Source organism: Bacillus cihuensis (assembly GCF_000504145.1).
In the GTDB taxonomy this organism is placed as follows: Bacteria; Bacillota; Bacilli; order Bacillales; family DSM-1321; genus Peribacillus; species Peribacillus huizhouensis.
Genome location: NZ_AYSD01000010.1, coordinates 173,015 through 288,357, shown reverse-complemented (window position 1 = coordinate 288,357; position 115,343 = coordinate 173,015). Strand labels below are relative to the sequence as shown.

The 115,343-nt window shown below is 38.1% G+C and carries 96 protein-coding genes, 2 pseudogenes and 1 riboswitch (2 of these 99 running past the window's edge); of the genes and pseudogenes, 23 read left to right on the top strand and 75 right to left on the bottom strand.

All coding sequences use genetic code 11. From position 1 onward, the window contains the following. On the top strand, window positions 1–3 hold the end of the coding sequence (gene yfkAB / locus V179_RS0101285; protein ID WP_028389919.1) for a radical SAM/CxCxxxxC motif protein YfkAB. Its footprint begins 1,128 nt before the window's first position; the window shows 3 of its 1,131 coding nt (coding positions 1,129–1,131); its start codon lies beyond the left edge, outside the window; its stop codon occupies window positions 1–3. Window positions 4–67: 64 nt separating this feature from the next. Here the strand turns inward: yfkAB and V179_RS0101280 are convergent, their stop codons facing one another. Together V179_RS0101280 and cax are read right to left on the bottom strand one after the other, a co-directional pair. After that, the gene (locus V179_RS0101280) at window positions 68–910 is read right to left on the bottom strand and encodes a YfkD famly protein (RefSeq protein WP_028389918.1); all 843 of its coding nucleotides are present in this window, start codon (window positions 908–910) and stop codon (window positions 68–70) included. A gap of 672 nt (window positions 911–1,582) precedes the next feature. Then, the gene (cax, locus tag V179_RS0101275) at window positions 1,583–2,647 is read right to left on the bottom strand and encodes a calcium/proton exchanger (RefSeq protein ID WP_028389917.1); all 1,065 of its coding nucleotides are present in this window, start codon (window positions 2,645–2,647) and stop codon (window positions 1,583–1,585) included. Between the two features lie 417 nt (window positions 2,648–3,064). On the opposite strand from cax, the gene V179_RS0101270 reads away from it, so the two are divergent. After that, entirely contained in the window at window positions 3,065–4,258 is a 1,194-nt protein-coding gene (locus tag V179_RS0101270) for an MFS transporter (RefSeq protein WP_028389916.1), read from the top strand. Window positions 4,259–4,530: 272 nt separating this feature from the next. On the opposite strand, the gene V179_RS0101260 is transcribed toward V179_RS0101270, so the two are convergent. Both V179_RS0101260 and V179_RS26810 read right to left on the bottom strand, forming a co-directional pair. Beyond that, the gene (locus V179_RS0101260) at window positions 4,531–5,349 is read right to left on the bottom strand and encodes a YihY/virulence factor BrkB family protein (RefSeq protein WP_028389915.1); all 819 of its coding nucleotides are present in this window, start codon (window positions 5,347–5,349) and stop codon (window positions 4,531–4,533) included. 198 nt (window positions 5,350–5,547) lie between these two features. Beyond that, a complete protein-coding gene (locus tag V179_RS26810; protein ID WP_034300192.1) occupies window positions 5,548–5,904 on the bottom strand; it encodes a hypothetical protein in 357 nt (118 codons plus the stop codon). 220 nt (window positions 5,905–6,124) lie between these two features. Here V179_RS26810 and V179_RS0101245 point away from each other — a divergent pair, with 220 nt between their 5' ends. After that, entirely contained in the window at window positions 6,125–6,346 is a 222-nt protein-coding gene (locus V179_RS0101245) for a DUF1128 domain-containing protein (protein WP_028389914.1), read from the top strand. A gap of 585 nt (window positions 6,347–6,931) precedes the next feature. On the opposite strand, the gene map is transcribed toward V179_RS0101245, so the two are convergent. The 3 genes from map to motA form a co-directional block, all read right to left on the bottom strand. Continuing rightward, a complete protein-coding gene (gene map, locus V179_RS0101240) occupies window positions 6,932–7,678 on the bottom strand; it encodes a type I methionyl aminopeptidase (protein WP_028389913.1) in 747 nt (248 codons plus the stop codon). Between the two features lie 506 nt (window positions 7,679–8,184). Next, entirely contained in the window at window positions 8,185–8,943 is a 759-nt protein-coding gene (gene motB / locus V179_RS0101235) for a flagellar motor protein MotB (protein WP_028389912.1), read from the bottom strand. Beyond that, a complete protein-coding gene (gene motA / locus V179_RS0101230) occupies window positions 8,936–9,724 on the bottom strand; it encodes a flagellar motor stator protein MotA (protein WP_028389911.1) in 789 nt (262 codons plus the stop codon). Before motA ends, motB begins: the two co-directional genes overlap by 8 nt. 448 nt (window positions 9,725–10,172) lie before the next feature. Here motA and mreBH point away from each other — a divergent pair, with 448 nt between their 5' ends. Both mreBH and V179_RS0101220 read left to right on the top strand, forming a co-directional pair. Beyond that, window positions 10,173–11,180, top strand: coding sequence for a rod-share determining protein MreBH (gene mreBH / locus V179_RS0101225; RefSeq protein WP_028389910.1), 1,008 nt, complete (start codon window positions 10,173–10,175; stop codon window positions 11,178–11,180). Window positions 11,181–11,435: 255 nt separating this feature from the next. Next, complete coding sequence (locus V179_RS0101220; RefSeq protein ID WP_028389909.1) at window positions 11,436–12,311, top strand: YihY/virulence factor BrkB family protein; 876 nt, start codon at window positions 11,436–11,438, stop codon at window positions 12,309–12,311. A gap of 627 nt (window positions 12,312–12,938) precedes the next feature. On the opposite strand, the pseudogene V179_RS32275 reads toward V179_RS0101220, so the two are convergent. After that, window positions 12,939–13,344: pseudogene (locus V179_RS32275) on the bottom strand (DUF5412 domain-containing protein). Window positions 13,345–13,697: 353 nt separating this feature from the next. Between V179_RS32275 and V179_RS0101210 the strand changes: the two are divergent. Next, the gene (locus V179_RS0101210; RefSeq protein WP_028389908.1) at window positions 13,698–15,878 is read left to right on the top strand and encodes a peptidoglycan D,D-transpeptidase FtsI family protein; all 2,181 of its coding nucleotides are present in this window, start codon (window positions 13,698–13,700) and stop codon (window positions 15,876–15,878) included. 323 nt (window positions 15,879–16,201) lie between these two features. Here the strand turns inward: V179_RS0101210 and fba are convergent, their stop codons facing one another. From fba to iolA, 4 genes are all read right to left on the bottom strand, one after another. Then, on the bottom strand, window positions 16,202–17,041 hold the full coding sequence (fba, locus tag V179_RS0101205; protein WP_028389907.1) for a class II fructose-1,6-bisphosphate aldolase: 840 nt from the start codon (window positions 17,039–17,041) through the stop codon (window positions 16,202–16,204). Between the two features lie 114 nt (window positions 17,042–17,155). Beyond that, window positions 17,156–18,148: a 5-dehydro-2-deoxygluconokinase gene (iolC, locus tag V179_RS0101200; protein ID WP_028389906.1), complete on the bottom strand. Its 993-nt coding sequence runs from the start codon at window positions 18,146–18,148 to the stop codon at window positions 17,156–17,158. 86 nt (window positions 18,149–18,234) lie between these two features. Then, the gene (locus tag V179_RS32270; RefSeq protein ID WP_407637224.1) at window positions 18,235–18,360 is read right to left on the bottom strand and encodes a 5-deoxy-glucuronate isomerase; all 126 of its coding nucleotides are present in this window, start codon (window positions 18,358–18,360) and stop codon (window positions 18,235–18,237) included. Between the two features lie 242 nt (window positions 18,361–18,602). Further along, on the bottom strand, window positions 18,603–20,072 hold the full coding sequence (gene iolA / locus V179_RS0101195) for a methylmalonate-semialdehyde dehydrogenase (RefSeq protein ID WP_028389905.1): 1,470 nt from the start codon (window positions 20,070–20,072) through the stop codon (window positions 18,603–18,605). 497 nt (window positions 20,073–20,569) lie between these two features. Here iolA and V179_RS0101190 point away from each other — a divergent pair, with 497 nt between their 5' ends. After that, window positions 20,570–21,337, top strand: a complete 768-nt coding sequence (locus V179_RS0101190) for a DeoR/GlpR family DNA-binding transcription regulator (protein ID WP_028389904.1) — start codon at window positions 20,570–20,572, stop codon at window positions 21,335–21,337. Between the two features lie 926 nt (window positions 21,338–22,263). On the opposite strand, the gene V179_RS0101180 is transcribed toward V179_RS0101190, so the two are convergent. From V179_RS0101180 to V179_RS30920, 15 genes and pseudogenes are all read right to left on the bottom strand, one after another. Next, window positions 22,264–23,439 carry a M20 family metallopeptidase gene (locus tag V179_RS0101180; RefSeq protein WP_034300185.1) on the bottom strand — a complete coding sequence of 392 codons (1,176 nt, stop codon included), beginning with the start codon at window positions 23,437–23,439 and terminating at the stop codon, window positions 22,264–22,266. A 3-nt stretch (window positions 23,440–23,442) separates the two neighbouring features. Beyond that, window positions 23,443–24,672: a Zn-dependent hydrolase gene (locus V179_RS0101175; protein ID WP_028389901.1), complete on the bottom strand. Its 1,230-nt coding sequence runs from the start codon at window positions 24,670–24,672 to the stop codon at window positions 23,443–23,445. A gap of 15 nt (window positions 24,673–24,687) precedes the next feature. Next, window positions 24,688–25,875 (bottom strand): hypothetical protein, encoded by a 1,188-nt coding sequence (locus tag V179_RS0101170; RefSeq protein ID WP_028389900.1) that lies wholly within the window; start codon window positions 25,873–25,875, stop codon window positions 24,688–24,690. Window positions 25,876–26,471: 596 nt separating this feature from the next. Then, entirely contained in the window at window positions 26,472–27,563 is a 1,092-nt protein-coding gene (locus tag V179_RS0101165; RefSeq protein WP_028389899.1) for a mechanosensitive ion channel family protein, read from the bottom strand. A gap of 247 nt (window positions 27,564–27,810) precedes the next feature. Next, complete coding sequence (locus V179_RS0101160) at window positions 27,811–28,995, bottom strand: DHH family phosphoesterase (protein WP_028389898.1); 1,185 nt, start codon at window positions 28,993–28,995, stop codon at window positions 27,811–27,813. A gap of 174 nt (window positions 28,996–29,169) precedes the next feature. After that, window positions 29,170–29,760 (bottom strand): lysophospholipid acyltransferase family protein, encoded by a 591-nt coding sequence (locus V179_RS0101155; RefSeq protein ID WP_028389897.1) that lies wholly within the window; start codon window positions 29,758–29,760, stop codon window positions 29,170–29,172. Window positions 29,761–29,821: 61 nt separating this feature from the next. Then, window positions 29,822–29,962 carry a hypothetical protein gene (locus V179_RS30925; RefSeq protein ID WP_154663983.1) on the bottom strand — a complete coding sequence of 47 codons (141 nt, stop codon included), beginning with the start codon at window positions 29,960–29,962 and terminating at the stop codon, window positions 29,822–29,824. After that, window positions 29,963–31,420: a tagaturonate reductase gene (locus tag V179_RS0101145; RefSeq protein WP_028389896.1), complete on the bottom strand. Its 1,458-nt coding sequence runs from the start codon at window positions 31,418–31,420 to the stop codon at window positions 29,963–29,965. A gap of 85 nt (window positions 31,421–31,505) precedes the next feature. Continuing rightward, window positions 31,506–32,507 (bottom strand): LacI family DNA-binding transcriptional regulator, encoded by a 1,002-nt coding sequence (locus V179_RS0101140; protein ID WP_028389895.1) that lies wholly within the window; start codon window positions 32,505–32,507, stop codon window positions 31,506–31,508. Window positions 32,508–32,581: 74 nt separating this feature from the next. Then, window positions 32,582–33,997, bottom strand: a complete 1,416-nt coding sequence (gene uxaC, locus V179_RS0101135; protein WP_028389894.1) for a glucuronate isomerase — start codon at window positions 33,995–33,997, stop codon at window positions 32,582–32,584. A 198-nt stretch (window positions 33,998–34,195) separates the two neighbouring features. Beyond that, window positions 34,196–35,119: a CPBP family intramembrane glutamic endopeptidase gene (locus V179_RS0101130; protein ID WP_161632332.1), complete on the bottom strand. Its 924-nt coding sequence runs from the start codon at window positions 35,117–35,119 to the stop codon at window positions 34,196–34,198. A gap of 547 nt (window positions 35,120–35,666) precedes the next feature. Then, window positions 35,667–36,137 carry a 6,7-dimethyl-8-ribityllumazine synthase gene (gene ribH, locus V179_RS0101125; protein ID WP_028389892.1) on the bottom strand — a complete coding sequence of 157 codons (471 nt, stop codon included), beginning with the start codon at window positions 36,135–36,137 and terminating at the stop codon, window positions 35,667–35,669. 46 nt (window positions 36,138–36,183) lie between these two features. After that, window positions 36,184–36,801, bottom strand: a pseudogene (ribB, locus tag V179_RS26795) (3,4-dihydroxy-2-butanone-4-phosphate synthase); the annotation flags it as partial. Window positions 36,802–36,818: 17 nt separating this feature from the next. After that, the gene (gene ribE / locus V179_RS0101115; protein ID WP_028389891.1) at window positions 36,819–37,457 is read right to left on the bottom strand and encodes a riboflavin synthase; all 639 of its coding nucleotides are present in this window, start codon (window positions 37,455–37,457) and stop codon (window positions 36,819–36,821) included. Between the two features lie 172 nt (window positions 37,458–37,629). Further along, window positions 37,630–37,761, bottom strand: a riboswitch (FMN riboswitch). A gap of 175 nt (window positions 37,762–37,936) precedes the next feature. Next, window positions 37,937–38,083, bottom strand: coding sequence for a hypothetical protein (locus V179_RS30920; protein ID WP_154663982.1), 147 nt, complete (start codon window positions 38,081–38,083; stop codon window positions 37,937–37,939). Between the two features lie 167 nt (window positions 38,084–38,250). Here V179_RS30920 and V179_RS0101110 point away from each other — a divergent pair, with 167 nt between their 5' ends. Beyond that, a complete protein-coding gene (locus V179_RS0101110; RefSeq protein WP_051404784.1) occupies window positions 38,251–38,880 on the top strand; it encodes a hypothetical protein in 630 nt (209 codons plus the stop codon). Window positions 38,881–39,032: 152 nt separating this feature from the next. On the opposite strand, the gene megL is transcribed toward V179_RS0101110, so the two are convergent. Further along, on the bottom strand, window positions 39,033–40,223 hold the full coding sequence (gene megL, locus V179_RS0101105; RefSeq protein WP_028389889.1) for a methionine gamma-lyase: 1,191 nt from the start codon (window positions 40,221–40,223) through the stop codon (window positions 39,033–39,035). Between the two features lie 153 nt (window positions 40,224–40,376). Beyond that, window positions 40,377–40,982, bottom strand: a complete 606-nt coding sequence (locus V179_RS0101100; RefSeq protein WP_028389888.1) for an NADPH-dependent FMN reductase — start codon at window positions 40,980–40,982, stop codon at window positions 40,377–40,379. Between the two features lie 554 nt (window positions 40,983–41,536). Here V179_RS0101100 and V179_RS0101095 point away from each other — a divergent pair. Beyond that, window positions 41,537–41,941 carry a hypothetical protein gene (locus tag V179_RS0101095; RefSeq protein WP_028389887.1) on the top strand — a complete coding sequence of 135 codons (405 nt, stop codon included), beginning with the start codon at window positions 41,537–41,539 and terminating at the stop codon, window positions 41,939–41,941. A gap of 139 nt (window positions 41,942–42,080) precedes the next feature. On the opposite strand, the gene V179_RS0101090 is transcribed toward V179_RS0101095, so the two are convergent. Next, window positions 42,081–43,220 (bottom strand): DEAD/DEAH box helicase, encoded by a 1,140-nt coding sequence (locus V179_RS0101090; RefSeq protein ID WP_028389886.1) that lies wholly within the window; start codon window positions 43,218–43,220, stop codon window positions 42,081–42,083. A 252-nt stretch (window positions 43,221–43,472) separates the two neighbouring features. Then, the gene (locus V179_RS0101085; RefSeq protein WP_028389885.1) at window positions 43,473–44,759 is read right to left on the bottom strand and encodes an ATP-binding protein; all 1,287 of its coding nucleotides are present in this window, start codon (window positions 44,757–44,759) and stop codon (window positions 43,473–43,475) included. Between the two features lie 704 nt (window positions 44,760–45,463). Here V179_RS0101085 and V179_RS0101080 point away from each other — a divergent pair. Continuing rightward, window positions 45,464–45,922, top strand: a complete 459-nt coding sequence (locus tag V179_RS0101080) for a VOC family protein (protein WP_028389884.1) — start codon at window positions 45,464–45,466, stop codon at window positions 45,920–45,922. 156 nt (window positions 45,923–46,078) lie between these two features. On the opposite strand, the gene V179_RS0101075 is transcribed toward V179_RS0101080, so the two are convergent. Genes V179_RS0101075 through V179_RS0101065 form a run of 3 tightly spaced genes read right to left on the bottom strand, consistent with a single transcriptional unit; the run spans window position 46,079 to window position 48,428 of the window. Further along, window positions 46,079–47,149: an LLM class flavin-dependent oxidoreductase gene (locus tag V179_RS0101075; RefSeq protein ID WP_028389883.1), complete on the bottom strand. Its 1,071-nt coding sequence runs from the start codon at window positions 47,147–47,149 to the stop codon at window positions 46,079–46,081. A 21-nt stretch (window positions 47,150–47,170) separates the two neighbouring features. Next, window positions 47,171–48,016, bottom strand: coding sequence for a VOC family protein (locus V179_RS0101070; protein WP_028389882.1), 846 nt, complete (start codon window positions 48,014–48,016; stop codon window positions 47,171–47,173). Between the two features lie 4 nt (window positions 48,017–48,020). Beyond that, window positions 48,021–48,428 carry a DoxX family protein gene (locus V179_RS0101065; protein WP_028389881.1) on the bottom strand — a complete coding sequence of 136 codons (408 nt, stop codon included), beginning with the start codon at window positions 48,426–48,428 and terminating at the stop codon, window positions 48,021–48,023. A 144-nt stretch (window positions 48,429–48,572) separates the two neighbouring features. On the opposite strand from V179_RS0101065, the gene V179_RS0101060 reads away from it, so the two are divergent. From V179_RS0101060 to V179_RS0101045, 3 genes are all read left to right on the top strand, one after another. Then, window positions 48,573–48,899, top strand: a complete 327-nt coding sequence (locus V179_RS0101060) for a winged helix-turn-helix transcriptional regulator (protein ID WP_028389880.1) — start codon at window positions 48,573–48,575, stop codon at window positions 48,897–48,899. Window positions 48,900–49,520: 621 nt separating this feature from the next. Further along, window positions 49,521–50,486: a bile acid:sodium symporter family protein gene (locus V179_RS0101050; RefSeq protein WP_028389879.1), complete on the top strand. Its 966-nt coding sequence runs from the start codon at window positions 49,521–49,523 to the stop codon at window positions 50,484–50,486. Between the two features lie 283 nt (window positions 50,487–50,769). Then, on the top strand, window positions 50,770–51,918 hold the full coding sequence (locus tag V179_RS0101045; RefSeq protein WP_028389878.1) for a cation:proton antiporter: 1,149 nt from the start codon (window positions 50,770–50,772) through the stop codon (window positions 51,916–51,918). 451 nt (window positions 51,919–52,369) lie between these two features. On the opposite strand, the gene argH is transcribed toward V179_RS0101045, so the two are convergent. The 16 genes from argH to treP form a co-directional block, all read right to left on the bottom strand. Further along, entirely contained in the window at window positions 52,370–53,689 is a 1,320-nt protein-coding gene (gene argH, locus V179_RS0101040) for an argininosuccinate lyase (RefSeq protein ID WP_028389877.1), read from the bottom strand. Window positions 53,690–53,714: 25 nt separating this feature from the next. Then, on the bottom strand, window positions 53,715–55,286 hold the full coding sequence (locus V179_RS0101035) for an APC family permease (protein ID WP_028389876.1): 1,572 nt from the start codon (window positions 55,284–55,286) through the stop codon (window positions 53,715–53,717). A gap of 514 nt (window positions 55,287–55,800) precedes the next feature. Then, the gene (locus V179_RS0101030; protein ID WP_028389875.1) at window positions 55,801–56,568 is read right to left on the bottom strand and encodes a hypothetical protein; all 768 of its coding nucleotides are present in this window, start codon (window positions 56,566–56,568) and stop codon (window positions 55,801–55,803) included. 661 nt (window positions 56,569–57,229) lie between these two features. Continuing rightward, the gene (locus tag V179_RS0101025) at window positions 57,230–57,925 is read right to left on the bottom strand and encodes an ABC transporter ATP-binding protein (protein WP_028389874.1); all 696 of its coding nucleotides are present in this window, start codon (window positions 57,923–57,925) and stop codon (window positions 57,230–57,232) included. Next, window positions 57,922–58,734: an ABC transporter permease gene (locus tag V179_RS0101020; protein WP_028389873.1), complete on the bottom strand. Its 813-nt coding sequence runs from the start codon at window positions 58,732–58,734 to the stop codon at window positions 57,922–57,924. The genes V179_RS0101025 and V179_RS0101020 overlap by 4 nt, the downstream gene beginning before the upstream one ends. 288 nt (window positions 58,735–59,022) lie before the next feature. Then, window positions 59,023–59,547, bottom strand: a complete 525-nt coding sequence (locus V179_RS0101015) for a nitrous oxide reductase accessory protein NosL (RefSeq protein ID WP_028389872.1) — start codon at window positions 59,545–59,547, stop codon at window positions 59,023–59,025. Continuing rightward, on the bottom strand, window positions 59,544–60,818 hold the full coding sequence (locus tag V179_RS0101010) for a right-handed parallel beta-helix repeat-containing protein (RefSeq protein ID WP_028389871.1): 1,275 nt from the start codon (window positions 60,816–60,818) through the stop codon (window positions 59,544–59,546). Before V179_RS0101010 ends, V179_RS0101015 begins: the two co-directional genes overlap by 4 nt. A gap of 228 nt (window positions 60,819–61,046) precedes the next feature. Further along, complete coding sequence (locus V179_RS0101005) at window positions 61,047–61,511, bottom strand: FixH family protein (RefSeq protein ID WP_028389870.1); 465 nt, start codon at window positions 61,509–61,511, stop codon at window positions 61,047–61,049. Between the two features lie 26 nt (window positions 61,512–61,537). Further along, window positions 61,538–62,938, bottom strand: a complete 1,401-nt coding sequence (locus tag V179_RS0101000; protein ID WP_028389869.1) for a PepSY-associated TM helix domain-containing protein — start codon at window positions 62,936–62,938, stop codon at window positions 61,538–61,540. Between the two features lie 627 nt (window positions 62,939–63,565). Then, a complete protein-coding gene (locus V179_RS0100995; protein ID WP_028389868.1) occupies window positions 63,566–64,099 on the bottom strand; it encodes a thioredoxin domain-containing protein in 534 nt (177 codons plus the stop codon). A 518-nt stretch (window positions 64,100–64,617) separates the two neighbouring features. Then, complete coding sequence (locus V179_RS0100990; RefSeq protein WP_028389867.1) at window positions 64,618–66,081, bottom strand: aminoacyl-histidine dipeptidase; 1,464 nt, start codon at window positions 66,079–66,081, stop codon at window positions 64,618–64,620. Between the two features lie 154 nt (window positions 66,082–66,235). Then, the gene (locus V179_RS0100985) at window positions 66,236–66,754 is read right to left on the bottom strand and encodes an LURP-one-related/scramblase family protein (protein WP_034300177.1); all 519 of its coding nucleotides are present in this window, start codon (window positions 66,752–66,754) and stop codon (window positions 66,236–66,238) included. 141 nt (window positions 66,755–66,895) lie between these two features. Further along, the gene (gene dacB, locus V179_RS0100980; protein ID WP_152534676.1) at window positions 66,896–68,374 is read right to left on the bottom strand and encodes a D-alanyl-D-alanine carboxypeptidase/D-alanyl-D-alanine endopeptidase; all 1,479 of its coding nucleotides are present in this window, start codon (window positions 68,372–68,374) and stop codon (window positions 66,896–66,898) included. Window positions 68,375–68,701: 327 nt separating this feature from the next. Beyond that, window positions 68,702–69,415 (bottom strand): trehalose operon repressor, encoded by a 714-nt coding sequence (treR, locus tag V179_RS0100975; protein ID WP_028389864.1) that lies wholly within the window; start codon window positions 69,413–69,415, stop codon window positions 68,702–68,704. Window positions 69,416–69,556: 141 nt separating this feature from the next. Next, entirely contained in the window at window positions 69,557–71,233 is a 1,677-nt protein-coding gene (gene treC / locus V179_RS0100970; protein ID WP_028389863.1) for an alpha,alpha-phosphotrehalase, read from the bottom strand. A gap of 149 nt (window positions 71,234–71,382) precedes the next feature. After that, a complete protein-coding gene (gene treP, locus V179_RS0100965; protein ID WP_028389862.1) occupies window positions 71,383–72,825 on the bottom strand; it encodes a PTS system trehalose-specific EIIBC component in 1,443 nt (480 codons plus the stop codon). Window positions 72,826–74,024: 1,199 nt separating this feature from the next. On the opposite strand from treP, the gene V179_RS0100960 reads away from it, so the two are divergent. Together V179_RS0100960 and V179_RS0100955 are read left to right on the top strand one after the other, a co-directional pair. Continuing rightward, window positions 74,025–74,576, top strand: coding sequence for a 3D domain-containing protein (locus tag V179_RS0100960; RefSeq protein ID WP_028389861.1), 552 nt, complete (start codon window positions 74,025–74,027; stop codon window positions 74,574–74,576). A 274-nt stretch (window positions 74,577–74,850) separates the two neighbouring features. Further along, window positions 74,851–75,762: a ketopantoate reductase family protein gene (locus tag V179_RS0100955; protein WP_028389860.1), complete on the top strand. Its 912-nt coding sequence runs from the start codon at window positions 74,851–74,853 to the stop codon at window positions 75,760–75,762. Window positions 75,763–75,841: 79 nt separating this feature from the next. Here V179_RS0100955 and V179_RS0100950 read toward each other — a convergent pair whose 3' ends face one another. The 4 genes from V179_RS0100950 to V179_RS0100935 form a co-directional block, all read right to left on the bottom strand. Continuing rightward, complete coding sequence (locus V179_RS0100950) at window positions 75,842–76,825, bottom strand: PfkB family carbohydrate kinase (RefSeq protein ID WP_028389859.1); 984 nt, start codon at window positions 76,823–76,825, stop codon at window positions 75,842–75,844. A gap of 249 nt (window positions 76,826–77,074) precedes the next feature. Beyond that, window positions 77,075–78,562 carry a sucrose-6-phosphate hydrolase gene (locus tag V179_RS0100945; RefSeq protein WP_028389858.1) on the bottom strand — a complete coding sequence of 496 codons (1,488 nt, stop codon included), beginning with the start codon at window positions 78,560–78,562 and terminating at the stop codon, window positions 77,075–77,077. A 64-nt stretch (window positions 78,563–78,626) separates the two neighbouring features. Next, window positions 78,627–80,063, bottom strand: coding sequence for a sucrose-specific PTS transporter subunit IIBC (locus V179_RS0100940; protein ID WP_028389857.1), 1,437 nt, complete (start codon window positions 80,061–80,063; stop codon window positions 78,627–78,629). A 123-nt stretch (window positions 80,064–80,186) separates the two neighbouring features. Continuing rightward, window positions 80,187–81,173, bottom strand: a complete 987-nt coding sequence (locus V179_RS0100935) for a LacI family DNA-binding transcriptional regulator (RefSeq protein ID WP_028389856.1) — start codon at window positions 81,171–81,173, stop codon at window positions 80,187–80,189. Window positions 81,174–81,508: 335 nt separating this feature from the next. On the opposite strand from V179_RS0100935, the gene V179_RS0100930 reads away from it, so the two are divergent. Beyond that, on the top strand, window positions 81,509–82,927 hold the full coding sequence (locus V179_RS0100930) for an NAD-dependent succinate-semialdehyde dehydrogenase (RefSeq protein ID WP_028389855.1): 1,419 nt from the start codon (window positions 81,509–81,511) through the stop codon (window positions 82,925–82,927). A 127-nt stretch (window positions 82,928–83,054) separates the two neighbouring features. Here V179_RS0100930 and V179_RS0100925 read toward each other — a convergent pair whose 3' ends face one another. The 4 genes from V179_RS0100925 to V179_RS0100910 form a co-directional block, all read right to left on the bottom strand. Next, on the bottom strand, window positions 83,055–83,984 hold the full coding sequence (locus V179_RS0100925) for an SDR family NAD(P)-dependent oxidoreductase (RefSeq protein ID WP_028389854.1): 930 nt from the start codon (window positions 83,982–83,984) through the stop codon (window positions 83,055–83,057). A 42-nt stretch (window positions 83,985–84,026) separates the two neighbouring features. Continuing rightward, complete coding sequence (locus tag V179_RS0100920) at window positions 84,027–84,602, bottom strand: TetR/AcrR family transcriptional regulator (protein WP_028389853.1); 576 nt, start codon at window positions 84,600–84,602, stop codon at window positions 84,027–84,029. 607 nt (window positions 84,603–85,209) lie between these two features. Next, window positions 85,210–85,572: a P-II family nitrogen regulator gene (locus V179_RS0100915; protein ID WP_028389852.1), complete on the bottom strand. Its 363-nt coding sequence runs from the start codon at window positions 85,570–85,572 to the stop codon at window positions 85,210–85,212. Window positions 85,573–85,585: 13 nt separating this feature from the next. After that, window positions 85,586–86,800, bottom strand: coding sequence for an ammonium transporter (locus tag V179_RS0100910; RefSeq protein ID WP_028389851.1), 1,215 nt, complete (start codon window positions 86,798–86,800; stop codon window positions 85,586–85,588). Between the two features lie 239 nt (window positions 86,801–87,039). Between V179_RS0100910 and V179_RS32130 the strand changes: the two genes are divergently transcribed. Further along, window positions 87,040–88,440, top strand: coding sequence for a TerD family protein (locus V179_RS32130; RefSeq protein WP_028389850.1), 1,401 nt, complete (start codon window positions 87,040–87,042; stop codon window positions 88,438–88,440). A 150-nt stretch (window positions 88,441–88,590) separates the two neighbouring features. Here V179_RS32130 and V179_RS26790 read toward each other — a convergent pair whose 3' ends face one another. From V179_RS26790 to V179_RS0100855, 10 genes are all read right to left on the bottom strand, one after another. After that, the gene (locus tag V179_RS26790; protein WP_051404782.1) at window positions 88,591–88,830 is read right to left on the bottom strand and encodes a helix-turn-helix domain-containing protein; all 240 of its coding nucleotides are present in this window, start codon (window positions 88,828–88,830) and stop codon (window positions 88,591–88,593) included. 83 nt (window positions 88,831–88,913) lie between these two features. Continuing rightward, window positions 88,914–89,729 carry an HAD hydrolase family protein gene (locus V179_RS0100895; RefSeq protein ID WP_028389849.1) on the bottom strand — a complete coding sequence of 272 codons (816 nt, stop codon included), beginning with the start codon at window positions 89,727–89,729 and terminating at the stop codon, window positions 88,914–88,916. Next, a complete protein-coding gene (locus V179_RS0100890) occupies window positions 89,726–90,847 on the bottom strand; it encodes a cysteine protease StiP family protein (protein ID WP_235178914.1) in 1,122 nt (373 codons plus the stop codon). The genes V179_RS0100895 and V179_RS0100890 overlap by 4 nt, the downstream gene beginning before the upstream one ends. Window positions 90,848–90,849: 2 nt before the next feature. Then, the gene (locus tag V179_RS0100885) at window positions 90,850–92,262 is read right to left on the bottom strand and encodes a phosphoribosyltransferase family protein (RefSeq protein ID WP_028389847.1); all 1,413 of its coding nucleotides are present in this window, start codon (window positions 92,260–92,262) and stop codon (window positions 90,850–90,852) included. Beyond that, complete coding sequence (locus V179_RS0100880) at window positions 92,207–93,403, bottom strand: HpcH/HpaI aldolase/citrate lyase family protein (RefSeq protein ID WP_028389846.1); 1,197 nt, start codon at window positions 93,401–93,403, stop codon at window positions 92,207–92,209. Before V179_RS0100880 ends, V179_RS0100885 begins: the two co-directional genes overlap by 56 nt. 813 nt (window positions 93,404–94,216) lie before the next feature. Then, on the bottom strand, window positions 94,217–94,795 hold the full coding sequence (locus V179_RS0100875; protein WP_028389845.1) for a TerD family protein: 579 nt from the start codon (window positions 94,793–94,795) through the stop codon (window positions 94,217–94,219). A gap of 220 nt (window positions 94,796–95,015) precedes the next feature. Beyond that, the gene (locus tag V179_RS0100870; RefSeq protein WP_028389844.1) at window positions 95,016–95,594 is read right to left on the bottom strand and encodes a TerD family protein; all 579 of its coding nucleotides are present in this window, start codon (window positions 95,592–95,594) and stop codon (window positions 95,016–95,018) included. Window positions 95,595–95,828: 234 nt separating this feature from the next. Further along, window positions 95,829–96,440: a TerD family protein gene (locus tag V179_RS0100865; RefSeq protein ID WP_028389843.1), complete on the bottom strand. Its 612-nt coding sequence runs from the start codon at window positions 96,438–96,440 to the stop codon at window positions 95,829–95,831. Window positions 96,441–96,531: 91 nt separating this feature from the next. Beyond that, window positions 96,532–97,626 (bottom strand): toxic anion resistance protein, encoded by a 1,095-nt coding sequence (locus V179_RS0100860; protein WP_034300172.1) that lies wholly within the window; start codon window positions 97,624–97,626, stop codon window positions 96,532–96,534. A 139-nt stretch (window positions 97,627–97,765) separates the two neighbouring features. Further along, entirely contained in the window at window positions 97,766–99,388 is a 1,623-nt protein-coding gene (locus V179_RS0100855; protein ID WP_051404781.1) for a YceG family protein, read from the bottom strand. Between the two features lie 291 nt (window positions 99,389–99,679). Here V179_RS0100855 and V179_RS32125 point away from each other — a divergent pair, with 291 nt between their 5' ends. Beyond that, window positions 99,680–100,978: a VWA domain-containing protein gene (locus tag V179_RS32125; protein ID WP_084552154.1), complete on the top strand. Its 1,299-nt coding sequence runs from the start codon at window positions 99,680–99,682 to the stop codon at window positions 100,976–100,978. 432 nt (window positions 100,979–101,410) lie between these two features. Here V179_RS32125 and larA read toward each other — a convergent pair whose 3' ends face one another. The 3 genes from larA to V179_RS0100835 all read right to left on the bottom strand — a co-directional run bounded on the left by larA (window position 101,411) and on the right by V179_RS0100835 (window position 105,198). Then, window positions 101,411–102,673 carry a nickel-dependent lactate racemase gene (gene larA / locus V179_RS0100845; RefSeq protein ID WP_028389839.1) on the bottom strand — a complete coding sequence of 421 codons (1,263 nt, stop codon included), beginning with the start codon at window positions 102,671–102,673 and terminating at the stop codon, window positions 101,411–101,413. Window positions 102,674–102,915: 242 nt separating this feature from the next. Next, the gene (locus V179_RS26785; protein WP_051404780.1) at window positions 102,916–104,040 is read right to left on the bottom strand and encodes a 2-keto-3-deoxygluconate permease; all 1,125 of its coding nucleotides are present in this window, start codon (window positions 104,038–104,040) and stop codon (window positions 102,916–102,918) included. A gap of 15 nt (window positions 104,041–104,055) precedes the next feature. Then, a complete protein-coding gene (locus V179_RS0100835; RefSeq protein WP_028389838.1) occupies window positions 104,056–105,198 on the bottom strand; it encodes a glycerate kinase in 1,143 nt (380 codons plus the stop codon). A gap of 152 nt (window positions 105,199–105,350) precedes the next feature. Here V179_RS0100835 and V179_RS0100830 point away from each other — a divergent pair, with 152 nt between their 5' ends. Next, a complete protein-coding gene (locus V179_RS0100830; RefSeq protein WP_034300169.1) occupies window positions 105,351–106,442 on the top strand; it encodes a CdaR family transcriptional regulator in 1,092 nt (363 codons plus the stop codon). Window positions 106,443–106,961: 519 nt separating this feature from the next. Here the strand turns inward: V179_RS0100830 and V179_RS0100820 are convergent. Further along, entirely contained in the window at window positions 106,962–108,002 is a 1,041-nt protein-coding gene (locus V179_RS0100820) for an ATP-grasp domain-containing protein (RefSeq protein WP_028389836.1), read from the bottom strand. Between the two features lie 621 nt (window positions 108,003–108,623). Between V179_RS0100820 and V179_RS0100815 the strand changes: the two genes are divergently transcribed. From V179_RS0100815 to V179_RS30915, 4 genes are all read left to right on the top strand, one after another. Next, on the top strand, window positions 108,624–109,100 hold the full coding sequence (locus V179_RS0100815) for a DUF2975 domain-containing protein (RefSeq protein WP_028389835.1): 477 nt from the start codon (window positions 108,624–108,626) through the stop codon (window positions 109,098–109,100). Between the two features lie 10 nt (window positions 109,101–109,110). After that, a complete protein-coding gene (locus V179_RS0100810; RefSeq protein ID WP_028389834.1) occupies window positions 109,111–109,332 on the top strand; it encodes a helix-turn-helix domain-containing protein in 222 nt (73 codons plus the stop codon). Window positions 109,333–109,442: 110 nt separating this feature from the next. After that, window positions 109,443–110,234 carry a DUF817 domain-containing protein gene (locus V179_RS0100805; protein ID WP_028389833.1) on the top strand — a complete coding sequence of 264 codons (792 nt, stop codon included), beginning with the start codon at window positions 109,443–109,445 and terminating at the stop codon, window positions 110,232–110,234. 382 nt (window positions 110,235–110,616) lie between these two features. Continuing rightward, on the top strand, window positions 110,617–110,760 hold the full coding sequence (locus V179_RS30915) for a hypothetical protein (RefSeq protein WP_154663981.1): 144 nt from the start codon (window positions 110,617–110,619) through the stop codon (window positions 110,758–110,760). A 113-nt stretch (window positions 110,761–110,873) separates the two neighbouring features. On the opposite strand, the gene V179_RS0100795 is transcribed toward V179_RS30915, so the two are convergent. The 3 genes from V179_RS0100795 to V179_RS0100785 form a co-directional block, all read right to left on the bottom strand. After that, window positions 110,874–112,241 (bottom strand): FAD-dependent oxidoreductase, encoded by a 1,368-nt coding sequence (locus V179_RS0100795; protein ID WP_028389832.1) that lies wholly within the window; start codon window positions 112,239–112,241, stop codon window positions 110,874–110,876. Window positions 112,242–112,605: 364 nt separating this feature from the next. Next, window positions 112,606–114,399, bottom strand: coding sequence for an ABC transporter ATP-binding protein (locus V179_RS0100790; RefSeq protein WP_051404779.1), 1,794 nt, complete (start codon window positions 114,397–114,399; stop codon window positions 112,606–112,608). Then, window positions 114,371–115,343, bottom strand: the 3' portion of a protein-coding gene (locus V179_RS0100785) for an ABC transporter ATP-binding protein (RefSeq protein ID WP_034300166.1). It continues 776 nt past the right edge of the window; the window shows 973 of its 1,749 coding nt (coding positions 777–1,749); its start codon lies off the right edge, out of view; the stop codon is at window positions 114,371–114,373. The genes V179_RS0100790 and V179_RS0100785 overlap by 29 nt, the downstream gene beginning before the upstream one ends.

Below are 115,343 nucleotides of genomic sequence, written 5' to 3'. Positions count from 1 at the left end.
TAAGGATTAGGGTCAAACTTCATACAATATGAGGTTTGACCTTTTGATTTAAATTAAACCAACCACTTTATCTTGGCTGCTCACTAGCAATAAAGTTGAACGAAAGATGGTCTTGAACCGGAATCCATGCACCAATTCCTTGGGAGGTAATATTTTTGATCAACAAGGAACGCTTGCTACCTTTTAAAATGACATACACCTCGCCATACGTGACTTTTCCTTTTTCGTTAATGGCTGAAGCATAGGCATTCAAGTAGCCTAATCGTCTTGCCGGTATATTATACACTTGATCTTTCTTAGTTGCTCCACCAATAATCGTTTCAAACGCCAACGGTAATTTGGTTTTTTCAGCCGCTTTAATTAGCATCATTTTTTGCACGTCTGGTGAAGCCGGTATTTTAGCCGTTAAGCCACCGCGCACAATTTTTTGCATCTCTTGAACATAATGAATCGGATGTGGTGTCAAATTAGCACGGTTATCAAAGAAATTTGTATTGATTTTTTGATATTCCCAATTTGGTGCTGTTTCAGTCGATTGATAATTCAGCGCCCAATGTCCTAAATAAATTGTCGCTCTGTACCCAAATGAAAACGGTGCTTTGCCAACAGCTGATTCATTCAGCAAATGAATTAATTCAGGATTTTCAATTTTTATTTTGGAAGTATCTATTAAGGATTGGGCGAATTCACTAGGTTGTAAAAAGGGTAAGTCTTGAGTCGAGTTCGGATACGTGTTTTCCTTTGCAATATTTAAAACAGATGGAGGAACGACCGTTTTACTCACTGCGGGAGTGTTACCCTTCTTCTCTACCGGCGTATTCTCCTTCTGAGTAGCCAAAGCTTCGTCTGCTAAATAAGGAAGTCCTACTAGTAAAACGCTAACAATCACCCATACTCTAAGTCGCTTCATCATGACGCACTCCTTTAGGTTTTGTTAATATCGTTTGTAAGACCTAGCGTTTATATACAGACGTTGAATAAAAAGATTTGTGTTTTTTCGGTAGGCTCTTTTCGTAAAGATTGTTGTTTTTAGCAAGAAACCAATTCGAACAGATGTTGATCTTCGTTACAGGTGCGAGACTCCTGCGGGAAAAGCGTGTTGAGGGAGACCCCGCAAGTGCAAAGCACGGAGGAGGCTTCTGAGACCGCCTCTACAACGGAAATCAACCCGGGTTATTAGTGTAAAAATGATTGAAGAGCAACAAAGTATGTGAAAACAGCCTTTCGGTAAAAAAGATTGAGATTTTGTTGTTTTGTAACACAAATGTAATATTCTGAATATTTACAAATTTATTTACAAAGTATATAATAAATTTACATTTAAATAAAGGAGGGGAAATCGTTCAGTCCACATCACGTCAAGGAGGTATGCCTATAAAGACGATTCCATAACCTTTACTTTATTACACGATTATTTAACTAAAACGAAACATAAAGGATGGTGACTACTTCTAGAATTATTGGTTCCATGACACATAAAGTTGCGTGAAAATAATTTTGGATGATTATATGTACTTACAAACTGTAATTGAATAAAAATGGCTCTCCTAATCAAGTCGGGGTGAGCCATTTTTTTGTTTACTTATAATAAATAAAATCCTATTCCCATGATTACATACGCAGCTATAAGGGTTAGACCTTCAAACCAGTTGGATTCTCCATCATTTGAAATCATGATGATTAATAATACCGCTGTTACCATGGCGATTAATTCAGGCAAAGTGAAGATGAGTGGCATGGTAACCGGAAAGAATAAAGAAATTAAGACGAGGACAGGCGCTACGAACATGGCGACTTGCAATGTTGATCCAACAGCGATTTCAACGGCCACGTCCATTTTATTTTTATAAGCCATAAGGATAGCTGATGCATGTTCCGCTGCATTTCCGACAATAGCGACGATAATAACCCCGATAAACAGCTCTGACCAGCCAAATGTCTCGCCGACAACGCTGAACGTATGAACCAATCTCTCAGAAACATAGGCCACCACAAGCGTTGCCCCAAATAGGACAGCAATCGCTGTTTTCTTACTCCATTCTGGCACTTCCTCTTCATGTTCTACCTGTTTTGCTTTTTCAGTAGGCTGGTACACGCCTCGATGTGTGACAAGTTTAAAGAACAACGCAGCAAGATACAAGATAATTAAAATGATTGAGATGCCGACACTTAATGACATCGTCTTACTTTCATTCATATTTTCCGTAAACACCTCTGGAATTACAAATGCCAAGCCTATCGCAAAAATTAATAATCCAGCATTATGCCTTGCATCAAATACATTAAATTTTTGTCGTTTAAATTTTGTTCCTCCTACAAAAAAGGACAACCCTCCGACTAATAATAAATTTCCTAGTACAGAGCCCGTCAATGACGCGAGGACAACCCCAAGCAATCCAGCTTTCAAAGAAAATATCGATATAATTAATTCAACGGCGTTGCCAAACGTTGCATTCAATAATCCGCCGATTCTAGGTCCCATCACAATCGCAAGGCTCTCTGTCGCTCGGCCCATAAAACTTGCAAGTGCAATAATCGTCAGACAGTAAACAACGAACATCAAGATGGTTGACCAATGCAGAATGGAACCGATGATCGACAACGGGACACCGGCTGCTAGAAGCACCAAAAATATTTTATTACCCATTCCTTTCACCCTCCATTCCTCTATACTATCTCCTGCTTTTCCCATTTTATTAATTCAATAAACAATTGATGCGGGATAAAGTGAAACTTCCATCAGTAGGGGTTTTCTTCATCCCCTACTGATGGTTAGTTGAACCAATCGGGCTTTTACGGGCAGTTTGTCCCCCACCTATCTTCTTTGTATCTCATAAGCTTGAGGTGGGGGTCTTACTGCCCGTTAATGCGGGACATTTTAAAGCTTGCATAATGAATCAATGAGCATGTACGATCAATAGAGGCAATCTATTATTTTAGGAGAATAAAGTGGAACTTTCATCAGTGGGGGTTAGTTGAACAGATCGGGGATTAAAAGGCCGTTTACCCCCTACCTATTTATTTCATTATTCTCCCACAAAAAATGAGGTGGGGATATTACAGCATGTTAAACCGGGATAAGAAATTACTTTTCAGTATTTTAGTTTGCACAGTCGGCATTTCAGGGTTTTCTCAAGGGATGCTTCTACCCGTTATTGCAGTCATTTTCGAAAGTGACGGTGTGAGTTCTTCGTTAAATGGTTTTCATGCCGCTTCTTTGTATATCGGCATTTTATTAATATCACCGATTGTGGAAGAACCATTGCGTAAATTTGGTTATAAGCCTTTAATCATGTTCGGCGGGCTTACAGTCGTGCTTTCGTTGGCCTTATTTCCAATGTGGAAATCATTTTGGTTTTGGTTTCTCTTAAGATTTCTAATCGGAATTGGCGATCATACGCTTCATTTTGCGACCCAGACGTGGATTACTGCGATTTCACCTACTCAAAGCCGAGGTCGAAACATTGCCGTTTACGGTTTATTTTTCAGCTTGGGCTTTACGTTCGGTCCATTGATGGTCAAGCTCCTAACCGTGAACGAAAGCCTTCCGTTTATCATTTCTTCTATAATGAGTTTATTCGTTTGGCTCACTGTTTTTCTTTTAAAAAATGAGTACCCAGTACAGGATCATCATATTGAAACGGCCTCACTGCTTGGAACACTAAAACGGTTTTCAAAAGTCAGCCGCTATGCTTGGGTTGCCTTCTTACCGCCCTTTGGTTTTGGCTTTCTTGAAGCAACACTGAATGCGAGTTTTCCAGTGTATGCTTTACGCGAGGGAATTAATGTAAACAGCCTATCCTTTATCATTCCAGCGTTCGCTGCGGGCAGCTTAGTTACTCAGATTCCGCTTGGGATCATGAGTGACAAATTTGGAAGACGAAACATTTTAATGATCGTGCTTTTCTCTGGATTTGTTATTTTTACTACTGCAGGCTTTTTATCGCAGTCCGCAATTGGCATGTTACTTTGCTTCTTGTTTGCAGGGTTCATGGTCGGTTCTACTTTTTCATTAGGCATTAGTTATATGGCTGATTTACTGCCGAACAGCTTGCTGCCGACCGGAAATTTATTATGTGGCATATTCTTCAGCTTTGGTAGTATTATTGGACCATTTATTAGTGGGCTTGTGATTGAGTATATCGATGGAGGATTTTTCTTCGCATTAAGCATCATGCTCCTAATCATTTTCTTTTCTATTACCTTTTTTAATGAAAGCAAAAAGCTTGATGAACCCTTTGAACGCACAATAACGTAATAACAAGACAAAAAGAGTCAGACCTCGCAACAACTGGTTTAGATGCGAGGTTGACTCTTTTCGGTTACTTACTAATGATATCCATTCTGCCCATTAGCAGAACCGGATGTTTTTTGCTTCGGCTTATTCTTTCCTTTTTGCTTCGTGCTACCGTTTTTTTGCTGACCTTTTGGCACACAAACGCCTCCCTAACCGTTTTGAAGCTACTACTTGCTTCTGTTATAGTATGGCCTCATTCTACTCGTTCATGAAGGTAATTTTCGGCATTCAGTTTAACAAGTTGGATGTTTCCGTTCACTTGAAAGAGCGTTGATTTCCCCACCGATAATAATGATGATACCGGTCAAGTAAAACCAAATCATAAGCACAATGATTCCTCCAAGGCTTCCATATGTAGTCGTAAACCCTCCGAAATGATCAACATAATAGGAAAACGCAAGCGACACAACAATCCAGCCTCCTGTTGCAAAAAAAGCGCCAGGTATCACATATAAGCATTTCTGCTTTTTATTCGGAGCAAGCCAATATAACATACTAAAAACAATGACAAGCACAACTCCACTGACCAGCCAACGGAATGCATTCCAAATTTGCAGAAACTCATCTGATAAGCCAAACGAGGAAAATAAAAACATCCCAAGCTGTTTTCCAAACACAGGAAGCAAGAGTGCAATCATAAAGACAAATATCATTGCAATAGTAAGAAGGATTGACATCCCTCTGGCAACAAAAAAGTTTCTCGTTTCTTCGACATTATAAGCACGGTTAAATGCACGAACGATGGCATTTAAACCATTCGACGCTGACCAAATGGTCGCAATGATTCCAAACGATAACAGTTTCGTATTTGCTTGCATCACTTGGTTGATATTTTCCTCAATTAATGCCATTGAACTAGCAGGGGCAAAGCTTTCAAATAACGTTAATAAGTCATCTTGTGAAATAGGGAGATACGGTAATAAGCTAATGAGAACAAGTAGCAATGGAAAAAGTGAAAGCAGGAAAAAATAAGCCAACTGTGCGGCCAATCCTCCTACATCATCTTGGTCCATTCTCAATATCATTTTTTTAACATAAGCGATTGCCTTCATTCAGCCACCCCAATAAGATTACTTTGCCCGATAAAGTGAAACTTCAATCAGTGGAGGATACCGATTCCCCACTCCCATGAAAATAGCCATTTTCATTATTTTTGGTGAAGCTTGCTTCATGCTTGGCTGCCCACTAATGAGATAAAATATCTTTCCTTTATCATGAGTTTTTTCAGTATACAACTTCTACCCAACAAATTATTCGTTCTTATTATTCGTCATTTCTGCAGTGATCGCTTCTTTCGTTTCAATGACTGTTTGTGCCAATTGCGGCGGAATTTCTTTCAATTCCTCCACCTTTTGTGAAATGAACACAGCATCCTCAGTAATTTGTTCAATTGTCGTTCGTATTTGTTCTGTTGTTTCACGAACTTGAGTGAATACAGAGCTTGGATTCTTCACAAAGGACTTCATTTCTCGAATGCATCCTTTCCCAGAACTAATCACTGATGTTCTCGTTGTTTTATCAAATAAACTAATCACTGCTCCAGCCGCAGCCCCTACTAAAATCGACTTCAAGAAAATGCTTTTTTTTAATCCATGCTTTTCATTCATAATTTTTCTCTCCCTTCATAATTTATATATGTGTGTATGTAATTCATTATTTCCATCCCATGTTCCCATCATATACCAACCGGGAAATCTTTGTAAAAAATATCTGTTATTTTTCCATTATCAAGCTTTTTCACTCATTGAAACACCTGTACTTTTCATTGACTTCTCCCCATAATAGTGACAAGATTAACTAAATGAACGGAACGAAAGGAATGATATCATGGATGTGTCCCACAACACAGCAGAAACAGTTGATTACATGGTCGAAAAGATAAAAGAAAAGTTGAAAATGATGAATATTGGAGCTGTAAAATCCACACATTTCAATGCTGAAATGTATGAGGAACTGCGAGACATTTACGAAATGGTCATGCGCAAATCCAATTTCAGCCCAAGTGAAATGCAAGCCATTGTTGAAGAACTAGGCAAATTACGCAGCTAATTTTAAAGTGCGTGTTCAAAAAGGAGGATAAAAAGAGCCGAGAAGTTCGAGGAGCGATAGTCTCTAGACCTGCGCGTATGCAGTAATGCGTGAGGACCGGACTTGCACAGGACGTGCGCGATCTTAACAGAGGGTCGTTAATGAGCGACGAAGAAATTCGACAGCTATTTTTCCCGGACTTTTTGAACATCCTCTTAAAGGGTCATCGACCAAACATCTCCTATATACCGTTTAAATGACATAATAAACGGTGTATAGAATGTGAGGTCTGGCCCTTTTTATATTTGCCAAGAACAAGACAAATCATTTGGCGGAGTGAGAGATTGTCTTTCAATCGGCAGCAAATGAGCGAAACTGACGAGTAATCCTATTTAACGAACCAGTAAATGCACGCATGCATTCTCAATTTCCGAATCATCATTCACCATTAGATAAGGGTCATCGAAACCCCTCAACTTTTTTTAGAACGAAGAAGGGTCTGACCTCGCAGCAACGAAATACAGTATATGATACGTGTATGAAACACGACATACTGTTTTAGAGTGCGTGGTCTGACCCATATGAGACTTTCTATTTCCATCCATTTTACTGTTTCGTTAATATTAATGCGCCATCTTTCGTAATGGCAATTGTATGTTCATATTGCGCGGAATATTTCCCATCAGCCGTTGATGCTGTCCAGCCATTTGGATCACGCACTGATTTGTATGTACCAACATTCACCATCGGTTCGATTGTGAATACCATGCCTTCCTTTAAGCGAGGTCCTTTATTCGGTAATCCGTAATGAGGGACTTCAGGACTTTCGTGAATGACATTTCCAATACCATGTCCGATGAAATCACGAACAACTGAAAAGCCTTCTCCCTCTACATAAGATTGGATTGCGTGACCAATATCCCCGATACGGTTACCAGGAACACATACTTCAATTGCTCGATATAAGGATTCTTCAGTTACTTGAAGAAGGCGTTCTGTCTCCTTGGATACATTTCCTACTTTGTACGTCCACGCTGAATCAGATAGCGCTCCATTGTAATTAACTACCATATCTATCGTAACAATATCCCCATTTTTCAATGGCGTTTTTCTAGGATATCCATGACAGATTTCTTCATTTATACTTGCGCAAGTGGCATATTGATACCCTTTGTAACCCTTCTGTTCTGGTTTTGCTCCATGCTCTTTTAAAAAGCCTTCTACAAATTCTTCTATCTCCCAAGTTGTTACACCCGGTTTAATGAGCTTGGCGATTTCCCGATGGCATGCGGCCAGAATCTTTCCTGATTCATGCATCGCCTGAATTTCTCGTTCTGATTTTAATACAATCACTCTGGACACTTCCTTTTAAAATAACGGTTAACTCTATTCTACTGCAAAAAAGCAAAGATATGAATAACAATGCATTTTTCTTCAAAGACAAAAAGTATATCTCATTCGGGTCGGATTTTACAACCAAAACACTGTTTCAAGTAAGCATCCCTTGTATAAGCAGGATCTAATGTGGAAATATGAAAAACCTGACTTCCATTAAACAGCAAGTATCTCCGATGCCATTCAAGTAGCCAAGTTCATTTTCTTCATTTCTTTATCCCGCATTAACGGGCAGTAACCCCCACCTTAGGCTTAGGGCTGACGAAGAATCGTAAGTGGGGGATAACTGCCCGTAAAAGCCCGATTGGTGAGATACAGCGAAACTTGCCTTTGTGGTTTTTAAAGGCATAGTTGAACCAATCGGGTTCGTACTGTCGATTGATCGAAACGATAGTGAAGATCTTAGCGACAGTAGAACGGGACTAACAATCAGTGTGGAAGAAGAACCCCCACTGATTGAAGTTTCACTTTATAGGATTGCGCGGTACAATTAGAATTTCCACACGCCGATTCTTGGCTCGTCCAACCGCTGTTTCATTTGAAGCAATCGGCATAAACTCGCCGTATCCTTTGGCGCTAAACCATTTAGGATTTAGGCCATCGTTTTCAAGAAGAATTTTCATAAAGTTCACTGAACGCATGACACTTAAGTCCCAGTTAGAATCATATCTAGCCGTTTTGATTGGGACATTGTCGGTATGTCCACTTATTACGATACTGCGAGGTGGATCCATGATCAGCAAATTAGAAATTTCCCTTGCAATTCCCTGATTTTCTGTTCTGATCTCGGCACTTCCTGAATCAAATAATACATTATCGCGAATTGTGAGGAGTAACCCCCCGCTCGTTAACGAGGTGTCTAATTTATCGTTTAATTGATTGTTCCTAATAAATACATTTACTTTTTCTTGTATTTCTGAGAGCTCCTTTTGTTCAACCTGGCCAAGATTTTCTTGCTCATTCTTTCCATCCCCATCGGCAGAAGGGGTTTTATTGTCTGGTGAGCCTGGAACAGGAGATGGATAATCCATCACGCCTGTTCCACCCGTGAAGATTTGGTTAAATACACCGGAAAGTTGTTGGAATTTATTAGCATCGACCGAACTTGAGGAAAATAGCACAATGAATAATGCCAAGAGCAAGGTCATAATATCCGCATAAGGAACAAGCCATGATTCATCCATATGTTCTTCCTTACGTATTTTTCTTCTCTTCCTAGCCATCTTGCCTCACGCCTTCCAGCCATTTTCTCCGTTCATCAGCCGTCAAATAAGACGTGAGCTTCTGTTCGATCGTTCTTGGAGCTTCACCTTCAATAATCGATAGAATTCCTTCAATCATCATTTCTTTAATCCGTACTTCCGCCAATGATTTACGTTTCAGTTTATTTGCAAATGGGTGCCACAGTAAGTACCCAGTAAAAATTCCGAGCATAGTTGCAACAAATGCTGCTGAAATGGCATGTCCAAGTTCGTCCGTATTGTCCATGCTTCCAAGTGCCGCGATTAACCCGAGTACCGCTCCTAATACGCCTAGTGTAGGTGCATATGTACCAGCCTGTGTGAAAATGGCCGCTCCTCCAAGGTGACGCTCTTCCATTGCATCGATTTCTTCAGATAGTACATCACGAATATAATCAGCACTTTGCCCTTCTACAGCAAGATTCAGCCCATTTTTTAAAAATTGATTATCCACTTGATCTGCAATAGTTTCTAATGCAAGTAATCCTTCTTTTCTTGCAATGACTGCCCATTCAGAAAATGTTTGGATTAATACCTGTGGCTTCGTAAGCTCTTGTTCGGTAAATAAAATCTTAAATAGCTTTGGTAGTTTCTTTAATTCAGATGAAGGGAAAGCCGTAATGACGGCTGCAGCTGTTCCACCTAAAATAACTAAGATTGCAGCAGGATTCAACAGGGCAGACATAGCTACACCTTTTAAAAACATCCCGACTCCGACTGCTATGACTCCTAAAATAATACCAATTATCGACGTTTTATCCATCATTTTCACCCATTCATTTATTCTTCTACTCTCTTTCTTTTATATCGGTAGAAAACTAGAAAAAATGAGTACCTTTTTATTTTTTTCAAAAAAACTAACATTCGGACTGGGTTTCTGAATTGAAAAAAACAGTTTTATACTTAATATCGTTAATCACAACAACTAATTTCTTAGCACGATAATATATCTGACTGTTTTCTAGATATCGCATATTTTAAGATAGCCAGTTTTCTGATGGTACCTTTTATGATTAGTGCCTTTAATTGGCATGGTGTTTTATTTTCGAGAATGATATGTTAATAGTCGAGTATTTTCCAGGAAATATTCACTCGTTCGACAGAGCATCTATAAAATGTTAACAATTACCACAAATTATTATCCCCAAAATCTGCAACTTTTATGTAAAATGCTATATAGGGGTCAAACTCTAATCAATAGGGGTGACTAAATGTTATCAAATACAGAAATTGGCATCGATTTAGGAACAGCCAATACATTAATTTATAGTAAAACCAAAGGAATTATTTTTAATGAACCATCCGTTGTAGCTATCGATACAAACACCAACAAAGTTGTAGCTGTTGGTAGTGACGCAAAAGAGATGATCGGAAAAACACCAGGAAATATAGTGGCGATTCGGCCATTGAAAGATGGGGTTATCGCTGATTTCGATATTACATCACAAATGCTTAAGCAAATTATGAAGGTAGCAGGGAAGAAACTTGGACTTTCAATCAGAAAGCCTGTTGTTGTGGTGTGTACACCATCTGGTTCTACGACAGTAGAGCGAAGAGCCATTGAAGATGCGGTGAAGAGCTTCGGAGCAAAGCAGGTGCATTTAATTGAAGAACCAGTTGCTGCCGCAATTGGTGCAGATTTGCCCGTTGATGAACCGACCGCAAATGTCGTCGTTGATATTGGCGGTGGCACGACAGAAGTAGCGATTATCTCCTTTGGTGGCGTCGTTTCCTGCCACTCCATACGAATTGGTGGGGATCAGTTAGATGAAGATATTGTTCAACATATTAGAAAACAATATAATCTTCTTATTGGAGAGCGTACTGCCGAACAAATAAAAATAGAAATCGGCCATGCTCTCATTAAGCATGAACGTAAAACGATGGATATAAGAGGTCGTGATCTTGTCTCAGGTCTTCCGAAAACCGTAACGATACATTCAGAAGAAATCCAAGAAGCGATTCGTGAATCTCTACTTCATATTCTAGAAGCCATTCGTGCTACACTTGAAGATTGTCCACCTGAGTTGAGTGGTGATATCGTCGACCAAGGTGTAGTTCTTACCGGCGGTGGCGCGATGCTTAACGGTATTCAAGATTGGTTGAGTCAAGAAATTGTCGTTCCTGTCCATCTAGCGCAAAACCCGCTTGAATCGGTCGCAATTGGAACTGGACGTTCAGTACATTTGATAAGTAGACTTCAAAAAGCTATCAAGTAAAGAAAAAAGAGGAGTCTCATAAGGGTCAGACCTCGCACTCTAAATCAGTATGTCGTGTTTCATACACGTATCGTATACTGTTTTTAGTTGTTGCGGGGACTGACCCTTTTCTTATGGGACCCAACATCTATCACTCTACAAGCCAATCTGGACTTCTTTCTTTTGGTAAACGATAAGTTTTAGAATAACCAAGGATTATGTTCGTATTTCTAGGGAATAGACTTCTATCCAGTAAAAATTCGGGAGTGAAGTCTAATGAAACATCTACTAGCGTTCGGAAAAGAGCTTAAGAACAAGGTTAAGGAGGATCGGGCAACAGGGTTAGCTGCTGAACAGGCGTATTATTACTTGCTTTCTCTCTTTCCCTTACTCATTTTATTGCTTTCAATTCTTCCCTATCTAAATATTGAGCCACAACAAGCAATCAACTTTATGAATCATTTCTTACCGTCCGAAACTACGGGCGTGTTAGCCGAGACGATTATCGAAGTTGTAACAAAGTCATATGGAGGACTTTTTACAATCGGAATCATAGGAACGATTTGGTCAGCTTCTAAAGGAATGAACGCCTTTATGCATGCCATGAATGTTGCTTTTGATGTTAAAGAAACAAGAAATTTCATTATGGCTCGACTGATTTCCATTGCCTTAACTTTAGGTTTGATCGTTGCCTTTATTATTGTACTCGTACTGCCGATATTCGGTAATGTTATTCTAAATATAACTAATCAAGTTGTTCCAGTTACCATTGAGCTCAAAAACATCTTCAATCTACTACGCTGGGGCATTGCTTCCGTTGTCATCGCGATTGTACTTACTCTTTTATACAAATTTGCTCCTAATAAGAAATACTTATTTAAACATGTACTTCCCGGTGCTATCGTTGCCACAATCACTTGGCTAATCATTTCAATTGCCTTCTCTTTTTATGTAAGTAACTTTGGCAATTATTCTTCCACATATGGAAGTCTAGGTGGGATCATCGTGTTGATGCTATGGCTATATGCAACTGGCCTTATTCTTGTGATTGGTGGAGAAATCAATGCCATTTTCCATAACAGATTTTCTTCATCAAAGGAAGTAACTCGTGTGAAACCAGTGAATTCAAGGGATCGGAAATTGCCGACTTAATACGAACGCTAAGTTGTTTGACAATGTTGACTTTCCACTCATTTCATCAAAAAGTATTGCTTAACTGATCGGGAAAAATTGAGCAGATTTGTATTGTTACTTCCGTCTACGACTACTGTCGGCAAACACAAAGCTACTCCTCCTAATAAAAATCCATCTTTTTTTGATGGTACAATTTCTTAACAACGAATAACCGGTCAAAGCTTATCTTCGTATGCTTTGATCGGTTATTTCATTTATTTGAAACATCAATGATAAATTCTAATTTTTATTATTTGTGTTCTTCAGTTAGCTTGTTGCCATGATGCGTAGATGCAAATCTACATTATTGTTGACTTAAGCACAATTGTTCATGTGGTACATATCCTTCAAATCCATTTATAGAGGAAGTCTAACCCCCACCATTGTTGCTTTAAAATAGAGTTTGATCTAAACCACCTCCATATATCGGCATTTTATGATAAGTAAACAGAATCCATTTTTTTTAAAAAGATTGTTCAAAATGGATTCTTATCCTTATCTATCAAATTTGAGTTTTGGTTTATTAAAAAAGTTTGATCATTTTCTGCAAATATTACTCCACAATCGATCCCTTTAGTGGAGTAATATTGTGTATTAATTTATTAATTATTTTATCCCACTTCTATAATCATAAGTTTCATTTGGTAGCTTCAATTGCACGTTATTTATAATTACTGTATTGTCATCTATCCATTCTATTTTTGCGATTTCCTCTCTGTATTGCCAATATATTTTCTTTGACCTTTTATTTTCTTTATTAAAAACTAATTCTCCCAAAACTGCGTACGAAACTGTTGCACCACCATTAGATAGATAAGCATTTACCGTATATGTGCCATTTGGAAGTAGATTGGTTGATTAATTCATCTTTAAATCGGCTCCAATCAAAGAAAACCCAATTCACTCCATAAGCTATAATTCCTGCAAATAACAGTCCCAAAATAAAAAATACTTTAAGTATTTTTTTGTGAGTTTTCTTCTTTTCTTTTTTATAATCAGCGTCAAAATTCATTGTTTATGCCCCCATTAGCTCTATGTCCAAAAACCAACCGCAAATATAATCAAGAAAAAATGATACCGAACAATATTTTTAATAATACTCAAACTATATTAGAAAGCACCTCCGTTAGTCGACCAACGTAAGTGATCCTCCGATTATTCAAACATTGTACCTTATTACGGAAGAACGTTTCAAAGACTCAATTGAAGAAAATCTATTATAAAGACAACCAAGATTCTTCATTAATGTTCCGATTAGTTTTAATACAGCGATTCAACATCCATCTATTAACACACTAGTAAAATAACACCATATTATATATACTTATGTAGTTGACTATTTTAAAAGGAAGTGTATGACTTGTAATGAAAAGAGAAAAAAAGAAAAAGACTCATATTCCTTTTAGATTAAATATGCTTTTCTTAATTGTTTTTCTTTTATTTTCACTATTGATTCTTCGGCTTGGCCTTTTGCAGATTGTTTTTGGAGAAGATTATAAAAGAGAAATCGAAAGAACCGAAGATGTAATTGTGAACAATCCCGTACCGCGAGGAAAAATGTATGATCGTAATATAAAGGTAATAGTAGATAATGAACCGTTGAATGCAATCACCTATACAAGAAGCCAAACTACAAGGGCAAGAGAAATGCTGGAAACAGCAGAAAAACTGGCACAGTTTATCACTAAAGAAACCGATAAGATAAGAGAGCGTGATCGTAAGGATTTCTGGATTCTCAAAAATCCGGAAGAAGCAGAGGCAAAAATCACGAATGCTGATCGAAAGAAGGTTACAGAAGGTGAACTTGAAGAAAAAGATCTATACAAATTACAGATTGAAAGAATTACAGACGAAGAAATAAATTCCTTTACAGAGGACGAGCTTGAAGTACTAGCGATTTACCGTGAATTTTCAAGTGGGTATGCACTAACCCCTCAAATAGTAAAAAATAGAAATGTGACTGAACATGAGTTTGCAACGGTCAGTGAACATCTTGATGAACTGCCGGGAGTAGGAATTACAACGGATTGGGACCGAACTTATTCATATGGTAATACGCTTAAATCAGTGTTAGGAGTAGTATCATCATCGGAAGAAGGACTTCCTAGTGAAAAGCTTGATTACTATCTTTCACTTGGCTACAGCAGAAATGACAGAGTAGGAAAAAGCTATATTGAAGCACAGTATGAAAATGTTTTGCAAGGAAAGAAAGCAAAAATGAAAAATGTTACAGATAAGGCCGGAAATGTTGTGTTGTCAGAAGTCGTTTCAGAAGGCCAACGAGGAAATGATTTAGTTTTAACGCTTGATATGGATCTACAGCTTGCAATTGAAGAAGAGATTGAAAGAAAATTGATTCAATCTAAAGCCTTAGGAAATACTAAATTTCTTGACCGAGCATTTGTTGTTTTAATAGATCCTAGAACTGGAGAAATTTTAACAATGGCTGGAAAGCAATATACGAGGAACAAGGAAACAAGGAAACACTCCATTACCGATTTTGCACTCGGGAATATTACTACATCCTATACAGTCGGTTCAAGCGTAAAAGGAGCTACCGTCTTAACGGGCTACCAAACAAAAGCCATTCAGCCTGGCCAAGTTATTAACGATACTACGATGCGAATTAAAAATACACCGCCAAAAGGTTCCTATACCAACATGGGCCCTATCAATGACTTAACTGCTTTGAAGCGTTCATCAAACGTATACATGTTCAAGACCGCTATCGCCATAGGAAAAGGTAATTATGTCCCGAATCAACCGTTAAATTTGAAAAACCCTAATGCATTTTTGACCATCCGAAATTCATTTGCTAATTTTGGTCTTGGTGTACGAACTGGTATTGATTTACCAAATGAAATGGTAGGATTTAAGGGTGTAGAAACAAATCCGGGAAAATTAATGGACTTGGCTATTGGACAGTATGATACATATACTCCCATGCAATTGGCTCAATATGTGTCAACGATTGCAAATGGAGGATATAGGATGAAGCCACATCTAGTAAAAGAAATCCGAAATTCAGAAAATAGTAATGACGAACTCGGGGTCATCCTAGAGGAAATTAGGCCTACTGTATTAAATAAACTTGATATGAAGGATTCATGGATCAATCGAATTCATGAAGGCTTTGAGAAAGTTGCAATGGAGCCCGGTGGCACTGCCTATAAATATTTCGCAAAAAAGAAACTGCCATATACCGTTGCTGCAAAAACCGGTACAGCAGAGGCATTCTATGATGGACCAACCAAGGATAAATATAATGGCCTCCAGAAAACGACCAATTTAAGTATTGTCGGATATGCCCCAGCGGCGAATCCTGAAGTGGCCTTTGCCGTAGTTGTCCCTTGGGCTAATCAAGGGAAGCCTGAACTCACTTTAAATAAAGATTTAGCAGTATTTGCCATGGATACATATTTCGCATTAAAACAAAAACGCCAGGAAGAAGGCGCTACAAGCTCAACAGTAGAACTGAAAGTTGATAATAGCGACGATGTAATACAAAAGCAAGCTAAAGTACGTTTAAGCCAAGACAATGATTAAAACAAAAAAACATGCCCGTCTTTAGTCTGAACCCCATAAATGGGATTCAGAAAAAACACATTTATGCCGTAACCAGTTCTCGATATTTAATCGGGGACTGGTTACCCTTATGTAATATAGTTTTATCTATACAACATAAGAGGTGTTTTTTCCTTTGTCCCACTCTAATGGTTCAGTTTTTTTGGGACATGTTTTTTTATGTGAGGATTTGAAGATATTTTTATTAATAAAAGTAAAGTTTCTCTTTTATTTTCTCGGTTTTTCTCAGTACTTCAATTTTTTTGAAGTAAACACTTGTAGTGAAAATAATGGCATTCGTACGCTTATGCTTTATTACTGGTTTTGTACTCTTTCATTTTAGCCTTAATTGTTGCAATGATTGCTTCTTTACCTGGTGTGAGTATTGTACGAGCATCATACACCTTCGTGTCAGACGCTAACACTTCACGAACAGCTTTTGCCCATGCTTGTAGACAGTCTGTATTCACATTAATTTTGGCATGACCGAGTTCTATCGCTTTTTGTATTTGATAATCAGGTATACCAGAACCACCATGAAGTACAAGCGGTACGTCCGTCATATCTGAAATTAGTTTCATGTCAGCAAAACCTAGTATAGGTTCCCCTTGATAGGGTCCATGAACAGAGCCGAGCGCTGCTGCTAATGCATCTACCCCTGCTTCTTTTACAAGACGTACACATTCTTTGGGATCTGCATATTTGATTCCACCTACAATCCCATCTTCCATACCACCAACTGTTCCAACTTCTGCTTCTACGGAAACTTCATGGGGACGTGCATAAGCAACAACTTGTTTTGTCATCGTGATATTTTCAGCAATAGGATAATGAGAGCCGTCAAACATAACAGAACTAAAGCCAGCATCAATCGCTTGTTTACAACGATCAACACTCATACCATGATCTAAATGCAAGGCCACTGGCACAGTTATGGCCATTTCTTCTACAAGAGTATGAACCATTGTCGCAATAATTTTAAAGCCGCCTAAATAATCTACGAGTCGATCGGAAGCAGCTACAATGACAGGCGCTTGCTCTTCTTGTGCAGCTTGTAAAATAGCTTCTACCCACTGGAAGTTATTCATATTATATTGCCCAACAGCATATTTGCCTTCTTTAGCTTCTATTAGCATCTCTTTCATAGATACTAACTTCCTAGAAACTAACGTCACTAATAATCACCTCAATTCTAAACAGATTATTAATTATTGACTAGATCCATTAGCCGCTGTTTTTTCTAATACTGCAAACTCCACCTATATTGTTACTTGCCCAGTTTTTCCGGAAATTAATTGTTCGATTTCTTCTACTGTCGGCATCGCTTCTGATGAACTATGTTTGCTTACTACAATAGCCGCTGATGCACTGCCATATTTTAAAGCGGTTTCAATTTCCATCCCTGAGATTAAAGCATATAAGAAAGCTGAAGCATAGGAATCACCAGCACCGAACGTTTTTAATACTTTTGTTAAATAAGCTTGACCTCTGAATGTTTGCCCTGATTTTGTGTAGGCATAGGAACCATCTACACCGTGTTTAATCACGATTAACTCTGGAGAATGTTTAAACAAATGATTGACGGTATTCTCGTTTTTTCCTTCTGCACTATTTTCCATTACATCAAATTCATCACGCGTACCAATAACAACATCAGCTTGCTTTGCTACTAATGAATAATTCACAGACGTTGCCTCGGCAGATTCCCAAGTATACGGTCGGTAATCCAATTCAAAAATTACTTTCACATCATTTTTCTTAGCAAGATTTACTGCTTTTAATACCGCTTCACGGGATGGACTTTTCGAAAGCGCTGTACCTGAAACGAGTAAAATCTTTGATTGTTTTATGTAATCCTCATGAACCTCAGATGGTTTTAAATAGAGGTCGGCTACATCTTCTCGGTACATTAAAATGCTACATTCTTCTGGACTTTTGATCTCTGTAAACGTTAATCCAGTTTTATGTCCCTCTTGATCTATTACCATATTAGATGTATCAATCCCAACACCACGCATATATTGTTCGATAAAACGGCCATGTTGATCATCAGAAAGTTTACCGATAAATCCTGCTTTTAACCCTAGTTTAGAACCGCCAATCGCAATATTTGCTGGTGAACCACCTACGTATTTTGAAAAAGTCATCGTTTCTTCCATCGGACGGTTATACTCGACTGCGTTTAAATCAATGCAAGCACGACCAATCGCGATGATGTCGTATTTTCTCTCTGTATTAAATTCATATTTCATCTCGGATAACAGCTCCTTTTCTGTAGAAAAGGGGCGGGCTTCGCAAAACAGCTCCGCACCGCCACCTTCATTATGTGGTACAGTTTTTAGATCCTGAGGCCTTTCTCATCGCCTAAGTTAGGAAGATGCTTATGATACCCTACTGGCACGTTCACGATATCGCCATTCTCGACAGTCATTGATTCATCGGATGAACGATCTTCTGTATACACATATTGGAAGACAAATCCTTGGGGCGGATAACTCGACCGCTTTCTGGATATACCTCTAAAACTAAACTATTAGCAGATAGATCTGAAACAGGTAAAATATTATGTACATGATATTATTCAATCAAGACAGAGAAGAGTTGTTTATTCAAGCCTACTTCTATTAGCAAACTAGGAAACTCTCTCTGTCTTAATCTTTCAAGAATTCATATATTTCACAAGCCTACCTTCATCAAATAACCCTCTTATTCAAATGTTGGTTCTACATAGCGTGCTGTGACAACTTTTTTTCGAGTATAGAAATCAACGCTGTCTTTTCCATTTGCGTGTAAAGTACCAAAGAATGATGATTTCCATCCAGAGAATGGGAATAGTGCCATTGGAGCTGGTACACCTAAATTAATTCCTAACATCCCTGCGTCAATATTTTCACGGAAGTAACGTACTGAATGAGCATTGGTTGTAAATAGACAAGCTCCATTAGCAAATTCCGATTGATTCGCTATTTCAACCGCTTCTTTTAAATTTTTCACACGAATGATTGATAAAACCGGAGCAAAAATTTCATCTTTCCAAATTTTCATTTCCGTTGTAACACCATCGAAAATAGTTGGTCCAACGAAATAGCCATCTTCAGGTGAGTTAGTACGACCATCACATACAAGATTAGCGCCTTCTTCAATCCCTTTTTCAATATAGTTGATCGTACGTTTATGATTCTCTTCTCTAATAACAGGACCTAAAAATACACCATCATCAAGGCCGTTGCCAATTTTAATAGATGCTGTTTTCTCTTTTAGCTTCGCCATAAATGCATCGGCAATTCCTTCTTCGACTGTTACGACAGCACACGCCATACAACGTTCACCTGCCGAACCAAATGCTGCCCCGATAATATTTGTCACCGTTTCTTCTAAATCAGCATCATTTAGAACAATTGTGTGGTTTTTAGCGCCTGTTAACGCTTGAACACGTTTTAAATTCTCGCTTCCTCGTTTGTATACATATTCTCCAACTGGTTTAGAGCCTACAAATGAAATAGCCTTAATATCAGGATGATCTAGAATACCATTTACGACATCATGGGCACCATGAACCACATTAAATACGCCCTTTGGAAGACCTGCTTCTGTAAATAATTCTACTAATCTTTGAGTTAAAAGCGGCGTTCTTTCCGATGGTTTCAAAATAAACGTATTCCCTAACGCAATGGCCATTGGGAACATCCAACATGGCACCATCATCGGAAAGTTAAATGGTGTAATCCCGCCAATAACTCCGATTGGATAGCGATATGTTGTTGCCTCAACATCTGTAGCAATGGAAGATAGTGAATCTCCCATCATTAAGGATGGTGCACCCGCTGCAAATTCGACATTTTCAATTCCACGTTGCACTTCACCTAATGCTTCAGTCAGATTTTTCCCATTTTCAATCGTAATCAGGCGAGCTAGTTCCTCTTGATGTTTTATTAATAATTGATGAAAATTGAACAAGATTCTCGCACGTCGTGGTACGGCAACTTTACTCCATTTTTCAAATGCCTTTTTAGCGACCTGTGCCGCATATTCGATATCTTCTTTTGTTGAAAGTGGTACTTGTGCAATGACTTCTTTAGTTGCCGGATTATAAACATCTTCATATTGAGCCGTTTTGCTTTCAACCCATTCCCCATTTATATAATTTTTTAGTTTTTCTACTGCTATTGTTGACATGTCAGTTCCTCCTTTGAGAATACTTTAAATTTGGGATACACTGATACCTTCTTACTAACTTATCTAATTGATTATCAAAACTGTATTCCATCAAAAGATTCAAAGTTGTTGAATTTTATTATCTTTTGGATATCTTTTGATCAATTTATGATTAGAGTATATAAATAAAAGCGTTTTCAGTCAAACATTTTCTCTTAATTCAGTTATTTTTTGTTAATTAAGCACATTCATATTCAAAAATCAGCCAATGAAAGGGGTTACTTAATTTAAAAGTATTCTCATTCATCTATATTTTTTAATGTCATTAAATATACTGATTAAGTTTTGGTTAAGTATTGATATAGTCTATCTAATATGACATACTATAACCAATTATCTTGATAGTCGATTTTGTCAAAATGTATTATATTATGGAGACATATTTACATGTTATCATCTAATAACTCTATGACAATGTAACGAAACACTAATATATAAGTAAATAAGGATGGGTAACTATGATAAAAGTAAAGCGAATTAACCTAATTCGAGATTATATTTTTGAACATCAAACTGTATCTTTTGATGAACTTGTGAAAGTGTTTAATGTATCAAAAAATACAATTAGACGTGATATTCAGTTGCTAGTCGAAAGCGGAGAAATTAAAAAGGTATATGGTGGAGTCGCTGTGAATCATTCAACACTTGTATCCTTTACGGAAAGAATCTCACGTAATCAACAACTAAAAATATTAATTGCTCAATCAGCCGCACAATATGTGGAGGATGGGGATATTATATTTATTGATTCAGGGACAACGACTTTAGAAATGTTCGAGTTTTTAAAGACTAAAGAATTGACAATTATTACGAATAATCTTGACTTTATTATTAATTCTCTCCCATATGAAAATTTAAATGTCATTTCAACGGGCGGAATGTTGGACCGTAAAACGAAATCGTTTGCGATTTTAAAGAAAATGGATTTATTAAAGGCATATAATATTAACAAAGCGTTCATGGCGTCAACAGGTATTTCCATAACTAATGGTGTAACTAATTCATCACCTCTTGAAAACGAAATAAAACAAACCGTTGTGGAAAGAAGTTCAGAAGTATATTTATTGGTTGATCATTTTAAATTTGATAAATCTGCTGTAATGACTTATTGCACATTAGATCAGATTGATTATCTGATTACCGACACCCTACCTGATGAAACATATCAAGAATTTGCAAAAGAGAATGGAATTCATCTTGTTACTGCCAATGAAGTAACTTTGTAAATTTGGGATAAAATTTTTCGATCGATCAAGCCTGTCATCACCGTACGATTCATTATAGTAGTTGATTCGCTGTTTTGTGAGAAGTGTGATCATACTGTTTTATGCCTTAAGGTAGATACAGGCTTATGTGAGCAAAAACAAGGTGTTCAAACGATGTTGCATATACCTATATTTATCTCATCATTCTTTGTCGACAAGAATGATGAGTTTTATTGTAAACGCCTACAAAGTACGAGAGGTGAGATAATATGCATGCAGCTTAATTAAGAAGCAATAACAGTTTTATTAGTGGTGACAAAGCGAGTAGATGGAACTGATCGGGAAAATATTAATTTTTAAAAGAGTGTACTCTGACAAAATGGGGTTCCATACAATATGTTCATTTTAGTCTGGTGTGTAAATTTCGATTCCGGCGCGTAAAATGCCTGTTTCGGCTCGCAAATCTCTTTTCTGGCACGTAAAGGGCCCGTTCCCGCTCGCAATTCTCTTTTCTGGCTCGTAAAGGGCCCGTTCCCGCTCGCAATTCTCTTTTCTGGCGCGTAAAGTGACTGTTCCGGCTCACAAATCTCTTTTCTGCGCGTAAAGGGCCTGTTCCCGCTCGCAATTCTCTTTCTGGCACGTTAAGGGCCCGTTCCCGCTCGCAATTCTCTTTCTGGCACGTAAAGGGCCCGTTCCCGCTCGCAATTCTCTTTTCTGGCGCGTAAAGGGCCCGTTTCCGCTCGCAATTCTCTTTTCTGACTCGTAAAGTGTGCCCGTTCCCGCTCGCAATTCTCTTTCAGAAACAAAAACCATGTAACGGATCAGAGAAACAAGACAAAGAAGGTGTCCAAAAGAGCTTGACCTTACACTTTGTACAAGAAATTTAGTCTGCATGAAGTGTATAATGTCTAAACCCATTGGTTTTGCACCTTCTTTTGTTTACTCTGTTATTCGTTCAAATATGCCCATGCATATTGTGCGTATAGTTCTGCTCCAGTACCAAGAGCGTCTTCGTCAATATTGAATTTGCCATGGTGATGTGCCCATTCCGTATCTTTTTCAGGATTTCCACTCCCCACTAATGCAAAGCTACCAGGGGCTTCATCTAGATAGAAGCTGAAGTCTTCGCCACCCATTGTCGGTTTTTCAGAATATAAAACATCCTCACCAAATGCTTCTGAAGCGACCTTTTGTACGAACTTAGCACTGTGTTCATCATTAATAACCGGTTGGGTTCCGCGGATATATTCAACTTTGGCGCTTGCACCGTAAATGTTGGCGACATTTTCAGCGTATTGCTCGATTTGTTGTTCAATATGAGCTCGCGTTTCATTGTCAAAACAACGGACAGTCCCTTCGATGACAGCATTTTCGGCAATGACGTTGAACCGTGTGCCTACATCCATTTTGCCTATCGTTAGAACGGCAGGTTTTTGCGGGTCAATCGTTCTTGATACAACTGATTGAACATTCATGACGAAAGAAGAGGCGACAATTGCTGCATCGATGCAATCTTGTGGCATAGCGCCATGACCGCCTTTTCCTTTAAATGTCACTCTGACAATATCTGCTGAAGCAAAAGATGGTCCCGGTGTACATGAAACTTTATGAGTCGGCATTTGTGACCATATATGAATTCCGAATACATTATCAACGCCTTCAATTGCTCCTTGCTTCACCATTTCTCGTGCACCTGTTGCCGCTTCTTCAGCAGGCTGAAATATTAATCGGACAGTTCCAGGCAATTCTGCTTTTCTTTCATTTAGAGCTTTGGCTGCAATAAGCAACATGGCTGTATGTGAATCATGACCACAAGCATGCATTTTGCCATCTTCTTTTGAAGCATAAGGAAGATTTTTGTTCAATTCTTCAACAGGTAATGCATCCATATCAGCTCTTAAAGCCACAGTTTTTCCTGCCTGAGCCCCTACAATATTTGCAATGACACCAGTAGGATTTGTTCTACGATAAGGAATTCCTAGATTTTCTAGATATTCACAGATGAATGCGGTTGTGTTTTCTTCTTCCCATGATAACTCAGGTTCACTATGGAATTTTCTGCGTAACTCTGTTAGTTCTTCGCTATATGTCTGAATTGCTTCTTTAATTTTTTGATGAATCACTTTTTATTCAACCTCCGTTAAGTGCTTCGCAGCTTCAAAAAGAATTTGGACGCCTTCGGCCAAATGACGTGCATCTGACCATTCTTCTGGACAATGGCTAAGACCCTCTTTACTTGGAACGAAAATCATCCCTACATTTGTAACATCAGAAAAAATCATCGCATCATGACCGGCACCACTATTAATTGAGCAATACGGGATTTCTAATCTACTACTCTCTTGTTTCAATAAGGAGCGAATGTCTGTACTCAACTCTTTTGGTTGAATAAACAAAAGCTCTTCAACAGATGTTCGGATTCCATTTTCACTGTGAGACTGTATCAATTCTATTGTTTTTTGAATCATGTTTCGTACGTTTTCTTCCTTACCAGATCTGATGTCCACAGAAAATACAACTTTGTCTGGAATGACATTGGCTCCATTTGGAAATACTTCTAGACGACCTGTTGTGATGACTGCCCCTTCTCCTTCATCGATTGCAAGATCCGGCAAGTGGGCAATGATCTTCGCTGCGGCAACTAATGCATCTGAGCGGCGATCCATAGGAGTTGTACCGGCATGTCCTGCTCGCCCTTCTATCGTCACTTCCAATTGAGCCAACCCAACAATAGCTTCAACGACACCGATTGGAATATTCTTTTCTTCTAGAATCGGACCTTGTTCGATATGCATTTCCAAAAATGCCTTTATTGTATTTGGCTTTCTCTCTTTGGCTAATGAAGAATCTAGTCCGATTTTTGACATTGCTTCTTCCGTCGAGATGCCGTCTTTGTCTTTTAGATTTTTAAAATCATCCGCACTCAGTGAACCGATAATTCCTCGTGATCCCATCAGTCCGCCACCAAATCTTGATCCTTCTTCTTCGACCATCGCGATGACTTCCAAAGGATATTTCGGTTTTAAATGATTTTCAGAAAAGAGAGCGGCTACTTCCAAACCTGCAACAACTCCGGCAGTCCCGTCATACGCCCCACCATTCGGGACAGAATCAAAATGGGAACCGATGAGAACACTTGGTCCACCTTTTAAACTACCTTCAAGCTTTCCGAAAATATTACCGAGACCATCTTCCGAAACGGTTAGGCCATATTCCTTCATTTTTTCCTTGATATAATTTCTTGCTTGCAAATCTTCTTTGCTGTACGTAAGGCGAGTAACCCCTTTTTCAGGTGTTGATGTAAATGCACTCAAAGCGTTTATATGGCTTTCAATTCGATGTTGAGACTCTTCCATAATACCCCTCCTTGTTTACAAAAACCCTACGAAAATTCCTGCTAATATTACAGACACGATTGTAACAGTGATGAAACCGCCGACGAGCATTGGTGGCAGCATATGACTCGTTAGCACTTCTTTTTCTTTCTCGTCATTCGTTAAAGACTTAATGACTTCATTCGTGATGATATAGTCTGCGGGAAACCCATATAAGGCTGTTAACGATACAGCAAACGCCATTTCTTTACTCACTTTTAAAACCTTACCGATAATAAATGAGAATATATACATTCCGATTACTGCTAAAATAATACAAACAATAAGAGGATATAAGATCTCAAGCATCATACTTGGTGTCGCCTTTTGCAAACCGTCGAAAATGAAAAGCATAAGAGCCATAATGGAGAAACCGAACCCATTCGCTTTTTGTAAAGGTTGTTTTTCCAAAAATCCGACACTTTTTGCGATAATCCCAAACAATAAACATAGGACAAGTGCATTTACCGTTACGAACGGCGCAAGTAATGTAGAGACAAGATAGGCAAGGTAACCAACTAAGGCTAGCCTAAAAAATTTGAAATATTCCGTGTTATATTTTTCCGGCAAATATTTGAAAAGTTTAAGTTCCTGCTCTTTTTCTACTTCCACACCATTTTTCGCATCTTTGATTGTCAGCTCTCCACTACGGTATTTCTCAAGTAATTTTTTCCCTTCCTTTTTTAATACAATTGAAGTAATGGGATATCCTGCAAATCCTTGCATAACGTAGATGACGATTGCAAATACAGATAAAGACGCAAGTCCTGCTTCTTTGGCTCCTTCAGACATAATTATCGCTGATACGATTCCACCTACTAATGGAGGAATGGCAACAACGACTGTTTTAAAGTCGAAAATCAATGTTCCAATCGTAAATAGTATAGCGATAATACCTAATACACCAGAAAGGGCAATGACAATGGTCTTCCATTGATTCTTCAATTCTTGAAGAGAAAGCAAAGTCCCCATATTTGTAATTAATAAGAACATCATCATCGTCGCAACCACTGGTGGTACTCCAGCCACCGCTACGATGTCTGTAGGGAAAAATGTCCAATATCCAATCAGAAATAGTACAGCACAAACGAATACAGACGGTACCCAGGCTTTTGTTCGAACAGCTACTACGTCACCTATATATAAAATTAATACAAGAATAACTAAAGCTAACATTTGTGGCATAGGAATCACTTCACTTTCATATAATGTGTTAATATTTTAATATTTTAAAATATTAACACAGGATTATGTAAATTGAAAGATAATTTTGATTTTTAGGTTAATTAAAATAAAAACCCAGAAATGAAAGTGCTTTATTTAGCAGTTTATTGAAAAAATTACCTGAAGTTCACGATATTATACTGTCTCTGCCCCAGGTAATTTAAAACATATTCGCTCATTTTTAGGTGAACCATTACAATATTTGTATAATATTCAATCTCAACAGCACATCAGGTTGGTGATTGAATGAAAAATATAGGACATAATTTCTGAAAACGTTAAAGTGGAGAATGATAGTAGTTACCTCTTTTTAAACAGATAAGCTAGTTGAGGCCTCTAGGTTTTTGAATCATCAAATGATTCATATTTGTCGTGCCCGTAGGTATAGGCAAAACTTTCTCCATTTAACATCCATACTAAAAAACACACGTCTAAACCATTTAAATAATTTGAATGGTTTAGACGTGTGTTTTTATCAATTATCGTTTTTTCGATAGCAAATTTTTCAGATCATGTCGCCAAGTTCAGCAGTTTAATGCACTATCAGTATCCTCACTTCAAGATCCTTCATACTCAACTTTACTATTTGCTTCTAATTTTGAATCTACATACAATCTTCTATTCGGTATCGCAAGAGAAACCCCTTCATTATCAAGAATATCCATTATTTCAAAATTAATTTCTTCTTTTATTTTTAAGAATTCTATCCAGACGGTAGTTTTCGTAAAAAAGTATAAGTAAATGTCTAGCCCATCTATCCCGTATTTATCAAACTTAACAACGATTGTGTCTTGGTGGACGTCAACGTGATTTTTTAACATGTACTCAATCTGTTTAATCACATCTTCTAATTTATCTTTAGGCGTTTCATACGTGACACTTATGTTGAACACAATTCGCCTTTTCCCCATTTCACTCCAGTTCGTGATTGTTTCATTTGCTAATTTTGCATTAGGTACTGTTACGAGTGCTTGAGCGAATGTGCGTATTTTCGTACTTCTGAAAGTAATCGTCTCAACGGTTCCTTCCACGCTAGGTGTCAAAACCCAATCCCCAATTGTAAAAGGTTTTTCGGTAATAATAACGATTCCTCCAAATAAATTACCAATTGCATCCTTTGCTGCTAGGGCAATTGCAAGTCCGCCTAAACCTAACCCTCCAACAAAACCAATAACATTATAATCAAATTCCTCTGCTATCGCACTAAAACTGATGACTACGATGATAACTCGTAATACTTTAGACAAAAACGGGATGAGTATCTTATCGATTTCAAAATTGAATCTTTCGTTAAGCCTTGCAAAAACAAGTCTAGATGAAGATGTTAAGTTATACAATCCCCAACCGACAATAAAGATAATCGTGGATTTTACTAATTTAATAAATAACACATGCGCATGGTCCAAATATGGGAAATACCAAACAGAAACATAAATACCTAATAGAATGAACAACCACTGAATCGGTTTTTCAAATGATAAAAAAATGTGATAAAAAAAAGTGTGTGGTGCTTTTTGGCTTACTTTTAAAAGAAGCGCAATAACATACTTTGCAAATATCTTCCGAAAAATAAGGAATAGTAAAAATATTCCTATTGAAATTGCTACATGATTTATAAATTCATATGAAAAAATAAATTTCCATGACATAACGATCTAGCTCCTAACAAGCCTTGTCATAGCAAGGTAGATTTAACGTTGCAGGTTCTTCTAGTACCATTATATATTCCTATAATGACCTACTTTATTATCCGCAATTCTGCTGAAAAGTAGTCAAAAAAAGGTTGCCCTATAACAAAAAGGCCAGATCTCACATCTACTATATATCGTTTAGGACGTGTAAATGACACGATAAACGGTACATAGAGTGTGAGGTCTGACCCTTTGGGACACCCTCTTATTTTTTATAATAAGGTGAGAATTTTAGTAAATGGCCAATCCAATCCGCATCTCTAACTAACGCTGCAAAGAATTCCTTTTTCACATGCTTTTCCGCTGCTTCAAATGAAGGGAATGTTGTTGTAAGTGGTTTCTGATTTACCTCAATCACCCAATCTCCCTTACCTTTTTGATACACAAAAATTGATTCGTCAGTTTTCCCTTTATAAAGAGAACCGCTTGGAGCACCTTTCAAATTATAATGATTGTTATAGGCATCACGCTTTAGCGGCTCTAAATAGAATGTTTGTTCAACGAATTGTTTAAATGCCTTCTCAGTTAAGTTACATCCTGAAGCTTTGCGATGTCCACCACCGTCATAAAGCGCCGCAATTTCAGAAACATCCACAGCTTCGTGAATCGTTCGTAAACTAATTCGTTTACTACCGACCATTACTATCGCAATATAGTCAAGGTGGGTAAACTCTTTGGAAAGCTCATTCCCAAGTTCTGAATGATAGTTTTCCCCATGAACAATCCCTGCTAAATGTTCTCCTATAACCACTTGATACACTTCACGCTTTTTTCGATTTATGTAACGTGTTACCCTGCTTTCTTCAACATCAAGTAACTTACTTTCAATCTCATCAAATTGAAACGGTTCGCTCCTATTGAGTTTCGTCAAAATTTTCCCTTCAAACTCATCAATTGATATCATGAAGAAAAGATCGTTTAATTTCTTTGCAGTGAAATTTTGATTTACATCCCACTCCCATGTATCATACTGCCTCACTAATTCAACAAACTCATCTGCACTTTTTGTTTTTGTAAGCAAGTCGTTTGTAGCTAAGTAATCGTATAAAAGTGATGTAGCTGATGTTAACTTGCCATCTTCCTGCTCAACGGTTACAGACGCCCAAGCATGTTCATTCAGATGCAGTGCCGATTTATGATGATCAATTAACAATGCCTTTCCGCCAGCAGCAACATATTCATTAATTTTCTTTTCATTCTCTTCGTTCACAGATAAATCAGTAATAATGAGTGTGTCCATTCCCGTAGCATTTTCAAGAAATTCAGCCACTTGATGATTCAATCGAGCAATCGAATTATAGCTCACCTTAACTTCATTCCCCCAAGCAAGCTTAGCGACAATTCCACAGCCGACTCCATCTAAATCATTATGTGAAAAGAGATGGTACATATAACCCCTCCTAAAAACAGATATTTTATAGCTTACCCTAATTTGACATTTTCCTTCATAATTAAAGGCCTTAGTAAAAAGAAAAAACGACTTTAATAAGTGTGTATGAGCGAAGGCGTTTACACCAAAAACAGTCTAGGATATTTTACCATTACAACAACAACTTTCAAACAATTAAGAGCTTATACGCTGTTCCAATGCTTTAAAGACATCCGATAATTCCGTTGTTACAAGGTCCAGCTCATCCTTCCCTTTCTTAGCTGAATCTAGATAAATCGGTTCACCAAGAATAATCGTAATCGGCTGCCTTTTAAATAAATCTTTAAAACCGGTTGGACCAGAGTAAGCAGCTGGCACGATTGGCACACGAGCTAATTTCGCTATCGTAACCGCTCCCCGCTTTAACGGAACCTCATCAGATGTTCTCGTGCCAGAAGGAAAAATCCCCACATTCTCACCTTGCTTTAATAATTGAATCGGAATCTTCACCGTGCTCGTACCAGGGTTATCACGATCAACAGGAAATGCATTGATTTTCCTTAGAAACCAACCAATTGCTTTGCTCTGGAATAATTCTTTCTTAGCCATAAAATGAATTTCCACAGGTAAAATCGAGACGCCGAGCGCCAGAATGTCAACCCACCCTCGATGTGTACAAGCAATGACATAGCCAGACTCTACAGGCAGATTCTCGATATTTTTCACAATCAATTTGCCACGTAACTTTAACAGGAATCTCACTAACTTAGCGACAGGTGTATACATTCACTTTCACTCCTATATGGATAGATACATCCATTTTATCACTAAGTTTTATTACTTGGTACTAATATCTGCTTCCCTCTTTATTTTTGACTTTTCTAGATCCTAAATCACTACTGTTAATATCCTTTAATTCGGACTCCCTTACCTGTACTTCCCCCCCTTCTTGAAGTAAATCTCTTACTCTTACTAATCTCCTTTCCATTCATCCCCCTTCCACAATACATTTAAGCGCTTTCTTCATTCCGTTCATTTCTATGTCGATCACATTTCTCGTCACTTTTTCCGTCAATCCTGGAATGTCATTTAGATCAAGACCCCATACGTCCTGTAACCCAAGAGCCGCATAAACCACTTTCTCATATTGATCTATCGAAGATGCCGCCCCCCATTCTTTTCTGAAAAACTCCAAAAGAGACGGATCATCATCTAATGGAATGCTCTCTTCTCCCCGCTTCCCTTTGTAAAAATACAATAAGGAACTTAGTGAAAAGACAAGTTTTTCTGGTAATGAATTTGTTCGCCTTACATAATCAAGTAGAATTGGAACATTTCTTGCTTTGAATTTTGAGATGGAATTCATAGCAATACTAAGTAAATAATGCTGAATATAAGGATTAGCAAATCTCGCTAATATTTCATGGGAATAGGCCGTCAATTCTTCTTTGGATAAATTCGTAGCTGGAATGATTTCATCTGACATCAAACCTTTTATGAATGCCCCGATGATTTCATGATCTACCGCTTCTTTTACTGTGTCTACGCCATATAAATAGGCAATTGGCGTCATCGCTGAATGAACACCGTTAAGAAGACGGACTTTTCTAGTTCGGTAAGAAGACAAGTCATCCACGATAAATGCATGGATGGACGATTGGTCAATTGGCAATTCTTCTTTGATTGATTCTGGTCCTTCAATTGCCCATAAATGATAATGCTCTGAAACAACCATTAATTCATCGGTATATCCCAGTTCCTCTGTTTTTTTGGCCACTGTATCCTTAGGAAAACCTGGAACAATTCGATCAACTAAGCTATTGCAGAATATATTGGATTCATGAATCCATGTGTGAAATCCTTTCTCTAGATTCCATAAATCAGCTAGTTGCAAGACGATCTCCTTAAGACGTTGGCCATTGTCTTCAATGAGCTCACAAGGAATGATAATGCAGCCTTTTGTGGAATCACCTTGCCATGCACGGTAACGATGATAGAGAAAAGACGTTAATTTTCCAGGAAAGCTTTTTTGCGGTGCATCACAAAGCTTATCAGTTGGTTCATAATAAATTCCAGCTTCAGTTGTGTTAGAAATGATAAACCGGAGCTCTTCGCTTTCGGCTAATTCTAGATATTTCTCATAGTGATTAAAAAGATCAATTCCTCTACTAATACTATTCACGATTGTATGCTCTTCTACTTCTTTGCCATCTTTCATGCCTTGTAAGTAAAGGGTAAAAAGTCCGTCTTGATCGTTTAGCCGTTTAATTTTTTCCGACCCACGCGGCTGAACGACAACAACGCTGCCATTAAAATCTGTTTCCTTATTCAAAACAGCAATTTGCCAATCTACAAAAGCACGCAAGAAGTTCCCTTCACCGAATTGGAGCACCTTTTCAGGATACTTCTTAGATTGCGGGCATATCTCACTACTCAATCTCTTCATTCTATTTTCCCCCTTTATTTGCACACGTTAACATTTTAATTTTAAAGAACTCGCATCCCGATAATCTTGTTCGGGGATGAGTTCTTTAATAAATTAGCTTTTGTGCGGAATCCCGGATTTTCAATTCCGTTTCCACTAGTATGCGCTCGACTGGCAAATCGGGCCTCTCCATTAGCAGTAATAGTTTCTCTGCACCTTGCATACTGATTTTTTCAATTGGCCTTTTGACCGTCGTTAATCTTGGATTTGTATACTGTGAAAATCCAATATCGTCGAAGCCAACTACTGAAATATCCACTGGAATAGATAATCTATGAGCATACGCCGCATTCATCGCTCCAATTGCCATATCGTCATTGGAACAAAACACGGCACTAGGCGGTTTTTCTAAAGAAAGTAGGGACTCCATCGCTTCATATCCACTCGCCATATCGTACTTCCCTTTACAGATATAATCGTTCTTGATAGAAATCTGGCCATCGATCATTGCCTGAATATATCCTTCTTTTCTTTCTTTAGTCGATTGAAAGCCCTCTATTCCTTCAATGATTGCAATATCGCGATGGCCCTCATTAATTAAATAGGTAACGGCTTCATAAGCACCGATCCGATCATCTGATAAGATGTTATGAATCAACGTTTCATTCATTTCGCGGTTTAAGACGACTAATGGAATTTTTTGATTCAAGATATGATAGATGAATATATGGTCTTCATCAGATTGACTCATGAGGATAATGCCGTCAAAACGATGGTTCGTTATAGAAGAATAGTCTTTATAGTCGTCAATCCCTCGAACAAACAAGTTATATTCTCCACTAATCACACGGTTTACTCCTCTTACTGTATCTGAGAAAAAACTAGGAGAAGTTCCCTTTTCGATACTTGTGAAAAAAAGGCCAATCGTGTGTGACTTTTGTAAGACGAGACTTTTCGCATTATAATTCGGTGAATAGTTTAATTGATTCGCAAGGTCAATAATTTTCTTCTTTGTATCCTCTTTAATTAAAGGACTGTTATTTAAGGCGCGCGAAACCGTTGTATGAGATACATTTGCTAGTTTTGCAATATCTTTAATCGTTACCATTTCATTCATCCTTTAAGACCGTATAATTTATTTAGCATAAGAATAACTGATACGCAGATTCATCCAACACTCTGCTATTCTGACGGATTATCAAAACCAAAGTATTCTTGAGCATTTTTATAGACAATTCCTTTGATGATTTTTTCTAATAACTCTTTGTCATAGGGAACTTCCCCATTTTCGACCCATTCGCCAATCAAATTACAAACAAGTCTTCTGAAATATTCATGTCTTGGATAAGAGAGGAAACTACGGGAATCTGTCAGCATCCCAAGAAAACGGCTCAGCAGTCCTACATTTGCCAATGTTTTCATTTGATCCATCATTCCATCCTTATGATCATTAAACCACCAAGCCGTTCCAAATTGGATTTTTCCAGGAGTTACACCGTCTTGAAAACTATTGATCATGCTGGCAATCACGTAATTATCATTAGGATTTAATGAATATAGGATTGTTTTTGGCAAAGCATTCATTTTATCAAGACCATCCAATAAGCGTACGAGTGGTTTAGCAATTTGCCCATCATTCATCGAATCGTATCCTGTATCTGGTCCAAGTCTCTCAAACATTTTCGTATTATTATTTCGCAAGGCATTGATGTGCAGCTGCATTGCCCAGCCTAATTCTTCGTACAAATTCCCAAGGAAACTTAATGTATACGTTTTATACTTGCCTTCTTCTTCAGATGTGATTTCCTTTCCTGATCGTTTGGATGCAAAAATTTCCGCTGCTTCTTCTTGCGTCGTTTCTTCATACATCATGACGTCAATCGCATGGTCGGAAACTCGGCCACCAATCGAGTGAAAGTAGCGGACACGAGACTCCAAAGCTTGAAGAAAATCTTCGTATGTTTCAATTGAAAGGTTTGCAACCTCTGCCAATTTCTCCACCCATGGCAAGAAAGTTTCCCGATTGATTTCAAGCCCTTTATCAGGACGAAAGCTAGGTAAAACGCTTACGTTAAATTCATTCTCCTCAGCTAACTGTACATGATATTCCAATGAGTCCGTTGGGTCATCTGTCGTACAGATCACTTGAACATTTGATTTTAGAATTAGATCCCTAGCGCCAAAGTTCTCACTGTTTAATTGAGCATTTACTTCTTCCCAAATTTTTGGAGCCGTTTTTTCATCTAAAATATCATATATCCCGAAGAATCGTTGAAGTTCAAGATGCGTCCAATTGTATAGAGGGTTGCCAATCGTCATCGGAACAGTTTTCGCCCAAGCTATGAATTTATCATAATCACTTGCATTTCCAGTCACAAATTCTTCATCGATTCCATTCGCCCGCATAACCCGCCATTTATAATGATCGCCGTATAGCCAAGCTTCAGTTATGTTTTTAAATTTCTTATTTTCAAAGATTTCTTTAGGATTCAAATGGCAATGATAATCAATAATTGGCATATTCTTCGCATAGTCATTATACAATGTAAGCGCTGTCTTGTTGTTTAATAAAAAATCTTCACCCATAAAAAGTTTCATATCTTCACCAGCTTTCAGTTTTTTTGACCTATAAATGTTAACGTTAACATTGTTATTCTATACCAAATTTTATGATAATTCAATTTATTCATCCCAATCGCGCTTTCAGTTATTACATAATGCCTTGAAAGTATTTTGACTGACGTAAACAATAGGGGCAAAAAAAGACCATTTTTCTAGACTTTTCTCGCCCATCGTTTAAATTGCGTTTGGCTTGAATCTCTTCACTACTATTATATAAAAAACAAGAAACAGAAGGCCATCCAATACTAAGGAAATGGCCGGTTCATTGTGCACCACAGTGGTAAGTGAAGGAACACTCCCACCTACAGATTGTGGATCACCGATAAACCAGAAAAGAAACATATTATTTGCTGCATGTGCACCAATGGACAGCTCGGAGCTTCCCATTTTCACAGCAAGAAACGTCAGCATAAACCCGACTAATAGATAATCAAGCCCTACCCAAATAGCTGAACGCTCCATTTCCGGATTAAAAAAATGCAACGATCCGAAAACGATTGCCATGATGACTCCTAGTACAATAGGGTTGATCACAATCTTTCCAATCCACTGCAAGAGAAATCCCCTAAAGATTAACTCCTCAACTGTCGTTTGAATAGGAGTTAACAATAAAACAACAAAAAATAGGAATAAAAATTTCCCTAATTCAAATTCATTCCATGCAAAATGTTCAGGGAAAATTAAGAGATAAACGAGCTCTAATAGCATCATTAAACCAAAATAGATTGTAAAGCTACCGAAGATTTGCTTCCAATTGATTCGATCATTGGCAGTAATCAGCGTCTTCAGTTTCCGTTTATGTACAAACCGGATTGAAAGCCAAATCCCTAGCATCCAAATGACGTACGTTAGATTCATAAACAATAAATCGAGCGTTGGGTCCATACCAACAAACTCGCCCGATGTATTATCAAAAACGATGCCATCTCCGTTTAGAAGGCCTGTGACCACACTCAATATGCCATATAGAAGACTCCCTGCAATAAGAGAAACCAATATAATAAGCGATGATAGCAAGTATCTTTTCCATCCGTTTTCCCCTGGAAGATCAAATAGATAATGTTTAATATGGATTCCCCCCACTAATGATATTTCCATACCCTTAATATACCATTTCATCTTATTAAATGAGATGAATATTTTGTAAATATTGTACATATCCCAAAAGTCTAAGCTAATCACATAAATTAGATCGACGCTTGACTAACTATCAAAATGTGCGTAATGCCCAGTCATCAATCAGCTCCGGCTCGCAAATCGCAAATCTCGCGCGAAAAGGGATCATTCCCGCGCGAAAACTATCGATACTGGCACGCAATCAGGACAATCTGGCTCACAAATTTGATTTTCAGATCGCAATGCTCGATAAGGAGGTTTTTTGCACCAACCTTGGTGCATTGGTAAACTATTTTTTTTCAGTGTAATCCTGCTTCTAGCAGCATCTCTTTTCCACAAAATATAATCCCGACATGTAAATTGCAAATCTCATAATTGCGTTGGAATCGGAATTTATATGTCACTCTTGTTCAAAGCACGAAAAAAGGAGCCCATAGGCTCCTTTTTCCCTCAGATTCTAATACATATTTAAATCAGCAAATTAGCCGATATGTAACAGAACAATCCGTCAATCAATTATACGTATTCCTTATTTTCCGATTAAAGTAGATAAGTTCGCCATTTCAATCGCTGAAACAGCTGATTCATAACCTTTGTTTCCTGCTTTTGTACCAGCGCGTTCAATCGCTTGCTCAATATTTTCTGTAGTAAGTAGACCGAAAATCACAGGCGTTCCAGATTCAAGTCCGACAGCCGCCATGCCTTTCGCTGCTTCATTACATACATAATCATAATGTGAGGTTGCACCGCGAATGACCGTACCTAGCCCAATTACAGCGTCATATTGTTTGGTTTGCACTAATTTTTTTGTAATCAACGGAATTTCAAATGCCCCTGGTACCCAAGCGATGTCAATATCATCCTCACTAACCCCATGGCGTTTAAGTCCATCCACTGCACCGGAAAGTAATTTTCCTGTGATGAATTCATTGAACCTGCCGACAACAATCCCTACTTTTAACCCTGTTCCGATTACTTGTGCTTCAAAATTTTTCCCCATTATAATTCCTCCTAAAAATGTTATTTAATTAAGCATGTTCTGGTGTTTCTTTATGTTTTGATTCAAGTTGGTTGCGATAGCGAATTAATTCGGCAATCGTAATAAATGTAAGCTGATGTTCTTCGGCAATGATTTGAAGTTCTGGAACACGCGCCATTGAACCATCTTCATTCATAATTTCACATATAACTCCAGCTGGCTCAGCACCGCATAAACGGGCAAGATCAACGGAAGCTTCTGTGTGTCCTGATCGTTCGAGCACCCCGCCGTCTTTAGCGATAATTGGAAAAACATGTCCAGGGCGTTTAAAGTCATTAGCGGTAGAATCATGATCCAAAAGGGCAAGCATCGTTGTTGAACGTTCAAACGCGCTGATCCCTGTAGTCGTACTTTTGTGATCAATACTAACTGTAAAGGCAGTTCCATGGTAATCTGTATTGTTCTCAACCATTGGGTGCAGGTCTAATTTCTTTGCGAGTTCATTCGTAACCGTCGTGCAAATTAAACCACGACCATATTTCGCCATAAAATTAATGGCGTCAGGCGTTGCCTTTTCTGCCAATACGACAAAATCACCTTCGTTCTCCCGGTCTTCATCATCGACAACAATAATGATTTTCCCAGCCTTCAAATCCTCGATTGCTTCTTCAATTGTTTGAAACATCCTAAACACCGCCTTTATCAGAATCCATTTTCTAAAAGAAAACTTGCTGTTAATCCAGTAGTTTGTCCAGTATTTTTAATTTGTTGAACAATATATTTCCCAATCATATCATTTTCAATATTCACGGCTTCTCCAACGTTTTTTTGTCCTAGAATCGTGTCTTTATATGTTAACGGTATTAGCGAAATTGTGATCTCATTCTTCTCAATCCTAAATATAGTTAGGCTCGTCCCGTCAATAGCTATAGAGCCCTTAGGAATACAATATTGCGCTAATCCTTCTGCCAATTTTATCGTGTAGTAAACCGCATTTTCTTTCTGTTCTTTTTTCATAATCGTACCTGTGCCGTCAATATGGCCTGAGACAAAATGACCGCCAAATCTCCCCTGCGCACTCATCGCCCGCTCTAGATTGACCTTTGCCCCCGGTTTCAACAGCTTGATTGTTGATGCCTTCACGGTTTCTGGCATTACATCCACTGTAAACAGATGATTCGTAAACTCAGTGACAGTCAGACAAACGCCATTGACTGAAATGCTATCTCCTAATTGAACATCTTCAACAATTTTCGGAGATTCAATCGTAATGGCCATACTTTGGATCCCTCTTTTTAAAGATTGGACCGTTCCGACATCTTCGATAATTCCAGTAAACATGTTTTCACCCTCTTTCTCATTTTGATGTTTCGACAAAAAAATGTACAAATAGCCCCCTAGGGACGACCTAAGGAGCTAAAGGGAGATTATGGATTTATCATATAGCCAAATAAGCCTTTCATTTTGAATTTTTCAAAATAAAGGGTTCACTATTGCCATTTAATGAGTTCCATATGTCCTTCTCCCATCCAGACTTTACTGTCGGCCTTGGAATTTCACCAAGTCCTGCCTTTTTACAGGCTCGCGGGCTTAGAATTTCTTCATCACCGCCGGTTGGGATTTACACCCGACCCCGAAGGACAAACATATTTAGCGGAATAGTTCCGCTTCATTTAAAAAGTGCGATAACACACTTTCATTACATTATACTAGCTAAACATAGATTTGTGTAAATTTTTGCTCATAATTTGTGATTTTTTGCATTTTCCATCCCATCTATGATTCCCTATTTTTTGCAATCATATTGTCATTCTAGGAAATTAATAACGCTTTTCTTCCGTTTCAGTTATGTTTTCTTCTCTTAGTGAGGTCAAATCATACAGACTGGCTATGAGTTCCAGTCCAGTATCAGTACTTGTGATAAACACTTTTGCAGATCCAATAGCGGTTATGACTGTCCCCGTCACAAAAAAACCCGCTCCAGTAATAATTAGATCTTCGCCTTGTTTAGGATAATGTATTCCACACTTGTGGAATATTACACTGTATTAGCAATTTATAGCTTGAACAGATGGTAGTATCTGACTCCTTTTGGTATCTTAAATAGTAAGTAAACAGTGAGAGAGGGGAATATATGAGTATTATTGACAAACTAGCATCCACAATGAACAGAAATGACGAAGTTCCAAATATAGAATTAGCCCATGAATTAGTTGAAAATAATAACCTAGATGGAATTAAAGAGGTGATTGAAAACCTGTCCAACAAAGATAAAAAGATCCAAAATGATTGTATAAAGGTCGCATATGAAATAGGCGTGTGTAAACCTGAGTTAATCAGTCCATATGCACTAAACTTTGTCCAATTATTAAAAAGCAGGAACAATCGGTTAGTATGGGGTGGCATGACTGCATTATCTACCATTGCAGAAATTTCTACTGATATGATCATGGATCATATTGAAACTATTTTCCAAACGATAAAAAATGGATCAGTCATTACGATAGACAAGGGCATTTTGACTTTATCAAAGCTTGCTGCAACGGATCCAATCTGTAGTGAAAAAATCTTTCCTTTTCTCCTGCAGCATTTGCAAACATGTTTGCCCAAGCAGATCCCCCAGCATGCAGAAAGTACATTATTAGCTGTGACAGCCGAAAATAAGAAAGATTTCATAGGGGTATTATCTGAAAGAGAAGAATTTTTAACTCCGCCACAGTTGAAAAGAGTGAAAAAAATTTATCACACTCTTAACAGGCAGTAAAAGCCCGATTCGTGAGATACAGTGAAACTTACTGAGTGTTATGCAGGGCATTGTTTGAGGCCCTACAGGAATACGTTAGTTTAATATATTTTTTATAGGAGTTATTCTTAGTCATAACCCGAAGAAAGAGGAGGGACATCCTCTTTCTTCTATTAAGCTCCTATCCTGTTCAACGCTTCATTCAAATCTTCCCATAAGTCTTCCCAATTCTCTAAACCTACAGAAAGGCGAATTAGTTGATCTGTAATCCCCATTTTCAAACGGGACTCAACAGGAACAGCCGAATGAGTCATTGTGGCTGGATGTTGAATAAGTGTTTCTGCATCACCTAGGCTAACTGCAATCTTAATTAATTGCAATGAGTTTAACACTTTTTGTGCTGCCTGCTTGTCACCTTTGATTTCAAACGAAATAAGGCCGCCACCGGCTTTCATTTGCTTTTTGGAAATATTGTAGTCAGGATGCTCCGTATCCCCAGGATAATAGACCGCTGCAACACTTGGATGTTGCTTCAGTTTTTTGAAGAGCTTTTCAGCATTAAATGAGTGTCGATCCATTCTGACAGGCAGGGTCTTCAACCCCCGCAGTAAAAGCCATGCATCAAAAGGGGAGATGATACCACCGATATCCTTTTGCGTTGTCATTGCTAGCTTACTAATAAATTCTTGTGTCCCCACGACAAGACCTGCCACTACATCTCCATGGCCGCAAATATACTTCGTTGCACTATGAAGCACGATATTACAGCCTAAAGCTAGCGGCGTCTGCAAATAAGGCGACGAAAAGGTGTTATCTACAACGACTTGAATATGGTGTTTTTTTGCGACTCTTGCAACCATCTCTAAATCAATCATTTTCATCGTTGGATTTATCGGCGTTTCAACATATATGCACGTTGTTTCTGGTCTGATTAATGTCTCTATTTGTTCCTCTGTCAGCATTTCTGAAAAGTCGTGTGTGATATGATATTTTTCTTTCATTAAATGTAGTAATCCGAATGTACAGCCATACAAGCCTTGCGAGCAGATAATATGGTCACCCGCTTTCGTTAGCGCAAGTAATACGGCTGAAACAGCTGCCATCCCTGAACTGAATGCAAGTCCCGCTTCTCCACCTTCTAACATGGCGATGCGTTCTTCCAGAATTTTTACAGTCGGATTGCCAAGCCGAGAATAAATATACCCTTCTTCTTCACCTGCAAATCGTCTCTCACCTTGTTCAGCACTTTCAAAAACGAACGTTGATGTTTGAAAAATAGGAGCTGCGAGACTTCCCATATGCTGCTTCGGCTCGTACCCCTCATGGATTACCATTGTTTCAATATGCTTATACTCTCTCCCCATAACTCTCCTCCTCCTTACTTCTATCATATGCTATTTTCCTCATAATTGTAAGCGTCATCAATTGAAAATGAAACTTACAACTCCTCTAGTCTTAAATTATGCAAACGCAGAAAAGGAGGGGATTTGTCATCCCCTCCTCGTTGTTAACCCTTCTTATTTACGTAAAGTTTTTAATGCACCGCTCCATGCGATAACTTGATCAAGCATAGCATTAACATTATCAAGATGTAGTTCAGCTGGTTTGAAAACACTGCCGTTTTCAAAATCTGTAAATAACGATAATGTCGGATGTACACGAACGTCAGCAATCATTAATTCACCCATGATTCCACGTAAATGTTCGGCTGCACGAGCTCCACCAGTTGAACCATAACTTACAATTCCTGCAGCTTTGTTGTTCCAAGCTTCACGAGCAAAATCAAGGGCATTTTTTAATGCTCCTGTAATACTGTGATTGTATTCTTGAACAATGAATACGAATCCATCTAGGTTAGCAAGTTTTTCATTCCAAGCTGCAATACCTGGTTCTGTTCCATCAGTTGTTCCTAAAAACGGCAATTGGAAATCAGCAATATCCACGATTTCATATTCTGCATCGCCACGTTTATCAGCAATTCCTTTTACCCATTCTCCTACTTGTGGACTAACGCGTCCTTCACGTGTGCTACCTAAAACAATCCCTATTTTTAACATGTCATTTCCTCCTGTTTCGTTTGTATTATTATTTGATTTCCCAAATAACTTATCGAAAAAACCCACTTCTTTCACCGCCTGAAAATATTTTCAAAAACACTTCAATCTAGGCAATCTTAATTAATCTTAATTAATTTACACCTTGATTTGATTTCTTATTCTATGACTTATAAATCTCGATCCACAACATATTTAATTCAAGATAATATCCCGATATATTGTCAACATATATGACTTTTCATTAAGCCCATCCGAAATTAGAAGTATGTGTTATAGTTTCTTGCTTTTGTCGTAACAATTTTTGAAGTCTTTTTTGTACCACTTATCTGCAGAAAATTACCTAATTTCTTCTAGTCGACTTAAAAAACCTCACACAACAATATCTCGGTTAAAAATATCTCTGATTAAAAATATATACCATCACTTACTTTTTGTCAACAACTAACGTTATTATATTTCATGATTGGCTAATGATTAAACGTATGCAAAAGAATTTGCGTCGCACTTGTCTCAAAAAAATAAATATATTATCTATTCTTAGGCATTAGCCCTGTTCCTTCTTGAACTTCCACATAATGTATTAGGGATTAACCCAGATTTCAAAAGGAGAGTTGCGAAAGATGAATCCATATGGTTACTATCCAGGGTATATTCCACAACGACAGTTTGAATATGCTCCAGAGGAGTATAACTATGTTCCACAACAAAATGCTTATTATTCACAGGATCCGATTAATTCCGAATATCAACAATATGAACAAGAGGACATTGATAGACAGACTCCACTGGAAAGAAGAGTTAGACAACTTGAAAGACAAAATGAACAGCAAGTTCAAGAAATAAACAGACTAAGCCAAGAAATCACTCGCTTGAACAGAGAAATATTACGCATTAACCAAGAAATCATTCGACTAAATCAAAACGACCAACTGCACACACGCCGCCTGAACAGATTAAACCAAAGACTTCGTGCAGTAGAAACTAGATTAAACATTCCATTTGCAGCTTCCGAAGATGGTTTTTAAAACGTGAGATTTTTTTAGTAAAAAAGCAGCGAGAATTCTTGATTCCGCTGCTTTTTCCCCTTCATGGAATTAAGATTGTAAGAGGGTGTATCTAACAATCAGTAAGGGATGAAGCCTTCCTACTGATTGAAATTTCACTTTATTGTTGTGCGTCCACAATTTCTCCACCGTAAAATGTTTTCTTGCTTAATGTAATGTCAAGCTCGCGAGCTATTTTCTTTAACTCTCGCTCTTCTCGCTCTGTGACTATTGAAATGACTGTACCATCTGCTCCAGCTCTTCCTGTACGACCAGAACGGTGAACGTATTGTTCCACGCTTTCTGCCATGTCTGCATGAACAACTGTAGTAAGACCTTTAATATCTAAGCCTCTTGCTGCAACATCTGTTGCTAATAGCAAAGGCATTTTCCCTGAGCGTAAATGCCTTAGCGCTTTTTCTCGATCGACTTTATTTGACTCGCCGTGAAGTACACCGAGCTTGATACCTTTATAATCTAGTTTCTCTTTTAAAACGGTAATCTCGGCGATATCATTTAAAAAAGCGAGCCCTTTTAATCCTTCTAGACGATAGATTTTTTCAAGTATTTTAGCTTTTTCGCGGCGTTCAACAACAAAATAAATATGATCTACCTTAGACTCCATTTTTTCGCTTTTATCGACTCTAACGACTTCAGGTTCGTTCGTTAGATCACGGGCCAACTTCTCAGTCTGTTCTGGAAGAGTGGCAGAAAACATCAGCACTTGGCGATCTTTCATGGTTGTCTTGATAATATTTTGAATCGTCGCCATATGCTCAGGAACTATTAACTGATCACCTTCATCAAGGACGATCGTTTTGACTTCATGCATTTTCAGTTTCTTTTGCATTATTAACTCATATACGCGTCCTGGAGTTCCAACGATGACTTGCGGCCGTTTTTTTAATTTTTCGAGTTGGCGCTTTACATTTGCACCACCGATGAATGAAGCTCCCGTAATTCCGCTTCCTTCTGCCCAAATTCGAACTTCTTCGGCTATTTGCATCACAAGCTCACGAGAAGAAGCCATGATGAGGGCTTGCGGTGTTTTATTCTCAGGATTTATTTTTTCAAGAACAGGCAGTAGATAAGCAAGGGTCTTTCCTGTACCAGTTGGTGATTCAGCAAGGATATCCTTTCCTGCAGTTATCACAGGCACCGCTTTACTTTGAATGGGAGTCGACCGGGAAAATCCAGATTTCTCCCAAGCAGTTTGGATAAATGGTTTCATTGTTTTAATAAATTCAGGTGTGTCAGTCATAATACTCTCCTTTAATATTCAAGCTATCTTAATACCGCATTAACGGGCAGTACCCCCACTTCAAGGCTTAGAGGAATCGTAAGCCCGTAAATGCACGATTGGTGAGATACAGTGAAACTTACCGCTGGGATCTTCAGCGATTTAGTTGAACCTTAGTTCGTACTGTCGAAGCGAAAGCAAAGATCTTAGCAACAGTAGAACGGGACTAACAATCAGTAAAGTGAAGAAAGCCCCAATGATTGAAGTTTCTCTTTATAGTATCATTTGTTCTTCTTCGTTTGCTAATGGAATCCTAACAGTTACAATTGTTCCTTGTCCTTTTTTACTTTCAAAGGTCATTTCTCCGTTGTGGCGGTGAATAATTTTGTGCGAAATGGCAAGACCAAGTCCTGTTCCTTTTTCTTTTGTCGAATAAAAAGGCTGGGCAAGGTATTTCAATCGATCTTCATCAATTCCCTTTCCATTATCCGATACCACGATGATTGCATCTCTTTCTGTTTTATTGATTTCAATTTTAATTTTTCCATCCTTACCTACAGCTTCGATGCTATTCTTTATCAGGTTAATAAATACCTGTTTCAATTGTACATCATCTGCAATAATGTAGATTGGCTCATCTGAAACCTCAATTAAATCCAATTCGAGATTGTCTAGATTCGCCTGGGCTTTCATTAACCACACAACTTTCGATACACATTCACGAACATTATGGAGCCGCAGTGAAATCTCTTGTTTTTTTCCAAGTATTAATAACTCACTTGAAATGATATTAATATGTTCAAGTTCTTCCTCCATAATCTTCAGATAGTAAGGAGCAACTTCCTTATCCGCTTGCATCAATTGTACAAATCCCTTTAATGAAGTTAAAGGATTGCGTATTTCATGAGCTACTGCTGCTGCCAGATGACCTATCACCGTCATTTTTTCTGAGGCAATAAGCATCTCCTCATCATGACGCTGGGACGTAACATCTCTAGCAAGAGCGTATACACCTACAATTTCTTCCGTGATTATTATAGGAAAGAAGGAGCATCTTAGAATTTTCTTCTTTCCATCTGTATGGATAATTGCTTCAAAGTAGGATTTTACTCCTTTTAAAGTTAACAAAAAATACTCTTGAATCTTTTCAACATCTTCAATAAAAATAGCAGAGGCCGGGGACGTACCCCTTACTTCTCTTTCAGTAACACCGAGTATTTTTTCCCCCTCTGGATTTATAGAATTAATATTTCCTTCTAAATCCAACTCGATAACAGCATCCGGATTATGTTTAAAAAGCGAACGATATTGAACATCTTTTCGTTTCAACTCAGTTTCCGAATGTAGTAATTTCTTTCCCCAATAAATGAGCGATACATATAAAACAGTACCAGTCAGGAAAATATACCCCCAGCCCTTTGCTCGTTGAAAGGTTGCATAGGAGTGAAAGTTTTCAGCTGCTATTATTAAAGATATCGAATCAGTACTAATTATCCACAGAATACCAATTAGGACATATATCAACGAAACCATCAAAGCAAATTTTTGAACTTGATTCATTTTATACTCCTTTATACATGTCATACGTGTATGATTTCCCTATTTAGAGTTCCCATTACTTTTAAGAACAAACAAAAGGCCCTCAAGTTGTTAAACACGAGGGCTTTACGATGTATTAGTGTACCATAAGTAATCAGACTTTTCTAGAAAATAACTGATCAAAAACGTGTTGTTCTTATCCAAATCGCTAAAATATATAGTTCTAATCCATTTACGTCCCTCACCATGAAATAGCATGCACTCGCTTCTATCTGACTAGAAAGTTAACCGTGCTATCCAAATAATAAGGTAAATTCATTTATAAAAGGAAAGAAACAGTATATAATTATATAATTCAGTTTATTCAAAAAATAAATATTCATGTTTCGCAAGATGTTTTTATTACACACTTAACTTTCTATTTTAATCATTTAGATTAGAAAATTGATATCGATTTGAAAGTGGCACTTTAACACAGCAAACCTCTACCATTATCATCAGAATATAGTGATGAAGCCATTGCAAAAAACGAGCGTTTTATGAGCCATGATGATCGTAGGGAGCCTTAATGGTTTCTTTTTTTAGAAATAATTTCAAATTGCACACTGCGGGCGGCTCAAGAGCTTCTCCAGAGCATCCACTACGATCCACCTCGCTCGAATTTGTTACTTGCTAAAAACAACACTCTTTACGAAATGGGTCAATAACAAAAAGGAGTGAATATGATGATCAAAGGTCTTTATGAAGCACATCTACCTGTAAGTAATCTTTTGAACTCAATAGAATTTTATAAAAAGTTAGATTTAGAACTTGCTTATCAACATGAAAAATTAGCTTTCTTCTGGATTGAGAAAGGGCATAGCTGGTTAGGTTTGTGGGAAACAGAAAAAGTTGACACACCTTATCATCCCTCTTTAAGACATATTGCATGGCATGTTGATTTAAACGATATCAGAAATGCGAAAGAGTGGCTCGAATCAAAAGGAATACCAATTACCACCACTTTTGGATTTCCTAAAGAGAAACAACCACTTGTCTTGTCACATAAACTGAACGCTCACGCCGCCATTTATTTTGAAGATCCGGATGGCAACTTACTTGAATTAATGGCCCCTTTAAGATTGGATGTTGGGGAAGGCTCTAAAATGATGTCATTAGAAGAGTGGGATGAACATAATAACTGAATACTCTCTTAATTAGAGAAAGTAAAACTTCAATCAGTAAGGGGTATCTCACCCCCTACTGATTGTTTGTGCACCAACGACAAGTTTCCCGCTACGCTTCTTTAATTCCTCTAATCCTTGAGGTGGGGGTTTACTAGCCGTTAAAGGATTTAATGATTATTTACTTAATTCACGTCGGATGACTGGGGCTACTTCCGTTGCTAATCGTTCAATATTTTTGGCAACTTTAGCATATGGGATCCCGCCGATATCCATTTGGGCGATAAATCGTTGATGCCCGAATAACTCATGCTGATAGAGAATTTTTTCAATAATTTGCTGCGAGCTACCAACAAATAATGCCGTGTCTGGACTTGACAATTGTTCAAAATCAGCGCGGGACATTCGTGTATTCATCCCTCGTTGACTATTAACATACTCCCAATAATTTGAATAATAAGGATAGTACTCATCCTTGGCTTGCTCAGTTGTTTCAGCCATAAATGTGTGCCCAGTAACGCCTACCTTTAAGTCAGCCAAATTATGACCTGCTTCGACGCCCACTTTACGGTAAATATCAACTAGCGGTTTGAATCGATTTGGGTCGCCACCGAGAACGGCTAAAGCCATTCCAACACCAAACCTGCCTGCTCTCTCTGCACTCTCAGGAGATCCACCAACACCAACCCAAAGTGGTAGCTGCTTTTGAACAGGTCGTGGTGCAATCTCAGCATCGCGAAGTGCTGAACGGAATCGGCCAGTCCATGAGATTTTCTCTTGTTCATTCAACTTTAAAAACAAATCAATATTCTCTTCGAATAGGTCATCATACTCGTTGACATCATACCCAAAAAGTGGAAAAGATTCTATAAACGCTCCACGTCCCGCGATAACCTCAGCGCGTCCGTTTGATAGCAGATCCAATGTCGAAAAGTCTTCAAATAAGCGAACAGGATCGACTGTGCTTAATACGGTAGTTGCACTGGTCAATTTAATCTTTTTCGTAACTTGGGCAATCGCAGCAAGAACAATCGGCGTAGCTGAGACCGCATAGTCTAAACGATGATGTTCACCCAATCCAAAAATGTCAAGTCCAGCTTCATCAGCAAGTTTTGCTGCTTCTACTATTTCTGTCAAACGCTGTTGGGCGTTGATTACTTTGCCAATATGGGGGTCTGGTACGATATCACCTAGCGTATAGATCCCTATTTCAAAATTAGACTGATTTAATGCATTATCTTCTTTCATCACACGTTCCTCCAAAACAGCTTAAATAACTAAATGAATTTCATTCCCTGATGGATCAGCTGTCACAAATACACCATTTACTTGTGTTACTATAGCACCAATTTGTTGTAACTGTTCAATCACTTTATTTCGTGCTTCTTCATCTGCGAAAACTAGCGTATACCAGTTAAGTCCGACACTGTTTTTCTTAGGAGCTGGAACACCAACACCATTCCATGTATTTAATCCGATATGATGATGATATCCTCCAGTTGACGTAAAGAGAGCCCCTCCAAATCGATTCACAACTGTAAATCCAAGCCCTTTCACATAAAACTCATCCGTTTTTTGAAGATCCGCTACATGTAAATGAATATGTCCCATCAACGTATCAGCCGGCAATCCACTCCACTCGGCATTACTCTCGGCAAGTAAGCTCTCCCCATCTAACGGTTCTGTTGCCATTGCTACTTCTCCATCTGCCCATGTCCATTCAGAAGATGGACGATCCCAGTATATTTCAATGCCGTTCCCGTCTGGATCAGAAATGTACAATGCTTCACTTACATAATGATCAGACGCTCCAAAACGATAGCCCGTTTGAAGTAAATGACGTAAAAAGACCGACAAATCAGCACGAGTAGGTAACAAAAGAGCAAAATGATACAAACCAGATGTACGTCCTTCTTTTGGAATCACATCAGTTGGCTGTTCAAGCGTAAGCAAAGGGGTTTTACCGTCTGTTGTTAAAACTGCTTTCCGGTCAGTTCGTTCCAATACTTGCAAACCGATAATTTCTTGATAAAACGTAATGGCACGTTCCAATTCCATTACATTAATACTAACTTCTCCAACAAACGTAATTGGCTTCTGATGAAATTTTTCCATGTTATTACTTCCCTTCTTCTTTATTAAAAACTTTATTGTCTAATGAGAAACGAGATTGATTTGCAAATGCGAGAAAAATAGCCATAGCAAGCAACGCTAATTCCATTTCATACCCCGCCATTTGACCATTACCAAGAAATCCGAGAGGAAACTTTACTGTAAATATAGCCCCCAACATTATTACAGCAAACAATACGGAAACAATTCGTGTTCCAATACCTAGTATCAACGCAATCCCACCAATTAACTCTATACCTGCAACGAGATAAGCTAAAAAACCTGGGATCCCAATACTATCGAAAAAGCCAACCGTGTTATTTATTCCTCCTTGAAATTTAACAAACCCGTGAATGAAAAAAGTAAGACCTAAAACAATACGTAATATAACTGCACCTGCTTCATTTTTATTCATGTTTTTTATTCTCCTTTATTTTTTAGTTACTTTATGTAAGTAATTATATTTTTATAATAAAGTCTTGTCAAGTAACTTTATATATTTAAATCATATGATATTAAATTGTAATATGGTATATTGTAACTAAAGGAGTGAAAGAGCATGAATCAATCCATTATTTGTCCGCGATTTGAAAAAGCCGTCTCCCTATTAAGTCAACGCTGGACAACCTTGCTTATTTATCAATTATTGAATGGTCCACAACGATTTGGCACCATCCAATCTTCTATAGCAATTAGCGGTAGGGTTTTGTCTGAACGCTTAAAAGAACTCGAACACCAGGGCATAGTAAAGCGAGATGTCATACCAGAAACACCTGTTAGAATTGAATACTCATTAACAGAAAAAGGTTTCTCATTAGAACCGATTTTGAAAGAAATAGAAAATTGGTCTCAAGTGTGGGTAAAAAAAGAGGAATTAGATACCTAAAATTGCATCCATCACCTTTATACAATATGGTACGCTTAAAAATTGGAATCCTTCAGATCTTAGCAAAAAGTGAAAAGCTTCAATAAAGGCATTACCATTAGCATCATCCTTTTTTTGGACATGCTAATGGTAATGCCTTTATAAGCTGTTATGGAATTTTCTTTTTTTTGTGTACCCCTCTTTCACTTTTACGATCAGGAATTGTGTCACAAATACGAATGCTGAGATATGTTATATTAAGTATAATCATTTTGTAACTACTTAAGTTTAATGACTATTTTCAAGATTTTTATCATCATTTTTTCATAAGGCTGTTTTCGCATAGTTTGTTGTTTTTTTAATTAATGAACCGTTCCTTTCCGCTGCAGGCACTTGCTTTCCGCGGGGAGGAAGTCGAGCCTCCTCAACGCTTCGCGTCTCCGGGGTCTCGAACTTTCCTCTATTTCCCGCAGGATTCAAGTGCCTTCCGCTACAATCCACTCTATGCTTGCAAAATTGTTAAAAGTAACAATCTGTTGGAAAACAGCCTTTCATAATAATGAAGTTGCTTATTTTTCACAATACTGCATAGGCTTAAGTAGTTACATAATTTCATAGTTTATTTTTTAGGAGCGCGAGAAGATGTTGCAAAAATTAAATGCTTTTTTAGAAAATAAAATGCCGTTCATTACACCGATAAGTGTGTTGCTTGGTGTGATGTTTGCAAGCTACGTCGATAGCTTTTCTTTTTTAGTTCCGTGGTTGTTTGCATTTATGACGTTTTCAGGTAGTTTGGGATCGAATATTAAGTCTTTTAAAGAAGTAATGATCCATCCTTTACCTATCATTATTACAATGTGTATTCTACATGTGATTATGCCGATTTGGGCTTTTGGTGTAGGTCATGTTGTGTTTCACGGGGATGTTTATACGATTACCGGATTAATTCTTGGTATGATTATTCCGACCGGCATTACGAGTGTTCTTTGGGTATCCATCTATCGGGGGAACATCCCACTTACACTTGCCGTGATTTTAATTGATACATTTTTATCACCATTCATTGTTCCATATACGATGTCTGTTATGGTTGGTGAAAAAGTAGAAATGGATATTCTCGGCATGATGGGCGGTTTATTGTGGATGGTTGTTGTGCCTTCATTGTCTGGGATGATGCTTAATCAAGTTACAAAAGGAAAGGTAAAAACTGTATTAGGTCCACGCCTTTCACCAATTTCAAAATTCTTTTTAGGAATCGTTGTGTTGTTAAATAGTTCGGTCATCGCTCCGTATTTACGTCATGTCGACGCAAAATTGGTCTTCATCACAATTGTCGTATTTCTTATTTCTTTTTCTGGCTACCTGTTTTCCTTTCTTATTGGCAGGCTTTTTAAAATGGACAGAGAAGATGTTGTGTCGCTTACATTCTTAGGTGGTATGCGCAATATTAGTACTGGTGCTGTTATCGCCATTTCCTATTTTCCCGCTCAAGTTGCAGTGCCTGTCGTCATAGGTATGCTTTTTCAGCAAGTGCTTGCTTCCAGTTATGGCCGATTTGTCGATCGATATTATAAAAAAAGAATCGTTGTAAAGACAAAGAGTGCCTGAAAATCGGAAAAATATTAATATTGTAATTCCACTACTTAAAATGATATGATGGTTTTAATAAAATACAAGATTAGTACTTGGAGGAGCCTGTCACCAAGGGATTAGTATGTCCTTTGGTAACAGGCTCTTTTTGTATTTTTCACACAAAACATTCATGAGAGTCTTTTCACAACTCAGGTGATGAAAAAAGTTCGGGTCCTAAAATTTGTATCACTTTATGAAAGTGGCGGCGCTGATTTTACGTAGTCCCGCCCCTTTTCCACAGAAAAAAAGGGGGATAAAGATGTTAATACTTCAATTAGCGATTATTTTAGTTGCAGCTAAGATTGCAGGGAGTATCAGTGTAAGATTGGGGCAACCTTCCGTTTTAGGTAAACTCCTAATCGGTATTGTACTAGGGCCATCTGTGTTAGGATTAGTGACTGAGACTGAAGCACTAGCAGCATTTAGTCAAATCGGTGTTATCTTGTTAATGTTTATAGCTGGTTTAGAAACCGATCTTGACGAATTTAAACGTACTGGAAAGGCGTCCACTTTTGTAGGTTTTGGTGGAATCATCGTTCCGCTTGTTGTAGGGTATTTTGCAGGAATTATGATGGATCTAACTTCTTTTCAATCATTGTTTTTAGGACTCTTGCTTTCTGCCACAAGTGTGAGTATCTCCGTTCAAGCATTAAAAGAAATGAATCAATTAAAATCGCCTGAAGGAACTGCCATCTTAGGAGCAGCCGTGATCGATGATGTTGTCGTCATTATCGCTTTGGCTTTCTTAATGAGTTTTGCTGGCGGAGAAGTGAATCTAACTATCGTTATTTTGAAGAAAGTATTATTTTTTGCAGGGGCCATTCTTGTTGCTTGGAAAGTAGTTCCTTGGTTCTTAGAAAAATTCGCTTCCTTAAAAGTGACTGAAACTGTTATTTCTGCTGCTTTAATTATTTGTTTTGTTTATGCCTACTTAGCTGAATATACAGGTGTTGCAGCGATAATCGGCGCTTATATAGCTGGTGTGGCTATTAGTGTAACAGACTATAAACATGAAATTTTCGAAAAGGTTGAAACAATCGGTTATTCAATATTTGTTCCCGTATTCTTCACTTCAATTGGGATCACTGCACAATTTTCTGGGATTATGAATCATTTAGGTCTGATTGTTCTATTAAGTATAGTAGCTATTCTTACAAAATTAGTTGGTGCTGCAACGGGTGCTAAATTGGCTGGTTTTGGCTGGAATAGCTCGTTAGGAATTGGGGCGGCAATGGTGTCTCGTGGAGAGGTAGCTTTAATCTTAGCAGCAATCGGTTTAGAATCTAAACTGCTCAACAATGATTTATTCGCTGTAATCGTTGTTGTTATTCTTGTCACAACCATTGTTACGCCACCGATGATGAAGTGGTTTTTCACATCGAATAAGCAAACGAAATCTGCTGCTTAACTAATGATTAAAGACGATCACTCACATAAGTGATTTTAACACTACAATGAATAGCCAAAAGAATTTTTTTAATTTAAGATGACCTACTACTCTTCAAAAAAGCTCAAATTAAACGGCCTGTTCCTAAACTCAAATGGGAACAGGCCGTTTAGCTCTATTCGTAAAGTTTGTTGTTATTCGCAAAAACAAATTCGAGCAGATGTTGATTGGAGCGGATATGCGAGACTCCTGCTTAGAAAAAAAGCATGTTGAGGGAGACCCCGCAAGTGTAAAGCACTGAGGAGGCTTCTGAGACCGCCCGCAGAAAGCGAGTACTGCAACGGAAATCAAATTGAAAAGCAACAAAGTATGCGAAAACAGCCAAGAAAAAAGACAAACTCTCCAAATGGAGAAATTTGTCCTGATTTTGATTACTTGTATAAAGAGAACTACAAATAGTGGAAGTTTCCCTTTATTTTAATAAAGCTACTTTAATCCCTTTATTTAATATATTTTGATAATCAATGTATTCATATAGATCATCTTCAATCATTGGAGATAAGCTTTTCAATTCTTCTAACGTTAAATCTTCAATGGCTTTATGATGGTCTTCACAATAAATAACAATTGAACCAACAATACTATGCGCATCTCTGAAAGCAACTCCTTTGCTAACTAAATAGTCAGCAACTTCTGTTGCATTGAGGAAGCCATCTTTCACGGCTTTTTTCATGTTTTCACTATTCACTTTCATCGTAGAAATCATATGAGACATGATGTTTAAACAAGACAATACCGTATCCAATGAATCAAAAAATGGTTCTTTGTCTTCCTGCATATCTTTATTGTATGCCAAAGGTAAACCTTTCATAGTCGTTAATAACGAAGTGAGTGAGCCATATACTCGCCCTGTTTTTCCTCTTATTAGTTCAGCAGCATCAGGGTTCTTCTTCTGTGGCATGATACTGCTACCTGTAGAGTAAGCGTCATCGATCGTAATAAATTTAAACTCTTGACTACTCCATAAAATCAATTCTTCACTTAATCTACTTAAATGCATCATGATAATCGAAAAATCAGACATTAATTCTAAAAGATAATCTCGATCACTTACACCGTCCAAGAAATTATCTACTGGTTTAGAGAATCCTAATTCTTCTGCTGTCATTTCGCGGTTTATCGTATGAGTAGTTCCAGCCAGAGCCCCGCAACCTAATGGACTTTCGTTCATAATATCAATTGCTTTAAGAACTCTTTTTCTATCGCGATCCAACATGTTATAGTATGCCATTAAATGGTGTTGAAACGTGATCACTTGAGCCCGTTGAAGATGAGTGTAGCCTGGCATAATCACATTATTTTCTTTTGCTTTTTGTTCGAGGCTATTTTGTAGATCCTCAATATACTCAACCACTTCTAACGCCTTATTTTTAGCGTAAAGTCTCATATCTGTAGCCACTTGGTCATTTCTACTACGTGCCGTGTGAAGTTTTTTTCCTGTTTCACCAATTCGTTCAGTCAAATGCGCTTCAACAAAACTGTGGATATCTTCAAAACTTCCTTCGATAAGTAAAGTTCCGCTTTCAATATCTTCTAAAATTGAAAGAAGAGTCTTTACAATATCTTCTCCTTCTTTCTTTGTGAGTAAATCACATTGCACTAACATATTGACGTGGGCGATGCTTCCCTTAATATCTTCAGCATAAAGCCTTTTATCAACCTTAAGTGAGCTATTAAAGTCTTCCATCAATTTATTTTCTTCTTTTCTAAAACGTCCGCCCCAAAGCTTCATAACAAGTTCTCCTTTTAAAAAAATATTACTTTAAATTAGATATACTTTCTTGTAATTCTTCAATATTCCCTTTTTTACGCATATACCAAACGCCGTTATAAACAGCAAAATTGTAAAAAATAAATCCAAGTATTGCCGCAACAATAGACATAAATGGCTCAGGGATAATACTATTACCACCAAAATTCCCTAAATAGGACAACAATACTAGCAATAATATATAAATAACAAGATATATGCCACCTAAGATTTCAATAGATTTATGCTTATTAATAAAATGAACGACTAAATAAGCGCCAATTCCTAAAATTAACCCGGTAATTGCAAGTTGTACCCTGCTCCAGTTTGTCCAATAAATAAGCAATGTAGCAAAGACAAAAGCTGCTGGGGCTATAATGTGCATACCTGGGAGACCCTTGTCTTGTGTCAAACCAACCTTACGGAAAACCATTACAGTCACACATGCTGATGCATACTTAAAAATACCAATTGCCCCAACAATCGCAACAATGGCAGTCCAACTTTTTAATGGGAATAAGAACAGTAGTCCGATAACGAAATTGAGCGCAAGTGCACGAGTTGGAACACCAAATCGTTTATTGATCGTTCCAAAGAATGATGGGATGAACCCACTTTTCGCCATTCCAAACACATGTCTTGAAGTTCCAGCTGTATAAGTCAGCGCTGAACCTGTTGGCGAAACCATTGCGTCAGCTGTAATAATCCATGATAACCAAACCATATTTGCCATAAGCGCTAGATTAGCAAATGGAGAATCGAACTTAATTCCGCTCCAACCGTTCGCAAGCATTTCTGGCGGAACTGCTCCGATAAAAACAATTTGCAGTAATGTATATAAGATTGCTGCAGCTACTAGAGACGTGATCAAAGCCAATGGAATATTACGTCTAGGATTTACAACTTCACCACTCATCATGACCACATTCCCAAATCCTGTATAAGCAAAAAATATTCCACTCGTTAATATCGCACTTAATCCAGCCCCATACCCATTCGGGGCAAAGCCTTGACTCGTAAAGTTCTCTGCGTGAAAACCTGTCATAAAGAAAGCGATGATCGTTAGAACTGGTACTAAAAATTTAATAGTCGTAATAACTGTATTCGTAATCGCAAATAATTTTACGCCAAAATAGTTAAAAACAACAAAGAATACCATCAAAAAGGTTGAAGCTAGAATACCTGAAGTAGTCAGTTGCTCTTTTGTCATATCATACAGTCCTGGCCAGAACTGATTAGCATATTGAATAACTCCTGCTGATTCAACAGGTGCAGTTGCACAATAGCCAAACCAGATGGAATAACTAGTCACTGTAGCAAGCATTTTCCCATTAGAATATAGAGGATAACGACCTAAACCACCAGTTTCAGGCTTAACTCTTCCTAACTCAGCATAAATAAGAGCTATGAGTGTAATCGCAATTGCACCGAGTACCCACGACATGATAGCTGCAGGACCAGCCAATTTTGCCGCTGCCCACGGACCAAAAAGCCAACTTGATCCAATAATTCCTCCAAGAGACAGGGCAGTTAGAGACCAAAACCCCATTCTCTTCTTCAAATATTGTTCTTGATTCATAAAATTCCCTCTTTCTTAATATTCTATAAATAATAGCTTCTTATTATAGCATGATAGTATTGTAATAATCTTCACAATATTGATTTATTGTCGAAATTTACAATGCCAATTACTTCATTTCAAAATCGAACATTCAATACTTGTTTAAGTACATGGTATAGACTGATTTATTTAACCTGTGTACAAATAAAGTTCAAACTTCAATCAGTGGAGGTACTATTTTCATAATTTTTAGTGACACTTGATTCATGTTTCGCTACCTATTAATGCGGAAATTCTGCTAGCTTATTAATAGAAGAAGGGTTACAAATCGGAACAACCGAATTTGTAACCCTTCTGATTTTTTATGATTTAACTAGTTGAGTATAATATTCTTACAATGCTTCCATATGGTTCGAAATAGCATTAATAATATAATTCCAATTATCGAAGTGAATTTCTGTAGCAAGTACTAGACCTATCGGAAGCACATTGTCTTCTGCTTAACCGACCAAATTGCTAAACAAAGATCCATTTATTTATTGTACGGCGGTTCCTCCCCTTCACGACCAGATGCGGTTAAAGATCCACGTTCTACCTCATACGAAAAAGACGAGAAACTCTCTACCGCTCCTTTATTCCATCTTTCAGTAAAAGTAATCAGATATTTTTCATTTCCTATTTCTTGCACAGCTGTTTCTCTCTCAACCTGGTAACCATCAATTTGCCCTTCCCATTTGCCAATATACTTAGGGAAAACATCTGTAACGGTCCCATTATCGACGGTGGCAAATTCAACAGCGTCTTCCATTGTAAAGGTTGATAAAGGTTCGGACATGATCTGAAAATATCCCCAAAGCAAACCGCATAGCGCGACTGGAAAAAGAAAAAACATCTTAAAACTCTTTTGAACCCTAGCTCTAACAAATAGCAATCTATCGATTAAAGCATAGAACAAAGCAACGATCATTCCAGATAACGCCAATGTAAATTCCTGAAAAAGCAAACCATTCGCTAAACCAAAAATGCCATGAAGCAAAACGTAAAGCCATATGTGGTTCAAAAACCACTTTTTTTGGAGGTATTCTAAACCAACTGAAACCAGATTTCCATAAATTAAGACAATTATACCTATATACATACTATATATAGATAACCAACCTAAAAAACCCATTCCTAAACCATGAGGATGTGCCGATTTAATCCTATCTGATATATAAAAATACGCTAAGATCATAGAAGGAATCATTGTCGTGACAAATGTGACTGTTAATTTTCTCTTAATCAGACTTTCGACTTCCATTCAACCCCACCCTTAATACGGAATTCATTAAACTAAATCTCACTACATTAACCTATATTACCATTTTCTTACCCTGATAACTTTGATTCGTAGAATAACTGGATGCATAGCAAAGAAGCCAACAATCCATTGCATGTTGACTTCAGTTATTTATAAAGATTGTCTCTTTGTAGTTTTCCATTTAATAAATAGAATAGGGGTATATTGCAAGGCATTGACTACTCCTCATCCTAAATTTTTAACGCTTCTTATTCAACCTTTTTTATAAATTTTAGTACCACATCAACATTGCTCTACCTATAAAGTTAACTCCTTTATGTTGCCCCTCATAAACAAACTTCGTGCGTGGCAGCCAAAAGTAAGGGTAATGACAAACGCATTTCCTAGTACAAAACTAATCGACTTCTGCTTTTTACTAGAGTCATAAAGTGTTATCTGCTCTTATGAAAGTAAATGGCAGTAGATACAACCTATTTCTTAGAAAGTTATTAAGGTCGGTAGGATATAACTCTACATATGAATGAATTATTGAACTACCCTCCCACTAGTTACATATAAAATCATGATTTGTTTAACAGGAATTTTATTGATCCTTTACAAATGATTAAAATTTGTTCTCAATTATCATACTTTATTTAAATTGCATTATCCTTCGGGAATCTCATTGGCGATGTAGCTTCATCAATTTCATCGTCGTCTCTTCTATTTTGTTTTCATTCTGGATTGTCTCAATGACTTCTCCCTGTTTCATAAATAAAATGATGTCCCCCGTCTCAGCTGCTACATCCATCATATGAGTAGAAAAAACAATAATTGTACCCTCTTTTTTAATCTGATTAAGAATTTCAACAAACCGATTTACCCAGTAGGGATCCAATCCGTTTGTCGGCTCATCTAATAACAAAACATTTGGTTTGGCTAATATAGATTGTCCGAATATTAGCCGCTGCCTCATTCCCTTAGATAAGCTTTTTACTAACTCACGTTTTTTGTCAACTAGACCGATCAAATCGATTACTTCGTTTACTCGATCTTTTTTTACTTTCCGGAATGATCCATAAAAATTAAGGAACTCTTCAATCGTCATCATTTCCTGGGCATGGAAATCATCAGGCATAAAGCCAATTTCGGTTAAATAATTCTCACGGTTTAAGGTAATTCCTTTCCCGTTAATAGAGGTTGTGCCACTTGATGGAGAATGGATGCCGGCAATGATTTGTAGTAATGTACTTTTACCGGCGCCATTTCCACCGCATAAAACAACACAAATCCCCTCCGTTGCTTCAAAGGAACATGGATATAACGCTGTTTTTTTCTTATAAACTTTCGAGACATCTTCCACTTTTAAACCTGTCATCGCCTTTTCCTCCATTCCAGCATGAGCATCGAAAACAATAACATAATAGCCAAAAATCCAATAAAATATAAAATATAATTAAGGATGCCATATGGTGGGTCTAAGTAGGGCACAAGAGAATCATATGCTTGCCCAAAAACGGCTCCTCCATCAAGGTTTATGACTAAGGACACCCGAATAAATTCAGCTGGATTAGCAACTAGAGCCAGTTTCATTAACGGAGCAATCCATGGATAAGGGACCAAACCTAAAACACCAATTAACGCAGTCGGCCAAATCATGATTAGGAAAAACCAAATAATGACTGATATTGATAAAGCCTGCCACCTTGTCGATACAATACATCCGAGTGTTATACCAAGGACGAGAAAGAAAAAAATTAGACTCATAGAATAAAAGTAAATCGACAAAAGCCATTCACTCGAAAAACCATTACCACTTACTAGTCCTATTGCCAAGCTAACTCCATAACTAAATGTGAACACGATTGCTTGAGCAGTAAATTGCCCCCCTATTTTCCCTGATATGTACGACATAGAAAATAAAGGATAGGTATTCAACAATCGCCATTGGCCATTTTCCATTTCATTGGCAATAGAAAAAGAACCAATGATCAACATGAAAAGCGGAATGATATATAAGGCAACATTGACCACAGTTCCAGTCATATTTGTATATCCAGATAAGGATGGAGCGCTACTTTGTACTAAAAATAAGAGAGAAAGTACAGCAACCCATAAGACTAAAAAAGAATAAAAAGATCGCTGTCGTATCGTCATGCGCAGTTCAGAGTGCCAAATATTCCACATCTTCATTCCTCTTTTCGAAAATTCTTCCCATAAATATCTTGCCCATGTCCCTCATCCAAAACGAATATGGCGTTATTACACCACCATTTACTATGAAGGATTAATCAAGTAGTACGCTACACTCACCTGATCATAATGGTGGCGGTGCGAAGCCGGAATTTTAGCTGCTTTCTAAGGTGAAATTAGTATACTTAATAAAAAGATTGGCTATATTAATGAGTCGCGCAGCCCCGCCCCATATCCTCATACAAAAAGGACCTTCCGAAAACGGATCCGGCCCTCTATTTTTTAATGAGAATGGCTATGATCATCTTTTTCACCGTCTGAGTGTGAATGTGAATGGTTCGCTTTGTCATCCTTTTGCTTCCAATCATGTTCAGCTAAATCGTTGGCAGTCATTATCGTGCTGCCTTCATTTTCAGCAGCAAACTCTTCTGCAGTAGCTTTATCTTTAAATGATATTACATTATAAGCCATTGGCGTTTTAACTGAGTGATTGTATACATAAGTTGCATCGTCCACTAAAATCCACTCTTCATCATAATAATCACGGACAAATTGAGCATCAATTTTTTCATTTTCATGTTTTGTTACCCATTCGTACATACAACCTACATCATCAAAGACCATAGATTTTCCGTTTTCTAAAATGATCTGGGTAGCATGTTGGTTGTCAATAACAGCCATATTACATGTTTCACATGTGTCCGTTGCTTCATTAATTGCAACTGGTTGTGCTTTATCATTTCCACACGCTGCAAGAATCATTATTAATCCTGCCAATACAATAAAACTAAGCAGTTTTTTCTTCATCTTCTTTTCCTCCCAAATATAAATAAACTAAAACTGGATAAAATCATTACTACACTTATGACCCATAAACTAAAACTCGTTGATTTTTCTTTTTCGACTTCCAGCGTCATGTTCATTAAGGGGGCTGAGTCTGTAAGCAACTGGTCAGCCGGGCTTTTCAATATATTTTGTAACAGGATAAGTCCTGGTGTTTGAAAAAATAGCTGATATTCGGGAACTGCGTTTGTCAAAGTAAGAAAATACGGATCAGCGCTATATACAATTTCACTCTTTCCATCTCCATTTACATCAATCTTGCTCGCTGCATCCCAATAGTTCCCATTAACTTGATTATTTGCACTTTCTATTGCCTGTGCATCATTGACATTTCCAACGAATGTATTACGTATTACCTTATTTTCATTTGATTTTTTAAATTGTACCCCGATAAAATTGTCCATGATTTTATTGGTATCTATTCGGTTGTTTTCAGCTTCCTCAATAAAAATGCCTACACGATTGGAAATAAACTCATTTCCAGTCACTTCAGTGTCAGTAGACAAATAAATTAACAGTCCTTGCGCATTCACACTTTTGTTATTAGACAAAAATTTATTATTACGCACGACTGTCCGCTTTGATTCCATTAACATTGTCCCTGTTATATTTGCTCTAGAGGCATTTTCTTCAAGTACATTTTCATTTGAGAACATAAGATGCAAACCGTAACGAGATCTTTGGATATCATTTCTATGTATAGTATTCCCGTCGCTTTTCTCTAAATAAATTCCATCCAGAACATTGTTAATTTTAAGGTTTTCAAACTTATTCTGATTGGATTTCCATAAATCAATCCCATTGCCTTGCTTCCTTCCAACAATCTCGCTATCTTTGATCGTTACGCCATTCGCATTATCAAGTCTAATACCGAAACGCTTCGTCTCAATAGCAATTCCCTCCAGTTTATGATTGGAACCAGTAACATAAATGGCGGTAGCTTCTTTTTCATCTCCACAGTGTTCCACTTTAATATTTTTTAGAGTAACTGACTCACCGCTAATGGTAACTACCGGCTCCGATAGACAAGATCGAAGAAGAATTTCACCCTTTCCTTTTAGAGTTATTGGCTTGGTAATAACCAATGTCTCCTCATACTCTCCCTCTTCTATTTCAATCACGGCACCCTTTTGTGCCTCGTTGATTTTGGATTGTATAGAGCCTTCTGCTTCAGATACAGCTGGCATGAAAAATGATAAAACGAGGAGAAGCATTATGTAATTCATTATTTTCATAGCTTAGTGGCCTCGCTCTCATCTAGATTCCCTTTAAGATTATTTAAGTTTAGAAGATAAAACAAGTAGATGCACGATAAAATATGTGAAAAGTTGGTGAATTCGGTAATGTTTTTACATAATTGAAAAAAAAGGCAAGATTTTCTCCTGCCAATGTTACCGGATAACCGATAATAATAAGGTAAATATACCGGTGTTGTCATACATCTCTCTATCAAAATCAATCTTTCAATGATGATGACCTTGATGATTGCTTTTCTTAACAGGCTCTTCTATTAAAGCATTTATTTCCTCTTCTGAGACTTCCCCAACCATAAATTGTTTTTTAGGCATGACATGAAGTCCCCGAGCAGTAACATGAGTTTGAACATAATAGATTCCATCTTGACTAAACTGTTTAGAAACAGTATATGTTCCATTACCTATCAACTTAGCTTGAAGCATTTCACTATCTTGAGTGCTGGTAGAATTCCAAATTTCAAATTGAACATCTTGTGCATCATCTACATTGCTCGAACCCTGCGTTACATGAACTTTGAATATACATTCTTGATTCAGCGAAACAACATCAGGAAGTAGGATGTCAGCTTCAATCACTTTCATTTTTTCTTGAGAGGTACTGCTAGTAATATTACATCCACTAATGATACTAATAAGTATAAATGCTGATAGTATGAAAAAACATTTTCTCATGGCACTTGATACCCTCTCTTCTTGTATTAATTCATCCACCCTCTTAACGGCTTAAATTTAGGTATAACGAAACGATCTAATAAAAACACCAAAATGATAGAAATACCAACTAACGGCATGACAATTCCTAATGCTAGCATGATAAAAAATACCGTTCTAGTTAGTTTCTTATCATGAACTTTAGATGGGGCACCTAATTTACCAGAAGGTTTACGTTTTTTCCACATGATATATGAACTAATGACAACCCCGATTAATCCCATACAGACAATGAGGCCAATGATTTGATTGGCTAATCCAAATAATCTTCCTTCATGCAATGCAATGCCGACTGTTATGGCCTTTGCGGTAATCCCATAATCATTAAAGCGAACATCTGTTAATACAGCTCCACTGTATTGATCAATGTTTAATGTCGCATTATCACCTGGTTTTGTATGGGAAGTTGTAATCGTATATACGCCTTTTTCAGACTGTGGCATAGATATGGTATATGGTTTTGCCACCTTGTTATTTCCAGCTATATAAGAAACGTCTTCTAGTGAAATAGTCGAATTACTATTTGTTTTAGATGAAGGCACAGCTAAATTTTCAGTTGCCCATGGTCCATCTTGTGCCACATCTCTCGTTCTAATAATAGACTCTGGTTTTGCATCCCAGCTGTAAGCAAAAGGAGGCGTTCCAGTATTAGTTGCCGTAGCGAAACGGTTTATTTGTTCACCCATTACTCCAGACCAGGGAAGCCCTGTCGCTATTAAAATCAAAACAAAAATAGATAACCAAAAGGCAGGAACAGCATGCATATCCCTCCAGAATATCCGGCCTTTCTTGTTGAATCTAGGTAGAACAGTCCCCCAAATAGATGCCTTATTACGAGGCCACCATATATATAATCCAGTTATAAGCAAGATCACACACCAACATGCCGCAAGTTCCACCAAGCGGTTGGCGAATGTACCACCTATTATTAATTCGCTATGCAGCTTTTTAAATATCTCTGTAAATTTCTTTTCTGATTGTAGTGAACCATTTATGGAACCTGTATATGGATCTACAAAGACCGAAAGTGATTGCCCTTCACTAGAAATACTTATTTCTGATGTTCGTAATGGATCATCATATGTTTTATACGAATTCACAATCCCTTCAGGGTACTCTTCTTTTACCCGATTTATCTGCTCTGAGGGAGGTATCACAGATGAATGACTCTCTTTCACATAGTAGAGATCCTGATATAAAAATGATTCGATTTGTGGCTTGAATAAGTATACAGCCCCACTAAAAGCCAAAATAATTAAAAATGGAGAAAATATAAGTCCTGCGTAAAAGTGCCATCTCCAAACAATTCGATAAATAGACGCCTTGTCACTTTTACCTTCCTTTTCTTTATGTTTTTCAGGTACTTCATTAAGTTTTAATGCTTCCATGGCTTTTCTCCTCGTATATTAGTTATAAGAGCTCTTTCTATTTCCCTGTTTACCATCCTGACCTGCCTAATTCATGACTTTATGTAACGATAGACGGTCCATTTTAAAAGCATATTACTTGTTACTTTGTTCTGAAATACGCAAATCTTCTTGTTCGAACTGTGTTAAAATTTGTTATTATTGTTCTCTCGTTATGATTAAACACCTCCAAACTTATTCGATTTATTTCCTAAATTAATCTAAGACATCCGTGAGTGTAATAAACTAGCATTATCAAAGTAGTCTTTGAGATGCGACCTGTTTAAATCCCATATTAATTGATTTCATTTATTAGTGATTGTAAATAACGGTACAATTTGTTAATCCATAACAATAATCAACAATTGATTAACAAATTCACTTAATAGCTAGACATATTAACCTCGGAGTGAGTGTACTAGTCTCTTTTATTTTCATCACACTCAGTTGTTGACATTTCCTTAGACTTTCCAAACCAAAACTAATCAAGTGAAGGTGCCATGCTATGTTCAATATGGCATTGAGTATAGAGGTAAAATAAAAAAACAGACAAAATTTCTTGTCTGCTTGTCTCTTTTCTTATTTTGTTAGGAGTTAAATTTGCGGGATTTAGCTAGTGAATACGCTAGTTTCTAATTCCGCCTCAATTGTCGATTTCAATTCATCTGCCGATAATTCCGTAGGATATTGATATTCTTTATCATTGATAAATACAGTAGGCACCATTTTCACGTTTCTACGAATAGCCTCTGCAGTTACATTCAAGCTAATTTCGGTATTTTGTGGTTCTTCTTTTAATTGATATTTTTCTGCTAAAAGATTTTTGATATCTTGATTGTTCAATTGATCCCACTGTCCTTGTGTTGCAAATAATTCCTTTAATATTTCTTTCACGCGTGAAGGTTTCTCATAATCTAGGAAGAGGTTAATTAAAGTTCCATTTAACAGCATCTCTCTAGGCTTGTCATAATGTTTGACAATAAATTCAACTTGCCCATTATCTAAGTAGTCTTTCAAAACCTCTTCCGCAATCCCAAAAAATGTAGCACAGTAAGGGCATGTTAAATTTAAAAACACTTCAACCTTTACAGGTGCTTCTTTCTGTCCAAAGCTTAATTGTGCATTCTCAATTTGATTCGCCATTTCTCTCACTCGCTTTCCATCAGCATTCAATTCATATTGCCACAATTATATTAATTCATACCCGAATTGTCAACATTAACTTATCGAATATTCCGATTTTATAGTTTTTTGCTCAAACTTTTTTTGACTTTATCTCACTCCCTTTGTGTACAAAAAATCATTCTAATTGTTTCCTTGTTTTGACGTTAAACAAAGTATCTTTTTTAGGCAGTTCGTAAACCATTCGTTCATAAATTAGGTATATAGCACAGGGGGATTACATGTCTAAAATTCAAGTTACTTACCCCGACATACATTGAATCCATCTTAAATAAATATTCGATTGGCTTGTTTTAACAGACTATCCCAACGAAAAGCAGACCTCACACCTACTATATATCGTTTATTTGACGTGTAATTGACACGAAACATGATGTATAGTGTGTGAGGTCCGCCCCTATTACTAGATATGGCAAGATTCATTTATCAAAAAATAAAGTGCTATTCTCGCTCAATTATATATTGACACCTATCTACCTTTAACTCAGTGTGTTCATTTCTTTGAGTACGGTGAGCAAGTATTCCCACGTACGGATTGTGGATGGAATGCTGAGATGCTCATTTGGCGTATGGACATCGAACATATCAGGACCGAAAGAAATGGCGTCTAGGCCTGGAATCTTCTCAGTAAATACGCCGCATTCAATACCGGCATGGATAGCAATGATTTCTGCTTCTTTTCCATATTTCTTTTCATATACTTTTTTACACAGGTCACGAATGGCCGATTCTGAATGATATGCCCACTCAGGATAGTCCCCACTCGTTTCAACCTTGCCACCTATAGTCTGTGTAATGACCTTTACTTGATTTAAAATATGTTCTTTTAAGCTTCTTACCGAACTGCGAATTTCATTAAGAAAATATATTTCCGAATCAGTTGCCGTGATAACACCTAAATTGGTTGAAGCCACAACTAACCCTTTAATATCCATGCTCATACTTTGGATACCAGATGGTGTTAACATAATTGCTTGTACAACTCGTTCGCTCGTTTCTTTCGAAAATACGTTTTCTGCCAAGGCGGATTTTTCAAGCTTTACATATACACCTGGGTCAGCAGCTTGTAATTCATTTTTCAACACTTCATTCCACTCAGCTATTTTCTTTGTTAACTTTTCAATAGCGTCTCGTTCAATTACAAGAGTGGCCTCTGCTTCCCGAGGAATAGCATTGGGCTTCAAACCGCCATCAATTCCACTTAATGTATACGCAACTTCATTGGATATGTCATATAAAATGCGACCCAGCAATTTATTGGCATTTCCTCTTTCCTTATCAATTTCCATGCCAGAGTGTCCGCCGCGCAGTCCCCCAATGGTTAGATGGTATGAATCGCCATCTTTAGGGGCGACTTCCCAGTTGATTGGAAGACTTAGCTTCCCACAAATCCCGCCGGCACTACTAACAAGCAGTTTGCCTTCTTCTTCAGAATCAAGGTTCATGAATACTTTCCCTTTGAAGTGCGTTGGGTCAACAGAAAGTGCCCCTTTCATTGTCGTCTCTTCTTCAGTAGTAATAACTACTTCTAGAGCAGGATATGCAATATGATCGGCATCAAGTAAAGCAAGTGCATAGGCAACCGCAATGCCATTGTCTGCTCCTAATGTTGTCCCGCTCGCATACAACATATCGTTCTCGATTCGTAATTCGATTGGATCCTTTTCAAAATCATGGACAGTTCCTTTATTCAGCTCGCATACCATATCCATATGCCCTTGAATAATGACTATCGGTGCATTTTCATATCCTTTTGATGCTGGTTTTTTTATAATGATATTAAGTGCTTCATCTTGAACAACGTCAAGACCCCGCTCCCGTGCAAAACCAATTAAATAATCGCTAATTTGCTTTTCATTTCCAGAACCTCTCGGAATGTTGGAAATCTCCTTAAAAAAATAAAAGACCGGATTTTCAATTAATTGTTCTAATGTTTGAAACATACTGATCATCCCTTCTACAAAAATCTAATTTATTTTCACATCTTTTTCCTACTATTAGCTATTAATATTGCAGAATAGAATATTTTTAGCAAATTTAAAGAGAGGTCTGAAGGATCTACATGATCTTTTCAATCCTCTCAAAAACATTGGACGATTACGAAGAACCGCCACTATTCGCCGCTGCGCTGTTATTCCGTTTAATTATCGCGTTCACTCCCATCACGACCGCAATCCATTCCAAAGCAGGTATGGATTCCTCGAATGAGCTTAAGCGATACGCCGCTGATGAGAAGAATCCGCTCACTTTCTCAAACTTTGCTATAAGCTTGGATTTACTATCATAGATATCGTATTGACGGGAAAAAGCTTCAGACTTAATCTCATACACTCCCCGTTTACCTGCGTCATATTCATATTTTTTGGAGAGGAAAGCAAATCTTTGGCGTAATTCTCCGAGCTCATTTTGATGATAATCTGTCACGACCCATCTATTTCGAAGTGTTCGAAATTTTCCACTAACAGCGACATCTCCTGTCTGATTCAACACATCTACACTTGAAGAAAATGCGCTCTTTAAATCCAATTCTCCCACTTGGATTTTATTTTCATTATAAATAATGGTTTTTCCTGAAGAGAAAAAATTATCATTAAAGTACAAAGTTTGATTATCCATTCTAGCTCCCCCTTCTATCTATTATTTACGGTTAAATCTAGAAAGGGTTTCTGATTTATCGTGTGAAAGAATCGAATTTTTCAATCCCCCTGTTCCTCACACCAAAATAACCCGGCACTGCCCTTTTGTGTCGGGTCCAATTTATTCTTGCTCTGCCAATAAGATTACAATATCATCTTGTATTTTTGTAATGGAATCCCCATCGACGAAATTATTGAATAGGATTGAGAAAATGAAACGTTCACCGCTTTTCGTTGTCACGTAGCCGGAAAGAGCACTAGTTGCTGTCAGTGTACCCGTTTTTGCCTGAACATTTCCTGATGCAAAAGTACTTTTCATCCGATTCCTCAGTGTACCACCAACAAACCGGTCACTAGCTCCTGCCACAGGCAATGAATGTACAAAAGCAGGATACCATCCTTTGTCTTGAACGGCATATAATAATTTCGTCAGTTCATTGGCCGAAATTAAATTTATTTGTGATATACCCGAGCCGTCGCGAAGTTTGAGAGATGCGGTGTTCATTCCGAGCGATTGAGCGGTGCTTTCTATCACTTTAAGCCCTGTTCCCCAGCTCCCCTCATCATAAATGACTTTGCCCATTTCTTTTACCAAATGTTCAGCATGTGCATTGTTGCTGAGTTTCATAAAAGGGATGAGCAGCTGAGCTAATGGCATTGAATCATGCGTTGCAAGTCGTTTTGCCTGATTTGGTACTTTTCCTGCTTTTACGATACCAACTTGCTGAATTCCTTGAGCTAAAAGAGCATTTTTGAACACATGAGTCGTATAAACAGTTGGTTCCCATAATGCCACCCATTGTCTCATCCGGCTTGATTTAACAGGGATCGTGCCAGTGATTGTAATGGTATTACTACGATGCTCGCGTATGATTTTAAGCTCTTTTTTCCCATCTGCCGATACCGTTTTCGCTAAATTCACGATTTTGAGATAATCTGTGTGCGGCTTGACTTCCACAGTCGTACCCTCGCCAACATTCATTCCTGGAGCTACATCGACAATGACTGTAGCAGAATCATAATCTTGATTCGGCGCAATCGTTAATGCTGAAATGGCTGCACCGTAATATTCGCTTTCATCGCTCCAAATCATATCGGCTGAATATCGTTCATGATCATACCAAGAGTCATCGCCAATCACGTCACCGACAATCGTTTTAATTCCTTTATTTTTGATCATTGTAGCAAGTGTATCTAGATCTGATTGCAGTAACGTTGGATCCCCTTTACCTTTTATGTACAAATTACCAGTCAAAACATCTCCATTGATTACTCCATCTGTATACAGTTCTGTTGTAAATACATAATTTTGACCAAGCGTTTCCAGTGCTGCTGCAGCCGTTAGTAGTTTCATATTCGAAGCAGGGCGCAACCTAATATCTCCACCACGCTCATAAATAACTTCACCAGTCACTGCTTTTCGAATACTAATGCCCGAAATGGCTCCAGATAATTTTTTATTTGCTAGCAGATGAAGAAGTTGCTGATCAAATGAACTACCATTCGTAGCCAACATAGAACCATCAGCCTTCTCAACATATTGAACCAAAGTAAATACGTATAATAACAGAACAAACACGACTATATTTTTCACAATCATCCCCACCACCATATTTTCATCATTTGAAAATCTTCCATAGTTAACTTTCAAGTAGATGTAATCTAATGTAGTATTCCATCATTCAAACTGGATATGTGGAGGGAGTTATTGTAAGTAAATATTGGTAAAGCAAAAAAAACATGGGTGCCCCAATGCAAAAGGTCTGACCTCCCAACAACTAAATACAGTGTTATGCTACGTGTATAAAACACTACATACTGATTTAAAGTGCGAAGTCAGACCCTTATGAGACACCCTCGTGTTTAAGTATAAGATTTACTGATTATATCTCTGAAGTAAGGTTGTTGCTAACCATACATCTTTTCCTTATTTCCTTCTCGCAAAATCGACAAATCGAAATTTATCTGGTCGATGGCGTGATTCAGTATATTGAAACATACTAGCATCATCCAAGTATACATAGTTTTTAACGACTACAATATTATGAAAACCTTCCAAGTCTAAATAGCGGCGATCTTCCATGGACGGTTCTTCAATCGTGATTTCCTTTTTTGCAAAAGAAATGGTGAGTCCTAACTCTCCTTCAAGATACTCGTATATAGAGTCTTGGCAAATTTCTTTCGTAAGTGATGGGACATATCTTTCAATGAGTAAGTCCTTATCTAAGATAATTCGCTCACCATCTATTTCTCTAACACGGCTGATTTTCCAGACTAACTCATCTTTCCCAAGCTTCATTTTGTCGTTATAGTCATAACTTGGTTTGATTTTTTCAAGCTCTTCGACATAGGTTTTTGCACGTTGACCCATTTTTTTCGAAAGTTCTTTAAAGCTGACGAGTCCTGAAATCGGAAAATCAAACTTGGTCACATCGAGAACGATCGAACCTTTTCCCTGTACTTTATGAATGTAGCCGTCTTCAGAAAGCATTTTTAATGCTTTTCGGATGGTTTCTCTTGATGCGGAGTATGAATCAGCTAACTCATTTTCAGAAGGTAGCAATGCCCCCCCTTCAATTCGACCATCTCTAATTTGACTAGCTATATCTTCATAAATTTTCATAAATTTATTATATTTCATCTCTTATCACCATTCTCATTTGATGCCGCTTTAACAAACTGTAATGCTCCGTTCCCCTGAATTACGAGAAAAAGAGATAGGCTTTACATCAGTAACTAATTCAAATATGTTCTAGATAGACAGCTCTACCATTGAATCTTATCATTTCTTTTTCAAATGATAAACAAAAGATTCGTAAGGTCCAATTTCCATATTCACAGCCAGTTCAGGAGCATCCACATTCGAAAGCAAAATCTCATTTTGATAATCACTCAATTGTACCGAAGAGATTGATAGCTCGGCCGCTTCTCCATAAAAATTATTGATCACAAGTAATCGTTCATTTTCTAACACTCGTTCGTATACAAAAAGTTTAGGATGATTTTCCTCTAGTAAACGGTATTCCCCATCCGTAATAATCGGGTATTGTTTACGCAGCGCAATTAGTTTTTGATAATGGTAGAAAATTGAATCCTGATCCTCCATCGCCTTTTCTGCATTAATATCAGAATAATTATCAGCGACAGGTATCCAAGGTGTTCCTGTTGTAAAACCTGCTTGAAGTTGATTGTTCCATTGTACAGGTGTCCGTGAATTATCACGTGATTTTTCTTGAAAGATCGTAAGGATCTCTTCTTCTGTCCGTCCTGCCTCTTTCATGATTCGATAATGATTAAGGGTTTCAACATCACGATATTGCTCAATATGATTAAACTTCGGATTCGTCATACCAAACTCTTCACCTTGATAAATATATGGGGTACCTTGCATCATATGAATCGTTGTTGCAAGCATTTTCGCCGATTGGTTGTGATACTTCCCATCATCGCCATAACGGGAAACGATTCGGGGTTGATCATGATTGCACCAAAACAATGCATTCCAACCTCCCCCGCGCTGCATTTCAGTTTGCCAGGTTGAGAGGATTTTTTTCAATGCAAAAAAGTCAAAATCATCAATTGCCCACTTCTCACCATTCGGATAATCAACTTTTAAATGATGGAAATTAAAGGTCATACTTAACTCTTTACGGTCGGGATTGGAATAATGGATACAGTCTTCAATTGAAGTCGAGGACATTTCACCGACTGTCATACTATCATAACGAGACAATACTTCGAGATTCATTTCCTGTAAAAACTCATGAACCCGAGGTCCATCTGTATAAAATTTCCGACCATCCCCCGGAAGAATGGAGCCGTCATCATCTGTAAAACTTTGATCTTTTGAAATCAAATTAATGACATCAAGTCGGAAACCGTCAATTCCTTTTTCAAACCAAAAATTCATCATTCGATAAACATCTCGACGAAGCTTTGGATTTTCCCAGTTTAAATCTGCTTGTGTCTCATCGAAGAGATGGAGAAAGTATTGGTTCGTTTTTTCATCATACTTCCAAGCCGGTCCACCGAATTTGGACAACCAATTATTGGGCTCACCGTTCTCTTTCGGGTCTTTCCAAATATAATAATCACGATATGGACTATCAAGCGATGCGGCGGCTTCCTTAAACCACTTATGCTCGGTAGACGTATGGTTGACAACAAGATCCATGATTACTTTAATGTCTAGATCATGCGCTTTAGCTAGAAGCTCCTGAAAATCCTCCATCGTTCCGTATTCTTCGTGAATAGAGTAATAATCGCTAATATCATAGCCATTATCACGCTGTGGAGATTGATAAATAGGTGTCAGCCAAATCACATCAATACCAAGCTTTTTAAGGTAATCAAGTTTCTCAATAATTCCTTGAATATCGCCAACTCCACTACCGGTCGTATCATTAAAACTCTTCGGATATATTTGATAAACAGTAGACTTTCTCCACCATTCATTCATCTTGAACACCGCCATTTCTAGGTTAGTCATTATTTCTTTAAACACTAAAAAGATTGTCTCAGAAAGGGTCTGGCCTCACACTCTGTACACAGTTATTGTGTTTTTCGAGCTGGGGGCTGACCCTTATCTAGGACATTCTTATTTTGTTTTTATGCTTTTATGGAACGAGATTTTTTAAAAGATATTTTTCCGGTATTTGTTTTAGCAAAAATGATCGTTAATACAAAAGGAATGACAATTGCAACAACCATTGCTATAGCAAATACTGGCATAAATTTAGCTTGAATCGAAAGAATTCCAGGAATTCCGCCAACCCCGATCGAGTTAGCCATGACATTGCTGCCTACTGAAATAACCCCAGCAACTAAAGAACCGATCATCGCCGCTAAAAACGGAAAACCATATTTCAAGTTAATTCCAAACATCGCTGGTTCCGTTACGCCTAAATAACAGGAAATAGCAGCTGGAATAGATACTTGCTTTTCTTCTTCATCTTTTCGATTAATATAAATCATCGCAAGTACAGCTGATCCTTGCGCAATATTAGATAATGCAATCATCGGCCAAAGGTTTGTTCCGCCGAGTTCACTCATAAGTTGCAGATCGATTGCATTCGTCATATGATGTAAGCCTGTAATAACGAGTGGTGCATAGACAAATCCAAATACAGCAGCAAACAACCAGCCAAACGCTGAAGTTAAACCAGAATAAACAATTTCAGATACAAAAGAGCCGATTTTCCAGCCAATTGGACCAAGAACGATATGAGCTAATAAAACAGTTGGTACTAATGATAAGAATGGGACGACAATCATGGAAATTGCATTTGGAACTACTTTACGTAATTTCAATTCTAAGAATGAAAAAACTAGACCTGCTAAAATAGCTGGAATAACTTGCGCTTGATATCCGATCATCTCGATTTGCGCAAAGCCAAAGTCCCAAAATGGAATTTCTGAAGCCTCTGCCACGCCATATGCATTTAGTAGCTGTGGTGAAACTAACGTTATCCCTAGTACGATACCAAGAATTTGTGAAGCTCCCATTTTTCTTGCAACAGCCCACGTAATACCGACCGGTAAGAAATGAAATATCGCTTCACCAATCAACCAAAGAAAAGCGTGTACCCCCGACCAAAACTGCGATACCTCAACTAACGTTTTGGTCCCCCCTTCTAATAAGTCAATATCCCCAATCACATTTCGAAAGCCAAGAATTAACCCTCCCACAACAAGGGCTGGAATTAATGGAGTAAAAATATCTGCAAGATGCGAAATCAATCTTTGCAAAACATTCATATTTTGCTTGGCAGCGACTTTTGCTTCTTCTTTCGATGTATCACTGACACCTGCCATTTTGATAAATTCATTATAAAATGATGAAACCTCATTGCCGATAATGACTTGAAATTGACCTCCCTGAGTAAATGTTCCTTTTACAAGCTTAATCTCCTCAATCTGATCAATATCTGCTTTTTCCGGATCATTTAACACAAATCTCATTCTTGTCGAGCAATGTGTTACAACAGAAATGTTATCACTACCTCCTATATGGTCCAGAAGTTCTTGTGCTGGATCTTTATATTTGCTCAATTTTTTCTCCCCCTAACATTCTAATATAAACCCACTTATTCTCTCTAACTTGTATATACATATTTTGATTACGCTTTCATCTTAACTTGTATATACATCTTTGTCAACATTTTTAAAACCGTTTTCATTTACTGAAAAATTCGTAGCAAAATTAAAAAAGTAAGATATGATAAAAAGCACTTTGCCATTAGGGATTAAGATTATCACGCGGGAATGATGGGTTTTCAAGCCAGATTTGAAATTTGCGCGCAAGAAAAAGGGTTTTCGAGCTAGAATCGGAATTTGCGTGCCAGAATATGAGGTTTTCGAGCCAGAATCGGAATTTGCGTGCCAGAATAAGGGGGGTTCGAGCTAGAATCGGAATTTGCGTGCCAGTATAAGAGGGTTTCGAGCCAGAATCGATATTTGCGTGCCAGAATAAGAGGGTTTCGAGCCAGAATCGGAATTTGCGTGCCAGAATAAGGGGGTTTCGAGCCAGAATCGAAATTTGCGTGCCAGAATATGAGGGTTTCGAGCCAGAATCGGAATTTGCGTGCCAGAATATGAGGTTTTCGTGCCAGAATCGATATTTGCGTGCCAGAATAAGAGGGTTTCGAGCAAGATTTGAAATTTGCGTGCCAGAATAAGGGTTTTCGTGCCAGAATCGAAATTTGCGTGCCAGAATATGAGGTTTTCGAGCCAGAATCGGAATTTGCGTGCCAGAATAAGAGGGTTTCGTGCCAGAATCGAAATTTGCGTGCCAGAATATGAGGTTTTCGAGCCAGTTTTAAGATTTGTGAGCCAAAATGGACACTATTTGAGCCGGAATTGACAACCAGGAATCAAAACAAGTTTTACTATATTGGAAGGTACATTATTTAGACTGCTATTGATAGAGGTAAGTTAAACAAATCTTGGGATATCTTATTTATTTCTATCAAAGTATAATAATTATTCTAATTTGCGAGTTTATTTATCAGAATTTTTAGTTTATTTTCACAAAAACTTTAATTATTTCCCTCTAAACTCTTATTAATTCGGAAAGATACCTGCTTTATCGCCCTTTTTCTACCTAAATCCATTTCAAAATAACCTGTAATATTACACGGACGCTAAATTTGTCTCCATTTTGTAACATAATTACTATTAGAATGAAATGTAGTTGTCATACTCTCCTGTTATTCTAAATCTATTAAATTATGACAAAGGAGACTATCATTTTGAAAAAATATCTAGTCTATCTAACAGCTACGTTTTTTCTAGTATTTGGGTTTTCCGGCGTTGCATCGGCGAATACATATGAAGTCAAAAAAGGCGATTCACTCTATAGCATAGCTAAAAAACATAAAGTAACAGTTCAGCAAATAACGACTTGGAATAAACTAAAAAGCACTACGATCAAACCAAAACAAGTTTTAAAAGTATCAGCGGTTCAAACACAAGCAAAAAATACTCAAGTAAAAGCAGCCACACAAACAGCCTATAAAACCATTACCATTAAAGCGACTGCCTATAGTGCAGATTGCAAAGGCTGCAGCGGAATTACATCAACTGGATTGAATTTGAAGAAAAACCCATCACTTAAAGTGATTTCCGTTGACCCTAAAATCATTCCACTTGGTACAAAGGTATATGTCGATGGATACGGATACGCCATCGCAGCAGATAAAGGCAGCGCCATTAAAGGGAAAAAAATCGACGTATTTATGCCATCCAAAAAACATGCACTCAATTGGGGTGTAAAAACTGTAAATGTACGTATTTATAATTAATGGAAAGAGGATGACTATACAGGCATCCTCTTTTTTGTATGATGAACATAGGGATGAGGCTTCGTGACAGCCGTTCTACTTTGCTGATGAGGGTGTCTGTTGCTATAGGATTGATCCTTCATAGTAAATGGCGGCGCTTCAACACCATATTCGTTTTGTATATTTGAAAATTAGCTTTTTTTAACAATTTAACACTTTAATAATCTAATAAGTGATAAGATGAAGAAGCTTGGAGCGTTTCAAGCTTGAAATATTAAAAGCGGGGTGCTTATCTTTGAATATCGTAATTATTGGTGCAGGCGCAATAGGAGCTTATTATGGTGCAAGGTGGCAAGAAGCAGGTCAGCATGTACAGTTTCTCGTTCGTGAAAACCGAGCCAGGCTTTTAAATGAAAACGGTTTATATATTACTAGTTCACACGGAAATTATGTGTTTAATGACCTTCATTTTACAGATAACCTGGCTGGTTTGACAGATCCCGACCTCGTTGTCCTTGCTGTTAAAGGCTATCATTTACAAGGAACCATTCCTGCCCTTAAAGCGTTAGTCGATAGGGGCGCTAAGGTAATCCCTCTATTAAACGGACTTGAACATATTGCCATTCTTCAGAAAGAATTGGGTGAAGAAGCTGTAATCGGCGGTAGTGCGTATATTATTACAACACTGGATGAAAAAGGGCATGTTGTCCATACGAGCAGCAGCCATGATTTTTTATTTGGGCCTCTCCATCCCTCTCAGCAAAATATTTGTAGAGAACTTGAAAAAATTTCTGACAATGCCATTATGAATGCACGCTACTCTAAAGACATTATGCTAGAATTATGGAAAAAATATATATTTATTACCGCCTTCTCAGGGGTAACGACAGCAACCAATTTTTCAATTGGAACGATACGGAAATATCCAGATACATTCGAACTGCTACACCAAGTACTTTTAGAAATGAAAGGGCTCGCTAATTTAAACGGAGTAGCTATTACTGAGGAACACGTCGCTCAATTCATGAAACAATTCGAGAGACTTCCAGAGGATTCCACCTCATCCATGCATCAAGATCGTCGAAAAGAGAATACTCTAGAAGTTGAACACCTACAAGGCGGGGCACTCCGGCTTGCGGAAAAAGCGGGAATCCAATTACCCGTAATCGAGCAACTGTATCGGCAAATTAAACCGTTCGAGAATTAATCAACCATTATATACAAGAAGAACGAGGTGCATTAGTTCGAAACATGCACTCCGTTCTTCTTGGTATCTACTCGAATTATTAATCTCTTATTCTTCCTTTAGTCACAAGTTTAATGATTTGTTCTTTTGTAGGCAATGAACCTATGGCTCCTTTTCCCATCGTCGTAAGTGCACCGCAGGCATTTGAATATGTAAGAAGCTTTTCATGATGCTTTCTAGAGAATTCTTCAAGCTGGGATGGATTTATTCCATTTTCTAACAAAAGATGTAGGAATGCTCCTATAAAAGCATCACCTGCTCCAGTCGTATCTTGAACCTTTACAGAATACCCCTTTGATGTATAAGAAAAGTCCCTGCCATAAAGAGTAGCACCCATGGCACCTTTCGTATAGATGACCACTTTCACACGGCCGGTAAAAAGTGAAGAAATAGCTGCTTTTTCATCTTCAAACCCGGTAATGAACAATAATTCTTCATCAGATATTTTGATAATATCAGCCTTGGGGATAAATTCTAGAATAGCTTCTCTGCAAGCTTCTGGACGATCCCATAATGGTAGCCTGACATTCGGATCAAAGCTGATTAGACTTCCTTTTATCTGTGCCTGTTTGATGGCTTTTTTATGAGCATTTTTCATTGGACTTTCTACTAAATCAACAGAGCAAAAATGTAAAATATCTCCTTCAGAGAACCAATCTTCTTCAATTTCATTTTCTGAGAATAATAAATCAGCGGAAGGATTACGATAAAAAGAAAAGTCTCTCTCGCCATCTTCACGTAACGAGACAAATGCTAATGCAGTATGTGCTTCTTTTGTTGTTAGTAATTTGTCTGTTTTAACACCTGCTTCTTCCAACTGATTCCTCAAAAAATCACCAAAGGCATCCTCACCCACTTTACTAATCATATGGGCAACACCGCCAAGCTTCGCTACAGTTGCAGCAACATTAGCAGGAGCACCTCCAGGAGCACGTTCAAATGAAACTACATCCTTTAACCCCAACCCTTTTTGAAGTGGAATGAAATCAATTAATACTTCACCTATTGAATAAAGTGATCCCATTATAACGCCCTCTCTTTCTCCTTATAAAGTGAAACTTCAATCAGTGGGGGGTTCTTCATTCCGACTGATTGTTAGTCCCGTTCTACTGTCGCTAAATCTTCGATAAAGCGACAGTACGAACCCGATTAGTTCAACTAAACCTCTGCTCTCGCATCGGTAAGTTTCACTGTATCTCACCAATCGGGCTTTTACGGGCAGTCATCCCCTACCTACGCTTCTTCGATTCCTCTAAGCCTTGAGGTGGGGGTTTTACTGCCCGTTAAAGCGCGAAATCGCCCATTTTTCCACAGTCATATCCATACTTCCATGATTGGCAAAGAATCGGATGTCTTGACCATCTTCTTCTGGGAAAATCCGAGCTGTAAAGACTTCCTCACCGTCATTGATAAATATTTCTACGGAAGAAACATCAACGAAAAGATGCACAGTTAGTAATTCAGATTCCAATGAACAAGCTCGTATTGTTCCGTAATCTATTCCAACGCTCTCTCCAGAAAGGCTTCTATCTAAGATTAGCCTTTTACGCTTCGCTTCGTACTTCAAAACTGTTTTCTTTGTATTATTTGCGCGAAATTCAATGCCACATTCTACAGCATCAAGATTCTCTATCTTTATTTTCATTTCAAAAGTAGTTCCAGTCAACCCCAGAAAGGTTTTGCTTTCATTCTCAATGCACGCCTGAATCTCTACCTTTTGTTTTCTCAATGCTTCAAGTTCTTTAACCGGCGTTTGAATCAGTTTTCCATTTTGAATCGACAATTCTCTAGGAATCGTCAGACAATGCGCCCAGCCATTTTTATCAGTCGGATAATCAATTTCCGGTAATCCCATCCAACCAATGAGAATTCTTCGGCCATTTGGATCGACCATCGTTTGCGGGGCATAGAAATCAAATCCCCGATCAAGCTCTTTAAATGCTCCATGATGAAACTCCCGACTCAGCAAATTCAATGTTTCACCAATCAGATATCCTGACTGATATATATTTTGGAATTCGTCACCCTTTTCTTCAATTCCTTGTGGGGAGAAGATGAGTACACCAGAATTATCTAGCTCAAAATAATCTGGACACTCCCACATATAACCGAAGTTTGGCAGATTTGTTTTCAGCTCCCCTTCAAGCCTCCAAGTTTTCATATCCGGGCTGCTATACAGAAGGACGGTCCCAGTCAAATCTTCCCGTTGCGCGCCGATAATTGCCCAAAAACCTCCATCTTCCTTCCATACCCTTGGATCACGAAAATGCTCCGTATATCCATTAGGCGGTTCTGGAATTACTGGATCTTGCCACTTTGAAATTTCCCCATTTTGGTTCATCACGGCGATGCACTGCGAAGGATACCGTCGCCAGTTTTCATCACGTTTGTTACCTGTATACATCAGATAAAGCTTGCCATCCTGCTCTAATGCACTCCCAGAGTATGCACCATGAGAATCAAAATCCAGATCCGGACGTATCCCAGGTCCTTCATCAATCCAAGTAATAAGGTCAATAGATTTCATATGATACCAATACTTCACCCCATGAACAGGACCTAGAGGAAACCATTGGTAAAAGACATGATAATATCCGTCAAAATATGCCAAGCCATTTGGATCATTCATTAACCCCATTGGAGGTTGAATGTGGAATGTCTGTCTAAATGGGCAAGCATGAACTGTTTCTAATAGACTAGCTATCTCTTCTGGTGCTGCTTCCTCTAGTCGGCGATAGCGTTGTTCTCTCGTCCACATAATTGTTCTCTCCTTTTTATGAAATAGTGAGAAAACCATGATAGCTCTCCTTATTCCCAGTTTTGTATTACGATGTAGTCCCCCCATTTTTCTTTGCATCACGTTTGCCTAGTATAATTGTTATCGCAAAGGCAACCGCAAAAGTAATGGCCATTCCAATAATATAGAAGGTAATCGTTCCAGGCTTAATCGAAATAATCCCGGGAAGACCAGCTGCTCCTAACGCAATCGCCTTTACTTTAAACAACGCTATAAAGGCAGATCCTACTGCCGCACCAACGATTGCTCCAAAAAAGGGATATCTCAATTTCAAGTTCACCCCGAACATTGCCGGTTCTGTAATTCCTAGTAAAGCCGAAATACCTGCCGCAGATGCAACTCCTTTTAGCTTTGCATTCGTCGTTAGTAGCAATACCGCCAATGTAGCAGCTCCTTGTGCCACATTAGACATGGCAGCAATCGGGAAAATAAACGAGCCGCCTGTTTTAGCGATATCAGCGAGTAACTGTGTTTCAACCGCGATAAAACTGTGATGCATACCAGTAATAACAATTGGGGCGTATAATAGACCGAATAACCCTCCACCAATAAAGCCTGCAGAATCATATAACCATACAAGTCCATCCGTCACTGCATTACCAGCACTTCTTGTTAATGGTCCAACTAAGATAAAGGTAAGAATTCCTGTAATAAAAATCGAGAGCAATGGTGTGACCAAATTATCAACTACCGACGGAACTCGTCTTCTTAGAAACGTTTCAATTTTAGCCAAGATAAAAGATGAAACGAGTACAGGCAATACTGTTCCTTGGTAACCAACCTTCTCAATCTCAAATCCGAATATTTTCCAAATCGGCACTTCACCATTTGCTACAGCGTTCGCATAACCATAACCATTCAGTAAATCTGGATGAACCATTAACATTCCTAAAGTTGCACCTAAATACGGATTTCCCCCAAACCGTTTCGTCGCAGAGAAGCCGATTAATATAGGTAAAAAGACGAAAGCAGCATTTGCAAATGTATTAATAAGTGCAGCAAGGTCCGCCATGTTTGGATATGCTTCGATTAATGATTTTCCTTCAATAAAGAAATCAGGAGCTGTTAATAAATTATTCAACCCCATTAACAAGCCCCCAGCTACGATTGCCGGAATAATAGGTACAAAAATATCTGAAAGCATTTTCACAAATCGTTGTATAGGGTTCATTTTCTTCGATCCCGCACTGCTTACTTCACTAGTTGACATATCAGAAAGCTCTGTTATTTTAGCGAAATCTTTGTAAACTTCATTGACAATTCCAGGACCTAAAATAATCTGATATTGACCACCAGTTGAGAATGTTCCTTTAACAATCTCCATTTCATCTAGCTGCTTTTGATCAATTTGACTTTCATCGTTCACGACTAATCTTAACCTTGTCGCACAATGGGCTGCCGCCGCTACGTTATCTTTTCCACCAAGTGCTTCTAAAATATCCTTTGCGGTACTTTTATAATCCATATTTATCATCACCTTTGCGCGAATTGTGGAACCGGTTCCTAAAATCTTTAAAAAAAATACAAGTATTTAGAACTGGTTCCAAAGAATATCTTTTTTGGAACCGGTTCCGAATAAAGTATAAGTTTAATTATTTTTTTTGTCAACGCTTTCTCTTTTGAGTATTTCATATTTTGAGAATGTCATTTGGTCAATTTCTTCTTTGTTCACCATTTTTACAATACTTTTTGCAGCAAAGTTACCCGCTTCTTTATAGAAAAACTTAACTGTTGTAATGCTAGGATGGATCAAATCCGTTACTTCATACCCCCCAAAGCCAGTAATAGATAGATCTTTTGGAACTTGCAACCCACTCATATAGACAGCTTTTAAAGCGCCAAGGGCAATATTATCAGTCGCACAAACAATAATACTTGGCTTGTACTGCTCAATAATTTCAAGCGTTTTATGGATCGCATCTTCACTCTTAAAGCTTGTCTCAAAATACTTCACTTCAGTATCTACCTGATCCGCTACAGCAGACATAAATCCTTCTCTACGTTTGACCCCTACTGCTATATCTTCCTTTGTAACTCCTAAATATGCGATTCTAGTATGCCTTTGTGCAAGAACGTACTCTCCTAATGAATGAGCAGCTTGATAATCATTATGAATCAAGCTATGAAATTCTTCATTTTCTTGGCCAACTAATAAAATCGGCACCTTTATTTCATTCAATGCTTTAATATGTTTCTCTGTTACCATAGTTGCCAACAAAATAATGCCTGCCACTTTCTGCTGTGCCAATATATAAATATTTTCAATTTCACGCTCTAAACTCTGACTCGTGTTCGAAATAATTAGCTGATATTCCAAATCTCTAAGCTGCTCATCAATGCCAATCAAAGTTTGTGAAGTAGCATACGAATCTAAACGGGGTACTATCGTCCCAATGATATTCGTCTTCTTCGCTTTCAAGCTTTGGGCAAATTTATTGGGCGAATATCCCGTTTCTTGAACGACTTTTTCAATTTTTCTTATCGTTTCTTCACTCACAGATCCTCCGTTTAAATACCGTGAAACTGTACTCTTAGCCACACCCGCCATTTTTGCAATATCAGCAATCGTTACCATTTACCCAACTCCATTTTATACAAATCTTACATTATTATAGCAAATGTCGAATGAAGGATGCACCAATAACTCGAATGATCACATCACCCTATCCTTTTATTAGTATCTTATGCAAAAGGATAACTCATACTGATGTCGAATTATCTATCTACAAAGGTCATTAGATATGAATTCTTAATAAAGATTAAATGATAGAAAGTACACCTTCTCTTTCACCCAAGTAAATCTGAAATTACTGAAGTATTTGTTTCATCAAGCAAGAAACTTAACCATAGACATATTGTTATATATACTTATGAAGAACGATATTTACTTTCGGAATGGAGGTTGTACGTATGAAACATTATGGAATATTTGTGAACGGAGAATGGTCAGATTATGGATTAGCTAAAATTGAAGTAAGGAATCCAGCGACGAATGAAGTAATTGCCACTGTTCCTAATGGAGGCGCAGATGAAGCAAAGAAAGCAACAGATGCAGCATACGACGCCTTTAAAGGATGGGCTGGGCTATCGGTTTATGATAGGTCTGAATTGATCTGGAAATGGCATCGTTTAATCGAAGAAAAAAAAGAAGAACTTGGAAACATCATGACGATGGAACAAGGCAAGCCACTGAAAGAAGCGATTGGAGAAATCTCCTATGCAAATGGTTTTTTATCTTGGTACGCAGAAGAAGGGAAACGAGTGTACGGGGAAACCATCCCGGCAACTCAAGCTAATAAGCGATTATTCGTTTCCAAACAGCCAGTTGGTGTCGTTGCAGTCATCACTCCTTGGAACTTCCCTGCAGCTATGATTACCAGAAAGGTTGCACCAGCACTTGCAGTTGGCTGTACAGTTGTCATTAAACCATCAGAATTAACACCTCTCACCGCTATTAAATTAGTTGAACTAGCTGAGCAAGCTGGAATTCCAAAAGGCGTCATTAATGTTGTAACAGGAGATGCTAAGGCAATTGGAAGTGCCTGGATTGAGGATAATCGGGTTCGTAAGCTGACCTTTACTGGATCAACAAAAGTTGGCAAACTCTTAATGAAAGGCGCAGCTGATACAGTCAAGAAAATCTCCCTTGAACTCGGTGGACATGCTCCAGTTATCGTTGTTGCGGATGCTGATTTGGACAAGGCTGTAGCAGGTGTCTTGAACTCTAAATTCCGAAACGCAGGGCAAACTTGCGTCTGTGCAAACAGAGTCTATGTACATGAATCCATTTATGAAGCTTTTATTGAAAAATTAGTCGCAAAAGTTGGAACTCTTAAAGTTGGTAACGGGCTCGAAGAAGGCACGGATATTGGACCACTTATTAATCAAAGTGCGGTTGATAAAGTATTGGCCCATATTGAAAATGCCATCAGTCAAGGTGCCAAATTAGAATCAGGCGGAATGGTACAAAATGGACTTTTCCTAGAGCCAACCGTTTTAAGTAATATCGATGATTCTATGCTTTGTATGCAAGAAGAAACATTTGGACCGCTTGCACCGATTGCTTCCTTCAAAACTGATGAAGAAGCTATTAAGCGAGCGAACCAATCTATATATGGGCTGGCAGCTTACGTTTTCACCGAAAACATTAGCAGAGGTATTCGAATTACTGAAGCTCTCGAATTTGGCATCGTCGGCTTGAATGACGGGCTGCCGTCAACTCCTCAAGCTCCATTTGGCGGTTTCAAACAAAGTGGATTAGGTCGCGAAGGCGGACATCATGGAATTGAAGAATATTTAGAAGTGAAGTATATTTCGTTAGGGTTATAAGAGATTGGCTCAAGCTAAATTGGTCATAGCTTGAGCTTTGAGCTTTTATTCTAGGGTTTGAGCTAGAACACTTAACATTTTCTATTTTTAAAATTTATCACTAGACGCCAAAGTATCTCGATTTATTTTATTGAGCAATACTTTCTAATGTTTTTTGAAACCCTTCTTTATATGGCGTCATCGGAATCAGCCCTATTTCTCTCTCATATTTTCCGCCGTCTAATACGACCGGATCTTCATTTAAATAAAACATCTCAACCATTTCCCTCATACCAGGATCAAACACTCCGAGTAGTCGAATCATATTTTTAGAAACGGTGGAAACCTTTTTCTCATACCCCGTCAACTCTCTTACAAGTTCAATGATCTCTTTCCCAGTAATCGTACTCGTGCCCGGAATATTCCAATGCCCTCCTTCAAAGCGGTCTTGCATTGCCAATTCACAAATAGCTTTCGCGCCATCCGGTGTATAAATAAATTCTCGAGGCAACATCTGATTGCCGACAAATCGAGCCTTTTTCCCATTAGCTATTGCTTGAAACGTATAATCTAATAACGTGTTTTCGGCATGAGGGCCATAAAAATCTGGAAAATGTGCAATCAACATTGGCACACCAGATTCCTTTACCATCGAATTTAATTCTAGACGAATTTTCCCTTTTTTCGTATGAGGCGACATTCTAGTCGTTTCCGTCACCAAAGTACCAGGGTTTCTTCCGTACGCATATATGTTATCGACAATTGCGAGCTTAGCGCCAGACTTTTGGACCGCATCAAGAATATTTCCCATAAGAATAGGCTGCTGTCCCTCCCACTGCTCATATGGGATATTAATTGAATGAAAAACAACGTCTGCATTTTTCACAGCTCGATTTACTTGTTCCTTGTTAAAAACATCACCTTGAACAAGTCTTACCTTTTGATCTTTGAACAATTTATTTAACTTCTCAATGTTTCTGGCAAAAGCCGTAACTTCCACTCCCCGTACTAACAATTCATATACAATTGCATTACCCATGCCCCCTGTTGCTCCCAATACTAACGCCTTCATACTCATCCCCCTTTTAATTAACCATTGGTCAATTAAATATTAAAAAAATTAGGGCTGCACAATTGCCCGTAAAATGACATCTACATGTGTTTCAGCCATGATTTCCACCTCAGAATAAGATTGCCTATTCCTTAAATAGACCGAAACAAATCCATGAAGTGATAGAAAAACAGACCATGTCTCTTTAATCGGTATGGTCCTATTACTCAATTGATGAAGTGCTTCTGAAAATTGCCGATAGCTTTCACTTGGTTCCTGCTGCAAAAAGCTTTGCACCTCTTCATCTCTCGTTAAAAACATAATTTCATAATGATTAGGATGATCGAGACCAAATTTAATAAACCTTAGAAGTAAATCTCGTATTTTTTGATCGTTATCGGCTTCGCTATTCATCACTTTCACAATCTCGTGATTCAGCGAGGAAAAGTCTAAAGATACAAGACTGTAGAAGATTTCCGCTTTATTTTTAAAATGATAATAAAGAGCCCCATGTGAATATCCGATGCTTTGTGCAATTTTTCTCATCGAAACATGCTGAAACCCCTGCTCTGCAAATAATTCCCTCGCTGTGTCCATAATCATTTCTTTCGTTAATTCATTATCCACTGATTTTCTTGGTGACATAGTTTTCTCCTTTAATTGACCACTGGTTAATTAAAAGTTTATCTAACTCATAATTGATTGTCAATATATTCTAAAAAAAGGCTATGCGACAATTAGACGTTTGACCCAATCCACATTTTTTTGGATTTTACGAGTTGAATTTGAGAATTCCCCTCATTTATGCGAACCACGACTACGCTCTGAAAGGAAAACTCGAATTTGATTAGTAATTTTAAATTGCTATCGATATAAATTTCAGATTTCGAAAATAAAATTGAAAAAACACAAATAAACCGATCAAAAAAACATCCCTATCTATGGATAAGGATGAATAACTAGTTTGACTTAATTATTCTCGGATATTTGGCATACTTACTTTAAATGAAACAAAAAGTCTTCTAAAATTTTTTCAAAGTTAACTAAGAACGGTCAGCAGGTTGATAAACACTTTTCAAAATAAGGGTATTAATGATTTTCCTGTTTCTTGCATTGATGCTTTTAAAAAGCCTTCAAGGTATTCCTTCCTATCTATGCGTTACATCTCATCCGATCTGCTGAATACGTTTCATAGTATGTTTCATCCTGGTTGAACGAAGGGTTAACCTAAATGAAGTTCCCTTTACTGGTTTTATTGCTCATTTTTCAGTGCAGCACGACCTTCTTCACCAGTGCGGATTTTAATTACATTAGCCAGTTCATAGATAAAAATTTTTCCATCTCCCGGTTTACCTGTATTGAAGTATTTTCTTGCAAGATCGATTACTTGCTGTACTGGTACCTCACAGACAACGATTTCAATTTTGATTCGGTCATGGAGGCTGATTTCACGGGTCACACCACGATAGGTTTCCTTATAGCCTTTTTGCAACCCGGTTCCTTTTACTTCTGCGACCGTAATCCCACTGACTCCGATTTTGGCTAACTCCTGTTTGAACACGTCGAATTTCTCTGGTCTTGTGACGATTTCTATCTTCGTTAACACCTCTTCCATAATAAAGCCCCCTTTAAATGGATTCGTGATATGCCTTTTCTCCGTGTAAAGTTATATCAAGTCCGAGCGATTCATCCTCTTCATTCACGCGTAACGGTACTAGGTAACTAATCACTTTTGCAATGATAAATGTAAGAACCGCTACGAAAATATAGGTTGCGACAATCGCAACAAGCTGTTTCCAAAATAAATCGAAGCCCCCATATAGTAATCCGTTCGCCCCTCCTGGATTAACAGAGGTTGTAGCGAATAATCCGGTTGCAATACCACCCCATGTTCCACCTACTCCATGAAGACCAAACGCGTCAAGTGCATCATCGTAGCCAAGCTTTCCTTTCAAATAAGAAACACCCCAGAAACAGACAGCTCCACCAATCAATCCAATAATTATCGCGGCAGGCACAGTAACGAAACCACAGGCAGGTGTAATCGCAACTAATCCGGAGATAGCTCCAGATAATGCACCTAGCATCGTAGGTTTTCTACTACACATATACTCAATGATTAGCCAGCCAAGTATGCCTGCTGCTGCTGCAACTGCCGTGTTTACAAAAACGACCATGGCTACTTCATTAATCATCAACGCGCTTCCAACGTTAAACCCATACCAACCGAACCATATTAATGTCGCACCTAAGAATGTTAACGGAAGATTATGCGGTGTATTTTCACCTGACAATTTACGTTTCCCGAGCATAATCGCTAACACTAGACCTGTCACACCAGAAGAAACATGAACCACATTACCACCTGCAAAATCCAATGTTCCAAGTTGAGCTAACCAGCCACCGCCCCATACCCAGTGAGCTAGTGGAGCGTATACGAATAACGACCATATAATTGTGAACAGTAAGAATGCAGAAAATTTCATACGCTCAGCGACCCCTCCAGCAATGATTGAAACCGTTAAAACAGCGAATGTCATTTGGAACAACATGAACAAACTGTGTGGAATCGTATCACTGTAAGGTCCCGGCTCAAATCCTACCCCATTCAAACCAATCCAATCTAAGCCTCCGAAGAAAGCATTTCCCTCTGAAAAAGATATCGAGTATCCGATCGTAACCCATAAGATTGAAATGACAGCTAACGGCATATAACTATGCATCGCAGTGTTCAAGACGTTTTTGCTTTTTACCATTCCTCCGTAAAAAAGTGCAATCCCTGGAGTCATAATCCAAACAAGCATAGTTGCCACAAACATAAAGACTGAGTCTGCTAATTCCATTTTTTCCTCCCCTTTCAAATAATGTTAGATTATCTAACATATCATGTTATATTTGATATCATATTAAATACCCTTCTAAAAATCAACTGAATTTTATAAAAATTTAAAATTAATGTTAGAAAATCTAACATTAAAGAACTTTAACGTATCAGGTTACGAATACATTACACCCTTTCCCTTTTGTGGTACGATAATAGTAATATTTTCAAACTGATTAACATTTAAGGAGCGTGTAATTGATGGGTGTAACTCTAAGTAAAGGTCAAAAGGTTGACTTAACAAAAACCCATCCAGGTCTGCAGCACGTTGTTGTAGGACTAGGATGGGATGTCGGCAATTTCGGAGCTAGCTATGATTTAGATGCATCAGCCTTTTTAACTGGTGCAAATGGAAAAGTTGCAAGTGATGCAGATTTTGTATTCTACAATAACCCTTCTGGGGGAAATGGATCCATTCTGTATAGCGGAGATAACCGGACAGGATCAGGTCATCAAGATGATGAACAAATTCAAATTGATTTAAACCTTGTACCGCAGGCGATTCATCGGATCGCATTTACAATCACAATCCACGATGCCCATATTAAGCAGCAAAATTTCGGACAAGTTTCCAATGCCTATGTAAGGATTTTTAACACACAGACATTCGAGGAATTAATCAGGTTTGAGCTTGGAAGAGACTTTACAGTCGAAACTGCCATCGTTGCAGCAGAATTATATCGTCATAACGGGGAATGGAAATTCAATGCCATTGCAAGCGGCTTCCAAGGCGGGTTATCAGCTTTATGTAGAAACTTCGGCGTAAATGTAGATGATGCTCCAACACCTACTCCAATTGTTCAACAACCTTATCAACAACAACCGATCCCGCCATCACCACAATATCAACAACAAGGGTTTGGTAATACGAATACATATGGGAATCAACCTCCATACCAACAACAACAAACCTACCAACCTCCTATGCAAAATCAAGCCCAAAGAGGTGGGGCCAACCAGCAATACGGCGGCGAGGAGCTGCAATGTCCACGTTGCTATTCAAACAATGTCAGAACTGGTCAAAAGGGATTTGGACTTGGTAAAGCAGCAGTTGGTGGATTAATCCTCGGACCAATTGGCTTATTGGGAGGATTTATCGGAAAAAACCAATTGAAACTTACTTGTAACAGCTGCGGCAATTCATGGTCTCCAAATCAAACTGACTATTCCGAATGGGCCGTACAACAAAAGCGGAAAGCACAGGATTTATTCGCTCGATATAAAAGTCAGGATGTACTAGACGCCATCGTTGCCGGATGTGCTCTTGTTTCAATGGCAGACGGACACCTAGATCCAGCCGAGCGCCAGCAAATGATTGATTTCGTCAACCAAAGCGAGGAATTACGAGTCTTCGATACAAACAAAGTGATTGCACAATTCAATAACTTTACTCAAAGAATCGAACGTGACATGATTGTCGGTCGTGCCGAAGCCTTCAAAGCACTAGGACGTGTCCGTACAAAACCGGAAATTGCTCGTCTAATCGCAAGATACAGCATAGCGATCGGTTATGCTGACGGTAACTTTGACGCAAATGAGCAGCGAATTGTCAGTGAAATTTGCCGAGAACTAGGTCTTGATCCAGCCGAATTCCTTTCTTAACAGACCCTGATAAGGAACTAGGCTGATTAAGTGAGACACCAAAAAGTGGATGCCCCATAAAAAAGGTCAGACCAACCAACAACTACACACACCTTAAACTGTGTAGAAGTGCTTTAGTCTGACCTTTTTAGGACATCCACTCATTTTCTTCTAATATTTAGATTTCCAACTTTCGAAACTTGCTTGAGTTTTCTTTTCACCAAATACTGCATACATTCCTTCACGAGTGACCACCCATGATGTTCCGAACTTACGAATAGTTCCATTTGGAAAATCATGTATTCTCCTTCTTAATGTTGATGAGTCGATACCCCATTCTTTGCAAGCTTCACTTGAGCTTAATATGTTTCGACTATCTAGATTAGGTTGTTTTTTAAATAGATTGATCATTTGAAAACACCTTCTTGATTGGCATTTTATCCAGGTTTAACGAGCAGCAACCCTCTTTAATAAAATAAGGGGAGTAAAAGCAACTATAGACGTTCTTCATAAATACGCAAGACTTGATTTAATATATCCTCAGCTGCGAGGATTCCTTTTTGATCTGTTCGGTGAATCGTTTTGTTCACTACAGAATTTCCCATTTCACTCAGTTCTCCATGAATGGGGGAGATTGCATAGTCCGCAACTTCGAGCATCGACAGATCAAGCAATGAATCCCCAGCCGCAGCCACAAATTCTCGATTGCTTTTTTCTTTAATATAAGCGACTGCATCCCATTTATTCACCGCTTTGGGTACAAAATAAAGCTTGCGGCCTTGCAGAGACATTTTCCAGCCTTGCTGATCGATCATTTCTTTGAAATGCATTAATTCATCCAACGGAGCCATTTCACGCTCGATCAAACAATAATGAAACAACTCATCTGCCGTATGCTGAGAGTTAACCCAATTATTGTTAGCTAACTCACTGAAATGTTTAAGCATCTCTTCTCCACTCAACGCCTCATTTTCTAACTTTACTTTAATTTTTCTTTGCCACTCTTCATCGATTTTACCGTTCACTAGAATATTTCCACCATTACTAGTTACAGCAAGAGGCGGCACAATTTCGTCTTGGAACAGATTAATATATCGAAACTGCTCTACGGTCCTTGTGGTAACCGGAAGAAACATCATCTTATCAGCAACTTTTTTTAATATTTCAATAGCATGCAAGGTCATATAAGAGATCTCTCGTTCGCCGCGCTTCTCAACAACGCGCATCGCCGGTTTAGGACGATCTTCTCTAAGCCTCATTGATCGAATAGAGTAAATTAACGTTTGATCTAAATCACTTGCAAAAATCATAATTTCTCCTTCATCGACTTAATTAGTCCGCAACACGTATATGACATTTCTTGATACTCTTCAATCGGAACACCACGATCTTCAGCGAGCAGAATAATATGTTTTAATCGCTTATCATTTCGATTTTTTACAAGAATCTTCCATGGAACTCTTCGCAATAAAACACGAGTTGTTTCCCCAACACCAGGTTTTATATGATTCATATCGTCGATTGAAAAGTCAATTTGGATCTTTTTCACACAAGCTAAACCTGACCAATTTGGTGCTGTGTGCTGCGAGCGAATTTGTTCAAGATGCGTTTGAATATTCCGCTCAACTGCCGGAAACTCTTTAACGATTGTTGCAATAAATTCATTTGATACATCTTCTTCTTCAAGGTGACGATAATATTTTGCACCATGAAAATCTTGTTCAGAAATATATGCTTTATTATGAACTGTTCGGCTGACAAGACCTGACACAGTTGAATTTAGGCAAGCACTCGGTATTAAGTAATCCTCTCTTGTCCCGTAAATATCAGAACAATAACCTGGATCCGCTAAAACAGCAAGACTATCGTCAAGATCGTAGCCATATTGATCATTCATTTTTTGACAGGCTTTTGTTAATTCACGACTAATCGCTCCTTTACCCGTCCACCCATCAATAAATTGAATATGACGATCTGGATGATTCTGTTTGATATAGTGAATCGCCTGCTCATCTATTCCTTTGCCACGGATAATAGAAACACTATAATGAGGAACATCCAAGTTATGAGCCAATAACAAATAACGTTTAATTAAGATGCCAATCGGAGTACCCGCTCTCGCTAACGAAACAAGAATCAAATTCTTTCCTTTCTTCAAAAGAATCTCTTGTGCGACAACCCCTATTGCTACCGCCACTTTTTCCGCATATTCTTGCAATGCTTTTTGATACACTGCCATGTATTCAGATGTTGGCTTGTATTCAATCGGCAACATCTCAGAGTAATGAACACCAGATTGAATCGCTTCTTCTCGGTCCTCCGTTCCCTTCTCTTGCATAACTCCACTTAGATCTTTTAACAAAAATGTCACATCTTCAGGTGGATAACTGCCCATTGGCACTATCGTAAAGTTTTGTTTAATAGGCATAGCTATCTCCTTTCTGCATTAGAATTCACTGTGACAACAAAGAGCCTCTGGGCACCAACTTGTTTGATTTTTTCTACTAACGATTCCAGGCGAACCTCTTCTACTTCGCGCTCAAGAAATAGATAGATATCCCAGTAGCTTTTGTAAGGGATATTGTAAAAATAATTTGTAATCGCCATATCATCCGGGTTCGCAAAATCAAACCCACTGGTCACAGCATACCCTGCTTTATCAATACGATGAATCGGACTTCTTGTGGTTGATTGATAGTAGACATCATCGCCCATATATGAAGCGATTTTCATTGGCAGATACATAAATTCAGTTGTTCCTAGACAGAGCACCTTTCCTCCAGAGCGAGTTTGCTTAAGCCCAGTTCCTACACGATAAGCATAATCATCAATACTCAGACGATCACTTGACGAAATTCCGTTAAAACGCCCTGTCATTCCAGAATATGGAACTTCATTCACATATCCTTCACTACTAATAGATGCATACGCAACATCATCAATCCGTTTACAATTCTCATATTCTGATAGATTGATAGCATGGATTTCTGTTTCAACCGCAGCACCAGACTGGGCATATTCATAGTAGCCTTCGGTATCAACAGGCTCGCCGTTCACCTTGATTCTACCTGCCAATAATGTCGCAGTTTGAATACGGATTCCAAGCTTTTCTTCTAGTTTCGCATACGCTTCTTTATTAGCTTCTGAGCGCCAATCTAAAAGAGATAGGACGATATACTCTCTTCGAGGATATACGGCATGAATGGATTCAATAATATTTAACGCTGTTTTCCCCGTCGTAATTTCATCATCAACAAGAACGATCGGACCGTCTTTTTGCAATAATGCTTTATTTCCATAGCACGCTTGCTCAGTCGCATGAGAGTGTTCTTCTTCAAATTCTATGCTCGACTGTAACCCAACAATCCGTTCTCTTGTAGTATGGAGATAATGGGCATTATTAAATAAATCAAACACACTATGTCCAAGTGCTGTCGCAGTCTCAGCAAAACCGATAAAAAGGGTTTCTTCAGGTAAATCAAAAGGATTCTCCATAAGAGAATGGTAGACTTCTTCTTTTCTACTTCCTGAGATCAACGCTTCTATCACGGATTTTCTACCCTCTATTGAATGGTTATGCACCGTTTCTAAATAACGCATCGCTAATAATGCACCACTTAACAAAGATGTAACCGGGTTTACTGGAATATGTTTTCCAAGAATTTTACTAACAAACAGAAACCCACGTTTCTTATTCTTGCGGGCTGCCATTTCGAATAAAAAGTCTAAAGGCAGGTTATAAGGATTTTCTGTCACTTCTACTGATACGACTAAAGAATCTAATATATTAAATACAGATCTGTTCTTGCTCTGTGAGTAAGTCAATGTATGAGCATTGTTCATGATACACCCCGTATATTTTCGCTTTACTAACGATTTTTATTGCCCAATTATAATGAGGCTTCATTTCATTCATTTTATTAGAAAATTGACTTTTCAGTACACCTGATTCTCCACCTATTCCCTCTAATATACTAATGGCGTCCATATATTCTTCGTAGGAAACAACAGAAAACGCATGAACAGGCTTTATATGAGTTGGATGAATAACCGTTTTCCCTGTAAGTCCATTGTTTTTGTCCAACAAAACTTCCTGAATTAAGCCGTCCAAATATTCATTTAAGAATTCTTTACGAAGCGATAAGCCTTCTTTACCTAGACTGTTCATAAAAGGAGTTTGACGAAGCTGCGGCTTAAGCACTCGCTCTTCTCGATAAAAATACTCCCATACAGGACCCGACACTACATACTCCTTTTCACTTCGACCAAATACATTTACGATATCTGCAATACAATCTCTGACGACTGAAATATCATAAATCGTAGAATCACTACTTCTTCTTATGCCATATAATCCACAAAAGTCAGTTGCTCCCATCCGTACATTTAAAATGCAATCAAAATGCTCATCTAACAGTTGCTTTATGCTTAACAATGAAGATATTCTCGATTCCTTATATATCACTTCAGCCGATTCAAGAATTGGCATGCCGTATAAGCGAATGCCATATTGATCATTTAAATCACGAAGAGCCGCAATATAACCCTGCCCATTTTCAGCTGTGAATTTCGGAAAAACAAAGCCAGCTAGTACATGTATGGAGCTACCTAGATGCTCTGCGACATACCTCATTTGTTTTTCACTTCTCACTCGAATAAAAATGATAGGAAGTTCATCTATCATAATGGCTCCCGATTCAAGCTGCATATGAAGCTGCTGAAGCTGAGCAATGACATTCAATTCTGCCTGATATACTTCATTATCACTAACAGCATCTTCAAGACAAAGGACCATGGATACTAAACCATCATGCTTCTGATTCACTATATCAGCGCAAATACTCAGACGAGTGCCTGGCATATACAAGCAAGCTCCAAGCGATAGTGCCAACAATTCTTTTTCACTGTCTTTAGAAAATTCTATCGGCATCCGATAAAAGATTTTCTCCTCACGATCCTTTGTTAGATAATTAAAATGCTTCAAACTGCTACCTCCAATCACGAAAAACTATCACCTGTCCAAATTGGCTACTAGCCAATTTGGACATATAAGTCTAGTAACCCTTTATCGATTTCCCAAAAAGTGCATAAGACCCGAATGCGACAAGACTCTAACCACACAACGTCCGGCTACCAAAGACTAGATATCCCCAAAGTGTATATTTGCTAAATAGACACATCGATAGCGTAAAATAATCATAAAGTGAAACTTTAATTAGTAGTGGTTTCTTCATCCTCTACTGACTCTTCCCGTTCTAAAAATCGCTAATATCTCCGCTCGGCGCAAACTTTACCAACTCTCAGCAAGTTTCACTGAGTTTCACCAATCGGGGCTATACTGCCCGTTAATGTGGGATACAAACAAATACTTTCTTTTTCACTCAGGAAATACAAACCTCTTGCTCAATCTAGGTCTTGCATAAGATAAACAAGAAATATCGAGAGTGGGTTTATAACTTCTCCATATTTCTTGTTTATCTTAAACCGGAAGTTTCTCAAGCAAAACTAAGATTTGCACATCCTTTGGCCTTCATGAACATGACATACTCTTTCAACCAGAGAGAATAGAAGTTGAACCAATCAATCGAGCTATGACGGACAGAGTTGTCCCCACCTACGCTTCTTTGATTCCTCTAAACCTTGAGCTGGGGTCATATTATCCGTTAAGCCAGGATAAAATACTTTGAAAATAACGAAAAGGGAAACACAACTGTGTTCACCCTTTTGCAATTGGAACGATTATAAATGTATTATTTCTTTTGATTACAATTATCTTACAACGTTATCTGTAACTCGATTAAACAGACAACCCGTAGTTTTGACACAACGCAGCCAATCCGCCCGAAAAGCCACTGCCGATTGCATTAAATTTCCAATCAGAACCATGACGATATAACTCACAAATCACGACTGCTGTTTCAATCGAAAAATCTTCGCCAAGGTCATAACGTAAAACTTCAACATTTGTTTCTTCGTTTACAACACGCACAAATGCGTTAGATACTTGACCAAAGTTTTGGCTACGCTGATTCGCATCATGGATTGTAACAGTGATTGCAATTTTATGGATATTTGCAGGAACTTTATTAAAATCTATTTTGATCTGCTCGTCATCCCCATCACCTTCACCAGTTCGGTTATCACCTGTATGCATGACAGAACCACTTGGATCTTGCAAATTATTATAAAAAATAAAATCAAGGTCGTTGGTGCACTTATCATTCTGATCAACTAAAAATGCTGAAGCATCAAGATCAAAATCATAGCCTCCAGAATATTTATTAGTATCCCAGCCTAAACCAATTACAGCACGTGTCAAACCTGGATTTGTTTTAGTTAAATCAATTCGTTGCCCTTTTGATAATGAAATCGACATCTACATCATCCTTTCTATTTCACATAAAGTGAAACTTCACCATTTGGAAGTTCATCCCTACCTATTTTTCCTGATTCTCTATGTAAATATTGAGGTGGAGGATTACAGCCTATTAAACCAGGATAAAGATAATCCCCCTTCAACATAATTGAATACAGTTGAAGGGGTCATCAGAAGAAACTCTATCTTCTCAGATCTTATTTTGAAAGATATTTAAAGATTATACAGATAAACCATAGTCAGTTACAAGTGCAGCCAATCCACCTTGGTAGCCACTGCCAATTGCATTGAACTTCCACTCGCCATTGTGACGGTACAATTCCGCAACCACAACAGCTGTTTCAATGGAGAAATCTTCGCCAAGGTCATAACGAATGAGTTCTGAATTGCCTTGTTCGTTTACAACACGTACAAACGCATTCGATACTTGACCGAAGTTCTGATTACGAGCTTCTGCATCGTGGATTGTAATCGTAAAAGCAATCTTTTCAACCTCTGCTGGCACAAGGCTTAAGTCGATTTTAATTTGCTCATCGTCTCCATCGCCTTCACCTGTCAGGTTATCTCCTGTATGTATAACAGAACCATTCCCACCTTGAAGATTGTTAAAGAACACAAAGTCTTTTTCAGAACCTACTTTTCCTGAAGCGTTTAGTAAAAATACCGATGAATCCAAGTCAAAATCATGTCCACCATCATATTTGTTTGTATCCCAGCCTAAACCAATTACTAAATTTTTAAGACCTGGATTTCCTTTTGTTAAATCTACTTTTTGTCCTTTGCTTAATGAAATAGCCATAATAATTTTCCCTCACTTTATTAGATTTATTTTGTTTGAAGACATGGGGACGGGGCTTCGCAGCTTACTAATATAGCCAATCTACTTTGGAGATATACTTCCTTCATTAAGAAGGTACTCCAAAATCCGTCTCCGCACCGCCACCATTGTGATTAAGCCAGTGTAACGTGCTTAATGATATATCCTTCATGGTAAAAGGTGGCTTTTTAATGCCATATTCGTTTTGTAAAAAAATTACACATACTTATTCGCAATCTCAGAAATAGATGTGTCTTTTGTACCATTGCCGATTGCGTTAAATTTCCACTCACCATTGTGGCGATAGATTTCGCCAACAAATAATGACGTTAATCCTGAGTAGTTATCAGTCAGGTTAAAATGGATTAATTCTTGTCCATTTGAATTATCGACCAAACGGATAAAGGCATTTTGAATCATGCCAAAATCTTGTTTTCGTTGTACACAAGCATAAATATTCACGACGAATACAATCTTTTCTACACTAGGAGAAATACGGTTTAAGTCAACGATGATTTGCTCATCATCACCATCTCCATCACCTGTTACGTTATCACCTGTATGCTTTACACTTCCATCCCCACTTGTCTTATTACCGAAGTAGATCAAGTTGTTTTTACTCGTTAATTTGTCGTTCTTGTCCAAAAGAATGACAGAAGCATCACAGTCTATGTTTGGAGCACTTCCACCACCAAACAATCCTCCTAAAAGGCCTTTTGGCTTGCCTGAGCTTACTGGGTCCCATCCTAAACCTACTGTAATGGATGATAAACCGGCTCTGCCTTTTGTAAGGTCTACCTTTTGCCCTTTTTGTAACGAAATAGCCAACCGAAACACTTCCTTCCCTTTACTCACGCCAGCGTGTTTTATTTAATATAATTCTATCATCATTCTTCCAATCGAACAAATAATAATACTCTTAACTTTTTAATTGTCTTGCTTGAAAGTTTTCCCTAAGTTCAATTAAACGTTTTGTTCCCTCTTCACGCGTCCGTTTGTTTTCATCTTCAATTTTCTTTGTTTCTTCTAATCCATTAATAATAATGTTCCACGATTCTTCAATCGTCTCAATTTTAATGCTTGGTGCTCCAGCAAGTCGTGCAATCTCTGTGCTTTGTGAAGAAATATTTTGTGCATTTCTCACAAGCATTTCATTTGTCCTGCGATCTAGCTCGCTCATTGAATCAGCAACTAGCTTTTGACGTTTTGCAGATACTGCCTGGATTAATCCGTTTTTGAAGATTGGGATGGTTGTAACGAAGGCAGAATTGATTTTCCCAATTAGCTTCGTATTTCCTCTTTGAAGCAATCGGATTTGTGGTGCTGTCTGCAACGCAACCATCTTTGCCATTTCTAAGTCATATACCCGTTGTTCAAGCGTTTCAATACCATTTCGCAGTGTTTCTAATTCCATCGCTGCAATTTGGTCTCCTTGTGCTGCTCTTTCTTCGTATTGCGGCAGTAATGTTGCTTTCAATTCCTCTGCCTTCATCGCACCCGCAACACTGTATTTTTCAAGCGCTAAATAATAATTGAAGTTTTGTTCATACATTTGTTCCAACGTGTTTGTTGATGTCACCATTTCATTTTGATACTTGGAAATTTCAACGTAAATCTTATCAATTTCGCCGCCCATTGTTTGATATTTTCCAAAAATCTTTTCAATCATTTTCTCGCCTTTATTGAACAATTTGCTAAACAGACCTTTTTTCTCTTCGGCAAAATCCTTCCGATCAAACTGATCCATAACCTTACCAAGCTGCTTTAATAGCTCACTGGAATCTTCCATTGAACTAGCCTTCATCGTCCCTAAAATACGGTCTGAGAACTTCGAAATCTCAACAGCCGGCTCTTTCCCAAATTCCAACACTGAAATTTGATTTTTTACATCAATCTGCTGAACCAACTTCTGCACTTCGGGTTCCTGACGAAGCTTGAGCTTAATTTCTTCTGTTTTATTAAGTGACAGCTGATTCGTGTTCTCATCAAGTATTTCTGTACTATTAACTTGCATGCTTTATCCCTCTTTCTTATGTATTTTTTGTGGAAAAGGGGCCGTACTTCGGAAAATCTACTCCGCACCGCCACCCTCATTAGGTGATACAGTTTATAGAATCTGAACCTTATTAACGTTTTAGTTTTAGAGCAGGCGCTTATGGATCTTTTTTAAAAAAACGGCGCCATATCGGTATTTTCGGTTCTTTATATTCGTAATTGAACTCAAACTGGTCCATTAAATGGACATCATAGTGTTGATCATCAATATATAGCTCTATATCTCTAAGTCCTGATGGATTGAGGAGAATAATATCAAACCCCAACTCATTTAACAAAAGCAATAACGCAGCATCGGACCGTGCTAGTCCATTCCCAGAACTACTATTATATAAAACGATTCTCGGAACGAACTGTGGATAATCAAATTTAAGTAACAAATTAACAATTGACTCAGGTAAGACAGTCAGCTGTGTAAATAAATATAATTTGAGATCCTCCGTCGACTCATGGGGCTCACGAAGAAGCTTAGGATTCGCACAAACTCTTGAAATTCCAGCAGCAAGCGCCTCTTGAACACCAAGTGGCAATTGCTTTAATTTCCACCATACACTATTGATCATTTTTTTAGAATCCAATACACCATTATCTAAAAGTGCATGTTGATAATGATAGAGGAAATTGCCGTTGATGCTGTTTGTAAAAGGAAAGTAACGGATAAATAGCGATAAGTCGCCACCCTTTAACTCCTCGACTTTCCCCCAATATTCACTTCTATTCGCTGTCACCCCGGATACCTTCGCAAATAGGGAAGGTATATGCACTTCATTTCCTTCGATTTTAAAATTCGGTCTAATGAACGCTCTTTCCCTGCTCATTAAAAATAATTCATCATACGTTGTTTTAAGTGTGATGGATACAGGGAAATGGGAACGATACTGCCAAGGCTTGAATATAGGTGTCTCTTCAGTGTGTAAAATCCTCTCAATTTCCTTAGAAGCCTGATACGCAACCGTTGCCTTGCGTACCGGCCGCTGTGTCGGAAAAGGTCTTGGCTCTTTTTTTACGGAAAATTCCTGAACAATCATGTGCTTTCGCTCTGGATCTAATTGTTTGAAAATATCAGATCCGAGTGGATGGAATATTAATAAATCAAAGCCTAACTTTTGAATAAATGATAAGAAATAAAGTTCACTTTTCGTTGCGTCGCCATACCATAAAACAACCGGAACCTCTCCTCCATCCAGTTTACTAAGGATTACATCAACATGGTTCCAAAGCCATTTAATTAAATCACTTATTACCCTGCGAAAGTCAGGATGTCGCAACCCAAAATCATGTTGTTCGACAAATTGGGTTAATGTTTTATTAAAGCTTTCACGTATATGTCGATGGATCGAAGTATCTTCATGAGACGGAATAAGCTGTCTCCCTTCAAGAAAAGCGATAAATCGATTAACGGAAAGCTGTTCACTTTGGTTTATTTGTAGCACATCTTGTAGTGCGTGAAATTTATCGGGATCATTTTCTTTGTTTAAACGACCATTCCAGACGTATACATGAGGGTTTTCGGATAATGTAAATAATGTAAGATAATAGTCATCCTCATCTCGGGGAATACCTAAGAAACGAGCCGCTACTTGCCCAAAGCTAATGAAGTGTTCACCGCTTTGGTGATTATCTCTTTCTGAGCGTTTCTTTTCGATTAATTGTTTCCATTCATCCTCTGTAAAATCGATCAATACCGGATTGATCTTTGCGTATTGACCAAATGCACCCACTGACAAATCTCCTTTCAAAGAAAAGCGCTAAGCTCTTTGTTCAACCTACGCATGCCTGTCTATCGGATGGCACGACTTAAGGGGTCTAGGCTGTCAAAAATTCCATAAAAACTCTTGTATCTATTATAACGTATTTGCCAGCAAAAGGTTTCATTGAAGTTTCAGACTTTTGGACATATTTGTATCAACAAAATACCTGTTTCGGGTACAATAAAGTGAAACTTTAATCACCTGGGATCTTACTGCCTGTTAATGCGGGATTAAAATATAGATATTGAAGGATGTGTTTGATTGCTTACTTTAGTTAAAGGTCAGAGGTTGAATTTGAGCAAACAATACCCTCTCACGAAAAAATGGCGCATTACCGTCGCTTGGGATATTTCCGATCCTTATGATCGTAACCAATATGATGTAGATGTATCCGTATTTATGTTAAATGAACAGCGGAAAATCCCGCTCGAAGAATACTTTATCTTTTATAACCAGCTAGAATCTCCGGACAAGTCCCTAATCATGGCCAGCCAGATGCCAAACAATGCCGAACAACAAATTACAATTCATCTTCCCTACATAAAGGATGATATTCATGAAATTCTATTTGTCGTGACCATACATGATGCTGTTGAAAAGAATCAGAGTTTCCAGCAGTTTCGTTCCATCCATATGACTATTGAAGACTTTAACACAAATAAAACACTCTTTACCTTTACTGAAAAGCAGTTTTATGGCGAAACAGCCTTTGAACTAGGAAAAATTTACAAGAAGGATGGAGCATGGCGTTTTAATCCAGTAGGTAGAGGATATAATGCCGGGCTTCAGGAATTCTTAGATCTTTATTATGAAGAAACAGTAGAAGCACCGGAAGCCACTCCCGAACCGGTTCAAATAATCGAACCCATCAAGCTAACAAGTTTCGACCTGCTTAAGAAAAAGGTCGATATTGTGTTAGAGAAAAAGGCACTGCAGAAAGGAATTGCACGTGTAGGGGTAGTCCTTGATATATCAGGGTCTATGCGCAGGCTTTATCAAAGCGGAACCGTTCAAAGTGTTTTAGAGAGGCTGCTTGCACTGGCAACACGCTTTGATGATGACGGCATTTTAGACGTGTGGATATACGACAATGAATTTACACGAATGCCTTCGATTACCGAAATCGACTTCACCGATTATATCGAGCGCGAAATCCTTGGTAATCCATCTGTAAAAAAATTCGGTGCCAACAATGAACCGCCTGTTATGAGAGATGTATTACAAAAATACTTTGTTGAGGAAAAAAGTAAACTACCAGTTTATTTAATTTTCATTAATGACGGTGGCGTGAAAAAGGCAAGTCGTAAACATGACAATGTTCCAAGAGTACTAATCGAATCCGCTCATCAGCCATTGTTCTGGCAATTCGTCGGAATTGGAAACGGAAATTTTGACGTCCTTAAGAAACTTGATGAATTAGAAGGAAGGTTCATCGATAACGCAAACTTCTTTCAAATTGTTGACATCGAAAATGAAAGTGATGAGGAGCTATATAATAAATTACTCAATGAATTCCCGTTTTGGATGAAAGAAGCAAAAAGCAAGCGTGTAATTCATTAAGTGCAATAAAGAGATAGAGGAGTTTAGAGAGAAACACTGGTCTTGATATGTGCTTCAACCACTTTTCAAGCGAGATTTAAGTTTTGGGCGCATGAACCACTTTTGTTGTCTTTCCGATAGGCTGTTTTCACATACTTTGTTGCTTTTCAATCATTTTTACACTAATAACCCGGGTTGATTTCCGTTGCAGGTACTCGCTTTCCGCGGGCGGTCTCAGAAGCCTCCTCAGTGCTTTGCACTTGCGGGGTCTCCCTCAACACGCTTTTCCCGCAGGAGTCTCGCACCTTCCACTACAATCAACATCTGTTCGAATTGGTTTCTTGCTAAAAACAACAATCTTTACGAAAAGAGCCTTACGATAAAAACATATTATATGTAGTAATTACTGGGGATGTTATAGGACATCCCCTTTATTCCTCTCCCCGTCTCACTTTACTCTTCTACATAAGGTATCGTTAATGGACCCAAAGGCAAGACAGCTATCGACATATCCTCACCATAAAGCTGTTTTAATTCCTCTAGCGTTTGTTCAATATTATCCGTGCTTTTTAGCATGGCACCCTTCACTTGCTCATCCGTAAGTTTTGAATAAACATATACATCTGCCCACACTTGTATAACCGCCTGTTTTTGAACTTGCCATTGATCAAACATCTTAAAATCAGGACTACTTATTAAATCTAATAGCTCTTGAGGACTTTTTGCCATGTCAAAAATCTTCGCATAGTTACCATGGCTTGGAAGCCCATCGGAACATTCGGAAGCAATAATAATAGCTCCCCCTTTTTTCACGATTTTTTGCGCGGCGCTCATCCCCTTTACCGCTTGATAAAGATTCTGATCAAGAGGGTAGCCTGAATTTGATGTAATAACTACATCAAATCGCTCAGCACACTGTATCATCGCATGTTCCTTAACAAACGCGCACCCTTTGTCATGCGCTTCATACAATTCACCAGCAAATACAGCTGTTATTTCTTTATCTTTATTTAATGTGACGTTCAACATGAAGTCTGGTTTGCACATTTGATTTATTTCACGCGTCATTTCTTGGACAGGATTGTTCTCCATATTCCCCCATGTAGAAAGGGGATCCCCGATCATCCTTGCATTATGAAATGTCATGATTGTCTCTATCCCAGCAATCCCCGGCATGATGCCTTTAGGCCCCCCAGAAAACCCAGCAAAAAAATGGGGTTCAATAAAACCAGTTACAATCCGAAAATCAGCTTCGACATACTCTTTGTTTAAATAAACATCACACCCAAACTTACTCTGACCCAAATTAACTAAAGTTGCTTTATCATGGCAATTATTATTGATGATGCGAATATTATCTACGACCCATTCGCCAAGCATCGAAACAAACTCTTCCCTCGTTTGATCCCGATGAGTACCAGTGCCGTTTATGATAACAAAATTCTCTAATGGAACATGGTTCAATTCCTCAATCAGCCAAGGAACTAGTTTATGATTAGGTGTAGGTCTTGTAATATCACTGATAACGATTGCAATAGTATCCGTCGCTTTAACAGTTTCCTTAAGGGAACAAGCGCCTATTGGGCTTCTAAGAGCATGTGTAACCGCCTCTTTTTCTTCCTCAATTCCAGGTAGATGGTTTGGCTCAACCAAGAATACATCATCAGGTAAATCAAGTAACAATCCTTCTTTTCCATACAATATATTTGTTTTCATATCCATTTCCTTTCCAATAAAGATTAATAGATACAGAGTGTTAACACTCAACCATTAATAGTTGAAACGCCTAAGCCGAATCGAATAAGGTAGTGTGAGCGTAGCAGAACAGATTCGAATGACGAATGGATCTATGTAATAGGGATTCGAAGTACCCGAACCAAAGAATCAGACCTCACAACTACTATATATCCATATATATCGTGTATAGAATGCGAGGTCTGCCCCTTTTAAATAGCCTCTTAATTGATAGATGAAGGTGTTGCTGGGTCGATGTCATTATTTGGGTTTATATCTTCAATCGTACCATCGATACCACGTTTCTTTTGATATTTATCTACTAAAATAACAGCGATTGGACATAAAATAGCTGTCGTTAAAGTAGCGATTGAGATTTGCGCGGTAGCAACGTTTACTATACTTGCATAGCCAGCAGCCTCCACATCACTCATCATACCAGAACTTGCTGCAACTGCTGATGCAGCAGCTATCGCTGCCGGTGTAGCTGCTGCATTTCCTGCTGTCGATGCTTCAGCAACAGGACCAATAATACTTTTTTCTTTGAATAACTTGAATACAAGAATACCAGTCGCAGCTGTAAGTACAGTGGTTAAAATACCGATTGTAAGACCTGCAGCTACAACGGAAGGGTTGAAGAAATTAGCAAGGTTCATCCCCGCCCCTAAAGCAAAAGCGAAGAATGGAACAGGCAGGATTTCTCCCGGCTTTAAAAAGGCTCGGATTTCAGGATCTAAATTACCAAGTAACATTCCTAAACCAATTGGTAGTAAAACTGCGATAAATGCAATGATTGGGAAACTGGAGCCTAATAAACCTAAAGACATAAGAGTGAGGAATGGACCATCGTTTAAAGATAGAACCGACACTGCGCCAACATCCGAACGATTTCCATACTGACCCGTCAAGGCTACATACATTCCACCGTTTCCATTTGTCATAGCGGCAATAATAGCCAATGTAGACAACCCAAGAATTCCATCCATTGGATCGAAAAAGATTCCAAATAGTAGTCCTATTGCAAGTCCGGTTAAATATTTTGAAGAAGTGAGCAAGACGCCTTTCTTAAGTGCTCGTCCCCCTACTTTCAAGTTCATCTGGCTTCCAGCACAGAAAAGGAAAAGTGCAATTAATACAAGAGAACCATTTTTAAATAATGCCTCCGAAAACCCACCGATTCTTAGAAATTCATAAAACCCCTCTGGTGTTTGAGCAACCCCGAGCTTCTTCAAGAAATTCATGACAAAAGGAATATGCATTTGATCAACTGTGTTTAATAGCGCTCCAAATAATAGAGGAACAACCATTAACCCACCCGGAACTTTTTCTATCGCTTTTTTGATTTTCATATGCCAAACCTCCCTTTAATTCTGTAATTGATGATAAAAAAAGGTGCGAGCAACTTGCTCTGAACAATGTTCTACTAATTCATCTGCACGTTCCATTGCTTCATTTAGCTTCATCGGTTTATTAATAATACTGTTCACACTCACTACTCCAAATTGATATAAAGTTTCAACACCTTGCCCAATAGAACCTGCTAGAATAATAGTGGGAATCCCTAGTCCTTTAGCAGCTTGAGCTACTCCCATTGGTGTCTTTCCTGATGCAGTTTGATAGTCAACTTGACCCTCTCCTGTAATGACAAGATCCGCACCAACAAGAGCTTGCTCTAATTTTGTATATTCAATGACAATGTCAATCCCACGTCTCATTTCAGCAGGGAAAAATGCTTGGAATGCGCCTCCAAGACCTCCAGCTGCACCAGCTCCTTGTAAATCATGCAGATGGATACCTGTCACTTTTTCAACTTCATTTGCCCAATGCGTTAAACATTGATCCAATATTTTCACATCTTCTATAGTCGCACCCTTTTGTGGGCCAAAAACAGAAGAAGCTCCATCTGGTCCGATTAAAGGATTTTGTACATCAGAAGCTATGAGGAATTTCATACCTTTAATTCTTTTATCAAATCCACTAATGTCGATAGAGTTTATCCGGGCTAATTCAGCTCCACCAAAGGAAATCTCCTTCCCTTCTTCATCTAAAAGCTTCAGCCCTAGAGCCTGTAGCATCCCAGCCCCTCCATCATTCGTAGCAGAGCCGCCTATTGCCAAAATGAAAGATTGAAACCCATCATCTAATGCTTGCTTAATTAATTCTCCAGTTCCATAAGTAGTTGCAAGTCTTGGATTAAGCTTGTCAGAGGTGATGTGTGCAAGCCCTGATGCGGACGCCATTTCAATGACACATGTTTCACCATTCCCTAATATTCCGTATTCAGCTTCCACACTTTCACCAAGTGGTCCTGTAACAGATACACTCCTTTTGCTACCGCCTGTAGCTACAACCAATGTCTCCATCGTCCCTTCACCACCATCACCTATAGGTAGCAAAACAGTTTCTGCAGCAGGAAAAGCCCTTTTAATGCCTTTTTTGATAGAGATAGATGCTTCTACTGCACTTAAACTACCTTTAAATGAATCTGGTGCTATAACGATTTTCATAATACCCCTCCTCCCTTAAATGGAAAACGTTTTCATTTTTTTCTAAATAAATTATACCTGAACTTGACTCTTGAAAGCTTCATGTTTAACGTATAAAATACAAGGCTTATTTTCCGAATATTTTGTAAGGAGTAACTAAAAACGGAGGAATTATGTTAACAAGGAGTATAGCTCAGACAATTGTTAAAGAAACTTCAATACGACTTAACCGGAATATTAATATTATGAATGATTCTGGTATTATCATCGCTTCCCGAGATGTTGAAAGAATTGATGATATTCACGAAGGAGCACTTCAGGTTTTAAAAAGCGGCCAGACACTAATAATTCCTACTAATCAAAGTGTCACTTGGAAAGGTTCTCACCCTGGTATCAACCTCCCTATTGTTTTTCACGACAAGATCGTTGGCGTCATCGGTATTACAGGTAATCCCGATGACATGGCTGATTTAGGGGAATTAGTAAAGATGACAACGGAGTTAATGATAAAAGCTGAATACATGGCTTCCCAGATGGAATGGAAGAAACGAACGAAAGAAATGGTAATTGAAGAATTATTGAAACTCAATCCATCCTTTGATCATATTCGTCGTGGACTTAATTTACTCGGCAATACATTTCATCCTCCATATAATACCGTTGTCATTCAAATGGCTGAAGGTACGATTACAAATCATATTGTTGTAGAAAAGATCGAAGAAATACTAGGTGAGAAAAACGGAATTGTTGGTTTTATTAACACCAATCGTATCCTTTTGGCTTTTTCCAACCAAGAACAAACGCAGGTCGATAAAAAGCTGAAGAAAATTTATCACACACTAAAAAAACTGCAGCTAACATTTCGCCTAGCCTTCAGCATCCCGTTTGATTCTCTAAATATGTTTAATCAATCTTATCAAGATTGTGATTTAGCACTTGCGATCAGTCATCCTTCTAAAGATATGATCGCTTTTGCTGACGTTGAGCTCAAAGTTTTAATTCATCATCTTAATCGCTATGATTCTGAACGGTTTTACCAAAGAGTTATGACGAAAACACTCATAAAATATACCGACACACTTGAAAGCTTTTTTAAAAATAACTTTAACATCCAACAAACTGCCGATGAACTATTTATCCATAGAAACACCTTGATTTATCGCTTGAAGAAAATCGAAGAGGAAACCGGTTATAATCCTAAACACTTCAAGGATGCCATCACTTTACAGCTTGCTATTTGGATATCAAATAAACAAAGTGGATAGTATTTAATGACTCCCTACAGTAAATGATGAAACGTCCTCTCTTGTTGAAGCAACATGAAGAGGGTGTCCCTAAAGGTTCTGACCTTTCGTTTTGGGACACCCTCCTCTTCTTAATAAAAGACTGGTTTCGTATACTTTGTTGCTTTTAACTTATATTTACACCACTACCCTGGTTTGCTTTTCGTTACAGGTACTTGCTTTCCGCGGGCGGTGTCAGGGGCCTTGCGTATCAACTACAATAAACATCTGCTCGAATTGGTTTCTGGTAAAAACAACACTCTTTACGAAAGGCTGTTTTCTAAGAGATTGTTGTTTTTAACAATATTGAAAACACAGAGTGGATTGGAGCGTAAGGCACTTGACTCCTGCGGGAGATAGAGGAAAAGTCGAGACCCCGCAGGCGCAAAGCGCCGAGGAGGCTCGACTTCCTCCCCGCGGAAAGCAAGTGCCTGTAGCGGAAAGGAACGGTTCATTGTTTATTCCTAAAACAACAAACTTTACGAAAAGAGCTTAATAATCTTAGATAGCTTTTTTGATCTGCCCCTCTGCCAGAATAACTGCATTCTCAATATGGGTAGCTCTTATATCGAATACCGGCTTCTCTACTTGTACCTCACCTGTTAATAACAATTTCACGGCAAGATAAGGGAAGTTTACACCTGAAAGCGTTGAAATATGTAAACCGCCTGACATACGTGGGTTAATTTCTAAAAGCTTCGGAACTCCTTGATTATATTTTACTTGTACATTGTACACGTACGGAATGTTGTATATATCATGAATCGACTGGGCTAGTTGAAGAAGCTCAGGTACTTCCTCTAACTCGCGTATTCTTCCCCCTGCTTTTTTGCGAGGCACCGCTGCAAGAAGTTCTCCTCCATGAGCCAGACAATCAATACTATATTCAAAATCAGCCAAATACTCCAATACCATTAATGATTGAAAAGAAGGTTCTGATGCCAAAATTTTATATGCTTTAGTAAATGAAATTTTATGTGATAGATTACCAAATAATTCTTTCAATCCATCCTCTTCATTTTTAATTACTCTGAACCCTTCGCCACCCCTACCGTCAACAGGTTTTACGCAGACTGTTTTCCCAATGCTATGTAATTGTTGATACGCTTTTGCAAATTGCTCAGCGGTTGTTACAATATGATAGTCCGGTATAAATTTTGCTAATCCGTTTTTCTTAAAGGATTCATAGAGCTTGCCCTTATCCGACATTGTCTCCATCAACGAATAATCATCAATTACTAAGACACGCGTCCCTACTTCATCGAATCGATTGAGCTGTTTCGAAATTTCCAATGCGTGCTGATACGGTATGAATACATTGATTTGATTCTTTTTACAAAAATCAACACAATATTGAACATACGCTTCACCATCTATTTCAGGCTCCGTTTCTGAATGGTCACACACGTGAAAATACACCGTATTTGGATTAGAATGCGTCCCAAAAATCTCGAACTCCATCCCATCAGGATTATTTTTTATTGCTTCAATAAAATGATACGCTGTCGAAAACCAGCGATTGAACCAAATTCTTTTTTTCATTTAAACATGTCCTCTCTTACACTAATTAGGCATCATTATGTTTTAGTTTTGCCAATTTTACAATAATTCATTCTATAATTTCCTAATAATTCCCCTAACCTCTAGTGATCAGCCTTTTTTCATCATCAATACATTTTTATTAAGCTCCATAACCTATCTGTATTATTATTGAATTCCTCGACACTGGACTTATTTCAAAGAATGATAATAAGTGTGAGGATGAATAAGATGAATAATCAAGTTATAAATTGAATGGTTAAAGTTATCGAGCATTTCTTTGTAATGAGAAATGCTTTTTTATCTTTTTTTAGGGCTATGTTAAAGCTCATTGTTGATTTAAGAACTTTGTAGATTGGAGCTGAAGGTGTGAGACTCCTGCTTAGAAAACCGAGTCAAAGGGAGACCCCCGCAGGCGCACTGCGCCGAGGAGGCACCCGGACCGCCCGCGGAAAGCGAACGCCTGAAGCGGAAATCAACAAGTAAGTTTAACAGAGCCTTTTTTAAAATGAAAAGGATATTTATATAACAATAAGAATACAATATAAAACAGCAATATTTTATTGTAAAACGATAAAACATATGATAAAGTCATATCGATAATAAATAAGTGAGGTGCTTTTTATGAAACGAGGGTCAACACTATTTTTAAAGGTGGCTGTTTTTCTTATTGGAACTCCAGTTCTTGCTTTGTGTATATTTGGGTTGCCTTGGTTAGGTAAGAATCCAGTAAATCCAGATTATACCCATATACTATATCCCATTTTAATAGGTATTTATGTATCAGTGATACCGTTTTTCGTTGCATTGTATCAGGCTTTTAACCTTTTAAGCTATATTGACAAGAACCAATCTTTCTCTGAATTGTCTGTTAAATCTCTAAAGAATATCAAATTCTGTGCACTGACAATCAGTGGTTTATATGTCGTAACTATGCCATTTGTTTATCTCGTAGCAGAGCTAGACGATGCACCAGGTCTCATCATAATCGGAATGGTTCCTATCTTTGCTTCAATGGTGATCGCAGTCTTTGCTGCTGTTCTTCAAAGACTTTTACAAGAAGCGATTGATATAAAATCGGAAAATGACTTAATAGTCTGAGGTGAAAACAATGGCAATTATAATCAATATTGATGTGATGCTGGCTAAAAGGAAAATGAGTGTTACAGAACTTTCTGAGAGGGTTGGAATAACGATGGCTAATCTTTCTATATTGAAAAACGGGAAGGCAAAAGCGATTAGGCTTTCAACTTTAGAGGCAATTTGCAAAGCATTAGAATGTCAACCCGGAGATATTTTAGAATACCGTAGTGATGAAGACGCCAAAGATTAATATAGCCAACATTCAAAGGAAAGGTTTCTTTTTCCATTATTTAAGTAAATCAAATTCATAAAAGGGGAGCTACTCATGTATTTAACCATTCAAAAATGGAGGAACAAATCGTGAGATCACTAAAACAACTCGTTCGTTTTGGATGGGAGCAGGCCCTATCATGTTTGTTTCCTGTCGTTATTTTTGCCTCTTTGGCTTTTACAAAATTCATGCCACTTCCCTTCCTACCACGTTATGACTGGATGCTTATCATCTGCCTTCTGATGCAGTGGTGGATGGTGCGTTCTGGACTTGAAACACGGGATGAACTAAAGGTTATCACATTGTTCCACCTTATTGGACTTGCTCTTGAACTTTTCAAGGTACATATGGGTTCCTGGTCTTATCCAGAGGAAGGATATTTCAAAATTTTTGGAGTGCCTTTATATAGCGGATTCATGTACGCAAGTGTAGCGAGTTATCTTTGCCAGGCGTGGAGGAGGTTGAAGGTTGAACTAGTTAAGTGGCCTCCATTTTTGGTAGTTGTACCTCTTGCAGCTGCGATTTATTTGAATTTTTTCACCCACCATTATTGGATTGACGTCCGATTTTGGTTATCAGGACTTGTAATTATCATCTTTTGGCAATCATGGGCCACATACGAGGTCGATGGAACTCGTTACCGTATGCCACTTGCACTTTCTTTTGTGCTCATCGGATTTTTTATTTGGATAGCCGAAAATATCGCAACGTTCTTTGGGGCTTGGGAATATCCAAACCAAACCGATGCATGGAGTCTCGTTCATCTAGGAAAGGTCAGTTCATGGCTCTTATTAGTGATTGTTAGCTTTCTTATAGTAGCGACGTTAAAGCAGGTTAAGGGAAAAAATTCTACTAGGATAGATACTAGTCAATTTTTATAAATAGGCTGTTTTCACATACTTTGTTGCTTTTCAATCATTTTTCACTAATAACCCGGGTTGATTTCCGTTGTAGAGGCGGTCTCAGAAGCCTCCTCAGTGCTTTGCACTTGCGGGGTCTCCCTCAACACGCTTTTCCCGCAGGAGTCTCGCACCTGTAACGAAGATCAACATCTGTTCGAATTGGTTTCTTGCTAAAACAACAATCTTTACGAAAAGAGCCTATAAATATTAAGAGCCCTCTTAGTATGGAATTCGACCTTTTTTTTAGTTGAGGTTCTCCTAACGTACAAAATTCCGAAGTAGATAAATTATAAAAAGCAACGTTCGAATTGAACTGCCCCGTAAATGTTAGACATTACAACTAACATTTACGGGGTGTTTTTTGGCTAAATTTACAGTGGAAAAGAAATTAGAAGTCGTTCAAAAATATTTAAATAATGGCGGTGGTTATAGAATCCTTGGTGAAATCTATGGAACCACTCAATACAATAAAAAAATGGGTTTTACAGTATCAATATCATGGTGAGGGAGGTCTTATTAAAAAATATACAAATGAGGCAATACCCGTTTAATAAAAGTTGTATTCTTTGCCTATATAGACAAGATGGCAAATCGGAGCTTACCGCTTCTTTTAATTAACTATACAAGTTCATCAAACAAGTAATTAAGGCTTTCGGACATGGATGGATGCGTATAGATTTGATTTTTCAATGTATAATAAGTATCTTTCGTATCCATATTGTATTTGATTAAATTAATGATTTCATACGATTCTGCACAAAAAAGTGCTGCACCCAAAATTTTATCTGAGTCTTTCTCAACAATTACTTGTAACATTCCTTCAGTTTCACCTATTAATTTCGCCCTAGGAATATCAGCCGCTGCCAAAGTAAACAGATCGAAGTTCAAATTTTTCTCTTTTGCTTCTTTTTCAGTCAAACCAATTCTTGATAGAGGCGGGTCAATAAATACCGAATAAGGTAGATGTCCTCTTTTCTCTTTGTCATATTCTTTTCCCCCAGTTAATTGATCTGCTACGATTCGGTAATCATCTAAGGAAACATACGTAAATTGCGGTCCTCCCTTCACATCACCGATCGCAAAGACATGAGGTGTAGATGTTCGCAACTGATGATTGACAACAATTTCTTGTCGTTCACCCGTTTTTACGCCTGCTTTATCTAACTGTAAACCCTCGGTGTATGGTTTTCGACCTGTTGCCAGTAATATAGCATCAGATTGAAAAATTTTTTCAGAGTTTTCATTCGTAAACTCGATAACCAATTGATCTCCTTTTACTTTTTTACTTCGTGCTTGTAGATAGATTTCGATCCCTTTCTTTTCTAAAGCCTCTCGAACAACTTTAGCTACATTTTCATCTTCTTTTGGCAGAAAAGTGTCCCCGCGATCAAAAATACAGACTTTGGAGCCAAAGTCAGCATACATTGATGCAAATTCTAAGCTAATATATCCACCGCCAATAATGGATAAAGTTTTCGGCAATCTTTCTTCATTAAGAAGTGTGTCGCTCGTATATACAACCGGATTATTCTTTATACCAGCAATATCAGGAAGAACTGGCGTTGCACCTGTATTAATAATAATCGTTTCCGCTTTTAGTTGAATCATTCCATTTTCTTGTTCAACAGAAAGAGTATGTTCATCAACAAATGAAGCAAATCCATCGATAACTTCTACCACTTCCGGTTGATTCACTTTTTTAAAGCTACCAAGACGCAATTTATCAATAAACTCCTTCTTTCTTGCCATTACCGAAGCGTATGCCTTTGCTTTTTCGCCCCACTCTTGATTTTTTCGAGATTGTAATTTTTTCGCCTCATGAATCAAATATTTGGTCGGGATACAAGCTACATTAATGCATGTCCCTCCATACATTTTTTTCGATTTTTCAACTACCGCAATTTTCTTCCCTCGTTTACCAAGAAAGGAAGCCAATGTCTTCCCGCCTTTACCGAATCCGATTATAACTACATCATATTGTTTCAATGAAACTCTCTCCTTTCCTCGCACTCTTATTACTATTCCCCGAAAAATCAGAACCAAAAATTCAATTGTGTATTCTAAACTAGGTTTTCTCCCGAACTTTCTACAAGTACTACGTCACCGTGACATCCTTTCAGCCCTCTAATCATTCCTATTCCTCATTACCCACATCCCCCATGAATAAACGATTCATTTACTTAACATGCATGCTTTTTATTGGAGTTAGAAGCATGAAACGTATAAAAAAGGAGTGTCCCAAAGCAAAAAGTCAGACCCCACAACAACTAAATCAGTAAAAAGTGTATTAAACACTTCTTACTGATTTAGTTTGCGAGGTCTGACCTTTCTCGGAAACCCTATTCACAAATTAATTTGCCGTGTCTTCCAGTTGTCGGTTGTAGAGTCCATAGTAAAATCCTTTTTCCAGAAGCAGTGAGCTATGTGAGCCTTTTTCAATAATTGCACCGTCTTTTAATACAAGGATTTGGTTTGCTTTTTGAATCGTATTCAAACGATGCGCAATAACGATACTAGTTCTTCCCTTCATCAATTGTTGCAGGGCTTCTTGGATTTTCACTTCCGTAATCGTATCAATACTGCTAGTAGCTTCGTCTAAGATCAAAATGATGGGATCAGCCAAAATAGCTCGGGCAATAGAAAGGAGCTGCCGTTGTCCTTGGCTGATTCCGCTTCCGTTTTGCAAAAGATGTGTATTATATTGATTCGGGAGCTTCATGATGAACGAATGGGCATTCGCCTGTTTAGCTGCGTTCATCACTTCCTCGTCTGTTGCATCCAGTCTACCGTAGCGGATATTTTCTATGATCGTTCCTTGGAACAAGAAAGAGTCTTGTAAAACAAAACCCATATGCCGGCGTAGGCTCGACCGTGTTACATGTTGAATATCATGTCCATCAACAAGTATGCTGCCATTGTCTGGATCATAGAAGCGCGATAATAATTGAATAAGTGTTGTTTTCCCTGCACCAGTTGGACCTACAAGTGCAATCGTTTCACCTGGGGATACGCGAAAACTAACATTACGTACAGTATTCTCTGACTTTCCATAAGAAAAAGAAACAGACTGAAAGGAAATATGGCCTTCTACATCTTTCAGCTCTTCTGCATCAATCTCGTCCCGTTCTTCTGTCTCTTCATCTAAAATTTCAAATACACGTTCAGCTCCTGCAACAGCAGATAACAACGTATTGAATTGGTTAGCTAAATCATTTAATGGACGGGTAAATTGCCTAGAATACTCGGTAAAAATCACGATAGTCCCAATGGAAATTTGACCTTTTAATGCCAAATACCCGCCAATTCCAGCAACAATTGCGAAGCTTAAGTTATTAAGCATATTCATTAGTTTCGGAATAAACCCTGAATAGGCTTGAGCCAGAAAACCTGATTGCTTCAGTTTTTTACTTCGTTCAATAAAGTTCTCAATCACTTTATCTTCCTGTGAAAAAGTTTTCACGATTCGCTGTCCGGAAATCGTTTCCTCAATAAATCCATTTAAGGAGCCTAGATTTTGTTGTTGTTCTTTAAATAATTTCCCTGTCCGTCCTGTAATCCATCTCATTCCATAAAACATGATGGGAACAATAATGAGCGTTAACAATGTTAATAATGGACTAAGCCACAGCATGACCGCTATTGTCCCACTCAACGTAAGTACACTTGAAAAGATCTGAACGACCGAGCTGTTCAATGTCGAACTGACATTTTCGATATCATTGGTCACTCGACTCATTAGTTCGCCATGCTTACGGCGATCGAAAAATGGAATCGACAGTTTATGCAAGTGCCAGAAAAGCTGTTTTCTCATTTGATAAACGGTTTCTTGGGCAATACCGATCATCCAGTAGTTTTGCAGCCAGATGGATAACGAGTAAAACACGTATACCAATAGTAAACCTACAAGCATCATCGTTAGTCCACTAAACTTTTTCTTTACAATAAATTCGTCAATCGAGAGGCCTACTAAATAAGGACCAAGCAGTCCCAACCCAGAGCTAACTACGACCATAAATAGGACGAGAAACAGCATTGTTTTATTCTTTGCCAGAAAGCCCCAAATTCGTTTAATCGTACCTAGCCAATCTTTCAGCTTTACTTTTGATTTCATATCATTATGATGAGCGGGAGGCACTCTTTTCATAGTTCAGCCCCTCCTTTCCCATTTGAGACAGCACTATCTGCTGATATAATGAATGACTCGCGACAAGTTGTTCGTGTGAGCCTTTTGCAATCAGTTCTCCTTCTTCAAGCAGTAAGATTTGATTTGCTTCCTTAGCGGTACTCACCTTTTGTGTTATGATCAATGTCGTGCATGTATAGGTTTTCAGCGCATTCAAGAGCCTAGCTTCTGTTTTTAAATCCAACGCACTTGTACTATCATCTAAAAGCAGTATTTTGGGCTTTCTAACTAACGCACGGGCAATGGCTAAGCGCTGCTTTTGCCCGCCGGAAAGATTGACCCCTTTTTGACCAAGTGGCGTGTCATATTGATTCGTAAGTTTCGAAACCGTTTCATGAATTTGCGCATCTTTGGCAGCAGCAATGATTTCCGATAAACTCGCATCATCTTTTCCCCATGCGATATTATCTTTAATCGATCCTGAAAAGAGCAGAGCCTCCTGTGGGACAAAGCCGATATTTTTCCGCAATATATCTAGCTTCACGGTTGTAATATCCTCACCATCGATTGTAATTTGTCCTTGGTCAACATCAAATAGCCGTGGAATCAATTGAAATAGCGATGTTTTTCCCGAACCAGTAGCCCCCATAATGGCAATCGTTTCTCCTGCTCTGGCCGTAAAGGTAATATCCCTTAAAGCATCTGTTTCCGCTGTTGGATATCGGAATGAAACACCCTTAAATGTGATCTCTCCGCTATGAATCTCATTTCCTCTGCTTTCTTCTTTTGAATCAAGTAAATCTACTTCTGTGTCCAATACATCGTTAATACGACTTGCGGATGCTTGAGCACGGGAAATGGACATAATCAGCCAGGATAAGACAGATAACGATGCTGTGATTCTTGTCGCATAGTTAACAATAGCAACCACTTCTCCAACTTGAACATTACCAGTGGCAATCATC

Coding starts and splice junctions, on each gene's coding strand:
- V179_RS0101280 (WP_028389918.1), bottom strand. CDS start 910: ATGAAGCGACTTAGAGTATGGGTGATTGTTAGCGTTTTACTAGTAGGA.
- cax (WP_028389917.1), bottom strand. CDS start 2,647: ATGGGTAATAAAATATTTTTGGTGCTTCTAGCAGCCGGTGTCCCGTTG.
- V179_RS0101270 (WP_028389916.1), top strand. CDS start 3,065: ATGTTAAACCGGGATAAGAAATTACTTTTCAGTATTTTAGTTTGCACA.
- V179_RS0101260 (WP_028389915.1), bottom strand. CDS start 5,349: ATGAAGGCAATCGCTTATGTTAAAAAAATGATATTGAGAATGGACCAA.
- V179_RS26810 (WP_034300192.1), bottom strand. CDS start 5,904: ATGAATGAAAAGCATGGATTAAAAAAAAGCATTTTCTTGAAGTCGATT.
- V179_RS0101245 (WP_028389914.1), top strand. CDS start 6,125: ATGGATGTGTCCCACAACACAGCAGAAACAGTTGATTACATGGTCGAA.
- motB (WP_028389912.1), bottom strand. CDS start 8,943: ATGGCTAGGAAGAGAAGAAAAATACGTAAGGAAGAACATATGGATGAA.
- motA (WP_028389911.1), bottom strand. CDS start 9,724: ATGGATAAAACGTCGATAATTGGTATTATTTTAGGAGTCATAGCAGTC.
- mreBH (WP_028389910.1), top strand. CDS start 10,173: ATGTTATCAAATACAGAAATTGGCATCGATTTAGGAACAGCCAATACA.
- V179_RS0101220 (WP_028389909.1), top strand. CDS start 11,436: ATGAAACATCTACTAGCGTTCGGAAAAGAGCTTAAGAACAAGGTTAAG.
- V179_RS0101210 (WP_028389908.1), top strand. CDS start 13,698: ATGAAAAGAGAAAAAAAGAAAAAGACTCATATTCCTTTTAGATTAAAT.
- fba (WP_028389907.1), bottom strand. CDS start 17,041: ATGAAAGAGATGCTAATAGAAGCTAAAGAAGGCAAATATGCTGTTGGG.
- iolC (WP_028389906.1), bottom strand. CDS start 18,148: ATGAAATATGAATTTAATACAGAGAGAAAATACGACATCATCGCGATT.
- iolA (WP_028389905.1), bottom strand. CDS start 20,072: ATGTCAACAATAGCAGTAGAAAAACTAAAAAATTATATAAATGGGGAA.
- V179_RS0101190 (WP_028389904.1), top strand. CDS start 20,570: ATGATAAAAGTAAAGCGAATTAACCTAATTCGAGATTATATTTTTGAA.
- V179_RS0101175 (WP_028389901.1), bottom strand. CDS start 24,672: ATGGAAGAGTCTCAACATCGAATTGAAAGCCATATAAACGCTTTGAGT.
- V179_RS0101170 (WP_028389900.1), bottom strand. CDS start 25,875: ATGCCACAAATGTTAGCTTTAGTTATTCTTGTATTAATTTTATATATA.
- V179_RS0101165 (WP_028389899.1), bottom strand. CDS start 27,563: ATGTCATGGAAATTTATTTTTTCATATGAATTTATAAATCATGTAGCA.
- V179_RS0101160 (WP_028389898.1), bottom strand. CDS start 28,995: ATGTACCATCTCTTTTCACATAATGATTTAGATGGAGTCGGCTGTGGA.
- V179_RS0101155 (WP_028389897.1), bottom strand. CDS start 29,760: ATGTATACACCTGTCGCTAAGTTAGTGAGATTCCTGTTAAAGTTACGT.
- V179_RS30925 (WP_154663983.1), bottom strand. CDS start 29,962: ATGGAAAGGAGATTAGTAAGAGTAAGAGATTTACTTCAAGAAGGGGGG.
- V179_RS0101145 (WP_028389896.1), bottom strand. CDS start 31,420: ATGAAGAGATTGAGTAGTGAGATATGCCCGCAATCTAAGAAGTATCCT.
- V179_RS0101140 (WP_028389895.1), bottom strand. CDS start 32,507: ATGGTAACGATTAAAGATATTGCAAAACTAGCAAATGTATCTCATACA.
- uxaC (WP_028389894.1), bottom strand. CDS start 33,997: ATGAAACTTTTTATGGGTGAAGATTTTTTATTAAACAACAAGACAGCG.
- V179_RS0101130 (WP_161632332.1), bottom strand. CDS start 35,119: ATGGAAATATCATTAGTGGGGGGAATCCATATTAAACATTATCTATTT.
- ribH (WP_028389892.1), bottom strand. CDS start 36,137: ATGGGGAAAAATTTTGAAGCACAAGTAATCGGAACAGGGTTAAAAGTA.
- ribE (WP_028389891.1), bottom strand. CDS start 37,457: ATGTTTACTGGAATTATCGAAGATGTCGGAACGGTCCAATCTTTAAAA.
- V179_RS0101110 (WP_051404784.1), top strand. CDS start 38,251: ATGAGTATTATTGACAAACTAGCATCCACAATGAACAGAAATGACGAA.
- megL (WP_028389889.1), bottom strand. CDS start 40,223: ATGGGGAGAGAGTATAAGCATATTGAAACAATGGTAATCCATGAGGGG.
- V179_RS0101095 (WP_028389887.1), top strand. CDS start 41,537: ATGAATCCATATGGTTACTATCCAGGGTATATTCCACAACGACAGTTT.
- V179_RS0101090 (WP_028389886.1), bottom strand. CDS start 43,220: ATGACTGACACACCTGAATTTATTAAAACAATGAAACCATTTATCCAA.
- V179_RS0101085 (WP_028389885.1), bottom strand. CDS start 44,759: ATGAATCAAGTTCAAAAATTTGCTTTGATGGTTTCGTTGATATATGTC.
- V179_RS0101080 (WP_028389884.1), top strand. CDS start 45,464: ATGATCAAAGGTCTTTATGAAGCACATCTACCTGTAAGTAATCTTTTG.
- V179_RS0101075 (WP_028389883.1), bottom strand. CDS start 47,149: ATGAAAGAAGATAATGCATTAAATCAGTCTAATTTTGAAATAGGGATC.
- V179_RS0101070 (WP_028389882.1), bottom strand. CDS start 48,016: ATGGAAAAATTTCATCAGAAGCCAATTACGTTTGTTGGAGAAGTTAGT.
- V179_RS0101065 (WP_028389881.1), bottom strand. CDS start 48,428: ATGAATAAAAATGAAGCAGGTGCAGTTATATTACGTATTGTTTTAGGT.
- V179_RS0101060 (WP_028389880.1), top strand. CDS start 48,573: ATGAATCAATCCATTATTTGTCCGCGATTTGAAAAAGCCGTCTCCCTA.
- V179_RS0101050 (WP_028389879.1), top strand. CDS start 49,521: ATGTTGCAAAAATTAAATGCTTTTTTAGAAAATAAAATGCCGTTCATT.
- V179_RS0101045 (WP_028389878.1), top strand. CDS start 50,770: ATGTTAATACTTCAATTAGCGATTATTTTAGTTGCAGCTAAGATTGCA.
- argH (WP_028389877.1), bottom strand. CDS start 53,689: ATGAAGCTTTGGGGCGGACGTTTTAGAAAAGAAGAAAATAAATTGATG.
- V179_RS0101035 (WP_028389876.1), bottom strand. CDS start 55,286: ATGAATCAAGAACAATATTTGAAGAAGAGAATGGGGTTTTGGTCTCTA.
- V179_RS0101030 (WP_028389875.1), bottom strand. CDS start 56,568: ATGGAAGTCGAAAGTCTGATTAAGAGAAAATTAACAGTCACATTTGTC.
- V179_RS0101025 (WP_028389874.1), bottom strand. CDS start 57,925: ATGACAGGTTTAAAAGTGGAAGATGTCTCGAAAGTTTATAAGAAAAAA.
- V179_RS0101020 (WP_028389873.1), bottom strand. CDS start 58,734: ATGTGGAATATTTGGCACTCTGAACTGCGCATGACGATACGACAGCGA.
- V179_RS0101015 (WP_028389872.1), bottom strand. CDS start 59,547: ATGAAGAAAAAACTGCTTAGTTTTATTGTATTGGCAGGATTAATAATG.
- V179_RS0101010 (WP_028389871.1), bottom strand. CDS start 60,818: ATGAAAATAATGAATTACATAATGCTTCTCCTCGTTTTATCATTTTTC.
- V179_RS0101005 (WP_028389870.1), bottom strand. CDS start 61,511: ATGAGAAAATGTTTTTTCATACTATCAGCATTTATACTTATTAGTATC.
- V179_RS0101000 (WP_028389869.1), bottom strand. CDS start 62,938: ATGGAAGCATTAAAACTTAATGAAGTACCTGAAAAACATAAAGAAAAG.
- V179_RS0100995 (WP_028389868.1), bottom strand. CDS start 64,099: ATGGCGAATCAAATTGAGAATGCACAATTAAGCTTTGGACAGAAAGAA.
- V179_RS0100990 (WP_028389867.1), bottom strand. CDS start 66,081: ATGTTTCAAACATTAGAACAATTAATTGAAAATCCGGTCTTTTATTTT.
- V179_RS0100985 (WP_034300177.1), bottom strand. CDS start 66,754: ATGGATAATCAAACTTTGTACTTTAATGATAATTTTTTCTCTTCAGGA.
- dacB (WP_152534676.1), bottom strand. CDS start 68,374: ATGATTGTGAAAAATATAGTCGTGTTTGTTCTGTTATTATACGTATTT.
- treR (WP_028389864.1), bottom strand. CDS start 69,415: ATGAAATATAATAAATTTATGAAAATTTATGAAGATATAGCTAGTCAA.
- treC (WP_028389863.1), bottom strand. CDS start 71,233: ATGAATGAATGGTGGAGAAAGTCTACTGTTTATCAAATATATCCGAAG.
- V179_RS0100950 (WP_028389859.1), bottom strand. CDS start 76,825: ATGGGATCACTTTATTCAATAGGTGAAGTATTAATTGATTTCATTCCA.
- V179_RS0100940 (WP_028389857.1), bottom strand. CDS start 80,063: ATGGATTATAAAAGTACCGCAAAGGATATTTTAGAAGCACTTGGTGGA.
- V179_RS0100935 (WP_028389856.1), bottom strand. CDS start 81,173: ATGGTAACGATTGCTGATATTGCAAAAATGGCGGGTGTGGCTAAGAGT.
- V179_RS0100930 (WP_028389855.1), top strand. CDS start 81,509: ATGAAACATTATGGAATATTTGTGAACGGAGAATGGTCAGATTATGGA.
- V179_RS0100925 (WP_028389854.1), bottom strand. CDS start 83,984: ATGAGTATGAAGGCGTTAGTATTGGGAGCAACAGGGGGCATGGGTAAT.
- V179_RS0100920 (WP_028389853.1), bottom strand. CDS start 84,602: ATGTCACCAAGAAAATCAGTGGATAATGAATTAACGAAAGAAATGATT.
- V179_RS0100915 (WP_028389852.1), bottom strand. CDS start 85,572: ATGGAAGAGGTGTTAACGAAGATAGAAATCGTCACAAGACCAGAGAAA.
- V179_RS0100910 (WP_028389851.1), bottom strand. CDS start 86,800: ATGGAATTAGCAGACTCAGTCTTTATGTTTGTGGCAACTATGCTTGTT.
- V179_RS32130 (WP_028389850.1), top strand. CDS start 87,040: ATGGGTGTAACTCTAAGTAAAGGTCAAAAGGTTGACTTAACAAAAACC.
- V179_RS26790 (WP_051404782.1), bottom strand. CDS start 88,830: ATGATCAATCTATTTAAAAAACAACCTAATCTAGATAGTCGAAACATA.
- V179_RS0100895 (WP_028389849.1), bottom strand. CDS start 89,729: ATGATTTTTGCAAGTGATTTAGATCAAACGTTAATTTACTCTATTCGA.
- V179_RS0100890 (WP_235178914.1), bottom strand. CDS start 90,847: ATGCCTATTAAACAAAACTTTACGATAGTGCCAATGGGCAGTTATCCA.
- V179_RS0100885 (WP_028389847.1), bottom strand. CDS start 92,262: ATGAACAATGCTCATACATTGACTTACTCACAGAGCAAGAACAGATCT.
- V179_RS0100875 (WP_028389845.1), bottom strand. CDS start 94,795: ATGTCGATTTCATTATCAAAAGGGCAACGAATTGATTTAACTAAAACA.
- V179_RS0100870 (WP_028389844.1), bottom strand. CDS start 95,594: ATGGCTATTTCATTAAGCAAAGGACAAAAAGTAGATTTAACAAAAGGA.
- V179_RS0100860 (WP_034300172.1), bottom strand. CDS start 97,626: ATGCAAGTTAATAGTACAGAAATACTTGATGAGAACACGAATCAGCTG.
- larA (WP_028389839.1), bottom strand. CDS start 102,673: ATGAAAACAAATATATTGTATGGAAAAGAAGGATTGTTACTTGATTTA.
- V179_RS26785 (WP_051404780.1), bottom strand. CDS start 104,040: ATGAAAATCAAAAAAGCGATAGAAAAAGTTCCGGGTGGGTTAATGGTT.
- V179_RS0100835 (WP_028389838.1), bottom strand. CDS start 105,198: ATGAAAATCGTTATAGCACCAGATTCATTTAAAGGTAGTTTAAGTGCA.
- V179_RS0100830 (WP_034300169.1), top strand. CDS start 105,351: ATGTTAACAAGGAGTATAGCTCAGACAATTGTTAAAGAAACTTCAATA.
- V179_RS0100820 (WP_028389836.1), bottom strand. CDS start 108,002: ATGAAAAAAAGAATTTGGTTCAATCGCTGGTTTTCGACAGCGTATCAT.
- V179_RS0100815 (WP_028389835.1), top strand. CDS start 108,624: ATGAAACGAGGGTCAACACTATTTTTAAAGGTGGCTGTTTTTCTTATT.
- V179_RS0100810 (WP_028389834.1), top strand. CDS start 109,111: ATGGCAATTATAATCAATATTGATGTGATGCTGGCTAAAAGGAAAATG.
- V179_RS0100790 (WP_051404779.1), bottom strand. CDS start 114,399: ATGAAAAGAGTGCCTCCCGCTCATCATAATGATATGAAATCAAAAGTA.